Below are 89,356 nucleotides of genomic sequence, written 5' to 3' on the forward strand. Positions count from 1 at the left end.
CTGCTCACCCTGTTTAAAACCTACTGCCAACTCTCAAATAACAAAAAAGTCACACGCTCTGAGCGAAGCGGCTCGCGCATTTTGCGAGCCGCGCAGTCGAAGGACCCCGAAACCTCTCGTTCACCGATATGGTGTGGACCTTTTCAATCCCAAAGCCCGTCTGGGAATTTTCGCGCACCCAAAGGATTCAGGGCACGTCTGTGCCACCCATCTCAGCGCCAAAGGCGCGGCTCATACCAGCCCCAGGTACGAAACATAAAAAGGGGTCCCGAGGGCTGAAAGCCTGACTCATCAGCAGGCCACTGACACCCCGAGCCCTCAGACGACGCTAAAAAGGCACGTTTCGTTCCTGTCCGCACCATAAATACCGCCCAGTCAAGCGCATTATGCGCGGCAACTGCCATGCAAACCCTGCACTCATCCAGTTACACTCACAATCGATGCAAACACTCACCGAGCTCAACGACCAATTTGGCATTCCACAGGTCCTTGTCTTTGCCGAGGGCAAAGGCGGTCTCCTCTGCGCCCAGATCACCACCGAAGCCTGCAGTGCGACGCTTTACCTCCAGGGTGCGCATCTTGCGCACTGGCAGCCCGCCGGGCAGAAGCCGGTGCTGTTTCTCAGCGACCGCTCCAACTTCGCCGAGGGCAAGGCGATTCGCGGCGGCGTCCCGGTCATCTTTCCCTGGTTCGGCCAGCGCACCGGCGCACGTACCGACGGCCCCATGCACGGCTTCGCCCGGACGGAGGTCTGGCAGGTCGCCCTCGCGGCCTTCTCCGACAAAGACCTGCACCTGACCCTGACGCTCGGCCCCAGCGACGAGAGCCGCAAGCTCGGCTTCGACCACTTCCGCGTGGCCTACGAGCTGGTGCTCGGCAGCACGCTGACCATGCGGATCAGCGTCGTCAACCACGCGGAGACGCCGCTGCACTTTGAAGAGGCTCTGCACACTTACTTCGCGGTCGGCGAGCCGGAGCATCTGCGGATCTACGGCCTGGGCCACACCGAGTTCCTCGACAAGACCGACAGTTTCAAGCGCAAGACCCAGACCGAAGACGTGTTGACGCTGCACCAGACCACCGACCGGCCATACCTTAACACCACCGCAACCGTCACGCTGGAGGACCCCGACCTCAGCCGCCGCATCGTGGTGGCCAAGCAGGGCTCGAAGACCACGGTGGTGTGGAACCCCTGGTCGCAGGTCGCGGCGACGTTGGCGGACTTTCCTCCCGAAGGCTGGCGCAGCATGACCTGCATCGAGACCGCGAACGCCGCCGACAACGCTCTCACCCTGCAGCCGAAGGAAGCGCATACGATGGAGGCAAAGATCTCCATCGAACCCTTCAGCGGCAGCGCGACGGAACGGCTCCAATAAGGTCTGTTGGAGCCCTGCCGCTGCTTTTGCTTGTTTTTCGTCGTCATCCTGAAGCGTAGCTGAAGGACCCCCGCATTTGTGGTGGTACAGACGCCAAGCGCATCACTAGCTTTGGTTCTGTCCCACCTTGCATCTGTGGTGACAACAATGCGGGGGTCCTTCGCCTATGGCTCAGGATGACGACGAAAAACAAGCAACGGCAAGGACGAAAGACATTCGATAAACATGAGTTTTCAATAGATCCCAAACAAGATTCAAAGGGGCGTATGAACCAACTCATCCTCGCATCAAGCTCCCCACGCCGCCGCGAGTTGCTGGCCAAGGCCGGCTACACGTTCGAAGTACGCGCTGCGGACATCGACGAGAGCCTCCACGCGAGCGAGCTGCCTAAGGACTATGTGCAGCGTCTGGCTCTCGAAAAGGCACAGAAAATAGCCGCGCTGAATCCCGAGGCGGTCGTGCTCGGCGCGGACACCACCGTTGTGGTGGAAGGCGAAGTGTTGGGCAAGCCCGAGGACCACGCCGACGCCGAGCGCATGCTGCGCCTACTCTCAGGCCGCACCCACCAGGTATACACAGGCCTTGCCGTGGTGAAGGGAGCAGAGCATCGCATCCACGTGGAGACAACGGATGTCGTCTTCCGCGACCTCACGGACGAAGAGCTCGCAACCTATCTCGCTTCAGGAGAGGCCATGGACAAGGCCGGAGCCTATGGCATCCAGGGCTACGCCGCACGCTGGATTCCCCGGATCGAAGGCGACTACTTCAACGTTGTAGGCCTGCCGCTCTCCGCAATGGTGGGGCTGTTGGGTGAGAGTGTTTTTAGCGCAGCTTGAGATATAAACGGGTGGGTTTTTAGCTGTCGAGGAACGAAAATGCCATTTTACACGAATTACGTGTACACTATTTTCGTGAAGAACATAACGCTCACAGCCGACGAAAACCTTATCGAGCAAGCTCGTGCAGTCGCTCGTTTACAGCACAAGACACTGAACATTGCTTTTCGCGAGTGGCTGTCTCAATACGCGCTTCAAGATGGAGCTGCGCAAGAGTACGAAGCCTTGATGGCCCGTCTGCGCTATGCCCGATCTACTGGCCCTTATACGCGAGATGAGATGAATGAGCGCTAGGTATTTTCTCGATACCAATGTGCTGGCATATACCTTCGACAATAGGGAGCCGCGGAAAGCACAAGTAGCCGATAGGCTGGTGGCTGAAGGAATACAGCAGCGAACGGGCATTATCAGTTATCAGGTGATGCAGGAATTCCTCAACGTTGCTTTTAAACGGTTCAATCCGCCATTGGCATCGAACGATGCTCAGCAATATCTCTCATCCGTTCTGCGGCGGTTGCTTGCAGTTCAATCGTCCGTGGCGTTATGCAGTGAAGCTCTGCAAATAAGAGATCGCTACCAACTAAGTTGGTATGACTGCTTGATTGTCGCTGCTGCACTTGAAGCCAAGTGCGAGATCCTGTACACCGAAGACCTGCAGCACGGACAGCGGTTCGGTGAGTTGCTCGTCGTGAATCCGTTTCTCTAAGAGTTCTGGTGATTGACGCGCCGTGTTGCGTATTCCTGCAAGGATCTTTTCGATCCTGCATTCCCAACGCCCCCAGCATCCATTTGGTCAGTTGAACCGAACTATCGCTGCTACACTGGGCGACGAACACTTAACAGCACAAAGGGAGATCGCGCCACGACGAAGGCGTTTTTCCGGCAGCACCGCTTCTCGAAGAGGTATCAGGACGTGTCCCTATCTTGTGCGATCGCTTCTCCTCAGCATTCTTCGCAAAGCGATGCAGGTCCGCGCCTCTCACGCTGCTGGCTGGCACTCATAGCACTCTGCCTCGTCGGGTTGGCGCCTGTGGCCATGTACGCACAAGCTGCAGACCCCACGGAAACACCGACCATCGTAGATAGCGGTTTTGTTCCTCAAGGGGTAGCCGTGGACAGCAGCGGCAACGTGTACATCACTGACAGCGTCGGCCGGGTATTGAAGGCGACGCCGTCGGGTGGCATATATATCCCGAGCGTTCTTCCGACCAGTGGCTTGAACGATCCTTATGGGATAGCGGTAGATAGCAGCGGCAATCTCTACATCGCGGACAGTGGCAACAACCGCGTGGTGAAAGAGACGTTGTCCGGCGGCAGCTATAGCCAAAGCAGCATAGGAAGCAAACTGGTTTCTCCTAAAGGAGTGGCCGTTGATAAAAATGGCAACCTCTATATAACCAGTAAAGGACCCATACCCAATATAGGAAACGACGACGTTTATAAAGAGACGCCGTCAGGCAGTGGCTATAAGGAGCTACCAATTTTCGATGGTTTATCCAATCCCTATGGCGTAGCCGTGGATAGCAGCGGCAACGTGTACATCACCAATACCGGAAACAATAGCATTCTGATGGAAACACTATCCGGTAATAGTTATGAGACAAGCATCGTGGTAGTTCATGATGAAGTGAATTCACCCTATGGCGTAGGGGTGGATAGCAGCGGCAATCTCTATGTCGCCGACACGTACAACAACCGCATCGTGAAGGAAGTGCCCCCCGGCATTCCCTATACCCAAAGCGTCGTGGTGATCAATACCAGCTTGAATTTACCGGCAGGCGTAGCGGTAGACAGCAACGACACCCTCTATATCGCGGACACCCAAAACCAACGTGTCTTGAGGCTGCAGACCGAAGAAGGCTTCACCCTAACCAGCACATCTTCCACTTCTCAGGGCGTCTACGACGGCAGCGCCACCGCCAGTTATAGCTTCGCGATTACGCCCGTGGCCGGAGACTACCCGAACCTGATTACGCTCTCGGTAACGGGCCTGCCTACGGGTTTTACGGCAAAGTTCAACCCGGCGACGACCACACCTGGGACGAGCACGGTGAGTTCGCAACTGGTCGTGGAGGACGCCGCTTTGGCATCGGAGCAGCATCAACGTGGCTGGAACTCTCCAGGCAAGGACGCGTTTGGGGCAATCTTCGCCTGCCTCTTGTTGCCGTTATTGGGGATGCGCCGCAAGCTGCGAACTCGCTTGCTGACTCTGCTCCTGCTCTGCGTTGGTCTGACCGCAACCTTCGGAATAACTGCTTGCGGCAGCGGCGGTATACCGCCCGGCCCAGCCGTCAGTTACACCCTGACCGTAACGGGCACGAGTGGCTCGCTGGCGCACTCCACCCCGGTAACCCTGAGTGTGACCCCGTAGCAGGTAGTCTTTTCGATACCTCACCGCAAAATTCAGCGGATTGCAACATTCCTTCAGTACGGTAGTCGTTATGCGACTTAGCTTCGTCATACCTGCGTACAACGAAGAAGCCTATCTGCCGGCGTGTCTGGAGTCCATCCTCGACCAGATCAAAGGTCTCGACAGCCTCACCGAGATCATCGTCGTCAACAACGCCAGCACCGATGCCACTCGCGAAGTCGCCCTCCGTTACCCCGGCGTCATCGTCGTCGACGAGCCGCGCAAGGGCCTCACCTTCGCTCGTCAGGCCGGCTTTGCCGCCAGCTCCGGCGAGCTCATCGCCAACGTCGACTCCGACTCGCGGCTCACGCCCGGCTGGGTCGCCAACGTTCTCTCCGCCTTTGACGCCCAGGTTCCATCCGGTAAGCGCCCACTGGCCGCCTACTCCGGTCCTATCCTCTACTACGACCTCACACCACGGCAGCGCATTCTCGTCCACGTCTTCTACCTGACGGCATGGACGACTTATGCGATGAACCGCTACATCCTGCGCGTGGGTTCGATGGTGCAGGGCGGCAACTTCGTCACTGCTCGCTGGGCACTGGAGGAGATCGGCGGCTTCAATCTTGCGATCAGCTTCTACGGCGAGGACACCGACATTGCGCGCCGCCTGAACGATGTCGGCGAAGTCCGTTTCACCTTCGACCTGAAGATGTTCTCCTCCGCCCGCCGCCTCAAGAAGGAAGGCATGTTGACGATGGCCGCAAGGTACTCCATCAACTATCTCTGGACGACCTTCTTCAAGCGCCCCTACACGCACACGCATATCGACATACGCGAACAGCCTGAAGGCTAGGGGCTCCAGGCAACAACATTGCCGATACGAACACCCGCTATCTCACACAAAGGTCGCAAAGAAAGCCAAGTTCCGCCACGGGTACCGTAGCGAAACTTGGCTCTTTTCTTTGCGACCTTTGCGTCAAGCTGTTGCTTGTTCTTCGAGCTGAAGCTCGAGCGGTATCAATGTGAGTGTACCCAGTGCTACAGGGCTTGACGCCATTTTTTCCCAATAAAAATGGCATTCGCAAGCATTTTCAGAGGGCCAGTGACATTGATACCGCTCTAAACCAGCTCCAGCCCTTGCCGCAGATCGTTGACTCCGGGGAATGCCAGGCTGAGCGGGGCAGCGACGCCACGCTTGCCGAACAGACGCACCAGTTTGATCGCCGTCATGATCGCGGGCGGCGGTGTGCCGCCAACCCAGAGCTGGCTCAACTGCCGCATCTCGCCGTTTTGATCCGGGTGGAAGACGCGATCGTCCCACTTCTGCCAGCCAGGGAGAAACTGCGGGAAGTCGGTGACAGCATTCAGCGTGGACTGCACAATGCGCTGCTCCCAGCGCTGCTGGTACTGGTCCATGAAGTGGACATGGCTGCGGCCCTCAACGCGGATCTCTTCGACGAAATCGTTGAAGTTGGTCGCTGTTGTCAGGTTGACGTTTGCGTTTGGCTCCAGCCCGTGCCGGTCGCCGCCCGAGATCAGCAGGTACCCGAGTTCGCGGCACAGGCGGCCGACTTCGCGGTTCTCCTGCGCATGGCGCAGCCCGTTCAGCTCCAGGGCGTGGATGCAGTTGCCCACCTCGCTCAGGAACCGCAGCATCTCGCTCACGTGCACCGGACCCTTCTTGTGCAGGTCCCAGAGTGGGTGGTTGAACACGATCAGGACATTCGGTTGCTCATGCAGTTCGCGCAGCAGCTCGATCAGCCTGGCGTCGTTCGGAGCTACGGTATAGGCCTCGAAGCGGCTCATCCACTCCGTGCCGCTGCCGCTGGGCAGGTTGTGAATGCCGAGATGAAACACCGTCTGTCCGTAGGGCGCAGACCACTCGACCGACATAGGAATGTGCCGCGACGAGGGCACAGCCCGCAGCAGCAGGGTGCCTTCGAGTGTGTCGTGGTCCGTGATCGAGACCAGCGGATACAGTCCAAGCCGTTGAATCTGTTTGGCCTCAAGGTCGTACGCCATGCGCGGCTGTAGCGGCGGACGCCAGTTGGCGCGGTCGAAGTCCAGCTTCACTCCGTAGAGGTTGTAGGCCTTCTTCTCATAGTGAGCCACAACGCGGCCCACTCCGGGCAGCGCCAATCCCATCGCGTGGATGAAACCCAGCGTCTCCTCCGAACAGCTCGTATGGCTGTGGAGCGAAACGCCTGTCGTAAAGGCTGTAGTGGCTAGCGGCTGCTTCCAGTTCGTCGAGACTTTTGAATGCGGCTGCATGGTCGCTCCTGGCGGCTATGACATGGTTAGTTCTGCCTAAAGATTGCCAGCCAAATGCGAATGCACCGTAATAAGAGCAATAACAGACGTTCAATTTGGCGAAATATGTGCCGAGTTATGTACCCTTTAGCGCAAGTTTCGATTGGAGCGACGCCTCAATGTCTTCAAAATCCCGCAATTCTTAAGGGAGCATTGCGTTGTCACTCGGTTTCGTCTTTGCAGACCTGTTTATAAATTCCATATCTATAGAGCAGACTGAAATACTGTGAGGGGGGACACGATGAAGGGTAAGCAGGCAGTTTTCTTTGTAGTGCTTTTAGTACTCTTCTTTGCCTGCATCTTCAGTCCCTTCTACCTGTCAGACGATCCAGCACAAGCCGCAAACAGTGGCCTGCGCAAGGCGTTGATACCTGTACTGCAGGAGTATCGGAGTCTGCAGGCTCAGGCCGCAGCGGGCAAACTCAGCGGAAAGACAGACCCGGCACTAGCTACAGCGCGACAGCACCTTAACCAGGCAGAACGTTTCGTTCCTCTCTTTGAATCTGAAAATGGAAGGCATGCCAATAACCACGCCGAAGGTGCGCTGGATGCGTACGCAAGAAATGTCGAGGACCTGGCCGAGGCAAAGAAATCGATACAAAGTTCACTTGTTGGCGGCGACTCTACTTCATCCGGGATAGAACTTACCCAGTCGGCAGATAGAGCTCAACGAGACTTCACCATAGCTTCAAACGCCCTCGCAGAGCCTGCGCACCAGGCCTGGGGTGTCACCCTTCAGGGCATCTTATTTCCCTTAGGTTTGATGATCCTCCTTCCCAGCATTTTTCTGGTGGGCTTTGGGCCGAGCGCTATGAGAGCACTGCGTGATCGGGGCATACGGCGAACAGGGGTGCGGATGACGGCCACTGTGATCTCTTCCAGCAAAACAGGGTTGATGGTGAACTATGTGCCGCAATACGAGGTGACCGTCCGCCTGCCAACCGGCGACACTACAAAAGTGATACTGCTGGCCTATGCAGGAGCGCCTCCGGGTATGGAGTTGCAAGTGATCGTGGACCCTGCCAATCCAAGTAAGGCGGTTGTTGTCTAAACCTAAGAGCAAGACGGTAAATTTATGGGACCAGCTTCAACTCTCCCACATTCCGCTTTCCCGTCGGACAGATATTCAGCAGAGGACAAGCCTCGCACTTCGGTTCGGAGAACGTGCACAGCGTCTGTCCATGCAGCTTCACCAACGAGTGGTGCTCGTCGAGCATCTCCGCATCCCAGGTCTCGGGCACGAGGCGCATCAAGCGTTCTTCGGTGATCGCCGTGTCTGCCCGTGGAACAACACATAGCCTTTGCACCACGCGCAAGTGGTTCGCATCGATCGAGATCGCTCGCCGCCGCAGCGTGCTGAAGTTCACCACCGCCGCCGACACCTGCGGCCCTATACCCTCGAACTGCTCCAGCCACGCGCGAATCTTATCCGTGCGATAGCGCGCCAGAAAGTCCAGCGTCAGCGAGCCATAGCGCTCGGTGATGCCCATGAGCGCAGCCTTCAGTCTCGGAGCCTTCACCTCAGGAAATGTAACCACGGCAATCGCGCGCTCGAGTTCTGGAACAGTGGCGTCACGTACCGCCTCCCAGTTGCCGGGCCAGGCGGGGAAGTAGCGCACCAGGTCACGCATCACCTGGTGCGCGGACGGAGTCTTAGTGCGCGAGCTCAGCAGCGAGTAGATGAACTGCGTCAGCGGGTCCCACGGCTCACGCGGCGCGGGCTGTCCATAGTGCCCCAGCAGCAGGCGATGGATATGCGGCAGTCTGTCAGCCTCCTCAGGCGTAAGGGGACGTCGCGGCGGAGTCGCCTGCTCGATCGGTTCGTTGAAGAGTTCCGCGCTCATTCGTTCCGCGTAACCCCCAGCTGCTGTCCCTCGCTCGTCGCCAAACCCCACGCCATGCGCGGCGTATTGTGCGCGAGACCCACCGAGCCATCCGGTCCCATCAGAATGATGCCGCCATGCCCACCCAGCCGCTTAAACAGATACGCAATCGCCTCACTCGCCGCCTGCTGGGGTGTGGCTCCTGCGGCGACGCGGTCCACCGCCCACTTGCCCAGCACCAGCTTCATGATCGGCTCGCCCCAGCCCGTCAGCGACACCGCCGCGCTCTCATTATCGGCATAGCATCCGCAGCCGATCAGGGAGCTGTCGCCCACGCGCCCCGGAGCCTTCGAGAGCGTTCCGCCGGTCGAGGTTCCCGCGGCGAGATTACCGTCCGCATCGATCGCCACTGCGCCCACCGTGTCATGGGAGTGCAGCGTCGGATCCACCACCTGAAACTCCTCCGGCAGCGTCCGCACCGCCGCGGTCATCGCATCGGCATCGGCGGCAACATCATCGCCGCTGAACGTCGTATCCCGCCCGCCCGCAGCCTCGGCGCGCTGAAAGGCCATCAGCCGCTCGCGCTCGCGCGGGACGATCAGTTCGGTGTTATCGACCAGCCGCATACCATGCTGTGTCGCAAACCTCTCCGCACCTGTCCCGACAAAGTACACATGCGGCGACTGATCCAGCACCAGCCGCGCCGCCTGGATCGGATTGCGCAGCCGCTCCACGCAGGCCACGCCCCCCGTGCGCAGGTTAGCGCCGTTCATCAGCAGGGCATCGAGCTGCACACGGCCATCGCGCGTCAGAAAGGATCCCCGCCCCGCGTCGAAGGTATCGTCATCTTCCATCACGGTAACGGCGGCTACGACTGCGTCGACAGAGCTACCGCCGCGCGCCAGCGCATCCCACCCCGCACGCAGGGCATGGCGAATGCCGTTCTCATGGGCGGCAACGGCATCGTCGGGCATAGCCCACGCGCCGCCGTGGATCAAAAGGATAGGAGAGCGTTTCGTCATCGCTCTGTGATTGTATTTGGCGGACGCTCCCGGCGTCCTTATCGGACTCTCTGGGCCTTTCGCTCTTCACGGCAATCCAGGAGCAGATGGGATTGAAGTTGGAGCCGGTGAAAGGGCCAGCCGAAGTGCTCGTCGTCGACCATATCGATCGCCCCTCGGAGGACTAGAGCGGTTTCACGGATCGTGTCGTGTACGGATTAGTGAAACCGCTCTAAGCCGTTCTCGCCAGCCACGCCCGCGATAGACGGCGCCTGCGTGGGGGCCGCTGGGTACGCGGCAGCACAAACCAGATAGCCACAAAGATGCTTGCGGCGAGGGGGATGCTGACGCCGAAGACAGGATGCAGGGTATAGAAATCGTCGCGCGTCACGCTCTGCAGCTCGATTGCCGGATGCCGCAGATACGCTATCAATCCGAGTGTAGCCAGAAAGAGCACATCGAGACTCGCGGACAGACCTTGAAAAAGCCTGAAGCTTGAGAGTTGAGAGATCGTTTCTCGGCGTAACAGTAAAAAGACCAGAAACCCTAGCCAGACAAACGTGACTGCTGGCCCGACTCCTCGCGCAATCTCCTGGAATGAGGAGTATGGCCACGCCACCCGATAATCGGGTATTGCGGCAGAGAACCGGCTCGCTGCAAGTAACCTCCACGCGGGATACAAGGCGCTCCATCCCGCGGAGAAGACCAGCGGCAGCGCATAGGGCCTGGCCCCTTGATAGATTCTTTGGTAGGCGCTGATCCCGATGGCCATCAGAACCTCACGCCAGAACCAGATGCTTGACCGGCCTGATTGCAGCTCTTCGAGCAGATCGCCACACAACGCCTCGTGATCGCAGCCAAAGGTCAAGTGCTCCAGGGACCAGATCGCGAGCGCAACCATCGTTCCTGCTTTCATGCGAGTTCCTCCGGCGTTGGGAGTGACTTCCACAGTTTGTTGAGAACGCTGCGAGTTTCATGAATAGAGCGAAGTCCCTGCTCCGTGAGCCGAAAGTACCGCTTGGCCCTGCCTCCGCGTTCCGGTGTTGCGTCGCCCAGGCTGGACGCGATCAAGCCCTTGCTCTCCAGCCGGTCCAGTGCGGCATAGACGCTTCCGACCGAAACGCGCCGCCCACGCGAGAGCGACAGTTCCCTGGAGAGAGGAACCCCGTAAGCCTCATCTCCCAAACGAAGAATCGTAAGGAGAATCATCAGCTCAAACTCGCCGAGATAGCTATGTTCCGCCATAAGTTCGTTTATAGCGAAGAAATGAAGCGAATGCAATCGAAAAGAAGACTCGGCCACAAATTTTCAGGATGAGGAAGTACGTTCCAGCTGACATGTCATCAAATTCTCTCGCGTAGCGCACAAATTTTTTTGTAGCAAAAATCGGAAGGGCCCGGTTTCAACCAGGCCGTAAAAAGCCGGGCCAAAGGTCCGCACCGCTCTGCCCTGAGCGTAGTCGAAGTGCCAGAGTGGAGGCGCAGCAGCAACGAATGAATTGCCTTTTTCATCCGCTTGAACATTCCTGAAGATGACGCATGCCTTTCCTCTCATACGATCGCCATGTATTGGATGACACGCTCTGGTGACGACTTCTTCTCTGGCTAAAGCCGTCGACAGAATCAAGACAAAATGAAGACAAAATCAAGACAAAGGCTTGTCTTGGGATGAACGGGTTGAAAATTTCGTTTGACAATCACCTTCCCGATTTGTTTTCATTCGCAGCGATCGACAGACACACTCTCATAATGTCTAGATAAACGGTTGTCTTACAAGTTTGCGTTAGGGGCTGCTCGAGGAAGGTTCCTGTCCTTTAGCGGAGTTGCCGGTCTGCGCTCAAAACGAAGGAAGAAGCTCTGCGGGCCCTTTGGTGTGCGATCAAACAGTAAGGGCTTCGGTGCTGAATGTCAGCGCGCGGCTCAAGACATGAACGAAAAAGCGCTGGATAGCGCAGGCAATCGAAAGCATTTTTGGAGGCAACATGAAGCAGTGGATTCGCGCCAGCTTTGGGCTGGAGCAAGCGGATAGGCAGTGTGAGGCAATGAATGGAACAGAAGCACGCAGCAAAGTATTTCTGGCTATTGCTCTGGTGACCCTGTTGTGGCCGGCTCTCACGGCTAAGGCGCAGAATACAAACTCGGGTGACCTTCGCGGCACCGTGACAGACACCACAGGGGCTGTAATTCCCGGAGTAACGGTTCAGGTCAAGGATGTGGACAAGGGTGTCGTCAAGACCTACGTCACCAATGGAGCCGGCCTATACGATACAGGTTCGATCACGCCGGATCACTACCTGCTGACCTTTACCAGGACCGGGTTCGGAACGTTTGTGCGCGGTCCGATTTCGCTGGACGTCTCCGTTCAGACCATCGATGCGCAACTGAAGGCAGGCTCGACGCAGGAGGTGGTGGTAACCACGGATGTGCCGCTGTTGAATACCGAGACCGGCTCGCAGGAGGCTACGCTATCCTCCGAGGTCATGTCGCAACTTCCCCAGACCAATCTGGGTGCGGACTGGGAGATCTTCACCGTACTGCTGCCCGGAGCCGCTGGCGCTCCCGAGAACGCCAGCAGCGCCTCTGACCCAGGTCAGGTAGCGGCCATCAATGGCAACCTGCCCTTCGAGAGCATGCTGGCCGATGGCGCCACCACGACGCTGCCGATGAGCCAGAACTCGGACGTCACGATCTTTGAGACGACCGCCGAGGTCAAGATCAGCACCAACGGCTTCTCGGCGCAGTATGGCCTGGGCGGTATCGTCTACAACCAAATCACCAAGGGCGGCGCCAGCCAGTTCCATGGTGTTGGATACGAGTACTTCGCCAACGACGCCCTCAACGCCAACCCGTATGAGTTCGGCACTCTCGGCGTGACGCTGCCCAAGTTGCGGTACAACAACTACGGCTTTTCCATTGGCGGCCCGGTGATCCCGCACAAGCTCTTCTTTTATTTCGACTTCGACAAGACCATCAACAACAGCTCAAGTATCGGCCATGAGACACTGCCGCTCGGGCAGAACGCGGCCATGGCGAACGGTGACTTTACCGCTCCCGGAATGCCCACGATCTACGATCCCACCACGCAGACGATTCAATACACCGGTAGCCACACGTATACGGTCGCTGGCGGCAATCCGGTCACCCAGCAGTGCCCCTGCGTCATCCGCCAGTCCTTCGCGGACGAGTATCACAATGGCAACCGCATCCCAGCCAGCATGATCAACCCAGTCTCGCAGAACTTCCAGACCCTTCTGCAGACCTTTGGCAACAACGCGGTACAGCAGCCCTCCAATGTTGGCGCCTCGGCGATCGTCCAGGGCGTTGTCACCAACAACTATGCGTATAGCGCCCCCAGCATTAATCCCTTTACCAAGTACTTCGGCCGCCTGGATTACGACATCAACTCCAAGAACCGGCTCACCATCTCGCAGACGGAGAGCGACAACCCGGGGATCAATTACGGACAGGATGTCTGTCCCCTCAACTGCGAAACCGAAGACGTAAGCCGTGAAAACGCTCAGATCTCGGATGTTTGGAGTTTCAGTTCAACATTCCAGAACGAAGCGCGCTTCGGCTTTACCGATCAGTTGAACTTCTTTAGCCCGTCGACCCAGGGCAAGGGCTACACGGCCAAGCTGGGGTACCAGTTAGCCAAAGCGGATGTGATCCCACAATTCTCTTTCGGTAGCCAGATGCAGGGCTTTAGTACCGGCAATACCAGCCCATTTATCTACAAGGAGTTCGTTTACGATCCTTCCGACGTGATCACGCTGATTCGTGGCAACCACGTCCTGCACTTCGGCGGCGAGTTCCTGATCAGCCTCGCCGATTCCACACAATATAACTATCTGAACCCAGGCACCCCGAGCTTCAACGGTCAGTACACCGCCTCGGGCGGCCAGATTACGGCGACAGCCGGCACAGGAGACGGCTTCGCGTATGCAGACTTTCTGCTCGGCCAGATGAACAGCTACAGCGCCAGTGTGACGCCGGAGTATGGCGCCCGGACCAAGAGCCCGCAACTGTTCCTGCAGGACGACTACAAGTTGCGTTCCAACCTCACCGTCAACCTCGGTCTGCGCTATCAGATCCACACCGGCTGGAACGAGGTCAAGGGCAATGAGACGGTCTTCGATCCCACCGTGGCAAATCCCGCCGGTGGCCTTGGTGCCATGTGGTACGGCTTCAGCAAGGCCAATGGCCGCGGCCAACTGATTGCGCCGGACTACAACATCTGGCTCCCACGCGTTGGCTTTAGCTGGCAACCCATCAGAAATACCGTCCTTCGTGGCGGCTGGGGTATCTATACCTCAACTCTCAGCCTCGATACCTATGGCTCCGGCATGGGAGCTGCCTTTGGCAGCAGCGGCAATGTCAACGACACAACCAGCGGCATCTGCCCGATCGCGCAGATCGACAGCAACGGCAACTCCCCCGATACTACTGACCCCGGCTGCGGTGTCGTCGCCAACGGCACGAACTTCAATACCTTGTCGCCAAATGCCGCGTATCTGACGGCGCCGACCACTGCCGATGCGCGCAATGGTCAGGACACAAATTACAACCAGAACCACACGCCCCTGCCTAGGAACTACCAATGGAATCTGTCGTTGGAAAACCAGTTAGGTCAGAACTATGTGGCTACGATCACATATGTGGGTAACCATGGAGCCGATCTGAGCTTCCCGGTGGACATCAACCAGGTTCCTGAAAGTCAGCTCAGTGCCAATGACCTCGGGAATAAACCATATCCGCTATTCAATACGATTACGGGAAGCACCAACAATGCTATCTCCAACTACAACGCTCTGCAGGTGCAGGTAACCAAGCGCCTGATCCAGGGTTTTCAGTTCAACGTCAACTACACCTGGTCGCACTTCATGGATGATCTGGACTCGTCCGGCTGGGGCTCTCGAGAGGGTTACCAGAACTACCAGAACGCGTTCAAACCCTCTGACAACTACTCCAACAGCAACTTCGACATCCGGAACATGTTCAAAGGGCAGGCCATCTACGAGCTTCCTTTTGGCAGAGGAAAGCAGTTCCTGAACAAGAACCTGTTGCTGGACGAAGTGCTGGGCGGATGGCAGGCCTCCGGCGTATGGGTGGTTGAAGGTGGCAACCCCATGGGCATCACGACAGGTGGCAACAACAGCTCGAACAACCAGTCCGGCTCGTATACCCAGGAGGCGAATCTGATTGGCAATGTCAATCTGCCCGGCAGCACGAAGTCCCGCCTCAGGGAGTGGTACAACATCAGTGCTCTGGCAGTGCCGGCTCCGTACACCTATGGCAACTTCCTCAGGAACACCGTCTATGGTCCTGGAGTTGTGAACATAGCGGCTTCTCTGGGCAAATCGTTTGACGTCTGGCCATCCCGCGGAGTGAAGCTTCTGTTCCGCGCAGATGCTGGAAACGTCTTCAACCACGCCAGCTTCGGCCAGCCTGGAAACAATGCCATCGGGCCTGGAGCGACTGCTAATATCACCAGCACAACGGTCGGTGGCAGACAGATCCAACTCTATGGTCGAGTCTCGTTCTAACCGGCAAACCGGAACCAACCCAGGGGCGGCGGCGAAAGCTGCCGCCCTTATTTCATCTACTCCCAAATCTTTCATCTCGACCGAAGTGCGGGGTGCAAGTATGACGGCTTCATGTCATGCGTAGCGTCAAGACCTGCATGTTGCAGAGCGCGATGCAAATGTTTGTGGCGCGCTTTGCGTCAAGACCTGCAGCTTGCCTGTACCGGTGCTAATGCGACTGCTTACGGAACAAGCTCGAAATGCTGCACCGCGATATGCGCTCCCGCCAGCATCCTCTCCCAGGATGGTTTAATGGCCACGGTGATCTCGTCGAACTGTCTTCCGCGGGCGCTGGGCGGAATGGGGAAGTTGAGCGTTTCATCGACCGGGGGACGACCCAGAGTGATGTGCTTGCCTTCGCTCGAAGGAACAACCAGCGTTCCCAGAGACTGCGTGAAAGATTCCTTCCCAGTGGTGCGCGTCAGCAGAACCTCTATGGAAATCTCACCCGCTCGGTCATCCGCATTCTGGATCGCCAGGCGAAGAACTCTGCAGCAGGACATCTCTATCGGATTTCCCAGATATTGGTGAGCCTCCATCTTCAACTCTTGAAGATCGGTGGAGTGGATATTCACCTTGGTAGGCTCGCCATGAACGACGCGCGCATTGTCTCTCGGGCGGTGATCCGGTGCCTTGAAGTACCAGTACGCTCCATCGAAGGGAATGATCGTAGGCGCGGTTCGAACGCTGCTGAAAGAGTTTTGGTTGACCGGAGCTGGAGGGACAGTCTTTTCGCGGGGCTTTGGAGGCAGGATGAGAATGAACCCGGAGTAGCCTCCGTAGGTCTGGCTTTTCGCATTGGTTTTGGGGTGAGAGCCTGGAGCATCGACCTGAGGTATCCGCAGCAATCCTTTCAATCTCTGCAATCCTTCGGTAAAGGGGCCTGGCCGCAGGAAGGGAATAAGCACAACTCCCGTCAATAAAAACACCAGCAGGGAGCCGATCACGAGAGAGCGTTTCGATACCTGAGTCCTGCGAGCGGCATCCTCGGAGCGAGACCTTATCGGAAGGGCCCATAAGAGCAGCACAGCGCAGAGAGCGAAGAGCCCTCCAGCCCACAACGGATAGCCGAGCAGCAACGCTGCTGCACCCGCCTCCAGGGCGATGGAGGTAAGCGCAGCCGGAAGGACGCTGCGCAAAAGAGACGGCGGCTCCTGCAGATGGAAGAGGCTCAGTGTATCCGCAGTTTGAAGCGGAGCCGAGGCTTGTTTCTCTACGCTAGACCTCCATCGCATAAGAAACAAAACGGCAAAGACCGAGATCAGGGGCGGCACGAACGCCGCGCAGATCGAATGCTCTTTGATCAGCAGGACCAGCAGTGGCAGCCACGCGGGTGACATCCAAAAGCCCAGAATAAGAGGGCGGAACGGAATCTCTATGTGCTCGCGAAACACCCTGCAAATGGCCCAGACGGCCAAAGCATGGACAGCCGCCGCCAGCAGCACATACACGAACGCAGAACCCAGCAGGCTTAGCCACGTAAGCGAAGGTCGTGCGGGCAATGTGCAGAACAGGTAGGCGACCGCACCCGTCAGCAGCAGGCTCCCAAGCAGCGGGAGAGTAACCGGAGCTAACGTCTGAGAGGTCTCTTCTGCCACGGCCACCTGGCTCCTAAAGGAGAATCATCCGTTCGAACTCGACGAGACAGGAGACGTCTCTCAATATCTTCGTTTATAGAGAAGAAATCACAGGAAAGCAATGTGAGAATAAAAAAGAGGCAGTTCTATGCCTTCGGCGGGGGAAAATCCGCTAGAGCGGTTTCACAACAAGTATTTGCAGAAGCTGACGAGGTTTGCGTGGTTTTCCCCCAGAAAAACCATGTGCATCGCCTTTTCCGGGGCACACTTATTGTGAAACCGCTCTAGTTATATCCGCACGCACTGATCACGATCAGTAGCTTCTGCGATCAATGGTTCTGATCCAACTTGTGTGACTACATCTCGTATAGCGTCAGCGATCGCTTCCGGCTTCTGCCGATGCATCATATGACCTGAGCCTGCTACCAATCTGTACTCCCCGTACCTGGACCGCCTTGCGAGGTCAACCTGGAAGCTATGCCATTCATAGTTGATGGCGTCCACCTGCCGCTGAGTCATGCTGGGAAATGCCGAGAGTGGAATCTTTTCTGAACGTTCCAGATCGATCAGAGGTATATCCGCACGCCAGGTAAGCCTCTGATGGTCCGGAAGAAAGCCGTTGTCCCGCAGAAATGCGGGATTATTCCAGTTCGGGTCCATCTGTGGTGAGATGGCCGCATCGCGCCACTCCATCTCCTCGTGCGAGGAGTCAACGAAAACGAGTCCACCGACCTCATGCGGATACTGCTGCTGATAACGCCGTACCAAAATGCCACCAGCTGAAGCTCCCACCAGCACATACGGCTGCTTCAGACCCGCAGCCTGGAAAAGGCTGTGCATCTCCGAGACAACCTGATCGATGGAACGGGACTGCGGGGACTCTTGGACGTGATCGCTACGGCCAGCCCCGATCGCATCGTAACTGCATACTCGAATCGAGGAAGGTAATTTCTGTTGTACCAGCGCCCATGAGTCGGCCGTGCCAAGCCCTCTTCCACTTGCCAGAATCACGATAGGTCCGGCATTCGGATCCCCTGAACATTCGAGAAACATCTTATGTCCATTCGGAAGTTGAACCAGATCACCCGATGTTGGAGCTGGCGGAGAGCTTTGTAGGGTAGATCCCTCCTGCGAAAACGCATGGACAACAGGAGAAGGCCCAATGGAGTAGAAACCGAAAGCAGCACCAACGGTTAAGCCACTAGCCAGCACACTAGCGGCGAACAGGAGGCGGAGTCGGGCTGCATAGTGTGAGCGTGGGTTAGCAAGGGCGATTGTCTCGGCTAGAAAGCCAGACCAAACTCTCGCAATAGCGCTTGGGCCTTCACTCCAGGCATCCCTGAGTTCCTCTCGAAACACCTCACGTACTTCATCTCCGTATCGAGCCAATAGCTCATCACTTTGAAACGTGAGAAGACAGTCGAACAAACAGCAGTGCGCTTGATACAGGCGATTCATCTCTGTTCTCCGATTCTTAATACCCGTTCCATGATCTGCGGCTCAACTCTGGTCAATTGTGTCTCTGCTGCGTCAATGACTCGCGCTATGTAGATTGCTACTTTATGAGTAGCAATCTACATAGCACGAGTCGACAAGGTCAAGAGCAAAGGCCTGGAGAGTCCCATAAGGATACGAAGAGCGTCAGGGGGTGAACTCGCTAGTCTGCGACGAGAGGCCTTCTCCCACTGCTTCCGGTACGCCGCCTTGAATCGACTCAGCCGCAGCCTCCCGAAGTCTCGAGAGTTTGTTGCTTTTCGAGGGTATAAAGTTAAATAAATTACAAAAACATCTTGTTTAAATTAACTAATTTGATTATTGTCGATTTTGTGCTCGAGAAATGAGATCGGCAAACTATGGATTCCACCCCCAAACCTGCTTCCGACTGGCAAGACCTGCTCCGCATCGCCCAGGGTAGCCCGCTCCTCATCGAGCGCGTCTCTATCCCGGAGAAAGGAATCGCTGTCGAAGGCCAATTCACCCTCCCCGAGCTTGCCCGCCTCAGTCTGGAAGACCAGGTCTTCGTCGTCGCCTTCCTTCGCTCTCATGGCTCGATCAAGGAGATGGAGCAGACCTTCGGCGTCAGCTACCCCACCATCAAGGCCCGCCTCAACCGCATCTCCGGCCAGCTGCAATTCATTGAAACCAACCCGTCTCCATCCCGCGCGGAAGTGCTGGAACGGCTCAAGGCCGGCGAAATCACCGCCGACGAAGCTATCCGCGCACTGGAGGCCCTCAAGTGACTCCCAACTTCGCCGTCCTCGGCATTGCAACCCCAACCCGGCACATGCCGCGCCTATGGATCCCTCTCTTCCTACTCTGGATTCCGGTCGTCCTGCTGTCACCCCTCATTTTCCTGACGCTGGCCGCTGTCGCGATCGTCACCCGCACCACCGTCTGGCGCTTGATCTCCCTTTGCTGGGGCATCCTCTCTGGCCTGCCTGGCACTGATGTGCGCGTGCATGCAGACGGCAACCACGTCCTGGTCCGCGTTCTTTAGCTCCAAGCTCCTCGGGCGCCCCACCCTAGCCGCGTTCTTGTTTTTGGCGGCCAGGGTGGATAGCACGACCCTCAACGCCTAACCGCTTTCCACGGAGGAACACCATGAACGAAAATCGCCGCCAAATTCTGGAGATGCTCTCCACCGGCAAAATCACCGCTGATGAAGCCGAACGGCTCATCGCCGCCCTCGAGTCCGGCCCGGCCACCACTGTGGGAGAGCACATGAGCTCGATCCCCGGCTCCAACGGAGCCGCCGCCGGCACCGTCAAAACCCGTGCCAAATATCTCCGCGTCCTGGTCGAGGCCGACGAGCAGATGACCGGCAGGAAAGGTCCCACCTCGGTGAACGTTCGCGTGCCCATGCAGCTGCTCCGCGCCGGAGTGCGTTTGGCCAGCCTCATCCCCGCGCAGGCGCACAGCCAGCTCGACGAAGCGCTGAACCGCCACGGCGTCCCGCTCACCCTCTCCCAGATCAAGCCCGAGAATCTCGAGGAGCTGATCGACCATCTCGAAGACCTGACCGTTGATGTCGACTCCCGGGACGTGGGAACAGCGAAAGTCCGAGTCTTCTGCGAGTAGCCCGTGACTGGAATTCACAGGATGATTCAAGCGAGTTCGGAAGAGGAAGTGTCGAAAGAGGAGATGAGCTTGCTTCAGGCGAAGATTGCATGCCTGCAACAGCTCATCTCCGAATTGCTTCTGAAGAACCAACGGCTCCGGGAAGCACTAGTAGACAGAAAAACTTAATACACCGGTTCTAGATCTCCGGCCGCAGCTCAACCTTCTTCGTTGCAATCGCCAGCTTGACGCTAGGCAGCTTCGGCCCGGGCCACTCTTCGGCATAGGCCTCGACAACGATCTGCCCCGGAGTCTTGCTCGCCTGCACAATCACCTGCGCCAGTCCATTGAAGAGGCTCCGCTTCGGCTCTTTGTCTGACTCCTGGCAGTTCGGGTCGCCGTTGCCGACACCCAACAGAGCGCCATCGCCTGTGATCTTGAAGACGATCTTATTGTCCGCAGTCGGCACAGCGCGACCTTCTTTATCGAGCACCTCGACGCGCAGGACCGCAATGTCGGCTCCATCCGCATCGATCTCCAGGCGATCGGCTGTGAGCTTGATCGACTCCGGCTTTCCGGTAGTCTGCCGTTTCTCCACCAGAATGACCTTGCCGTTCTTACTGCCTCGGGCCTCGATCACACCGGGTTCATACTTCACCTTCCACTCCAGATGCGTCAGTGGCACTACCTTCTGGCTGCCCTGACTTTGTCCATTGAGAAACAGCTCTACCTCATCCGCATTCGAATGCACCCACACTGAGACGGGCTCGCCCAGACGCTCCTCCCAGTTCCAGTGCGGAAACAGATGCAGCACCGGCTCGCTGCCCCACCAGGCCTTGTAGTAGAAGAAGCTGTCCTTCGGAAATCCGCACATATCGACGATGCCGAACTGCGAGTTGATCGAGGGCCAGCCGTACGGCGTTGGCTCACCACGATAGTCGAAGCCGGTCCACGCGAAGCCGCCGGCCAGCCACTCACGCTCCGCATAGTACTTCCACCACTCCTCGGCCAGCTCCGCCCACGCGGGATGGTTCACATCGTAAGCGCTAACCCAGTTGCGCAGCTTGTCCGTCGAGTAGATGCCGCGCGTCGACACCGCACTCGCAGTCTCCGAGCCGATAGTCAACGCATGAGGATGTGTCTTGCGATACGTATCCGGCGCGGACGGCTGGTTCGGTTTGGTCAGCAGGCCCAGGTTGTAGTTGAACCCCACCACATCCAGCGCATTCACGACACCTTTCTCATATCCTCCATTGTCCGCAGCAGTACATAGCCGGGTTGGATCCAGCTCATGGCTGCGCCTCACCATCGCCCCCACAATGCGCTCTCCCTGATCCGCTAAGTCGCCTTGCAGATGCCACTCTTCGTTGCCCATCGACCACAGGATGATCGAGGGTGAGTTGCGATAGCGCTTCACCATCGCCTCAAGCTGCGCCAGGCCCTCGTCATTGGAGCTCATCATGCGCGTCTCGCACATCATCATCATGCCCATGTGGTCGCAGGCCTCTACCCACTCCGGCGTCGGCATATTGTGTGAGGTGCGAACCGCGTTCGATCCCATCTCCTTCAGCACCGCCAACCGATACCACTGCAGACGATCCGGCAGCGCTGCGCCTACACCTGCGTGGTCCTGGTGGTTGCACGTTCCCTTGATCTTGACGGACTTGCCGTTGAGAAAAAATCCCTTGTCGGCATCGAAACGTATCGTGCGGACGCCGAAGCTGACCTGCTCTGCATCGGTGGTCTTTCCGTCAGATACAACCGTAACCACCGCCGTATAGAGCGTTGGTGTCTCCAGCGACCACAGCGTGGGCTTGGCGAGTTTCACGCTCGCCGTAAAGTTCGCGGAAGCATCTGCTGCAATCGTCTGTGCCGCCGCCTCTCCCGTGGCCACGGTCTTCTTCGCCGCATCTAGGATCTTCCACTGAACGCGACATGCCGTCGCCTGCTTGCCCTGGTTCTGTACGACGGTTCCCAGGTTCAGCGTGGCGTTATCGCCGTGCACTTCGCTACGGACAAAGCTCTCCCACCGGCCCAGATGCAGCGCCTCGGTCTTCGTAAGCCACAGGTGCCGATAGATCCCCGCGCCCTCATAGAACCAGCCATCGCCAAAGCTCGCATCCATACGCACGACGAGGTAGTTCTTGCCGCCATAGATCAGAAAGTCCGAGAGGTCGAAGCTGAACGGCGCATACCCGTTGTCGTTGCGGCCGATAAAGAATCCGTTGAGGAAGACCAGCGCACTGCGAAAGGCGCCATCGAACTCCAGGGAGATCCTGCGCCCCGAATCTTCTTTAGGAATCTCGAACGAGCGCCGGTACCAGCCGACGCTGGTCTCGGGATACCTGCGTCCCAACGGCTTGTAGCCGTGGCCCTGGAGCGCCTCGTCGTCGACAAAGGGCAGTTCGACCGCCCAGTCGTGTGGCAGATTCAGCGACTTCCATTTGGAGTCGTCGAACTTCTCCTTCGCAAAGCCAAAGTCGCCCGACTTGGCAAAGTCCCCCTGGTCAGCTCCAAAGCCCAGGTCATGGGAAGGATCATTGCCATTGCCCTGAAAAAACTTCCACCCAAAGTCCAACAACAGTCGCTCCCGCGGCGCCAAAGCAGCCAGCGATCCTGCAGAAGTCTCAGCTGCGGCAAACAGAGTCTCGGCACGGGCGACAGCAGAGTTGGCCACAAGGGAAGTAGCAGACAGGGCAATTCCAGAACGAAGCAGCTCACGGCGAGTGAACACAGGCATTAGGGATCCTTGACGACTGTGTCTCGCTTACGCAGCACACACAGCGTAGATTTTTAAGACGATCCATCATCCCAAGAAAACGGTTACTCGTAAAGCGCCGCTTTTTATTCGGCCCCTGCGATCATCCCCGCCAGCAACGTCGTCCGCTCCACCAAGTGTGCCTTCACCACATGTTCATGCGCGGCATGGGCGCCTGCTCCCACCGCCCCCATCCCGTCGAGCGTCGGCACCCCGAGGGCAGCGGTAAAGTTCCCATCCGACCCGCCTCCGGTCGAGGCCTCGTCCAGCACAAACCCCATCTCGTCCGCCAGCTTCCTGGCCAGACGAAACAGCGCCACCGTCCCCGGCTTGCGCTCCATTGGAGGCCGGTTGATGCCGCCCGTTACCGTCAGCTTGCATCCTTTGTCCGTAACCTTCAACGATCGGAAGAGCCTCTCCACACGCGCTGCGTCGCTCGCCTTCGCGATTCTCACATCCACCTCGGCCATGCACTCCGCCGCAATCACGTTCGATCGCGTCCCCCCTGCGATCACCCCTGCATTCACCGTCAGGCCCTTGTTCAGGTCCGTAAATCCCGCCACCGTCTGCACCAGCCGAGCCATCTCCAGCACGGCCGAGTGCCCACACTCGAAGTCGACGCCGCTGTGCGCTGCCACACCCTGCACCTTCAAACAGTAGTTCCCAATGCCTTTGCGTGCCGTCTTGTAAGCCAGACCCTGCGCGGGTTCCAGCACAAACACCGCCGAACACTCCTGCGCGATCTTCTCGGTGATCGGCCGCGATACTGTGCTGCCCACCTCCTCATCACTATTCAGCAGCAGAGTCACAGGCCTCCCCACTCCGAGCGCGTTCAATGCCGTAAGCGCCTCCAGGGCCATCACTACCCCGGCCTTCATATCCACCACACCCGGCCCAAAGATTTTGCCTTCAGCCTCCCGCCACGGCATCTTCGCCAGCGTTCCCATCGGCCAGACCGTGTCCGTATGCCCAAGCAGCAACACCCGCCCACGCTTGCTCTTCGTCGGCCCAAAGCGCAGCTCCAGCACATCGCCAAACTTCTTCTGCCGATGCCGCTTGACCTTGCCGCCCATCGCCTCAACCCAGCCCGCGACAAGCGCCCCCGCACGATCTACGGCAGCCTTATCCTCACTGGGAGACTCAATCTCCACCAACTCCCGTAGCCGCTGTAGCAGCCGCTGCTCCTCAGCCCCCACCACCTTCTGAATATTCACCATCGTCATAGCTTCTACGCTACCGCGTTCCTCTATGTCCTTGCAGTCATTGATATCTGTTTTTCGTCGTCATCCCGAGGCGTAGCCGAAGGACCCCCGCATTGGTGCTACCTCAGCGTGAAGGCTAAGGTTCGCGGTGTCGCGATCATCCCTGTACCAAACTCCTCAACTGTGTCCAAATAACCACACTCCAATCCCGTCCCCCCGTTGTAGCCTGTGTCTTTACTGCAACATTCAGGGAAAAGCGCACCTGCCCAACGACGCCAAATTCGAACAGACGATCCACAGCCCGCTGGACTTCAGCGGCATCGGTTTACACTCCGGCGCGGAGGTCACCATGCGGCTCGTTCCCGCACCTGCCGGCTCCGGCATCGTCTTCCGCCGCACCGACCTCGACAACTTTGAGATTCCCGCCACCGGCCGCAACGTCGCCAAGGTCAGTTACGCGACCTCGCTGATGCGCCAGGGCGTGCTCATCTCTACCACCGAGCACCTGCTCTCCGCGTTGATCGGTCTCGGTGTCGACAACGTCATCGTTGAAGTCGACAACCTCGAAGTGCCCATTCTGGACGGTTCGGCCCGGCCCTACGTTACCGCCATGCTCGGTGCGGGGTTCAAGCGCCAGCGCCGCAAGCGCGAATACCTCCGCATCCTCAAAGAGATCGAAGTTCGCGAAGGCAGCAAGTTCATCGGCGTCTACCCCGGCGAAGGCTATTCGATCCACTACACTATCGACTTTCCCGAGCCCATCGGCCACGAGACCTTTATCGGCGACCTCGAAGCCGGCGACTACAGCAGCCTCATCGCACCCGCGCGCACGTTCGGCTTCCGCGAAGATGAGCCGATGCTGCGCGACATGGGACTGATACGCGGAGCCTCCGACGAGTGCGCCATCATCATCGGAGGCGGCGAGGTGCAGAACGGCCCGCTGCGCTTTGGCGATGAGTTCGTGCGCCACAAAGTCCTCGACCTCATCGGCGACCTCGCTCTTGCCGGCCGCCGCATCTGGGGACGCGTCGTCGCCGAACGCGCCGGCCACGCGATGCACACCGCGCTGGTGCAGCGCCTGCTGCGCGACCGCTCGGCCTGGGAGCTGGCGCATCGTTACGAGGAACCTGCAGCAGCAGCCGAACCAACGACTCGACCCATTGCGGCAGCTACACTACAGCCCTCCCACGCATGATCGCCGCCATCGCCCTCGGCTCCAACCTACCCTCACACTTCGGTGACCGCGCAGCCAACCTGCACGAAGCCCTGCGCCAACTCCAAACGCTGGGCCAGGTCACTGCCGTCTCCAGCTTTCACGACACCGACCCGGTAGGCTATGAAGATCAGCCGCGTTTCCTGAACGCCGCCGCCCTGCTCGAAACCGAGCTCCCACCCCTCGAGTTGCTGCACGCACTTCTCGGGATCGAACACTCTATGGGCCGCGACCGCTCCACCGCACCGCTCAAAGGCCCACGCATCATCGATCTCGACCTGTTGCTGTTTGGCGACGTCGTTCTGCAAACACCCGAACTCACGCTGCCCCACCCAGCAATGCACGAGCGCCGCTTCGTCCTCGCACCGCTCTCTGAAATCGCGCCGGAGATGCAACACCCCACATTGCATTGCACCGTTGCTGAGCTTGCGGAAGCCGCTACTTCTTCTCCTCGTGATACTCCTGCTCGGTATTGATCCCCCACACAGCAGCCTTGTCCACATGCCCTGCGGCGATGCCGTCCACCACGGCCATCGCCGTCAGCATCGAGTGGTCCTGGTTGTTGTACTTGTGCATGCCGTTGCGGCCCACTAGAAACAGGTTCTCGAAGCTGTCGGTAAACTCGCGCAGTTCGCTGAAGCGATCATAGGTCCCGAAGTACGCCGGATAGGTCTTCGGCACACGCACCACATGCGAGTCCGTCACTTCGCTGGTCCGCAGGATGCCGATTGTCTCCAGCTCCTTCGCCGCAAAGGTCTTCAATTCTTCATCGGGCATCGCCCATAGCGCATCGGTGTCGTAACAAAAGTATTCCAGCCCGATCCACACCTTTGTCGGGTCGGAGACCATATACGGCGACCAGTTGTTGAAGATCTGCAGCCGCCCCAGCAGCACATCGGGCTCCTGGATGTAGATCCACGTGTCCTTAATCAAACCACCATCCGGCTCACGCACATCCAGCTTGTTTGCGAGCACGCCCACCGTAATGAAGTCGCGATACTGCAGGCCGTCGCTCACCTCGCGTACATTGGCGGGCACATCGACGTGCAGCGCCTGTACCAGCTCGCGCATCGGCATCGTCGAGATAAAGTAATCACCCTCGATGCGCTTCCGTTCGCCGGCCTGGTCCACAGCTTCGATCGCAACCACACGCGCGCCTTCCACGAGAATCGCATCGACCTTCCAGTGCATGTGAATCTCGCCGCCCATGGCAACGACCTTCTCCGCAACATGCTCCCATAACTGCCCCGGCCCAAACTTCGGATACAGAAAGCGCTCGATCAGCGAAGTATCCGTACCCTTCTGCGCAATATCCTTGCTGGAGGTGCCATCTCCTTCAGCGCTCTTCGGCTTACCGGAAAAAGCCTTCTTCACAAAGTGCTTCAGCGCCGTCGTCAGGGAAAGTCCCTTGATGCGCTGCGCTCCCCATTCGGCGGAGATCTTGTCGCACGGCGTTCCCCACACCTTCTCCGTATAGCTCTTGAAGAACGTGAGGTACAGCTCTTTGCCGAAGCGATTAATCAGAAAGTCTTCGAGGCTCTTCTCTTCTTTGATAGGGCTCACGCGACTCATCACGTAGCTATAGCCAATCTTCACCATGCGCACTGGGCCGAGGTTCGCAATCGTGTTACCGGTGAGTTTGATCGGATAGTCGAAGAACTTACGCAGATAGTAGATGCGGCTCTTGCGCGGCCGTACCAGCATCACCAGGTCGTCGGACTCAGGCTGCGGTGCAACCACGGTCGCCACTACCTCTTCTTCAGTAACATCCTCTTCTTCTTCATCAGCGGCGTCGCCGTCTTCTGTCTCGTGATGCAGCGGTCCCATGCCGCGCAGAGGAGGCTCTTCGTGCAGATGCGCAGGTACCGCAACCTTGCGTTCCTTACCCTGATAGCTGATATCCACGCCGGTAGGCGAGGCGCCCGCGAGGTCCGGCGGCATCAGGTCCATCCACCACTGCATCACGCGGTCGCTCTTGGAAAAGAAGCGATGTCCGCCGATGTCCATACGGTTGCCCTTATAGCGGATAGTGCGCGAGATGCCGCCGATCTCTCCACTGGCTTCCAGGATGATCGGCTGCACGTCTGTCTTGCGCAGAAGTTCCAAGGCCGCTGTCAGCCCTGCCGGCCCTGCCCCGATGATGATTGCCCTACGCGCCATGCGCCTTTGCCGCTCCAAACACGCATTCCGCGTCGAATCAAGCTTACCGTATGGTTAGACGGGTGCGAAGACCATGCGACTGCAAGAGCCTAACGCAGAAACGCAAAGGAGCGCAGAGGGTTCCGTCGCGTCCTTTGCGTTCTTCCTCTGCGCCCTCTGCGTCAAGGCTTTTGGGTTATACCAGCACTTATGCCTCGAGGTTCTCCACCACGAACCAACATCACTCCAAGCCGCCCCTGGCCGATTGGCAGGTTCCAGGTCCTCCTGGAAAGGCGCTGAAAAACCCGGAACGCCCGTGGGCTGGAATCATCACAAGTGTTGGAAGCATTCTATGCAGCTCATTCAGTTGTTGGACCGCCTCCGCTGCCTTCCCCGGCTCGACATCTTGGAGGAAAAAAGGTTTTCGAAGCCTTTCAGTGATCTCCCGGACTTGAAGAGCAGCGTCGCCGACATAGAAAATGCGATGATCGGCATCGAGATTGATAAAAACGCCCACGCTGCCAGGCGTATGTCCCGGAAGCGGAACTAAAACGATAGAACCGTCCTCGTAGAGATCGAAGCTTTGCTGAAAGATCTCATAGGGCGTGTCAGAAAATCTCAGCTCTCTTGCACGGCCGTCCTCGAGCATCTTGGCCTGTTGAGGAATCACGGCGCCGGTCTGCAAGGCCTTACGGTCGTACAAGTAGTTCAATTCGAGCGGGCTCAGCAATACGGGGATCCTTGGCAGGTCCTCATACCCTCCCACATGATCGAGGTGAGCATGCGAGGGAATCAATAGTTGAATCTTCCGGAGCCTTTCTCCCAAAGCGCGCAATGCTTCTGGTAGAGACCCGCGCGGCTTCAGCCGTCCGGGTATCGCAATCATGACCAATCGCTGCCACATCGGGAACTGCGAAGCTTCCTCCTCGAAACGGCTGGAATTGCCTCCATCGATGAGCACGTCTCCCTTCGGATGGCGGATAAGCAGCCCGGAAGCGGTCATTGCGAAAGATCCCGAGCCGAACGCATGGCCGGTTTCGACCCAGCAGACCTCTGTCCGCGGCAGCCGGGAGAGATTTGCTGGTGTCCTCGATAGATGCCCCAGCGGAGGAAGAGGCCTCCTTCCATACAAGGCAACTGCCAGAAATGCCGGTACCCCAAAAAGGATCGCGGCGATGACGATACTGACCGTAAAGAGAATGACTCGTAGCGGATTGCGCTTGATCTTCAAATCTTGAGTCTTTCCGGAGCGATCTCAGACGTCGGTTCCATTTATGGTGCAACGGGATGGAAGAGCTATGGATCGCAACTTAAGCCTCGGAAGCGTTCTCAGAAGAGAGGGGGTCCCAGATAAAACGAGGTCTCGCGACCGCTCCCAGCAATAGGGCAGCACCTACAGCCGTGAACACTCCATATCCCAGCGTTGTCGGGATGCCGAGAGCAATGCTCATCGTAACCGCAAACAACGCGAGAAGTGCGGCGCTGGACCACGCAACAATACGTGGATAGACGCCCACTAGGAGCGCCACGGCAAGCGCAAATTCGATGATTGTTTCCAGGATGCCAATCGTCGGAATGAAGGCCTTCGGTGCAATCTTGATAAGATACGCAACGAATTGCAGGAAGTGTGTCCAATCTCCCCAGGTGACACCCTTCGTTCCATGTCCGCCGTAAACGCCGAAACGATCCGCGATCGCAACGAGAAACGCGGAACTAAGGCACAGACGCAGAACGATCCTGCCGATTTGTAAGACTCGCTTATCTGTCATAGTGATGTCGTCGAATCCTTTCCTTTTTAGGCGAACTCCAGGACGAGGAACCTGGCTTCTCTGGATGCGTATGCTTCGGCGAAGCGTTCAAAAGAATCGTAAGCGCGCGCTGGTACGATGCCTAGAGCCATATTGCGATGATTCTTTGGACCATTTGAAAAGCTTCAAGAGAGTTCAGGGTCTATGTCTAAAATCGTTAGCTCTTTCGAACTGACACTTCGGAAACGTCCCCAGCAGGTTAAGCTCACGCGTTGGCTCTATGAAGAGCTGCGTCGAGCCATACTCGACCGCCGCCTTCCACCCGGAACCCGCCTTCCTGCGACACGAGACTTTGCACAGCAATACGCCATATCTCGAGGAACGGTGGTGACAGCGTTCCAGCAACTGCAAACCGAGGGCTTTCTGGTCGGCCAGATTGGAGCAGGCACCTGGGTCAACGAGCAGTTGCCTCAGCACCTTCTGGGGCCGAAGACAACGGAAGCCCCAGCTAAGAAACTCACGGGACCGCTCCCTGAATGGGTACTCTCTTTCCCGCCGCGTCCGTTTCGTTCTTTCGTCCCCGCCATTTCGGAATTCCCCGTTGATATCTGGGCACGAGTAGCAGGACACAGGCTGCGTCGCGCCTCCGCTTCTCTTCTGACTGGATCCGACGCGCGAGGATATGGCCCATTGCGCGAGGCTATTGCGGGATATCTGGGTTCAAAGCGCGGAGTCAGGTGTTCCCCGGACCAGGTAATCATTGTGACCGGTGCTCAGCAAGGGGTGGACCTCCTTGCACGATTCCTGGTGAAGCCTGGCGACGCAGTCTGGGTAGAAGATCCTGGATACTTCGGCGCGAAGGCAGCCTTTCGCAACGCGGGCGCGAAGATTATTCCCGTGCCGCTCGATGAAGAGGGCCTCTCGATCTCAAAAGGAAAAGATCTCTGCGAGCGCCCCAGGGCCGCATACCTGACGCCGGCTCACCAGTTCCCCCTGGGCATGACCATGTCTCTGCAACGCAGACTCGCACTTCTTGATTGGGCACGCGAAGTTGGCGCGTTCTTGATTGAAGATGACTACGATAGCGAATTCCGCTTTGAGGGATTACCCGTGCCGGCGCTTCAGGGTCTGGATCAAACGGGCAACGTCATCCTCCTCGGCAGCTTCAACAAAGTAATGTTTCCCTCTTTGCGTCTGGGATACCTTGTTCTCCCGGCTTCGCTCATCGATCGATTTCTGGGATTTCGCTATATCGGCGACCTGCATCCTTCCGGCCTGGATCAGGCCATTCTCTGCGACTTTATTGTCGAAGGACACCTCGGACGACATATCCGCCGGATGTGCGATTTGTATGGAGGGAGACTGCTGGCGCTACAAGAAAACGCGAAAAAGTATCTCGAAGGAATCATTGAGATCAAGCCTATCCAGGCGGGCCTCGCGACCTCTGCATTCCTCCTCAATGGAATGAGCTCACGTCAGGCCGAGGACGCGGCGATCGCGCAGGGCATCGAAGCGATGGCGCTCGACCGATTTGTCCTCGGTAGCACGCCTGTACACGGCATGCATCTGGGCTTCGCTGCGTTCGACGAACGAGAGATTCGTCGAGGCATCATCGCTCTGGCGCGGGCAATTAGCTAGGCGTGATTCGCTAGCGTCTTCACGGGATAAAACGGGTTTTTGCTTTTGCCCTTGTATTTGCTGTTGCTTTTCTGGTTGTCATTCCGAGCGCAGCGAGCGAACCCGCTTCCTCCCGTTCTTTGTCAGCCTCACCCGGGAAAGTGGGGCAAGAACCGAAAAGGCATGGCCTCAGCCATGCCTTTCGGTTTGCAGCGAACTACCCGGCCTTTACGCCTCGCGGTTCTCCACCACGAACTCCAGCACGCCCTTCTTGTCAGCGTTGACCTTCACACGGTCGCCATGCAGCACACGCCCATCGAGGATCCGCATCGCCAGCGGGTCCTGTACCAGGCGCTGAATCGCCCGCTTCAGCGGCCTCGCTCCATAGGCGCGGTCGTAACCGGCTTTGAAGATCGCAGCACGAGCCGCATCGGTAAGCTCGAGCGTAATGCGACGGTCTGCAAGCAGCTTCTGCAGGTCCGCAAGCCGCAGGTCGACGATGTGCGTCAACTGGCTCTCGCCCAGCGGATGGAAGACCACCGTGTCGTCCACGCGGTTCAGGAACTCCGGACGGAAGTGCTTGCGCAGCTCCTCCATCGCACGCGTCTTCGCCTCTTCGAAGCCTTCCTCGCCATCGGCCCATGCGGTCGAAAGCTGCGCCGCGCCGATGTTCGAGGTCATAATCAGCACCGTGTTCTTGAAGTCCACCGTGCGGCCCTTGGAGTCCGTCAACCGTCCATCGTCGAGCACCTGCAGCAGCACATTGAACACATCCGGATGCGCCTTCTCGATCTCGTCGAACAGAACGACAGCATACGGCCTGCGCCGGATCGCCTCAGTCAACTGGCCGCCTTCATCGAAGCCGACATATCCCGGAGGCGCGCCGATCAGCCGCGCCACAGCGTGCTTCTCCATGTACTCACTCATGTCGATACGCACCATCGCCTGCTCGTCGTCGAACAGGAACTCCGCCAGCGCACGCGCTGTCTCGGTCTTGCCCACGCCCGTCGGCCCCAGGAAGATGAAGCTGCCGATCGGCCGCTTCGGATCGCTAAGTCCCGCGCGCGAGCGGCGAATCGCATTCGCGACCACCACCAACGCCTCGTCCTGCCCGACAACACGTTCGCGCAGCCGCTGCTCCATCTGCGTCAGCTTCTGCACCTCGCCTTCGAGCATCTTCGACACCGGAATGCCCGTCCACTTGGAGACGATCTTTGCAACGTCCTCCTCATCGACCTCTTCCTTCAGCAACCGCGAAGCACTGTCGCCCGACTTGGCATCGGCAACACCGGCATCCTGCGTCGCTGTCAGCGCATTCAGCTCGCGTTCCAGGTTTGGAATCTCGCCATACTGCAGCTCCGCCGCGCGCTGCAGATTGCCCTTGCGCGTAGCGTCTTCGGCTTCGAAGCGTAGCGCTTCGAGTTTTTGCTTGACCTCCGCAACCTGCCCGATCGCTCCGCGCTCCTTCTGCCACCGCGCGCGCAGACCCGAGGCCGTCTCCTGCACCTCGGCCAGCTCGCGCTCCACCTCGTGCAGACGTTCTTTGGAGTTCACATCGTCTTCGCGCTTCAACGCCGCGCGTTCGATCTCCAGCGAAGTAGCCCGCCGCTCCAGGTCGTCGATCTCCACGGGAACACTGCCGATCTGGATCGCCAGCGCCGCCGCCGCTTCATCGACGAGATCGATGGCCTTATCCGGCAGGAACCTGTCGGAGATATAACGATGCGACAACTCCGCCGCCGCCACAATGGCCGAGTCCTTGATCCGAACCTTGTGGTGAGTCTCATAGCGCTCGCGCAGCCCGCGCAGAATCGCAATCGTATCCTCGACGTTCGGCTCGCCGACGAACACAATCTGGAAGCGCCGCTCCAGCGCCGCATCCTTCTCGATGTACTTGCGATACTCGCTCAGCGTCGTCGCACCGATCGCCCGCAGCTCACCGCGAGCCAGTGCCGGCTTCAGCATGTTGCTCGCGTCGATGGCCCCCTCGGCCGCACCCGCGCCGACGAGAGTATGCAGCTCGTCGATGAACAGAATGATCTGTCCGTTCGCCTCGTCGATCTCCTTCAGCACCGCCTTCAACCGGTCTTCAAACTCGCCGCGAAACTTCGCGCCTGCGAGCATCGAACCCAGGTCGAGCGAGATCACGCGCTTGTCGCGCAGAATCTCCGGCACGTCACCCTGAAAGATGCGCCGTGCCAACCCTTCGACGATGGCTGTCTTTCCAACGCCTGGCTCGCCGATCAGCACCGGATTGTTCTTCGTGCGCCGCGCGAGCACCTGGATCACACGGCGAATCTCTTCATCGCGTCCAATCACGGGGTCCAGCTTGCCGCGCCGCGCCTGCTCCGTCAGGTCCTTGGCATACTTCGCCAGAGCCTGGAACTTGCCCTCGGGATTTTGGTCGGTCACACGCTGTGACCCGCGCACCGCCTGCAGGGCCTTCAAAATCCCCGCATGGTCCGCGCCCAACGCCGCCAGCGCGGTCTGCACCGTCTCACCTTTGCTCGCGCTTAGTGCGAGCAATAGATGTTCTGTAGAAACGTAGTCGTCCTTGAAGTTCTCCGCTTCCTTGAACGCGCCGTCCAGCACCTTCTGCAGTGCATTGCCCAGCCCCGGCTGCGACGCCCCCTGAACCTTCGGCAGCTTGGCAATGGCGGCATTCACCTGCGCCAGCAACTGTTGCACCGGCACGCCTACCTTCTCCAGCACCGGCAGTACAACGCCTTCTTTGTCTTCCAGCAGGGCTGCCATCAGGTGCAACGGCAACACCTCAGGGTTGCCGTTCTCCGCGGCGTAACCCTGCGCACCCTGGATCGCTTCCTGCGACTTCACCGTAAATTTGTCCCACTTGATAGCCATCTGTCATCTCCTCAACTCAACCACTCGTAGCTCAACAAAAGCCTCTGTAATACCCACACCATCCTTGGGCCGTATCCTACTCTCGACGCATGTCTGAGCCGAACGCCCATTCCTCGCAGCCTGAAACCGAATCTGCCTCCGAAATCCGCGCCGCCGGTTCGCTGCCTGCGGCGATGCTTCTGGCCGGTGCCGGCGGAGGCCTCGATGCCTTCGTCTACCTCAATCACGGCCATGTCTTTGCCGCTGCCATGACCGGCAACGGCATCTTCCTCGGCATCGCCGTTCTGCATCACGAATGGATGCAAGCCGTTCGTCATCTGATCGTGCTCATCTCCTTCGTCTTCGGCGTCTTCGCTTCCAGAGTCCTTGCCGATACCTTCAAACGTCACGCCATCACTGTCGGCCTGTTCTGCGAGATCGCCGTACTCTTCGCCGCCTCCTGGCTGCCAGGTTCGTTTCCCGATAGTGTCTTCGTGCCCGTGATCGCGGTGGTTGCCGCGTACCAGGTGGCGAGCTTCCGCACTGCCGATATCTACTCCTACAACTCGACCTTCCTGACCGGCAATCTGCGTATGGCCATCGAGGGACTCTATGACTCCTTCAACCCCGCCCATCGTGAAGCCGGCCTCCGCCAGTTTCGTCAACTCTCGCTGATCGTCGTCAGCTTCCTCACCGGGGCCAGCGTCGGAGCCATCCTCTCTCCCCGCTTCCTTAACCACACCCTCTGGTTCCTCGACCTGCCTCTGCTCGCCGTAGTGCTGCTGGTTGTGCGTCGCAGTCGAACGAGCTAAGCAGGAACTTGTATCTTGCTCATTCTGCTGACAAATCTAAGGATGCGAACCGGGGCTCACCTCTCTTTAGACGCAACTATAGCCCTAAGGTTGCATAAAATGTGATGGCAATACACTCATGTTTGGAGCAGCACAGGTAGAGCCCTTCAACCTGCTCGGAACTCTCGATTTCGCCATATATTCGCTGCCTCGCACAGCGCGGTTCGTAGCTGGCCGTACCTTTCGAAGATGTCGTACATGTTCATGGGCAGTAGCACACACAAGCGCTTGAATATGCTCTAATTTGGCAGCACGCTATCCTTGCCTGGCTTGAACTGGAACGTTGAACTGCGGTTCTAAAGGGTGAGGAGCATGATGATTGTCGACCCTATGATCATGAATCTCAGTCGCAGACGCTTCTGCACCCTCTCCGCAGCGGCAGCCCTCACCACCCAGAGAGCCTTAGCCTCTCCGAAGCTCCAAAGCCCCTTCACCATGGTGGCCTCCGTCGATCACGACCGCGTTCTGCGCCTCGCCGATCACTGGCTGCCTGAGGAGCCGCAGACGATCACGTCGTTCTCTTCGCCCCGGAGCCCCGGCGGCCCGCACGACTTCTTCTCCGAGGCCGACTACTTCTGGCCCAACCCCGCCAATCCCTCCGGCCCCTACAAAGAGATCGACGGCAAGAGCAATCCGGACAACTTTCAAGACCATCGCCGCGCCATGATCCGTCTGAGCCTGGCGATGCCCGCGCTCACAGCCGGTTACGTACTTACCAAGCGCAAGGACTACGCCCGTGCCGCCGCCGCGCATCTGCTGGCGTGGTTCGTTACTCCGGCTACACGCATGACGCCCAATCTTGAGTACTCGCAGGGGGTGCGAAACGGCGGCGTAACAGGCCGCAGCTACGGCATCATCGACACGCTGCATCTCGTCGAGGTCGTCCGCGCCGCCACCTTCGTGCGCGCGTTCCTCTCAGCCGCCGAATGGGTCGCCCTGCAAGGCTGGTTCCGCGACTACCTCACCTGGATGAAGACCAGCGAGAAGGGCATCAAGGAGCGCGACGCAACCAACAATCACGGCATATGCTGGGGCCTGCAGGTGGCCGAGTTCGCTCGGCTCGCGGACGACGACGCGACGCGCGCGGAAGTCCGCGAGCGCTTCATCCACGTCCAGCTCCCCATGCAGATGGCCCCCAACGGCGGCTTCCCCCGCGAACTCGCCCGCACCAAACCCTACGGCTATTCCATCTTCAACTTCGACGTGGCCGCTGCCCTGTGCTGGTCGCTCGGTCAGCAGGAGTTGGTCCGCTTCTCCCTGCCCGACGGCCGCGGCATGTGCCGCGCCGCCGAGTTCCTCGAGCCCTACCTCGCCGACAAGAGCAAGTGGCCCTACCCGCACGATGTGCAGCACTGGGATAGCTGGCCCGTCCGCTCACCAGGGCTGCTCTTCTGCGGCGTGGCCTGCCACAACGACGACTACCTCGCCCTCTGGCGCAGACTCGACCCCGACCCCACCGACCCCGAGATCATCCGCAACTTCCCGATTCGCCAGCCGGTGCTATGGGTGTAGGGTCTTTGCGTCATTTCGCCTCGATGGATACCCGCGATATCCTTAGTCCCATCTACGGAGACGAAATGGCCCGCTTCACACGAACCTCTTCCGTCGCTCTCAGTCTCGCGCTGCTGGCATCGCCCTTCGCTGCTGCACAAACCGCTCCTGTCCGCGCCCAGCACGCCATGGTGACCAGCATCCACCACGACGCTACGGACGCCGGCGTGGAGATCCTGCGCGAAGGCGGCAATGCTGTCGATGCAGCCGTTGCCGTCGGCTTTGCCCTGGCGGTGGTGTACCCGGCAGCCGGCAACATTGGCGGCGGAGGCTTCATGCTCATCCGCCCCGGTACCAAAACCTTCGCCCACGGCCAGCCGCACTTCCTCGACTACCGCGAGAAAGCCCCCTCCGCTGCCAGTACCGACATGTACCTCGACGCCCAGGGAAATGTGATCCCAAAGATGTCTACGGTAGGCTCCAAGGCCAGCGGCGTTCCCGGCACGGTTGCGGGGCTGACCTACGCCGAAAAGCAGTACGGCAGGCTGGGCCTCGCGAAGGTCATGCAGCCGGCCATCAGGCTCGCGCGCGACGGCTACGTCCTCACCGACGAAGAGGCACGCATTTTGCATAGCAGTCTCCTCGGCCAGTTTCCCGCCTCCTACCGCATCTTCCAACGCAACGGCAGGTTCTATGAAGCCGGCGAACGCTTTCAGCAGCCCGAGCTCGCACGAACTCTGCAACGAATCGCCACAGATCCTGATGATTTCTACAGAGGTAAGCTCGCCGCCGAGATCGCCGCCTTCGAACAGGCCAACAAAGGCCTCATCACCGCGCAGGACCTCGCCGCCTATGAGGTCAAGGAGCGCACCCCGCTGGTCGGCCACTATCACGGCTATGAGGTGCTGACCTCACCGCCGCCCAGCTCCGGCGGCATCGTTCTGCTCGAGACGCTGAACATCCTCAGCGGCTACGATCTCCCGAAACTCGGCCCCGACCGCAGCCCTGCACAGATCCACATCATCACCGAGGCCTTCCGCCGCGCCTACATGGATCGCGGCGACTACCTCGGCGACCCCGACTTCAACACCATACCGCTCGCGCAGATGGCCGACCCCCAATACGCCGCGGCCTGGCGCAAGACGATCGACCCCACCAAACCCTCGCCCTCCGCAACGCTGGTTCGCCCAACAGGCTTCATGCCCGAGCCGCCGAAACAAGAGGCGCCCACCCACGAATCGCCGCAGACGACGCACTTTTCTGTCGTCGACGCCGACGGCAACGCAGTGTCCAGCACCTACACGTTGAACTTCGGCTTCGGGTCGGGCGTCACCGTCGATGGCCTCGGATTCTTGCTCAACGACGAGATGGACGACTTCGCCTCCAAGATGGGCGTACCCAATGGCTTCGGGCTGATCCAGGGTCCCGCGAACGCGATTGCTCCGGGCAAACGTCCGCTCAGCTCGATGACTCCGACCATCGTCAGCGAGGCACCGAGCTACACGTATCACAAGCTCCTGGGCCGCACCACATCGTCTGTGGTCCACCCTGGCAAGCTGCGTCTCGTGCTCGGCTCACCCGGTGGTTCGACCATTATCACCACGGTCGCCAACGACCTCATCAGTGTGCTCGACAACGGCCTCGACATCCAGGCCGCGGCCGACGCACCGCGCTTCCACCATCAATATCTGCCGGACGTTCTGCAGTTCGAGAAGAAGTTCCCTCTGGACACCATCGACGCTCTGAAAGCTTCGGGCTACATCACCAAACGCGAGGCTGAGTTTGACGAGAAGAGCGCCGGCCAGTGGGGCGACAGCGAACTGATCGCCGTCGATCCCAAAACCGGCGAGTTGATGGGCGGACACGACAATCGGCACCACTTCGGCAAAGCCGCAGGGTATTAGAGCGGCCGCTGCCGAACCTGACAGCAGCTTTAGCCTTGCCGCTCTTGCTGTTGTCTTTCTTCTTTTGCTGTTGTTTTTCTTTCTGTCATCCCCGCAGGGGATCTGCTTTTCGTTTGCGGCGAAAAACCTCAGCCGTGGTGCGCTACATACGTTGCATAAATCTCATTGCGCAGCCGCTGTGTCAGCGCATCGGCATCACGCGTCGTCATGCCGACGGTTGAGATTGGCTCACCGACGATCAGCTTCAGCGGTCGCGGGCGCAACGCGTAGACATGGATCGGCAATAGCTCATAGGTACCCACGAGCGTTAGCGGAACGAGTGGAACCTGGGCTTTGATCGCAAGCCACGCCGCGCCGGCGACCATCTCCTTCAGCTCTCCTGTCGCCGCGCGACCGCCTTCGGGGAAGATCACCATAGGCATTCCGGACTGCAAGGTCTTCACACCGCGAGATAGGCTCACGATGCCTGCCCGCGCGGAGCTTTGGTCGATGGGCACCTGGCCCGAACGGTCAAGATACCAGCCGATGAACGGGATCTTCCACAAAGGAGCCTTCGCCAGGATGCGGAACTGAAACGGCAGCTTCGCGAAGAGCACCGGCGTGTCGTAGTAGCTAAGGTGGTTGCTGGCGTAGACGGCGGTCTCATGGACATGCAGCCGCTCGGCATGCTCCAGCGTTACCGGCGACAGCGCGATACGCAGCAGCACACGCGCCCACTGCCGGGCGATGAAATGCTGCTGGCTGCCATTCTTATCCCACAAGCCGCAGGCGAGCGAAATCGTGCCGAAGAAGATAGTCGCAAGGCCGACCATCGGCAGACAGAACAGGTAATTGAGCCAGCGCAGTGCGAAGGGCACCGGCGACCGCGGCGCTGGTGTGCGTTCCGTCTGTTCTTCGGGCTGGAGAGTCTCGTTCGCTGCTGGCATCTATGGCTATGCTAAACCGCCCCGACGCTGTTTGTTTTTCGCCGTCATCCTGAACCCTGAGCGTAGTCGAATGGGGAAGGCCCCCCGCATTTGGTGCCACCACGTCAGAGTGCAATAACAACTACTCCGCCAACACGAGCGCCCTCAACTCACCCACCAGAAAGATCGACCCGGTCGCAACGATAACACCCTCGCGCGGCGTAATAGCCTCAGCCTGTGCCAGCGCTCCCGGCAGATGCGGTGCCGCGTGGGCAGGCACCTCGAGCTTGTGCGCCGCAGTCAACAACTCTTCGACGCTGGCTGCGCGCGGATTCTGAATAGGGGCCAGGATCACATGATCGTGCGCACGTGCCGGGTCTCCTGACGCGGAGTCGAAGAGTGGCAGCAGCACCTGCGCCATTTCGTCGATCTGCTTGTCGGCAAGGCACGAGAAGATCAGCGTGCGCGGCATCTCATCGGGCAGTTGCGCGAGAGCCGCACGCAACGTCCACGCACCTGCAGGATTGTGCGCCACGTCGAGCAGCAAAGGTGCATGGCCACGACGAGAGGCAATCCACTCCAGCCGTCCCGGCCACTCGGTCGCACGTATGCCTTGTTCGATAGCCGCATTCGGAATGTTGAACCCATGGTTGGTGCGCAGTTCAATCGCTGCCGCAACAGCCAGGGCAATATTGCGCTGTTGATGCTGCCCCGCCAACGGTGAGTCGATGTGCAGCACCGCACCGTCGATGGAGAGATCGTAACGGTTCCGCGTGAGCGGAGACCCGAGCCCTGTTTCCTGCTTCCTGTTTCCTGTCTCCTGCTCTCTAGGCGGCAGACAACGCGCCGCATCCACGCCGCGCACGTTCTTCGCCATCGCTACCTCGCCGATGACGGCGTTGGCTTCGGGATGTTGTGAGAGCGTCACCAGTACGCCGTCCTGGCGCAGGATCCCCGCCTTTTCCGTTGCAATAGCGCCAATGGAGTTGCCGAGATAGTCGGTGTGGTCAATGCCGATGTCGGTGAGGATGGACACCAGCGGCTCGACGATATTGGTCGCGTCGAGCCGTCCGCCGAGGCCCACCTCCAGCACAGCAAGCTCGATGTGCTGTTCGCTGAAGTAGCAAAATGCAGCAGCGGTGAGGATCTCGAAGAAGCTGGGGTAGTGCGGCAGCGTACCTTGCTCGACCAGCTCGTTTGCCACATCGTCGACGCGCGTAAAGTTACGGGCAAAGTCGTCGTCCGTTATCTCGGCGAGCTTGCCGTCCATCGAGATGTGGAGGCGCTCATTCACCTGCAGCAGATGCGGCGAAGTATAGAGTCCCGTCCGCAAGCCCGTTGCGTTCGCGATCGAGGCCAGTGTTGCTGCAGTCGATCCCTTACCGTTGGTGCCCGCGATCAGTACAGCCGGGAAGCGATGCTGCGGATTGTCGAGCGCCTCCAGCAGCGCTCCGATGTGCTCGAGCGAAAACTTGCGCGGAGGCCCGCTGGTCTTGCCGGAGCGCAACTCCGGGCCCATGTTTGCCAGTTTGTCCAGTGTTTCAGGGTACGTCACAGTTTCTCCATCTCTTGGATGTCCTTCAGTAGCCTAGCGGAGTATCTATTTTGTCGTCGCCGACGCCGTTGCTTTTCTTTCTGTCATTCCCGCAGGGAATCTGCTCTTGTCTTTGCTTTTCTGGTTGTCATTCCGAGTGCAGCGAGCGAGCGAACTTGCTTTCTCCCGTCCTTCATCTGTGCCGAGAATCAGAACAGCCGAATGCATCACCTGCTCTGTGCCACGCACATCCGACCACCGTTGCCCCGCAGCAGCAGACCGTCGTTACGCCCGCTGAAGAACCTCGCCGTCAGCGCCGTGCTATCGAGGTCCTCGACCGCACTCAACCCCGCCAGTGCGAGCTCCGCAGCCAGCGTCTCCGGCGTGAAGAAGCGCTGGAACGGCTCACCTGCCAGCGCCACACGTTCCGACATGGAATCCAGCATCTTCTGCTCGACCAGCGGCAGCACCTCGCGCGGCTGCGAGTAGTCGAAGACTACGCTGCTGCCTGCCGCGAAGCTGCCCAGCAACGAGGTCGTCCCGCGAAAGGCCTCCAGCGTGAGATACGGCACCACGCCGAGCCACGCTGTCACTGTCGGCAGCGTGCGGTCGAAGCCCGCGACCGCTAGCTCTTCAGCTAAAGACTGCCGTTCGAAGTCGACAGGCACAAACGTCATTGTCTCGGGAATCGCAATCCCTGCAGCCGCGAGGCACTCGCGCTTCCAGGCCTGCGTCGCCGGGTGGTCCACCTCGAAGACCCGCACCTGCGCGAACGGATTGCGATAGGCAAAGGTGTCGAGCCCAGCTCCGAGCACCAGATATTGTTGTGTCCCATTGGCCGAGATGCCATGGGCGAGGGTGTCTTCCGCCAACCGCGCACGAGCAACCATGAAGGCTCGCAGCGCCGCCGAGAATGGCCGCTTCAGGCTATCGGGTGTACGTTTTACCTCTTCGCGATGCTCCCGGCCGAGGATGCGTACAGCCAGCGGATCCTCGAAGACCAGTGGCGGAGCATCATGGACTTGGTGCGCCGCACGCCGCAGGGCTACACGTAGGGCGGTGCGGGATGGTTGAGCTTCGTGCATGGTTAGAGCTGAGCCGGAACCTGCGCTTTACTGCTCGCCGTCATCCACCCCAGCGCCTGTCCGAGATAGCCCTTCAGCTCCTTGCGTGGCACGATCTCATCGAGAAACCCGTGGGTTAGCAGGAACTCCGAGCGTTGGAAGCCCTCCGGCAGTTTCTGCCGAATGGTCTGCTCGATAACGCGCGGACCGGCAAAGCCGATCAGCGCACCAGGCTCGGCGATGTTCAGGTCACCCAGCATGGCAAAGCTCGCTGTCACGCCGCCGGTCGTGGGGTCGGTCATCACGCTGATGTAGGGAATCTTCTCGTCGTCCATCCTCGCCAGACCCGCCGATATCTTCGCCAGCTGCATCAGGCTGGCGATGCCCTCCATCATGCGCGCGCCGCCCGAAGCCGAGACAATAATCAGTGGAACTCTCGTCTCCAGGGACCGGTCCACAGCGCGGGCGATCGTCTCGCCTACGACTGCTCCCATCGAGCCGCCAATGAAGCCGTACTCCATCACCGAAAGCACCACGTCCTGCTCACCGATCTTGCCAATGGCATTGATGATGGCGTCGTTCAACCCGGTCTTCTTTTGGGCCTGCGCCAGCCGCTGCTTATAGGGCTTAAGGTCGGTAAATTCCAGCGGATCGGTCGACCGCAGTTCCAGGTCGACCAGCTCATAGCCGGGTTCGAGCAGGCTTTCAATACGGGAGCGGGCGTCGAACTTGAAGTGATAGCCGCAGTGCGGGCACACCTGGAGGTTGTTCTCCAGCTCGGCCTTCCAGAGCGTCTTACCGCAGTTGCCGCACTTGGTCCAGAGTCCCTTGGTACGGACCTCATGGTCCGGCGTAGGGACGATCTCGTGATTGTCGCGCTTGAACCAACTCATCGGCGGCTGTAGCTCCTTATGGACCTTCCAACCTTCGATTGTATCGAAGCCACCGTTTTTCGTTCGCGCGGCAGCAGGGAGTGGTCTTTTAGCCCATAGGTTACAGAGGTAACCACGGACGCCGTCGCGGCCTCCGCGAAACCTCCGCGACCTCTGCGTTAAAGCTTTCCTAAGCTATGGCAATAAACCAGTTAACGCACCGCCAACGGCTGTTGCGCCGCCGTAGACAACGTAATCCCCAGAGCCTTCGCCAAGGTCGGCGCAATCTGCCTCATATCCACAACGCCCAGGTACTTGCCCCGTGCAACGCCATTGCCCATAACGAAGAACGAAGCCCGCATCGCCGGCGTGGTGGCTGGGTTATACCCATGCGCTCCCTTCAGCGGGCTTGAGTCGGTAACCAGCGGGCCGCTCAAAGCGGCGCCGTTGCAGTATCCCGACCGCAGCGTAACCACGAAAGGAGCATCAGGGAAGCCGCCCAGCGCCACGACAGAGTCATGGTCCAGGATGGCCTCGATCCCATTGGCCGGATCGGCTGCGAGCTTGTCCAGCAGCGTGCGCACCTTGTCTCGCGTAGCCGTGTCGGAGGGGTCATGCAGCACAATCGGCGTCACGCAGCCGGCGGGCCACGGCTCGGCCTGCCAGGACTTCACCTGTAGCGCCCCGCTGGCCGATTTGCCCGTCTGGATCAGCCCCGCTTCGATAAAAGGAATATAGAGGTTGGTCGAGTGCTCCACGGGCGCAAACCCATGGTCGGAGACGACAGCGATCAGCGCGTTCGGATAGTTCTCCAGCTCCTGCGCCGCCAACCGGGCAACCATGCCGTCGAGGCCTTCGAGATCCTGGTCAGCCTCCTCGCTGAACGGTCCATGCAGGTGCTCCTCTTCGTCAAGCGAGCTCAGGTGGATCGTCATGAACTCCGGCTTGTGCTGTTTGAGGATGTCCAGTGAATAGACGGTCTTGACCTCGTCGCCGGCAAGGCTCGTGTCATTGCCCATCATGTAAGGCGTGCCGGAGCGCTGGGCGATCCGAGCAAGCTCTCCGTCCGGGCGGGAGACCGCATTCATCAGCAGGCGGTCGTCCGGGTTGATGGCATCGCCGGGCGACGTGCCGCGCCAGTACTCGGGAATGAGGTAATCGATGGTGTTGGAATCTGCCGTAACCGGCCATCCCACGCTGGCTGTGTGCAGTCCGGCAGCGTGCGCGGCATCCCAAAGCGTCGGCACCTTGATCTGGTCGGCGTACCAGTACCACGCGCCGTTGAGCTTGCGTTCGGGATCGAAGCGCGTGTTGTTCAGGATGCCATGCTCAGCAGGCCAGACGCCCGTAACCAGCGTGGTGTGATTGGGATAGGTAACGGTCGGGAAGGCCCCGTTAACCCCCGCGGCGTGCGTGCCCTCGGCAAGGATGTGCCGCAGCGTGGGGATGCGCAGATGGTGCTCGTCAGCCTGAGTGACGTAGTCGGGGCGCATGCCATCGATAGAGATCAGGAGGACCGGCTGGGACGCTCGGGTAGGCGTCTGGGAGAACAGCGGCGCCGCGGTGACCGTAACGAGAGCGAGAGCTAACAGACGCTTAGACATAGGGTTATAAGACGAGATTTCTATGAATGTGTGGTGAACGAGCTTCCGCGAACTGTCGAAACTCTACGCCAAATCACGGATTCTCACCATAATTCACACCCACCCTCCCTCCCATGGGATAGCCTGAAAGGAAATGCAACAAGGAATTTCGACTCACGTTTTTCTGGCCCAACGCCTCACGCCGGGACTGCTCGAAGCGCTTAAGCGCGGCGGGGCGCAGGCCATTGAGATCTTCGCTGCACGCCATCACTTCGACTACTCCGATCGCGCCGCCGTGCGCGAAATAGCCAACTGGTTCCGTTCCAATGAGGTCACGGCCTCGCTCCACATGCCGCTCTTCAACAGCGACGACGACTCCAACTGGAGCCGCCATACCGCGCCCGCTCTCAACCTGATCGACCTGAATAAGTCCACCCGCATCGAGGCCATGGACGAGGTCAAGCGCGCTCTCGAATCCGCCGAGCAGGTACCCTTCCGCTCCTGTGTGATCCACCTCGGCCTCAAAGACGACCACTGGGACACCCGTTCCCTCGACGACTCCATGACCGCGATCGAGCACCTCAAGGCCTTCGCCTCCCCGCTCGGCATGCAGCTGCTGCTGGAGAACCTGAACAACGATGTCGCCACACCGGCACATCTCGTCGAGATCGTCCGCGCCGGCCACTTCGACAACGTGGGTTTCTGCCTCGATACCGGTCACGCCAATCTCGTGGAACCGCTGCCCGAAACCGGCGACCACGCCGCGAAAGACGGCATCGCGCAGGCCTTCGAGGCCTTTGGCGACCGCATCGCCGAACTGCACCTGCACGACAACTTCGGCGTTCGCCCCGAAAATGGCAAGGACGAGCACTTCTGGCCCGGCAACGGCACGGTCGAGTGGAACCGCGTGGTGAAGTACATCTCCGCGCTCAAGCGGCTACCCGTGGGCATCCTCGAAATCACCCACGAACTGGGCCAGGACGCAAAACAGATCGAAGTAGAGTCTCGAGCAGCCTGGAAGCTACTCGAAGCCGCAGCTAACTAGTTTCATCCCGAAACCGGGTGCCCCATCTTCGCGACGGTTTTATCGTCGCTAAGGTGGGCATCGGACGAAGTCCGACCGCTCCTGCCTATCTTTGTCTCACTACCGCCTTCGCGGTCGCCACTTTACCCGCGTAAACTGGACATCTCATGTCCATCGAAACAAACGCCCCCATCACCACCATCGCCACAATCGGCCAGCACGAAGGCCAGACCATCACCCTCCGCGGCTGGCTCTATAACCTCCGCTCCTCCGGCAAACTGCTCTTTCCCACCTTCCGCGACGGCTCCGGCACCATCCAGGGCATCGTCCCCAAAGCCGCCGTGCCGGAAGAGGTCTTCGACACCCTGAAGAACCTCACCCTGGAGTCAAGCGTCGTCGTCACCGGCAAAGTCCGCGCCGACAGCCGCGCGCCCTCCGGCTTCGAACTCGACGTCGAGAACGTCTCCGTCACCCAGCGCATCGCCGACGACACACCCTACCCCATCTCGCTCAAAGAGCACGGCGTCGACTTCCTCATGGAACACCGCCACCTCTGGCTGCGCACACCGCGCCAGTCGGCGATCCTGCGCGTACGCGCGACGATTATGCGTGCCGCAGCCGAGTACTTCGACACCAACGGCTTCATCCGCACCGATCCACCCATCCTCACGCCCAACGCCTGCGAAGGCACAAGTGAATTGTTCGAGATGGACTACTTCGACAACGACAAAGCCTACCTCACGCAGTCAGGCCAACTCTACATCGAGGCAACGGCTCTGGCTCTCGGTAAGGTCTACAGCTTCGGCCCCACCTTCCGCGCGGAGAAGTCGAAGACCCGCCGTCACCTCACGGAATTCTGGATGATCGAACCCGAGGTCACCTACCTCGACCTCGACGGCTTGATGAACCTGGCCGAGGGCTTCCTCACGCACATCGTCACCCGCGTACTCGAAACCCACCGCGCAGACCTCAAGGTCATCGGCAAGGATGTCGCAAAGCTGGAGGCTGTCGCCGCGCCAGGTGCATTTCCGCGTCTCTCGTATGATGAAGCCCACCAGATGCTGGTCGACGCCCACGCCAAGGGTCTGATCGAAAACGTGCACACCTATGGCGACGACTTCGGTTCCCCCGATGAGACCTACATCAGCAATCAATTCGACAGGCCGGTCATGGTGCATCGCTATCCGGCCGAGGTCAAAGCCTTCTACATGCAACCCGACCCCAAGGATCCGACCAAGGCTCTCTGCGTAGATGTGCTCGCGCCTGAAGGCTATGGCGAGATCATCGGCGGCTCGCAGCGCGTGGACAGCTACGACCTGCTCAAGTCCCGCATCGAGCAGCACAACCTGCCGCTGGCCGCCTTCCAGTGGTACCTCGACCTGCGCAAATACGGCAGCGTCCCGCACTCCGGCTTCGGCATGGGAATCGAGCGCGCTGTGGCATGGATCTGTGGGCTCGAACACGTGCGTGAGACGATTCCGTTTGCACGTACGCTGAATAGGATCTACCCATAAGGCTCGGCTAGTTTTCGCTTGCTCTTCGCGTGACACAGGCCTATCCTAGAGGTCTGACCCTTGTGTTGAGCGTCGTTGTGAGTGGGGGAACCCGCGAACATCGGGCACAATGCAGCTTCGAGGCGAAAGTCTCGATTGAGCGAACCGGGCCTCACGGTACCTTCGCTGGGCTCAGACCTTAGTTGTCGGATTGGTTGGGTTTACCAACGGGACCTCTAGACAGTGGAAAAGCTACCGATTGAACAAGTGCGAAGTCTGCGGATTCTCGGACGTGCATGGGCAGCTATTCGGCGTAATGCAAAGAGTTCGAAATCTGAAGAGACACGTGATGCGGTTGCGGCCTTCGAGGCTGACTCGATCGAAAATGTCACTCGAATTCAACGCCAATTGCAGGGCGGTTGGTTCAAGTTTGCGCCAGCTACCGGCAAAAGAATCCTAAAGAAGAATAAGAAGGACTTTCGTCCACTAGTTATTGCCCCTCTGCCATCGAGAATTGTTCAGCGTGCCATCCACGATGTTTTGGTCAGCATGCCTAAACTCCAGATGTACATAAAGACACCCCACAGTTTTGGTGGAATTCAAAAAGGACAGGAAAAAGACGAGATAACGGCGGTTCCAGCAGCCATTCACAGTGCTCTCGACGCCATCGGAAAGGGCTCGCAATATATTGTCCGTTCTGATATTTCTGACTTCTTTACCAAGATTCCCAAATCGACAATCACCTCGATGATCAGCGAAGTTGTGTGCGATGAAGCCTTTATGAAGTTATTTTCAGAGGCCATTAAGGTTGAATTGGAGAATATGGCAAGCTTGAAAAAGCATGCCGCTGCCTTTCCTATCGAAGATATTGGTGTAGCGCAGGGGAATTCTCTTTCACCATTGCTCGGAAACCTGTATCTTTACGATTTCGATAAAAAACTCAATGAATCGACAGATATTCGATGTATTCGCTATATCGATGACTTCATTATCCTGGCTCCGAATAAATCGGCAGCGGAGAACCAGTTTCAAAAAGCACTTGCAATTCTCAGGAAGCTCGGCCTCAGCGTTTCGGAAAGCAAGACACAACGCAGTACTGCAAAGAAAGGGTTCGAATTTCTCGGTATTGAGCTTTGCAATGGATTAATCCGACCAAATAAAGACTCGAGAGATCGGCTAATCAATTCAGTGTCAAGTGTTCTGACCGAAAGCCGAATATGGCTTGAGAATTATGCTGCGACTGGTATCTATGATGAAAAATTAGCTTTGTTCAATACCTTCCGCAGAATTAGGGGAATCACGCAAGGTTGGGGAAAACATTACTGGTTCTGTAACGATCGTAACTGCTTTGCCGTGCTTGATAAGCAAATATCGAGACTTATAAGGAGCTACCTCGCCTCCTATTCCGAAGCACGCAGAAAAGGTGGGGATTCAATCGGCTGGGATCTCATTGGAATTGGATCGCTCAGTCGTAGTGACAGCACACGTTATTTCGTTTGGCCCACGTGATGCACTCATGTGTCGAATTCATTCTTTGATGATGAATGAGATTCCGCATTCTTAATGCCGGGTGCCCTATCTTCGGCGCGGCCCCATCGTGCCTAAGGTGGGCATCGGGCGAAGCCCAACCGCTCTTGTTGGATGTTATAGAAACCGCTAGTGTTCATACACCAAAATACGTCAGCCCTACACATTGGAGCCTTTGTGCGAACGAGCATTGAAATCGACGACCAACTGATGACCGAGGCCTTGCGTTTGAGCGGTGAATCCACCAAACGTGCCGTCGTCGAAGTAGCTTTACGTCTGCTTATACAGACGAAAGCCCAAACGGGCATCCGCAAGCTTCATGGCAAGATCCAGTGGGAAGGTGATCTTACCGAACTGCGCCGGAGCCGAGTGCGGAACTAATGATGGCCATCGTTGACACAACCATCTGCAATGATTGCATGCACCCGTAACGTGAGACAGCGCCCGGTTACTACCGCAGCACCCTCGTCATAAGCAAAGCAAACAGCGCCGCCACACCCACCACCGTCCCAATCAACCCGGTCGCGATGAAGATCGCTGCGCCGCGTTTCTTCTCGGGAGTGGGTGGGGTGATGCCTACCGTCATGATGAAGCCATCGACTACGCCCTGGATGATGCCCATCTTCGTATACCTCTTCTCAAGAGATAACGGATAGCCCCATCGAGCACCTCGCAGATCTTGCTGCGGCTTGACGATTCTTGCGGGAACTATGATGGAACAGGAGGTCGCGGATGCATCGGCCCGGCGAAGGCAACACGACGCAGCGAGACGAAAGCACGCCGTCGAAGCGCGTCTCTGTGTTGGTAGGAACGCGGTCTGTGCCGCTGCTTCCTGGCCGTCCGCTTACCGATAGCTCGCGCTCGCCCTGGTCCGGCCTGGTGATGGAGAAACATCGCCTCGGCGCCGTCGAGATCCCTGTGCACGAACACGATACCTTCTGCCTGCACCTGCAGACCAGCGGACCGGTAGAGATGGACTGGAACTCGTCCGGCCGCAGTGGCCGTATACGGTCGGGCGTCGGCAACCTCATCTTTCTCACACCCGGAACGCGCGACAGCCTGCTTTGGCATGGTCCCTCACAGCGTATCGTCACGTCCCTCCAGCCGTCGCTATTGCGCCAGGCCGCAGAGCAGATGGAGCTCAAGGGTCTGTGCGACTTCGAAAACCAATGGTCGTTTCAGGATGAGCAGCTTCAACTCTTGCTGACGGAGATGGACCGCGAGATGGCTGCAGGCTGGCCCATGGGCTCTCTCTACGGCGACCTGTTGGGAATGTCCCTGTCGATCGCGCTCATCCGCAAGTACGGGCACATCTCCGCACCGCTGGTTCCGCTCAAGGGTGGCCTCTCCCAGCCACGTCTCAAGCAGGTGTTCGCATACATCGAAGAGCATCTTGATGGTGAGCTTCGCCTGCAGGAGTTGGCGGACCTGGCAGGGCTGAGCCCGTTCCACTTCGCGCGATCCTTCCGGCAAAGTGTGGGCGCGACACCGCATCAGTACATCCTGCAAAAAAGAGTGCAGCGCGCCAAGGAACTTCTACTGCGGCCTGAGTGGAGCATCGAACAGGTCGCCTCCGCTACAGGCTTCGCAGGCGCCAGCCAGTTCTCGAGGGTCTTCCGGCAAAGCGCAGGCGCTACGCCGACGGAGTGGCGGCGAAATGTTTGAGCGCTACCTATAAATTTGTCATCTCGTCTCACCCCAGATTTGTCATCTCGACCGAAGGCGGCGTTCTTTGCCGCCGCGGTGGAGAGACCTGCAGGTTGCAGATCGCGATGCAAATGTTTGTGGCGCGCTTTGCGTCAAGACCTGCAGCTTGCTCGTACGGGCACCTATCGCCTGCGCAAACAAACCTGCAGGTCTCTCCACTTCGCATGACGATAAAACCATCATGCTCCGGTCGAGATGACAGATTTCGGGATAGGTCGGGACAACAAGGCAATGCGTGGTACAAAAAACTACGGCATCACCGCCGCACGCTGCGAAAGCAGATAGCTCTCGCGATCATTCGGCGTAACGCCCGCCTCCTGATCCACCTGCTTCAACGGCGAGCCTTCATACCGCTGATAGGTGTAGTGCTTATCCGCCGCAATCGTGACGTACTCCACGGACTTCGCTGCCGCCGGTATATTCCCCCCGAACCAACGCGGATCTTCCTTCTGGGTCCACGTCACAACCGACAACGCCGAGCCCGCGGGATAACCCACCTGCGCACCTGTCCGCGCATACTGCACAGCAACGTCGTTGCCATAGAGCGTGGACATCGTTCCGGCGTTCTTGTCGATCCACGAAGTAATCACGCGGCCCTGTATCGGGTTCGCGGGCAACGCCCCGTTAAGCATCGCGCCGGTATTGAGCGTGGTCACAACACGCGGATTGGTCTTGGCGCAGCCCAGCACGCTGCATAGGAACACCATACCCGGAGCCAGCAGCTTCATTCGTACTCTCACTGTTGACCTCCAAGCGGCATGGTGTAGACATAGTCGTTCTGGCGCACAGGCTCGTGACAGCCGACGCACTCTTTGCTGAAGTCCGCGTCTTTGCCGTAGGGCTTCAGGTCCGTGCCTCGCCACCGTGCCCAGCCCCAGCCCTTGGTCGACGCATACTTCTTGCTGTCGCGAATCATGAACTCAACCTGGATAAACGCGCCCGTCTGAGAGACACCCTTTCCATCCGGTTGCTGAGCCCATGCGACCTTGGCGAAGGCTGTGCCATCCGGCCACGGGTTGATGTGGTTCTCGGCGATGGCCTTTACCGCAACGTCATTGCCCAGGATCTCGCGCATCGTGTGGTTGTCGTAGCGGTCGGTGGAGCTGATGGTCTTCCAGTTCTTATAGTCGGGCAGGAACTCGATGCCGTTCGGAGAGGCCTTCACGGTCAGCGTCTGGTTGCTGGCCGCGATCCAGCCTTTATATTGCGCATCGGCAGCGCTGGTATCAGCTGCTGCGGCTGCCCCGGCGGGTGCAGGCGGATTCAGATAGTCGCGCAGCACCTTCAGGTTCTCCGCCGAAACCGCAGCGCCGGGATGCACCCGCAGATACGACGGCAGCGGCATCGCCCCAAGTTGAATCATGTTGACCGCCTCATACAGCGCGGCCTTCTGTTGCGGGGCGGGCAGTTTGCCAATCTCAGAGAAGTTGAGATGCGCCCGTGCTTCCTTCACATCCTTCGTCACGATCCAGTAGGCAGGCACAACCTGGTCGAACCACGGCAGCTTCGTCTCATTGGAGTGGCAGCTATAGCAGGATTGCCGCAGCACCGCCCGCACCTCAGGAGGAGCTTGCAGTTCCGCCGTGACCGGGGGATTGGTCAGCGTGGGACGAATCAATTGAAGGCCAAGGAAGACCAGACCTGCAAGCACCGCGATCCAGAGAACCCGAGCGCCATACGCCGATGCCATGCAGCACCTCTTCTGTAACGAATTACCCGAGTCAGAATAGACGGTCGAGTCGCAGGAATAAGATGCTTGGCTGCTGTTACTTCTCGCTGCTCGGCGGCACGAGCCCCTTCAGGCGCATATACAGTGCAAGCGTCGCATACTGTTCGTTGTCGTGCGATACATTGCCCCAAAGAGCCCCGATGCGCGAACGGGTTGCCTTGCCCAGGGTGAACATCTCGGTCAGATTCGTATCGGTCGCGGTCGCATACGCCTTGTCGCACTCCGTAAACGACGCCTTCAGGGCTTCCACAATCGCTACTTTGTCGGCGGTCTCCGCTGGAACCTTGAACAGGTCGGCAGGGTCTTTGTGGTTCACGGAGCCGCAGATGCGCAACTGCACCTCGCTGACGTGATTCACCACGCGCGCAAAGGTGCGGATGTCAGGCTCGGGCTTATAGGTATAGGCATCGTCCGGCATCTCTGTTGCCGCCTTCAGGATGTTCGCCTTCACCCCAGCGTAACCACGCTGTACCTCGGCTGCGGGGCCTGTTGGGACCGGTGCCTGGCTGGCAGCCTGATTGCCGGCTTGGTTGTTCGTTACAGGAGCCGTCGGAGGCGTACCCGCATGGGCCTGCGCCATCGCCGTTCCTGTTGTCATCAACCCAGCCGCCAAAGCCACCGCACAGATCACCTGCATACGCTGCATCATCCTCACCTCGGAACAAGCCTACCTGTGCTTGGCTTTCCTCACAAGATGACAATAGAACAAACCGGAGCTTCCATTGTCACGAGAATGTCATTGCGAATAGAAAGGCAGGTGAGAAAAGCGCTGTGCGCCCCGATATTACACCGCTGATTCAGAAAGCTGAAGACTTTTACTGCCCCCAGACCACTGATTTACCAGCGGCTTCACCTGTGTCCCGAGCAGCTCGAGCGCGTGCAGCATCTTCGCATGAGGCAGCGGGCCGCCACTCAACATCAACGTAATGCGCGAGACACCACCCAGCACGTCGCTCACGTAGCGCATCTTCTTCGCCACCGTCTCCGGATCGCCGATAAAGTACGCTCCCTGTTCGCTGCGCTGTGCATCGTAGGCCGCTCGTGTCGTAGGAGGCCAGCCACGCTCGCGCCCGATCCGGGTGAACGCCATTGAGAGATACGGCCACAAGTCGTCCGCCGCGCCTTCGGTCGTGTCGGCCACAAACCCAATCCCGTGAACGGCAACATCCAGCTTCTCCGGAGCATGTCCGGCCCGCAGTCCCGCCTGGCGATACAGGTCGATCATCGGCCGAAACCGGTGCGGCTCACCACCGATGATCGCCACCGTCAGCGGCAAGCCCAGCACTCCCGCGCGTACAAACGATGCAGGTGTTCCACCCACGCCGAGCCGTATCGGCAGCACATCCTGCGCAGGCCGGGGCCATACCCCCTGTCCCGTCAGCGCTGCCCGATGCTTGCCCTTCCACTGCACGTGTGTCTCGTCGCGCAGCTTCAGTAGCAGATCGAGCTTCTCGGAGAACAACTCGTCATAGTGCTTCAGGTCATACCCAAACAGCGGGTAGGACTCAATAAACGAGCCTCGCCCCACCACCATCTCTGCACGTCCCCGCGAGATGAGGTCCAGCGTGGCGAAGTCCTGAAAGACACGCACCGGATCGTCAGAACTGAGCACCGTTACCGCGCTGGTCAGGCGGATATTCTTCGTCCGTGCTGCCGCAGCAGCCAGCAGGACTGCCGGCGCAGAGGCAATGTACTCCTCGCGATGGTGCTCGCCGATGCCATAAACATCCAGGCCGACACGGTCAGCCAATTCGATCTCTTCCAGCAGCTCGGCAACGCGCTGCACCGCAAGTTCACCCGCCGGTTGCGCCGTGCCGGTAACCGTCTCTACAAAACTATCGATCCCGATCTGCATATTTCCTCTTTTCGGCCAATTATTTTGGCCTATTCTCATCGATATCAATTATATTGATGTCAATAGGTATGAAAACGATGCAAAAGGCGAATAAGACGGACAAGAGGGCTGACGGGGTGCAACTGTGGCTTGTCCTTATGAAAGCCTTCCACTCCATCTCTGCCTATGCGATGCACACGCTGCGCGACAGCGGTCTTAGCGACTCGGACTTTCGGGTGCTGGAGGCCCTGCTGCACAAAGGGCCGCTGCCGGTAAACGTCCTGGGACCCAAGGTGTTTCTCACGCCAGGGTCTATCAGCGTCGCGGTCGACCGGCTGCATGGCCGGGGGTTAGTAACAAGGGTCGAAAGCGAAGCCGATCGCAGGGTGCGCATCGTCGATCTAACACTCAAAGGCCGCGGCCTGATCGAGCAGGTCTTCGCAGCCCACGCCAGGGAGATCGACTCCCTGACGCAGGTGCTGGACCCAGAAGAGCGCAAAAAGGTGACCAAAGCGCTCAAGAAGCTGGGCAAACACGCAGCGGAACGCCTGCAGTCACCCCAAAAGCTTTGACGCAGAGTACGCAAAGGAAAAGCGCCAAGCCTCGCCACGACTGCCGTGGCGTCCTTTGCGTTCTTCCTCTGCGCCCTCTGCGTCAAGGCTTTTTGCCTCTTTCTGCCCCGTGCATGTTCCAATAGAAGAGAAGGAACCTGAATAGAATGCCCTTGAATTGCGGAATCGTAGGTCTGCCGAACGTCGGCAAGTCCACCATCTTCAACGCGCTGACGGCCTCCAAGGCCCAGGCTGCGAACTACCCCTTTTGCACTATCGACCCCAACGTCGGTATCGTGCCCGTGCCGGATGAGCGCATGGACCGCATCGTGACCATGGTCAAGCCCAACTCCATCGTTCCCACCACCATGGAGTTTGTCGACATCGCCGGTATCGTCGAAGGCGCGAGCAAGGGCGAAGGCCTGGGCAACCAGTTCCTCAGCCACATCCGCCAGACCGACGCCATCCTCCATGTGGTCCGCTGCTTCGCTGACCCTGAAGTCATCCACGTGGCGGGCGGCGTCAACCCGCAGCACGATATGGACATCATCAATACCGAGCTTCTGCTCGCGGATCTGGAAACCGTGGAAAAGCGCCTGACGAAGGCGGAAAAGGCGGCGAAATCGCAGTCCGCCACGGCTGCGCAGAAGTCCGAGCTCTCCACCATCCAGAAACTCCTCGTGGTTCTGAACGCCGGCAAACCCGCCCGCACCGCCGAGCTCGAAGACGACGAGAAGCTGGTAGCTCGCGACCTCTTCCTCATCACCATGAAGCCGCAGCTCTACGTCGCCAACGTCGACGAAGACGGCATCGCGGCCGGTAACGAATACACCAAGATTGTCGAGCAGCGCGCCGCCGAAGAGAACTCTGAAGTTGTCCGCATCTGTGGCGCGATGGAAGCGGAGATCGCACAGCTCGAGCCAGCCGAACGGGCTGAGTTTCTCGAAGCTGCAGGGCTGGAAGAGCCAGGCCTCAATCGCCTGATCCACGCCGCCTATCGCCTCCTTGGGCTCATCACCTACTTCACCTCGGGCGTGCAGGAGGTCCGCGCGTGGACGATCAAGCGCGGCACCAAGGCCCCGGGCGCGGCCGGCGTCATCCACTCTGACTTCGAGCGCGGTTTCATCAAGGCTGATTGCTACGCATCCAGCGATCTGTTTGCGCTGGGCAGTGAGCAGGCCGTAAAGGAAAAGGGCCTGCTGCGCTCCGAAGGCAAGGAATATGTCGTGAAGGATGGCGACATTCTGTTCTTCAAATTCAACGTGTAGCACCCCGAAAAGCCTTGACGCAGAGGGCGCAGAGGAAAGACGCAAAGGACGCCACGGTAGCCGTAGCGAAGCTTGGCGCTCTTCCTTTGCGAGCTTTGCGTCAAGGCCTTTGCCGTTGCTTGTTCGGGCGAGTACACACCAAGGTTCACCCACTCGTATTGCTACCCACCCACAGCCCCACTCTGTCCGACACTTGAACTGACATGGCAAAGAAGAAACTACGCGTAGGCATTCTGTTTGGCGGCAAGAGCGGTGAGCATGAGATCTCGCTCCGCTCCGCCCGCTCCATCCTCAAGGCAATCGATCGCAAAAAGTACGACGTGGTCGAGCTGGGCATCACCAAACAGGGCCGCTGGCTGCAAAGCTCCGCCGCACAGGCCCTGCTCGGCGGCGATTCGACTCCCACAGACTCTAAGGACGAAGCCGGCCTCACCATCGCCGCCGCCGCTGCCGAACCGGCCGCAGGTACGGGCCTCGATGTCGTCTTCCCCGTTCTGCACGGCACCTTCGGCGAAGACGGCACCATTCAAGGTCTCTTCGAACTCGCCGATATCGCCTATGTAGGTTCGGGCGTGCTGGGCTCCTCCGCAGGCATGGATAAAGATGCGATGAAGCGGATGTTCTTCGCCGCTGGCCTTCCGATGACGCCCCACGTCACGCTGCTGCGCTCCGAGTGGCGCACCGACGCGAAGAAATCCACGCGCCTCATCGAGAAAACCCTGCAATATCCCGTCTTCGTAAAGCCCGCGAACCTCGGCAGCTCGGTCGGTATCAGCAAAGTAAAGTCACGCGCTGATCTGGCCGCGGCCATGGACCTCGCCGCAAGCTTCGACCGCAAGATCGTCATCGAGCAAGGCGTCGGTGGCCCGGGCGTAAAGCCGCGCGAACTGGAAGTTGCAGTCCTCGGCAACGACGCGCCCGAAGCCAGCATCGTCGGCGAGATCGTGCCGGCCAAAGAGTTCTACGACTACGAGGCCAAGTACGAGCTCAACGGCGCGGACGAGAGCGTCAGCATCATCCCCGCGAAGCTCACGAAGGCCGAAGAGAAGAAGATTCGCGCCATGGCCATCGCGGCCTTCCGCGCCTGCGACTGCGCAGGCCTCGCGCGCGTCGATTTTCTGATGGCTCCCGCAGTCAAAGGTAAACCTGCCGAAATCGTCCTCAACGAGATCAACACGCTGCCTGGCTTTACCTCGATCAGCATGTACCCCAAGCTGTGGGCGGCGAGCGGTGTCCCGTACTCAAAACTCATCGACAAACTCATTGAGCTAGCGCTGGAGCGCCATCGCGAGAAGCAGCAGACGCACTTCAGCCGGTAGACGCGCTAAGCTGGAGCTCCTATGCGCCGCCGCGATCTCCTGAAGTCGACACTGGCAACCGCCGCCGCGACGGTGCTACCCGGCATCGCCGCGGCGGAGGCAAAGCCTGTACCTCTCCCCAACGACCGCGCCTTCTGGCTGCAGCAGATGCAGCGCGTCGCGCATCCGGTGCTCGACGCACTCAGCCATCGCCGCCTCAAAGCGCTCATGCCCGTCGAGGCGTTCAAGGGCAACGAAGAGAGCCGCCACCACACCACCTATCTCGAAGCCTTCGCCCGCACCCTCAGCGGGATAGCGCCCTGGCTGGAGCACGGTCCGACCCAGGGTGCAGAGGGAGATCTACGCCTTCATTACGTCGGTCTGGCCAGCGATGCGCTGGCAGCAGGCATCGATCCGCACTCGCCTGACTATCTCGAATTCGGCGCCAACTCGCAGACTCTTGTCGACGCGGCCTTTCTCTCGCTCGCTGTCCTGCGCGCTCCACAAGTTCTGGGATCAACGCTTCATGACAGTGTCCGCAAGCAGTTAGCTGAGGCTCTCCGCGCTACGCGTCCGATCAAGCCTCCGTTCAACAACTGGCTGCTCTTCAGCGCTGCTGTCGAAGCCGCACTTTTCATCCTGGGCGAGCCGTGGGACCGATCGCGAGTCGACAACGCTTTGCGGGAACTCGCGATCTGGTACGTCGGCGATGGCGCTTATGGCGACGGTCCACACTTCCACTGGGACTACTACAACTCGTTCGTCATGCATCCCTTCCTGCTCGCGATTCTCGACGCCGTAGGCGATCAGGACGCCGCGTGGAAGGCGATGGCCCCTGCCATCCACAAGCGCGCCACACGCTACGCCCAGATGCAGGAACGGCTCATCGCGCCGGATGGCAGCTATCCGGCCATTGGCCGTTCCATCACCTATCGCTGCGGCGCCTTCCATCTGCTGGCCGACGCCGCGCTGCGCCAGATGCTGCCCGAAGACCTCTCGCCCGAGCAGGTGCGCTGCGCTCTAGCCGCGGTGATCCACCGCACATTGACACCAGAAGGAACGTTCGACACCAACGGCTGGCTACGCATCGGTCTTAGCGGACATCAGCCATCGCTGGGGGAGAGCTACATCTCCACAGGCAGTCTGTATCTCTGTGCCAACGCGTTTCTGCCTCTGCGCTTGCCACCGGAAGAGCGCTTCTGGTCCGCTCCCAGCGCGCCCTGGACTTCGCAAAAGCTGTGGAGCGACATCGATCTGCCGGCCGATCACGCGATCGAAGGCTGACGCCAGGATGCCCGGGATATTCAGGCCATAAGGATTACGATAGATACGATGCCTGCCATGACCACCACCCTCACGCTTACCGACATCCTCGCTGCCCGCGAGCGTATCGCTGGTTCCATCTACCTCTCGCCCTGCACCCACTCCGAGATGCTCTCTCGCATTACCGGCCAGGATCTCTTCCTGAAGCTCGAAAACCTGCAGATGACGGGCAGCTTCAAGGAGCGCGGGGCACTCAACAAGATCGCCACGCTCACCCCAGAGCAGGGTGCTCGCGGCGTGGTCGCCGCCAGCGCCGGCAATCACGCCCAGGGTGTGGCCTATCACGCGACGCAGCGCGGCATTCGCGCCGTCATCGTCATGCCGCTCACCACGCCGCTCGTCAAAGTTACCGCCACCCGTGGCTTTGGCGCGGAGGTCGTACTGTACGGCGCAAACTACGACGAGGCATGCACGGAAGCCACCAGGTTGTGTGAAGCCGAAGGCATGACCTTCATTCATCCCTTCGATGATCCGCTCGTCATGGCGGGGCAGGGAACCATCGGGCTCGAACTGCTGGAACAGATTGAGGGCCTCCAGGCGGTCGTAGTGCCCATCGGCGGCGGCGGTCTCATCGGCGGCATCGCGTGTGCGGTCAAGGAATCGAAGCCCAGCGTGCGGGTCATCGGCGTACAGACCTCGCGTCTGCCGTCGATGCAGAGAGCCGTCCGCGAGCACCATCCCACCACGCTGGAACCCGCAACCACGATCGCCGACGGTATCGCCGTGCGCCGCGCAGGCGAGGTCACCTTCCCTGTAGTCGATAAGTATGTCGATGAGATCGTCACGGTCGACGAAGACGAGATCGCCAGCTCCATCCTTACCCTGCTGGAGCGCGAGAAGACCCTTGCCGAAGGCGCCGGCGCAACCGCTCTGGCCGCCATGTTGCAACAGCGCACCGCCCTGCCCAAGGGCACACGTACCGCTGTTCTGGTATCGGGCGGCAACATCGACGTTACGCTGCTGAGCCGCATCATCGAGCGAGGCCTGGTGCAGGACGGACGTATGATCCGCCTGCGCATCCACCTGCTAGACCGTCCCGGCGCGCTTACAGATCTTACGCAGATCATCGCCAAGCACCGCGCCAACATCGTAGACACGCTCTACAACCGTGCCTACTACGGCGTGAATCTCGGCGACACGACCATCGATATCACGATGGAGACCCGTGGCCGCGAGCAGGTCGACGAGTTACTAGCCGCACTCACCGCCGAAGGCTATCGCCACAGCCGCGTCTTGTAATTGTGGTGAGATCTATGGGCACGCCTGTAAAGAGCATTAACTACTCCTACGCTTGTCATTTCTCCGCTCCCGTTGGTCGGTCGAAATGACTGGTTTTTGGGGAGGGCTCATAAGTACATCTGTACTACTAGACAAGTAACGGGCCTGCCGAATCAAGCGTGTGTCCTATAAACGGAATAGACTTGTTTGGATTCGGCTGCAAGATTCGCTATCGTAACGGAAGCGGAAAGGCGATCGCTCTCACACACACACGTGAACATCCGAGAGGTAGCAAAGAAAGCCGGCGTCTCTACAGCCACTGTCTCCAGGGTTGTAAACGCCACTGTTCCAGTCGGCGCCGTCACCGAGCGCCGCGTGCGTAGCGCAATCAAGGCCCTTGGCTACTACCCCAACACCCATGCGCGCACCCTCGGCTCCGGCAAGAGCCACATGTACGGCCTCATCATCTCCGATATCAGCAACCCCTTCTTCCCGGACATCGCCAAGTGTTTCGAGCGCATCGCGGTCGAGCACGGGCAGGAGCTGCTGATTGCGAATACGGACTACCAGCCCCAGCGGATGCAGCTATGCGTTCGCAGAATGCTGGAGCGCAAAGTAGACGGCGTTGCCATCATGACCTCGGAGATGGATCCCCATCTCATCCGGCTCTTGAACAAGCGCGGCATCCCGATCGTGTTCCTCGATACCGGCCGTGTAGGGCCGTATATCAGCAACATCTTCATCGATTACTCCAACGGTATTGAAAAGGCCATCGAGCATCTGGTGGGCCTGGGACACAAGAAGATCGCTTTCGTAAGTGGTCCCGCTACCCTCGCATCGGCCAACATCCGTAGCGAGGCCTTTGAGCTCTCTCTCAAGAAGAGAGGCCTGAAATCCGCCGCCAGCTATAGGAAGAGTGGCGATCATCGCATTGAAGGCGGACAGAGTGCCATGGAGGAGTTGCTGAAGCTACGCCAGCCGCCGACGGCCGTGATTGCTTCGAACGACCTGACCGCGATCGGCATCATCCGCGCAATTCATGCCGCCGGCCTGAAGGTTCCGGGAGACATCTCGGTCATAGGCTTCGACGATATCGAGATCAGCAAGTTCCTGCAGCCACCCCTCACCACAATTCGTGTTCCGCGTGCTGAGATCGGAGTGAGCGCCTTTACGGCGCTCTATGCGGCCAGCAGCAAACGCGCGGCTCATGGCACGGAGTACAGAATTTCAACCGAACTGGTCGTTCGCGAGTCCACAGGCCCAGTCAAAGCCAAATAGCGCTCTGCGCGTGTTCCTGCTCTTGAGACCTATCATCGCTGGCGCACTACGGCCATCGAACCCGCCTCCACAAAGAAAGATTGTGTATCTCCACAAAGCTAGTCTAAAATTCCTCGCGACGGAGAAATTATGAAATCGGTTACATCAAAGCATTTCAATTTCATCACCCACGCGTGCTGCCTGCTTGGTTTGCTGATCAGCACCGCAGTCGCGTATGCGCAGACCGACCTCTCGGGCTATTGGCTACTCAAGGTCTCGAATGGAGACGGAACCTATAGAGAGACCTATTTCGAGTTGAAGCAGAAGGGTGAAACCCTTACCGGCAGTCTGTTGGGCAGAGGCCCAAATGGTATCCCGCTCACTGGATCGTTCAAAGACGGTCAGGTGCACTTCGCCACAGTGGTGGCAGCTCCACCCGGCGCAGGCTTTTCCGGACGCCAGGTAGCCTATGACGGCACCTTTGAAAACGGAAAGTTTCTGCTTCAGACCATGTCCCGTAAAGAGCTTATAAAAGGAGTTGCCGAGCGCTCCACCTACGAGGCCACCTTGCCTCCCGCAAGGCTCGCCTTACCTGAACTTCACGACGTCCCCGACAATGGGCTGGCACGAACGCCACCGATGGGTTGGAACAGTTGGAACAAGTTTGCCGGAAAGGTCGACGACGCAACCGTTCGCAAGACCGCGGACGCGATCGTCGCCAGCGGCATGAGCAAAGCTGGTTACGTGTACATCAACATCGACGACACCTGGGAGGGCGCTCGGGACGCGAAGGGCAACATCACCACCAACACTAAATTCCCCGACATGAAAGCCCTCGCCGACTATGTGCACTCCAAGGGGCTGAAGATCGGCATCTACTCTTCGCCTGGCCCCGAGACCTGCGCCGGTTACGAAGGCAGCTATGGACACGAAGAGCAGGACGCAGAGACCTACGCCGCCTGGGGCATCGACTACCTCAAATACGATCTATGCGGCGCTCGCCGGATCTATAAGCAGACCGCCGAAGAGACACGCGGCCTCTACCAGAAGATGGGCGACGCTCTTCAGCACACGGGAAGGCCCATCGTCTATAGCCTCTGTGAGTATGGCGTCGGCGACGTATGGAAGTGGGGACCAGAGGTAAGCGGAAACCTGTGGCGCACCACTGGCGACATTCAGGACAACTGGGCTTCTATGGATCGAATCGGGTTTGCCCAACTCGACATTTCCGCCTACGCCCAGCCTGGCCATTGGAATGACCCGGACATGCTCGAAATCGGCAATGGCGGCATGACCGCCGACGAGTACCGCACGCACATGAGTCTCTGGTCGATGCTGGCGGCTCCCTTGATCGCCGGAAATGATGTGGCCAATATGAGCGACGAGACTAAGTCCATTCTGCTGAATGCCGATGTCATTGCCATCGATCAGGACCCTTTGGCAAAACCAGTGCAGGAGGTTGCCGTTCAAGATAAATCTGTGACCCTCGTGCGGCCATTGCGAGATAACGCTGTGGCTGTCGGCCTGTTCAATAGAGGAGACCATCCCGTGCAGATAAGTTTCCGCTGGGACAGCCTGCACCTTGGAGCCGTGCTTGGCGCCAAGACATTGCATGCCACAGATCTGTGGAAGCATGAAGAGGTTCTCGTTGCAGGGGACAGCTACACTGCAACCGTTCCCAGTCATGGTGTTGTTCTGCTAAAGGTTTCAGCGACTGCGAACAACTAGGTTAGCGGTGTCGAATAATCAGGTTTTAGTGGGGTGCTGACTGCGCGATTTGCAGCGCACCCCACTTTGGCTTTTGCGTCGGTGTCTTTGCTTTTCTGGTTGTCATTCCGAGTGAAACGAGGAATCTGCTTTCTCCCGCTTTTCACTAGTGCCACTAAAAACCTAATGCGTTAGCTCATCAAACTATCGCTTTGAAGGGGCGGGGCTTCAGCCCCGCCGCTAAGACATCACCTCAGGAGCGGCTTCAGCCGCAGAGGGAACGATGCCTGTCTAGCCCCAAAATCTATCCCCTGGGATATCTGCAACCTGCAGCTCGCTCCCTGCCACTCCTTCCTTGTGGCTGAAGCTTCCCCACAAAACAAGACCTTTAGCTAACTTCCAGGAAGCCATTGGGACGATACCCTCCCTGCCCCCTCAACAAATCTTGTTGACTTTCGCGATCATTACGGATACTTTCTTGTTCCATCTACAGAAGATTCTTTTTATGTGTTTTTCAACCGTATTGTTTCCTCTGCATTATCCAGGAGATTGACCATGCCCAGCCGTGCTTCCCTGCAGTCGATGTGTGCCCTTTCCCGCAAGATCAAAAATACCTCCTCGGTTTTAGCGGAACAGCACAGAGACGGCAGACGGGGTGCGATTGCCATCGTGGCGGCTTTCCTGTGTCTCGCCGGCACATCCATGCCGGCGCAGACCGCATCCTTCAGCGGCGGGCAGAGTACGGTGGGCAGTGGCTTGAGCGTTCCCCTCGGCATAGCGGTGGATGCGGCTGGGAATATATACATCGCGGACTCCGCCAACGGCCGCGTCTTGAAAGAGACTCTCTCCGCGGGCAGCTTTATCCAGAGTGCCGTGGCCAGCGGCTTGAACAACCCCTATGGCGTAGCCGTGGATGGGGCTGGCAATGTGTACATCGCCGACACGAACAACAACCGTGTGCTGGAGGAGACACCCTCTGCAAGCGGCTATACCCAGAGCATTATCATCACCGGCCTGAACGCTCCCCGCGGCCTGGCAGTCGATACAAGCGGAGATGTGTACATCGCCGACACCGCTAACAACCGTGTGCTGAAAGAGATGCTGTCTGCAGGCAGCTATACGCAGACCCCCGTGGTCTCCGGAACCTCGTACACTCCCGTCGCTGTGTCGGTCGATGCAAGCGGAGATGTCTATATCCTGGGCGACCAGAATCTCATCTTGAAGGAGACTCTCTCAACGGGTAGCTATACCGAAAGCACCGTCTCCGCCACCGGCCTCGTGGCTCCTGCTGGCATAGCCGTGGATGCGAGTGGAAATGTCTACGTCACGGACTACAGTGCAAACGTGGTCCTCAAGGAAACACTATCAGCGGGCACCTACACCCAGAGCACGCTGATAGGTAGCGGACTATCCAACCCCTATGGCGTAGCCGTGGACGGGAGCGGAGATGTGTACATCGCAGACTCCCAGCACAACCGTGTGGTGTGGCTCCAGACGGCCGCGGAGAACTTTGGCATTCAGGCCATCGGAAGTAAGAGCCAGGTAATCTCAACCAGCTTCACCTTCATCACGGGAGGCACGATCGGCACTCCCGCTGTGTTGACGCAGGGCAAAGCAAACCTCGACTTCGCAGATGCTGGAACCGGAACCTGCACGACGAATGGAACGTCCTACACCTACGCTGCGGGGGATAGCTGCACGGTCAACCTGACCTTTACGCCCACCTATGCGGGAGGCAGAAGCGGCGCCATCGAGTTACTCAACAACTCAGGAACCGTGATTGCAACGGGCTACATCTACGGCACCGGTTCAGGCCCACAGATCACCTACTCCCCAGGCACGCAAAGCACCGTGGCCGGTAGCGGCCTGAGTCATCTCATGAACATAGCGGTCGATGGAAGCGGGAATCTCTACTTTGTAGATATCGGCAACAACCGTGTTCTGAAGGAGACACTCTCAGGAGGCACCTACACACAAAGCACGGTGGCTACCGGACTAAGTGCTCCTCTGGGTATCGCGGTAGATGGCGCTGGAAATGTCTACATCGCCGATTCCAGTAATGGTCGCGTGTTGGAAGAGACCCCGTCAGGCAGCACCTACACGCAGAGGGCCATCGTAGCCAGCAGTCTGTACGATCCCTATGCTGTAGCCGTAGATGGAAGCGGTAACGTCTACATTGCCGATACCTACAACGCCCGCGTGCTCAAAGAGACGCCTTCTGCAACTGGCTACATCCAGAGCACCATAGGCACCGGGTTGGGCTATCCGCGCGGCGTAGCGGTGGATGTCAGTGGAAATGTGTACATCGCCGATAGCAGCAACCAACGTGTGCTCAAGGAGACGCCTTCCGCTGCCGGCTATACGCAGAGCATCGTTCTCTCTGGAACCTCCTACAATCCCAACGGTATAGCGGTGGATGCCAACGGCAATATCTACCTCATGGGCAACGGCAGTCTTGTGGTGGAGGAGACTCCATCGGGCAGCAGTTATATCCAGAGCACCGTGTCCACAACGGGCTTGTCAGCTCCTGCTGGCGCAGCTGTGGATGGAAGTGGAAATATCTACATCACGGACTACAACAACAGCATCGTGGTGAAAGAGGACGTTGCGGATACGCCGATCGTGCGGTTTGCGACCACAGCTCTTACGCCTCAGACAGTAACCATCACCAATATCGGCAACCAGAGCCTTACATTCCAGACGCCGTCTTCCGGAAGCAATCCCAGCGTCTCGTCCGGCTTTACGCTCGCAAGCAACTCGACATGCCCGCAACTTTCATCTACTTCGGCTCCCGCAGTTTTGGCACCGAACTCTTCCTGCACAGATGTCGTCACGACGGCGTTTGCAGGGCCAGGAATCCTCACCGGGTCGTTGGTAACCATCGACAACAATTTGAATGTCTCTGGCGCGAATCAAGCCATCACCCTCGCTGCAGTAAGTCCGACGACTCTGACGTTTGCACCTATCCCATCCCACAAATACGGCGATGCGCCTTTCACAGTCTCTGCAACATCGGCTAGTACTGGGACCGTAACGTACTCCGTAGTCAGCGGTCCAGCCACGATCTCCGGCAACACGGTTACGCTGACCGGTGGAGGACAGGTGCAGCTATCCGCAAGCCAGGCGGGCACCGTGTACTACCCCGTCTTGACGGCGCAGACCACCTTCGCCGTGAATACACGTACGTCCGAGACGATGACCTTCAGCTCAAGCTCTTCCGCGGTGTCGGCGTCGCCTGGATCAGACACGCCCAACTATCTATTCCTCGACACCAACGGCACGTTCTATCTCCAGAACGCCTATAGCCAATACGACACGGCTCCGGGTGACCACATCTGGGACTTCTACACGGGAGTCAACGCACAGGATCCCAACCTCGCCCTCTCCGCGGCTCACTCCATCTACAACACGCAGACGATGTGCGAAACGGGCAGCCCTGTGTATACGGCGTTCTATGGTGTAGCAGGAAGAACGCCGGGCGCCGGCGCCTATGCGGATGGAAACTTCTGCGACGTGATCGGAGTCTGGGTCGATCCCGATACAGGAAATTGGTATGGCGTAGTCCACAACGAGCTCTACCCCAATGCTCCTCGCATGGACGCAATCTCCTATGCGATCTCCACCAACCAGGGAAACACCTGGACGCTGCAAGCGCCTATCCTAACCTCTCCCTATGGTGTGGGAGACAACAGCGAGTTCTATTACGACTACGGCGATGGCGATCCTCGGCTCATCGTAGATACAGCCTCTGGATACTTCTACCTGTTTTACTTCAGCCGAATCATGACTCCCTCTGGAACAGGCTTTGGCAATCATAACTGGGAGCATGTAGCACGCGCCCCAATCAACCAAAAGATGGCTCCCGAATCATGGGAAAAGTACTACAACGGAACCTGGAGCCAGACACTGGGAATAGATTGGACCTGCGATCCTGTGACCACCACCTGCGCCACAGGCCAGGCTTCGGCTTCGATGGAAAGCAACATCGGCGCCGATGGTGATCCGGTGATCAAGCAGACGATGGTTCAACCCATCTCCAAACAGACTGCGAACGACCTCAATACCTACGGTCAAAGCGGCTTCACTAACACGAACGTTGCCTGGGACGTCTACCTTCAGAAGTACGTCGCCGAAGTAGTGGGACCCAATCAAATCCTGTTCTATGTTTCGAATGATCTGGCCGGCCAGCAGTGGACCTACGCGGGAGGCGTTCCCTATACCAACAGCGGAGCCTGGTACTGGTGGATGGTCGATGCGGGAAATCTTACTTCCACCAATAACCTGGGCAAGACCTTCCTGGCCTACTGCACCATCGACTGCAGCACATATGGTTCGGAATATATTCCCGTCACCGTAAACCTCGATGCAGGTGCCGCGCCTCCTACCTACTATTCGAGCGCGAATGGAGCGAGAAGCAGAACCGATACCTACAGCATTCAACATGCCAACGGAAGACAGCCCTTCTCCTGCACCAAAGACAACAAGTGGACCTTTGTCCCAACGGACGATGGCTACTTCTCCATCGAACAGGGACGAAAGTACCTTCAGGTAGCCGATGGCAGCGCCGGGCGCGCGTGGGGCGCTTCTGTAAGTCTCGCCGCACCGATATCGTCGACATCGGCACCGGAGTTGTCACGGCAACAATGGCGGTTCGAAGAGATCAAGACAAAGGATGGCGTAGCGAAATCAACTCCCGAATACCGCTTGATGAATCGCTACAGCGGCCTCGCACTCAGCTTCTCCGGAAAGGCTCTTGACGCAGCAGATCTCTCCAGCAGCGTCACTGCGCCGATTCGCGATTGGGATCCGTCCTCAACCTCTACCTACAAGACATGGCCTGCAAACGATCAGGAGTTGATCTTCGTGCCGCAATAAGCGCGCTGAGTTGTGTGTCATGCGGTGACAGGATAACTATTCTGTCATCGCATTCTTCCATACCGTATCTTTCGCGTATTCTTTCAGAATCATGCAGGATCGCAGATCATTTCTCGTCGGCGCTACTATGCTCGCGGGAACACTCGCTGCTTCAAAACCCTTTGAGGTCTTTGCACAATCCCTCAAACCGGCTGTCGCTACTGCTGACACTGCTTGGCAGCACACCAAAGACGAGGCGGCCCGCGTCCTTGCAGGAAACGTCCGTACAGTTCCCAGCTTCAAGCAGCCTGTTCTGTTCGAAGGAAGTACCTATCAGGGCATATGGCAGGAGTGCGGTCCGCACGAGAGTCTGGTCTATGCCGGTCTTGCACACGACAAGTCAGGCAAGTGCGCAATCCCTGATCCCGCTTCCGGTGAAATCACTGCGGCGCAGGTAGCGCGCAACACTCACATGGCTTTCTTCGCACTGCAACGTCCTGATGGCCAACTACCCGCCAGCGTCAAGATTAGCGACGTTGGTTTCGGGCAGATACAGATGGTCGTGCCCATCGCCGCGACAGCCTGGGAGCTTGCGCAACTCACTTGCGACCATGAGTTTCTCGAGACAGCTTATAACGCCTGCAGCCGCTGGGACGCCTGGCTCCGTCAGTATCGCGATACCCGCAAGACAGGATTGGTGGAAGGCTTTTGCACCTACGACACCGGACACGACAACAGTCCACGCTGGGCCGGCATTCCTAATCGCTGTCCCGATGCCGATGCGCGCAAGTGCCCACCCCTCGCTTCGATGCCGCGCCTCTGTCCCGATCTCTCGGCGACGGTATACGGTGGCCGCGTTGCTCTGGCCAGCATGGCCAGAGCATTAGGCAAGACTAGCGAAGCCGATCGATGGCAGGCGGATGCTGAAAAGATTCGCCAACTCATCATCGCCAAGCTCTATAGTTCGGAGGATGCCGCCTTCTACGATCTGGATGCGCAGAACAAGTTCGCCCGCGTGCGCTCCGATGTCATCAGCCGCGTATTGGGCGAGCATGTTCTGCAGACATCGAACAAGCGCGATCAGGCGATCTTTGAAGCTGTGTGGGCGCGGCAGATCCACAACCCCAGTGCCTTCTGGGCGCCGTATCCGCTGAGCAGTATCGCACTGGATGATCCCACCTTTGTTCGGCCTATCCCGCGCAACTCCTGGGGCGGAGCGTCACAAGCGCTTACGGCCCTGCGCGCTCCGCGCTGGATGGTCCACTACGGTAAGCAGGTCGAACTGAACGAGTTGATGCGGCAGTGGTGCGCTGCCATCATGCGGCATACCGAATTTCGCCAACAGATTGATCCTCAGACGGGCGACTTTACGCAGCCGGATCCCGGCGGCTACTCTCCCGCTGCCCTGGTCTTCCTCGACTTCTCGAATCGATTGGGCAAACGTACTGCCTAGATCGTGTCATCAAGTTCTCGCTCGTACGCCCACACGAATACGATGGCATTTGATTACATGCTCTAAGGTCATGGCTTGGATCTCGCCCGCGTCACAAAAAAGAACGCGACCGGAATTAAACAGACAGACACCCCCATAAGAAGCCGGAAGCAATCCATATAAGTCATAAGGGTCGCCTGTCGATTCAGTTGTTCATTAATAAGTCCCAAAGCACGAACAGCAGCTGTACTGTGACTATCTCCTCCGCTCATTCGCAGCCACGCAGAGGCATGAGCAAATCTCTCAATAACTCGCGGAGATCCCGCCGTCAAACTACCCGCAAGATACGTGCGATGCACCTGAACACTGCGCACCAACATCGTATTCACCACCGAGATACCGATCGCCGATCCAAGATTGCGGAACAACCCATACAGCGATGCCGCCGCATCGTTCTTACCGGATTTGAGTTGCGAAAACGCAAGAACACTCACAGGAGTCAGGAACAACGCCACCCCGGAGCTTTCCAGGATGCGAAGCCTCACGATCGCTCCATAATCAACATCCAGGGATAAGTGGCTCAGCTTATAGAAAGCCACGGTAGTTACGGTCAGTCCACTCGCGATAAGCAGCCGATGATCGACTCGCTTCATCAGCCAGGTTGTCAGCGGAAGAAAGAGCAGCAGCACAAACGACCCAGGAGAGAGAACCAACCCACTGTCTGTCGCGGTATAGCCCAGCATCCCGTGGGTGAACTCGGGCAGGAGCGCCGTGCTGGCATAGCGGGCAAAGTAAGTGAAGAAGATCATGCCATTCGCGAGTGCGAAGTTCCGATTGCTCAACATACGCAATTGCAGAATCGGATGCCTCGATCGATAGAGCTCATGAAAGACCAGCAGCACAAGGGCCACGCCGGAGACGATAGCACAGGCCATGATGACGGGTGACGCAAACCAGTCCGCACGTTCTCCGCGATCCAGAACGTACTCCAGGCACCCCAGTCCAAGGGCAATTCCCAGCAGGCCGAAGTAATCGATAGAATCTGCGGCCAGACGTACCCGTTCTGTCTCCGGCTGTAACTCTCGATTGAGGAAGTAAGCCACAATCCCAAACGGAATATTGAGAAAGAAGATCCATCGCCAACCCCAGTTATCACTCAGCCAGCCGCCCAGAATCGGGCCGAGCGTTGGAGCCAGCACGATGACCACGGAGTACATCGTAAAGGCCGAGGCGATACGTTCCTTGGGAAAGACATCGGCCAGAATCGCCTGGGTCGTGGGCTGAAGTCCACCGCCCCCCAAACCCTGCAGCACCCGAAAGAGAATCAGCACAGGAAGATTCGGCGCAAACCCGCACAGCAGCGAGCCCAGCGTAAAGAGCACGACAGAAGTCAGATAGAAACGCTTGCGTCCGATGCGGCCGGAGATCCATCCACTGACCGGCAGGACAATGGCATTCGCCACCAGATAGGAGGTAAGCACCCATACTGCCTCATCCACCGAGGAGGACAGATTCCCTGCGATATACGGAAGAGCAACATTCGCGATGGAAGTATCCAGCACCTCCATAAAGGGTGCAATGATCGCTGCCGCCGCGATAAGCCAGATGTTGTTCCGTTGTGGGATGTTCTATGCCTCGTATAGTAAAAGGCTAGAGTGTCCTTCAAACGATATGCAGACAAGAACTATCGACAAACGGACAGATCGCATCCTTCAAGAATGTCTTCGCGTGGATCGTCCTGTCGCGGCGCTGGCCTATGACTATGCCGCGAACGATCATGTGCCGGTCCACGAACACCCCAAGGCGCAGCTTATCTACGCTATAGAAGGCACCATGACGGTTACAACGCGGGAAGGCCGCTGGGTCCTGCTGCCCACTCGTGCGGTCTGGGTACCAGCGAAGACCAGGCACTCCATCCACATGAGAAGTGCTCTTCGCATGCGCACCCTCTACTTCGATGAGACGGTCACAGCACCCTCCAGAAATTGCGCAGTGGTAGAGGTATCTCCTCTCCTCCGCGAACTGATTCTCAGCATGCTGCAGGAACCACGCTCCTACGAAAAGACAGGGCGAGGCAGCCATCTCGCCGCGCTCATTCGCGATGAACTCCGCTTCACGCAGACACTTCCGCTGCATCTTCCCTGGCCGAAAGACGCGCGTCTGCGTAAGGTCTGCGAAGGAATGCAACGGCGGCCAAGTCTGCGCGAAGGCATGGACTACTGGGCCACAGAGATCTCGATGAGCAGCCGCACCCTGGCGCGTCTCTTCCGCAAAGAGCTCAACATGAGCTTTCAGGAGTGGAGAACGCAGTTGCTTCTTTTGGAGGCCCAGGTAAGGTTGGCCCAGGGCCACACAAGCTCACGAATCGCAGCCAACCTGGGCTACGACAGCCACGCCGCTTTCTGTGCGATGTTTCGCAAATCGCTAGGCATGTCCCCGACCCAACACCTTCAGCCTCATTAAGGCCGAGTCATGCAAGCATCTCAACGATCCGTTCACACGCGCGAACTGCGAGGGCAACGGATGTCAGCGTTGGGTTGCAAGCTGTTGCCGTAGGAATCACTCCATTTCCTGCGACAAAAAGATTCGTAGTACCCCATACCTGCGAGTGGGAATCACATACAGAAGTCCCATCATCTGCTGCCCCCATTCTGACGGTTCCCTGATAATGAAGCGAACTCCCTGAAGGCAGCGTCCAAACATCCAGCCCATCAACAACTCGCCCTAGCCCGGATGCCGCACGCCTGATCAACTCCCTGGATGTAGCCGCTGTAGTCTTATCTATCTCCGTTAGTCGATACTGTATATTCACGGACGGCATGCCATGAAGAGTTGCCTCTGTATCTGAAAACTCTAAGCAATCCCTGTATTGAAGATCCTTCCTGCAAAACCAGGTAACGATTGCAAAGTGACCTTCTACCTTGGGTGCTCCTGGATCGGCAGAGACTGGTAGATGATCGAGGTGGACAACCTGGCCACTAAAGGTATGGGTTGGCATAGTGAATGGAACCCAATACATTCCTAAAACATGATCAGGTTTCGTTGGAATAAGCGGCTTTGATTTGGGGGACGCCAGGCCTTCGTGAAGCTGAATGATGCATTTGCTCTGTGGATGGTCATTCAGATAATGCCCCAGTGCATCCGCTCTCAATCCAGATCCCCAAAGCAACTGAGGTGTTCTTAACGCATCCGCTGCGACGATCACAACTCTCGCATATATCTTCGTAGTTCGTTGGGTAGATAGGTCTTTCGTAATGACATAGTCGATTCCATGATCGTTCATCATAAGTCGGAGACACATGGTTTGAGGACGAAGCTCAAACGTAGTTGGATTCGTCTCCGGATCTGCCAGCTCTCCAAGGATGGTGTCTGCTCCCGACCAGATGCGTTCGCCATTCTCGGCTCTCGTCGACGCCAGTGGCATGAAATCGACGGGACGATCATTCGTCGTCTCGTGGCCGAATATTCTTCTCAATTCAGCTAAGACCCCGATCGCGGTGGCATCGAGGGGAAAGACGCCAGGAGTCACTCGAAGTAGCCGCTCCGCCGTGCTCAACAATTCATCCCATGTCTCGTTGGAGAGGAACGAGGCTCTCTCCTCCATGGCAGGCCGTGGGCAGGCACACGACCAATGTGCGCCCATGCCTCCTACATTCGTGGACATCGCTGCTGCCGGCATACCGCTAGTCGCAAACGTATCGCCACTGGGGTCCAGGAGGTAAGTCCCAGGTTGTGCCGGAATGCGACCTTCCGATGGAGAAGGTATTTTAGTTCTCACTGGTCCCTCAGAAAGACGCTGAGCACGAGAACGCTCCTGGTGCGATGAGAGATTCATCACATGCATCCCGGCCTGCTGGGTAAGCCTGGGTCCTCCATCCAGCATGAGCACCTTACATTGAGGCAGACGCTCCGTGAGTACGCGCGCAAAGGTGGCGCCTACGGGCCCGCTGCCGATGATCAAGATATCTGTAGATTCGCTGTTCATTGACATGCCGTTCAGCACGAGACAGAAATAAGCTACATATAAATAAATCGGAATATTCAGAATAGCGCGAAGCGCAAACCGTGACGCTTCCGCGTCGCGGGGCGGAGGGTAAGGGAGGCAATGGCCTTTAGGCCCGGGGCCTTCTTTCGGCTATAGACAAAAAGCCGGAGGCTGAAACTCGATTCTTACCTGCTGTTGTTCCGTGATCTTTACCCAAAGAACATAAAAGCATGCTCTACGGTAGTCCCGTCTCTAAAGACAGGGTGTGAGATCACGCACCGGCATCTCGCTCTTATTTTTTATTGACAGCCCGAAGGAGACCACGCATCATGACACAGCAGGTTTACTTCTTCGTGTAGTCGGGCCACTCTCTTTCATCCTGGAACAATAAAAATACCTTACGGAGGTACTCGATGCGCTGTGCTCTCTCCATCGTTTGTATCAGTGGCGTGCTGTTGGCAACCGGCTGTGCGGCTCACCACGTCAACGCCGTAGCGCCACCTCTTGCTCCGGTTGTCGTAAGTGACACGGTGCGCGAAGCGCTACCCAACGACTATCTGCGTGTCGGCTTTCTAGCCCCAGGTACCCCGGTTACGACCCTCTCCCGTCCCGGTGCTTTACGAGCCTTTGTTACAGCGACGCCGCTTTATGTTCCACCACTCAAGCTCGAAGAGCTCCCTTATTATTCAGGCCTGGTGAACGACGACACTAAGGTGCTGGTGGCGATGCGTTGCCGGCCACTGCATCCGGAGACAGTAGACGCAGTGCTCGCGACTTGGCCCAATGTCTTCCTGGCCATCCAACGCGATGTTCCCTTGGCCCCAAACGCCTGTAGTAATGAGCCGACAGACGCGGCTACACAGGCAGCATGCTTCGCTCAGGGTTTTAGCGATCCTCCAGCAACAGTCGTCCCCACGTCTCTGGCACATACCTTCAGCTACGCAGGAACCATCTTCGATGGCAGCCACGCGGTGCTTGCCAAGTGGTTGCAGAGCAACTATGGAATCTTTCCTGCCTTTAGCGGTATCGGCTACTCCGTAAAAGACTCTTACTCACTCGACAGTCAGCCGATGACCTCGCAACAGATCCTGGTAAAGTCGGTGTCATCGGAGTACGTCCTGAAGAACGTCTCCCTCTCAGACGCTGGTTGCCGCTGCATCTCGGTCGCGCCATACCCTGGCCGATCCGGCGACCGGGTTGACCCTGAATTCATTGAGCAAGCCGGTGGAGATGGTTCCTGTAAGGCTGTGGACCGATTGAAAGCGAAAACGCCGTAGTCTGTTAGCCGCTTCTTCGTTGAATAATTAACGACGTTCAAGGTAACGCGAAGCGCAAAACGTGACGCTTTAGCATCACGAGGCAGAGGGAGTTCTGGCTTATACGCCACGGAATATGAGCACCGGCTCTTATTCCGTGGCATGACATATCACCTTTAGTCTCTGATCCTGACCGCACTGTCAGCTGCATGATCTTTCAGCACAAGCGATCTCTGCGCCTTCGAGAAGTCCCCGCCGTCGAGCACGATGTGCTCATTAGCTGCGCCTTCCACCTGCAGAAAGGTCGCAGCGGAAGCGAGCAAGCGTGGAGCGGTTAGCAAGACATCCTTGCTATCGATAAAGCGCAGAACGGACTCAGCCGAGGTATTGCCCTCGACGCTCAAGCCAAGAATGGCGACGTCCTGAACGTGGTCGAGAATAAACGCGGGTCGAAGATCCGGAGCAGCGACCTGGAGCCGGATATTCTGCAGCGTAAGGCCGCGGAGGTTGCGCGCATAGAAGCCATATGCAGGCATAGGCCCCAGTGCGAAGTACTCCCCGGCAACCTGTGGCAGGTCGCGTCGCGCGCCATCTTCGGCAGTGCCTCCTCCGCCAAAGGTGAGATGGATATTGTCGAAGGAGATATTTTCCATCGTCGAGTCGCCAACGCAGTTGAGCGTGATGCAGGAGTAGCGCTCGCCTGGGTTGGCAGTGCTGGTTACTTTGGATTCGGCGAGTTGTGGTGGGTTGGTAGTCACTGTTCCATGAATATTGCTGAAGGATATATTGCGCAGAGTAACCGGAGTTACATCACCCGGAGCCGCGCCGGTTGATGGTTCATAGTTGATCGATGGCACTGCAGGTCCCCCCGGTACAGTGGGCTTGCCTGGCCGTGGCCCAATGCTGATATGGATGGGGCCCGTGACGTCTTTCAGTATCAGGTTCGAGAAGGAGATATTCTCGTAGCGCGATCCTGGATTGCCCTGAAACTTAATCGGGCACCCATAGACCTCATAGAGCACACAGTTGGAGATCGCAATATTCTCCGGCGAGCCTCCGCCGAAGCGGAAGACCGACCAGCGGGTGCTGAAGACGCTATTCGTAATCGTGACGAACTTACAGCTTCCAAAGAGCGCGCATGCATCATCCTGCGACAGCACCGTGCAATTGGTAACCGTGACGTACTGGGAGCTGATGAAGTGGAAGCCGTCGTTGTTTCCATTCACGCGATTGTGAATATAGATGCCGTCCATATGGACGCGCTTGCACTGGATGATGCGCAGGCTGTGATACGCGCAATCGAGCAGGTCGATATTGCGAACGCTGAGTCCCTCGCACCGATAGGTAAGCAGATGGTAGGGGCGTTTGTTCCCGCCAAGCCCGCTGGGCGGTGGCGTACCGCGAACCGGGGCGTGAAACTGAAAGCCCTGTCCGTCGATCGTGCCCGGCCCCTCCAGCGTTACATTCTTCGCGTTCACAGCAAACAGAAGTGCCCAGTTCCCATCGTTCAAAGTGGTATCGCCGCTCAGTGGAATGGCATCGACCGCGTGATACTGCTTGCCATCGGCGCTTCCCAGCAGCTTGCCGGAGGCGGCAATATGCAGGGTCACATAGCTCTTGAGTTCTACTGTGCCGATGACAAAGGTCCCTGCGGGAACCAGGACCGTGCCGCCCCCGTCATGCGTGCAGGCATCGATCGCCGCCTGCACGGCGGCTGTATCGAGAGTGCTGCCGTCTCCTTTAGCGCCATAGTCCCGAATGTTATAGACCCGCGCCCCGAGATCGTTCGCCGGCCCCGCGACCTCCGCATGCAGCTCGCGAACGCCAATCGCTCCCACGGACATGGCGGCAATCGCGGGGATAGGGATCTGGCTTAGCCATTGACGTCGTGTGATCGCGCGCTGGTCATTTTTCTGTTCGCTCAAGGGCGACCTCTAGAAATGGGTTGGGGCATTGGAGGAAGCCAGAGAAACAGGAAGAGGCGGCCTTTTTCATGCACCAACACAAGAAATGTAGCCATATATCTTTGTCAAGTACAAAAATTGTATTTTGCAGGTAATACTGAGATCGGATAGCCACCCCACAGTCAAAAGGTCATCGAGCTGCAAGGCTGCAGATTTATGTATTTCGCACCCGATCGCCCCGGCGGCAATGTCTAGAGATCGCGAGCAAGCACTTCGGCAAGATGCAGCGCGCGGGTCTCCGAATTCTGCGCCACCTGCTCGCGGCAACTAAACCCATCGGCAACGACGAGTGTCCCAGGCTTTGCCGCGCGAACAGCGGGCAGAAGAACACGTTCGGCCAATGTCTGTGAAACCTCATACTTATCTTTTTCAAAGCCAAAAGGGCCGGCCATGCCGCAGCATCCCGAGTCGAGCAGCCGCACATCGGCACCAGTGCTACGCAGCAGTTGCATCTCATCGGTCATCTTCATCACAGCCTGGTGATGGCAGTGGCCTTGTACAAGGATCGTGCCGTCGATAACCGGTGGTTTGTACTCGGGTGCATGTTTCACAAGGAACTGACTCAGCAGATACGTGCGGTCACGAAGCTTTGCTGCGCGCGCGTCGCTAGGAAGCAGGTTCACAAGCTCATCGCGAAAGACGGTGGCACAGCTAGGCTCCAGCACGACGACGGGCATCTCTGCATAGGGAGTGAGTGCGTCCAGCGTTTTGTGCAGATACTTCTTCGCGGAGTCCAGCAAGCCGAAGTCATACAGCGGGCGGCCGCAGCATACATGCTGTTGCAGTACATGCACGCGGAATCCCGCATCGGTGAGCACCTTATGCGCAGCGACGGCTGTATCGGAGTGCAGATAGTTATTGAAGGTATCCGCCCATAGCAGCACATCGCCCTTCGGCTGCTCGGGTTGTTTCAGCCTCTTCGACCGTTTGCGGAAGGTCTGGCTGGAGAACGATGGCAGCGTGCGGTTGGGATGAATATGCAGCGCAGCCTTCGCGAGTTTGCTGGTTAGCGGCCAGCTCGCCATACCATTTGCAATGCCGGGCGCGATAGATGCGAGCCTGGACCACTTATCAATGAAGCCGAAGGCATAGGCTCCGAGTGGCCGCAAGCGGCCTTCATAGTGGTGTGCGAGAAACTCTGCTTTGTACGTCGCCATATCGACGTTGACCGGGCACTCGGTCTTGCAAGCCTTACAGGCGAGGCACAGGTCTAGCGCCTCGCGCACCTCTTCGCTACGCCATCCATCGCGAATTATGTCGCCCTGCATCATCTCCCACAACAGGTGTGCGCGGCCGCGCGTGGAGTGCTTCTCCTCTTTCGTCGCCATGTAGCTCGGGCACATCGTTCCAGCATCTGCCTTGCGGCAAGCGCCGACGCCGACACAGCGCAGAGCGGCCTGTTCAAACGAGCCGCCGTCTGCAGGGAAGTGGAAGTGTGTCGACGTCTGCATGGGAGGATGAGACGTGTTCAGGCGCAGGTAGTCATGCGGCTGATAAGCATCGATCAGCTTGCCGGGATTCATGCGGCCCAGAGGGTCCCACAGCCGTTTGAACTCGCGGAAGGCTTCCATCAACTCCGGACCGAACATCTTTTCCAGCAGCGCGCCGCGTGCCTGGCCGTCGCCATGTTCGCCGGAGATCGAGCCGCCGAGGCTCACCACCAGATCGGTAGCTCGATCAACAAACTCACGGTAGATGGCAATTCCGCGCTCACTCTGAAAATCGAAGTTAATGCGCAGATGCACGCATCCATGGCCAAAGTGACCGTACATCGGCGAACGGTAGCCGTACTCCTGCATCAGCGCAAAGATGGCGCGAAGATACTCGCCGAGCTTGTGCGGAGCGACTGCAGCATCTTCCCATCCTTCCCAACCGACAGGCTCGCCGGGAACGAATGCCGTCGCGCCCAGCGCGGATTCGCGCACGAACCATACCTTGCGAGCCTCTTCTGGCGTATAGCTGCGAACCGACGGGCGCGCCGGGAATTGCTGCGCGGCAACGACAACTGCCTCGGCCTTTGCGTCCGCTTCTTCCGCGCTGTCCGCTCCCAGTTCCACGAGAAGATAGCCCTTGCCTTCAGGCAGAAGACGTACTTCTTCTGTAGCTAGGTTCTTGCGCTGCATAAACTCCACCAGCAGCCCGTCGAAGCCCTCCAGCGCGATGGGGTGGTGTTCGAGGACGAGAGGAACATTGTCGGCGGCGATGAAGGCATCGGAAAAACCGAGCCCGACGAGGCGGCGAAACTGCGGGCTCTTTACGAGACGCAGCTTGGCTTCGAGAATCGTGACGCAGGTCCCCTCGCTTCCAACCAGAGCTCGCGCGACGTTGAAGCCTTGCTCGGGCAGAAGCTCATCGAGGTTATAACCGGAGACGCGGCGCGGAATACGCGGGAAGCGTTCGCGGATGAGCGAGGCGTATTGGTCGCGAATCTTCTTGAGGCCAGCGTAGATCTCACCCTGGCGTCCGCCTGTGGCGATGATCGCCTCGAGCTCTTCTTCTGTAGTGGGTCCGACGGTCATGCGTGTGCCGTCGTACAGCAGGATGTCGAGAGATTCAACGTTGTCGACGGTTTTGCCACCGAGCAGGCTATGGGTCCCGCACGAATTATTGCCGATCATGCCGCCGAGTGTGCAGCGGCTATGGGTTGCGGGGTCGGGTGCAAAGGTAAGCGCGTGTTTCTCCGCGGCTTCACGAACGCGATCGAGCACAACGCCGGGCTCTACCCGCGCTGTCCTGCCTTCAGGATCGACGGATAACACACGGCGCATGTACTTCGAGAAGTCGAGGATAACGGCCGTGTTGCAGCCTTGCCCCGCCAGGCTGGTAGCTGCACCACGCGCCAGGACCGGCGCCTCGAACTCTCTGCAGGCGGCCAGTGTTGCTTCAATGTCTGCTGCATCGAGCGGCACGACAAGGCCTATAGGTATCTGCCGATAGTTCGAGGCATCGGTTGCGTACAGCGCCCGCGTTCCCTGATCGAAGCGCACCTCGCCGCGAACGGTGCGGCGAAGGTGCGCTTCGAGGTCAGTGGCTGATGGAAAGGGATGGAACGGTGTCTTCGCCGCAGGGGCGTGGAGAATCGTCAGCGGCGGTGTAGCCATTCGTCGACCTTTCTGTTTAGCGAGAACTCACATCTCCAGGATCGGCAACAACAAGCTGATTCTGTTCACCGAGCCCATTGATACCAAGGCGGATTCTATTACCAGGCCGCAGATAGACCGGTGGTTTCTGGCCGAGGCCAACGCCCGGCGGCGTACCGGTGGAGATAATGTCGCCGGGTTGCAGGCTCATAAAGCGGCTGAGATAGCTGATCAGGTACTTGACCCCGAAGACCATCGTCTGTGTAGAGCCGTTCTGATAGCGATGCCCATCGACCTCCAGCCACATGTCGAGTGCCTGCGGGTCGGGAACCTCGTCAGCCGTGACCAGCCAGGGGCCAGTGGGGCCGAAGGTATCGGCACTCTTGCCTTTGACCCATTGTCCCGTGCCTTCGAGCTGGAAAGCACGCTCCGAGACATCGTTGATCAGACAATAGCCCGCGACGTGCGAGAGTGCGTCTTCTTCCGTCACGTACTTCGCAGTAGTCCCGATGACCACACCGAGTTCAACCTCCCAATCGGTCTTCAGTGAACCTCTCGGAATGACCACATTGTCATCCGGTCCGCAGATGGAAGACGCTGCCTTCATGAAGAGCACCGGCTCAGAGGGCACGGTCATGCCGGACTCTGCCGCATGGTCGGAGTAGTTGAGGCCGATGCAGAGAAACTTTCCTGGCTGCACAACACAGGAGCCGAAGCGTGGCTTGCCCTCGACGATGGGCAGATCGTTCAGCGAGAGCTGGGCCAGGGCCTTGAGCGAATCGGGCGAGAGAAACTTGCCGCCCAGATCGGGAATGACTCCGGAAAGATCGCGAATCGTTCCGTCAGGTGCGAGGACGCCTGGTTTCTCCTGGCCTGCGGGGCCGTATCGTAACAGTTTCAAGTCGTTGCTCCTTTTGCAGTCGGTTAGGTCGATATGCCTTAGTAGTTAATGAGGTTCACGCGAAACCTCAGTGCTTCAACAGCCAGGTCAATGATATCGCCGTCGCGTACCAGCGGAGCGGATCTCTTATGGCCGTTGCTCCAGACGTCGATCCTACACAGCGCTCATTTTGTCTCACTCAAGTCGAGTTCGCGCTCCAGTCTCCGCAGCACCGTATCGCTGATTCGTCCTGTGTTGCGCAGGTCCACAAGGGTCTTTCGCTGTATCTTCAGGAGTTCGAACGCGACCTCTCGCTGACGTGCATATTGCGTCATGTCTGCGTTGTTGTCACTGTGGCTCAGCAGCGCTGTAAGGCGATCCTGATGGTGTTCGGCGAAGTCTTCATACATCTCCTCAAACTCCGGCTGGTCACGCTCACGAGCCTCTTGTATATAGGTGAGCGCGGACTCGAGCATCAATCGTCGAGCTTCTACCTCCTCACCGTCCGGCCCACCTACGCTGCCTAGCCCCAGCGCGCGGACGAGCGGTGGAAGCGTCAGCCCCTGCAGGACCAGCGTGACCAGAATCACGCTGAAGGTCAGAAAGATGATCAGGTTGCGGCTGGGAAAGGGTTGGCCGTTGGCCATGGTCTCAGGGATGGAAAGTGCTGCTGCCAGCGACACCACGCCCCTCATCCCTGTCCATCCCGTCACGAAGATCTGTTTTGCCGAAGCGATCGGCTCAGTCTGTTTTAGAAAACGCCTGCGGATGTAATAGGCCAGATAGGCGCCGGGGTAGATCCAAAGGAGCCTCAGCGCAATGACCAGTGTGCTGACGCCAGCGGCATAGGCCAGCAGTGTCAACTTGCTGTAGCTGTGCAACCCTGCAAGGACAAAAGGCAGTTGCAGGCCAATCAAAAGGAATACCACGCCATTTAGTACAAAATCGATAGCGTTCCACAGAGCATAAGCCTGCAGCCGCACCCCCGGCGAAAAATACTCGGTGCTCTTTCTACTCAGATAAAGGCCGCACGCAACGACGGCGAGAACACCGGACGCATGGGCCTCTTCCGCTGCTATGTAGGCCCCGTAGGCCGCGACGAGACCCAGCGTCATTTCGATAGGCCCATCGTCGATATGGAGCTCAAACCAATGCACCACCCAACCCACAACGACACCGATCCCGATGCCCGCCACAATCAGATAGAGCAGTCGCAGAGCGCCGGCACCAAAGGAAGGCGTCACGCCGCTCACCACCATGGCGACGCCAAACTCCAGTGCCAGCAGACCGGTAGCGTCGTTTACGAGGCTCTCGCCTTCCAGGATGTCGGTGATCTGTTGTGGCAGCCCTACTCGCTTGGCAATGGAGGTCGCGGCAATCGCATCCGTGGGTGCTACGATCGCTCCTAAGACAAACCCTGTACGCCAGTACAAGAGCGAGAACAGCCGTTCCCCGGCCAGCGCCATACCGAGTACGGTAAAGCCGATCAAGCCGAACGCCAGCAGAAGAATGCTCGCGATGTTGTAGCGAAAGTCGCGCCAGGAGGTCTCCCACGCGGCGTGGAACAGCAGCGGTGGCAAAATCACCAGAAAGATGATCTCCGGGTTCAGGCTGATCTTCGGCAGCCCTGGCACAAAGCTGACCAGAAGCCCCGCAATGACCAGCACAATCGGGTAGGCCACCTTCAGCCTGCGAGCTAGATCGCCGAAGATCACCACAAAGAGCAGCAGCAAGAGAAAAACCGTCTCTATCCCTCGTATTCCCTCGTGCATCAAGATCTCCCTTCCCGCCTTTGCATAAGACGCGGCAATCAGTCTTCAAGTATCTCCTGTTCAACCTTGGAAGCTGCCGAGAAGTGGTCTTTGCTGTCTTTATAACGAATGCTACTGTCGCCTGTTTTTCGTCGTCATCCTGAGCCGCAGGCGAAGGACCCCCGAATTCAGGTATTGCCTTTGCAGCTCGCCGCCACTCCAAATGCGGGGGTCCTTCAGCTTCGCTTCAGGATGACGACAAAAACGAGTAATTTGCAACTCCATTATTGATTATGTATTCTCATTATCATGAGTGACCCAGTGAAAACTCTCCCCACTACCGTACTCTCCGGCTTCCTCGGTGCCGGCAAGACGACCCTGCTCAACCACGTGCTGAACAATCGCGCTGGCATGAGAGTTGCGGTGATTGTGAACGACATGAGTGAGATCAACATCGACGCGCAACTGATCGCCCAGAGTGGCGCAGGGCTGAGCAGGACCGAAGAAAAACTCATAGAGATGACGAATGGATGCATCTGCTGCACGCTGCGGGATGATCTGCTGCAAGAGGTATCGCGTCTGGCGCGCGAGGGTCGGTTCGACTACCTCCTGATCGAGTCGACCGGTATCTCCGAGCCTCTGCCCGTCGCTGCGACCTTTACCTTCATCGACGAGACCGGCAAGTCGCTCTCCGAGGTGGCAAAGCTCGACACGATGGTAACTGTAGTTGATGCAGCCGCTCTGCTCAACGATATCCGCTCCATCGATGACCTGCGAGACCGCGATCTGGCGTTGAGCAGTGAGGACGAACGGTCGCTGTCGGACCTGCTGATCGATCAGATCGAGTTCGCCAACGTCCTCGTCATCAATAAGACCGACCTCGTGAGTGCGCAGGAATTGGAGCGTCTCGAAGCCATCCTCGAACATCTGAATCCCGGCGCGGAGCAGGTTCGTGCCGTGCGTGGAGAGGTTCCTCTCAACAGCATCCTGCATACAGGACTCTTCGACATGGAAGCAGCGGAGACCTCAGCCGGCTGGATTCGAGAGTTGAACGACCGTCACACTCCTGAGACGGAGGAGTACGGTATCGCGAGTTTCGTCTACAGGGCACGCCGTCCATTTCATCCGGAGCGCTTCGAGAAGCTGACGAATGGAGGCTTTCCCAACGTGCTTCGCGCCAAGGGTTTTCTCTGGCTCGCCTCCTGCAACGACGATCTGATTCTTTTCTCAATTGCGGGTAGCACGCTCACCGTTGAGCCTCAGGCACAGTGGCTTGCGGCAGGAGCCGCTGACGAAGAGCATGATCCCGAGACCAGGGAGTACATCGGCAAAGTGTGGGAACCGGAGTTCGGAGACCGTCGGCAGGAGATTGTCTTCATCGGCGCTGGTATGGATCGTGCAGCACTTGAAGCCCAGATGAATGCGGCATTGCTGACTCCCGAGGAGATGGCTGGCGGCCCACGGGCCTGGAGCAAACTCAAAGATCCGTTTGCGGAGATGTTCCGCGATCGCGAAGTACCGATAGAGGCATAAAGAGGAAGACACGTGGCAAAGGTATGTCCTATCACGGGCAAGCGCACAGTCACCGGTAATAACGTTTCGCACGCAAACAACAAGACGCGCCGTCGCTGGGAGCCCAACCTGCAGTGGAAGCGCATTTGGATACCGAGCGAAAACCGTTTTGTGCGTATGCGCGTCAGTGCGCGTGGGCTCCGCACGATCCAGAAGCTAGGTGTGGAAGCGGCTCTGTTGAAAGCAGCGAAGAGGAGTTAGAGGATGCGCACGATCATCAAGTTAGTTTCGACCGCTGGCACCGGACACTTCTACACCACCACGAAGAACCCGAAGCTGAATCCCGGCAAGCTCGAGTTGCGAAAGTACGACCCCGTGATTCGCAAGCACGTTCTTTATCGGGAAGCCAAAGCGTAGAGTATGTCCGCGAGCACTCCACCCAGGCAATATCTATCGAGCACGATAGCGCGACGCGGCAAAGCTCTCCTCAATCAGCAGTGTTGGCTGTGGGGGCAGGACATCAAACGCGCCGAAGGCAACCTGCTGCTTGTCCACGGTTTTGAGCGTCTGCGCCCACCGGATGGCTTGTCCGGTTCCAGCCAATACACGCTCTCGCTTCCTGGCAATCTGAACATAAGGTTGTGGGGATTCGGTATTTATTTCGGGGCCGAGAGCGGAATCTTTCTGAACCGCTTTGAATTCATGCCCCGTGAAGCAAGCATGGCCGATCTTTGGCAGGCACGGGATATGACGGGGCTTCCAAGGGCGAGAAACCTCTCTCTGCTGGTGCAGATTCTCCGGTGGATTGGAGCCTACGAGGCTTGGGTTCTTTGCACGCTTGGAGTTGAGTATAGAAAGTCCTGCTTGTGCGGCTGGCAGGGCGGCAACGTCACGCGCCCTGATCTGATTCCAGAGGCCTGGCGAGTACTTGCACTACTGGTTGAGGGATCTTCTGCTCCCCATCAGCCTTCTTCCGGAGCAGCAGATTGCCGTGCTTCAGATTCGAAAGGGCGGCTTACTTACAGCTAGCGCACACACCATAGAGAAAGAACTCATGGCCCGTCACGCGAAAACCGCGCGGCAGCTTCGGCTTAACCTGCATCCCGCAACCCTGCATCTCAAATACCTTGCCGCACTCGTTGCAGTGGAAGTGGTGGTGATGCTCCTTGCCGGCCACTTCATAGCGCGTTGACTCACCGGGAATCTCCACCGGCGCAAGCCACTTGTCTTCGACCAGCGAACCGATGTTGCGATACACCGTGGCGATGCTGATGCCCTCTACCTGCTCCTGGGCATAGGCGAGCGTCTCGTCCGGCGAGAGCGGGCGGTCCGCATGGATGAAAGCGGTTCGAATCGCTTCTTTCTGACGTGTTTTTCGTGACTGTATCGCCAAAGGTCCCTCCTCCGGTCTATTCAATCGGAGCGTGCACTTAATTGATCGCGTTATCTCTACTTCCTATATTAACGCGAATGAACTTGCAGCATACGGCTCGAAGGCGAATCACCACAACTTTGTCATCTCGACCGGAGGCGCGCTTTTTGCGCCGTCCATTCGGCTTCGCTCAGGACGGAGTGGCGGAGAGACCTACAGTTTGCCTGCGTCTGCACCATTACCGATGCGTGCGAAATACGGCTACAGGTCTCGTCGCTCTAAGACAATCATTTCCTATAGGCCTTCCCCGACTTAACCGAAGGCGTCAGCTCAATCTCGAAGATGCGCGGCCAGAGTTTGCCGGTCAGAAAGAGATGGTTCGTCTTCGCGTCATAGGCAATACCGTTCAGCACAGCATTCGAATCCGTGCGTTCCGAGGCAGGCAGCAGCGTACTGAGATCGAGCCAGCCAAGAACCTTTCCGGTCTGCGGCGAGATGCGGATAATGCGATCGGAGAACCATATATTCGCAAAGATCTCACCATGAATGTATTCCAGCTCATTCACCTTTTGAACGGGAGTTCCATTCTCTGTGACCTGCAACCGGCGTGTCTCGCGGAATGTGTGAGGATCGAGGAAGTGTAGCGTGGGGGTGCCATCACTCATGATGAGGCTTCTTCCATCCTGTGTGAGCCCCCATCCTTCGCCGGTAATGTGAAACGTCTGGAGAAGGCGCAGACTGCCGCGGTCATAGACAAAGCCGATGTGGTCTTGCCACGTAAGTTGAATCAGCTGGTTCTGCCAGGCCGTGATTCCTTCTCCAAAATAGGTATCTGGGACATCGATGTGCCGCGTAATAATGCCGGTCTTCGGATCGATGACGCGAAGCGTCGAGTGCCCCTTTATCCCCGTGCTCTCATAGAGCACTCCATCCGCATAGACCAACCCCTCCGTGAAGGCCCTCGGATCGTGCGGATAACTCTGGACGATGCGGAAGCTGTCGGCATTGCCGGTCGACTGTGAGTACGAATGTGCTGGCCAGAGCAGGACGAGCACCAGAATCGCTAACAGGCCGCGGCCACTGGAGAGATCAACAGGCTTCTTCGGTATCACGGTCCGTACTCCAGGCCTTCAGAGAATCTAGTTTCGTAGTGCAAGCGCGCCACAGTGCGAGAGCGATGACTGCCACGATCCTAGGGAGAGCCGGCAACTGCCCTTGCTCATCCATCTCCAGAATACGGGCTGCTGGCATCCGATTCGCGCCAGAACGTATCGATGCCGCCGGGGCCGAGACACAAGTGCGAACCAATTGGAAGAGGTCATCTACTGCCGAGAGTTTTACTGTATGAGACGAACCTAAGCTCTAAAGCGACACCTATGGGGCGTGTCTAGAAGCGGCCGTTCAGGAAGATCCGCGTTTTTTGCCGGGAATTGCTACAGTTCCTATTGCGAACGCGGAGAATCTGCGTGGGATAAGAGTTCCGGGCTATCCTCCGGCGTGGGTGTCTCGTCTTATAGAGATAAGACGGTGAGTGGCGATGCGGTATTTCGGCGAGCAGCTCAGTTGCGTACCCCTGGTTCAGCGAGTAAGTAAGAAAGGCAGGACACGATGAGCGCACTTGCACAGACCTTGCGAATTGCCCTTCGCCAGCTAGGTAAGACACCCGGATTCACTCTGACCGTGCTGTTGACTCTGGCTCTGGGAATCGGCGCGGCGACGGCAGTTTTCTCGCTGGTTGAAGGTGTCCTGCTAAGGCCCCTGCCATTTCACGAACCTGACCGGCTGATGCTGATTGGAGACCACCTCGGCGGCCAGGACGACATAGGTGTGACGGCGCGGGAAATCGAGACGTATACGGCCGCGACGACTGCGTTTTCATCGATCGGTGGATATGTTGGCAAAAGCTATGAAACGCCGGGAGGCAACGGCAGCGGTCCCGAAGTCATTCCAGGGATGCGTTTGACTGCGGGAGTCTTCCCGACACTAGGAGTGGAGCCGTTGCTGGGGCGGGTGTTCACACGCGATGAAGAGGATGGAAAGAAACAGGTAGCCGTCATCAGCTATGCGACGTGGCTGAATCGGTTTCATCGCGATCCGGCAATCCTGGGGCGAACCATCGACCTGGATAACGGATCGTACACGGTGATCGGGGTGATGCCGCGTAGCTTCGAGTTCCCGGTGCAGGTAGGACGGCTGAACCATACGGAGCTATGGGTTCCGATGAGCCTGACACCGAATGAACGGGCTACGGCGCACGAGGGAGTTTGGGCCTACGAGATGGTGGCCCGGCTCAAAGATAGGGTTACCGTACCGCAGGCAGCGTCGGATGTGGACCGCGTTGCGCAGTTGATCTCGAAAAGCTTTCCTCCAAGCATGGCGGCACTCAAGATTCGTGGGGACGCAGCACCGTTGCGGGATCGCGTTATCGGCAATGTGCAGCCAATGTTGCATGCGCTGCTGGGGGCGATTGGAGTTGTATTGCTAATCGCCTGCGTGAATGTTGCAGGATTGCTATTGGTGCGGGCGATCCGGCGGCGGCGTGAGTATGCGGTGCGGCTAGCGCTGGGGGCGAGTTCGGCGAGAATATTGCTTGAATCGGTCGTGGAAGGGACAGTTCTGAGCATCGCCGGAGGGCTGCTGGGGCTGGTTCTCGCTGCTGGAATTATCCGTGTAGCGTTGCACCTGCTGCCTGAGTCGATGCCTCGGATCGACCAGATCGCAATCAACGGCACAGTGATGGGATTTGCACTTGCGGTAGCGGTGCTGACGGGTGTGCTGTGCAGTCTGGCACCAGCTTTTGCAGCGACGCGCGCGGGAGTGATGGAGAGTCTGAAACAGAGTTCCCTGAGCACGACCGGGGCGGGCAGTCACGCGCGGCTGCGCTCAGCCCTTGTGGTGGTTGAGATTGCGATTGCATTGGTGTTGCTGACCGCTTCCGGAGCCTTCTTGCGCAGCTTCGAGAAGATGCGTTCGGTCGATCCGGGGTTTCAGCCGGAGCATGTGCTGGTAGCCGGGTATGAATTGCCCATCGCGAGGTACTCGACGTTCGCATCTGCGGAGCGCTTTCATCGTACGGTCATCGAGCGGCTGGAAGGCAAGCCGCAGATTGCGGCGGCTGGACTCACAAACAGCCTCCCAGCATCAGGTTTCTCCGGGCAGGCAACCTACACCATTGAAGGTCTCCCGGTCGCGACATGGAAACTCACCTTTGCAAATTTTGGGACCGTGTCGGGTGACTACTTTCGAGCGATGGGGACACCGCTGCTTGAGGGAAGGTACTTCACTCGCGACGATCGGGCGGACACTCCTTTGGTGGTGATCGTGAATGCCTCTATGGCAAAGCATTGCTGGCCGGGGCAGAGCGCTATCGGGAAGCGAATGCATGTAGGGAATCCGCGGAAGGGCTACCCGTGGGCGACAGTCATCGGCGTCGTCGCCGATACGAAACTGGGGGCACGGGATGAGCCGAGTGGTGATCAGTGGTACGCGCCAGATGAGCAGCCCGCAACGCTGTTCGGGAGCGATGTGGCTGAGGCCTTGTTGCGACCTTCCGGTGGTTATCTCGTAGTGAGATCTACGCTGCCCCCGGAGCAGATCATTGGAACGCTGCGGTCCACCGTGGCTGAGATCGATCCATTGTTAGTGCTCAGAGATGTGAAGCCCATGGGCGAGGTCATGGCGAACGTGGAGGCGCCAAGACGGTTCAACACAGACCTGATCACGACCTTCGCAGCGGGAGCGCTCATGCTCGCGATTACTGGGATCTATGCGGTGGTGGCCTTCTCGGTGTCTCAGCGGACGCAGGAGATTGCAATTCGTATGGCGGTGGGTGCACAACGGATGGGCATTGCCCGCCTGGTCCTTATGTCGGGAGTGAAGCTGGCGCTCCTCGGATGCGGGTTGGGTGTGATCGGCTCGCTGGCTGTCTCGCAGCTGGTGAGAGCGTTTCTCTTCGATGTAAGTGCGACGGATCCGCTGATCTATGCCGGGAGCGTAACTCTGATGCTGCTGGTGACATTGATGGCGTCAGCACAGCCAGCGATACGAGCGGCGTCGACCGATCCTAACAGTGCGCTGCGAGCAAACTAGGCAGAAGCTCTTCAGCATTACCTCGGCCAACTTCCCATCGCCGTATAATCGCGTTCTACCTCCTGAAACGGCGGAATGCTGGAGTACGACTCGGAGGCTCGGAGGATGATCGGTGAAGTTGTTGCATCGGAGTGTAGCGGCTGTTTTGGTGGGGCTTCTGGGGTGCGGGCCAATCTATGGGGCTGAAACAGTGCAGCCGAAGGATGCGATTCGGCATGTCGTGGTTATCTTTCAGGAGAATGTCTCCTTCGACCACTACTTCGCGACGTATCCTTATGCGCTGAATCCGCCGGGCGATCCAAAGTTCACGGCACTCCCCGGAACTCCCAGGGTCGAAGGACTCAGCGGGCAGTTGCTGACCCAGAATCCGAACTTTCTCAACGAACAGAACGGATTGGGAAAGGCGAATCCGTTTCGCCTGCGGCGCGACCAGGCGGTGACCGCCGATCAGGATCACAACTATCAAGCGGAGCAACTGGCCTATAACAACGGCAAGATGGATCTCTTTCCAAAATCCGTCGGCAGCGCCGATGGGCCGCGTGTTCCCGGAGAAAAAGCAGGTGTCCCTTCGACTACTGGCCTGACGATGGGCTACTACGATGGCAACACGGTAACGGCGTACTGGAACTACGCGCAGCATTTTGCCATGAGCGACCATCAGTTCGACGTGATCTTCGGACCATCGACACCGGGCGCCATCAATCTAGCCTCCGGCCAGACGAATGGCGCGGTGGACGATCAGAATGCATCGGGTGGCATCGTATCGGATGGTAACGGCGGGTTTACATTGATCTCGGACCCACAACCATCGGGCGATGTGTGCTCCAGCACGTCGGATGCCCTGGTGCATATGACGGGCCGCAACATCGGCGACTTGTTGACCGAGGCGAAGGTATCGTGGGGGTTCTTTCAGGGTGGCTTCGATCTTACGGCGGTGAATCCAAACGGAACGACAGGTTGCCGGCGCAGTTCGTCGTCCCTGGCCGATTCGCGGAAGCGCGATTATCTGCCGCATCACGAACCGTTTCAGTACTACAAGTCGACGGCGAACCCAGATCACGTTCGTCCCAAGTCCATCAAGACAATTGGGACCAACGGGGACGGCGCGGCGAACCACCAGTACGACACCCATGATTTCGTTGACGCGCTCAAGGCCGGCAACTTTCCCGCAGTGAGCTTCCTCAAGGCGCCGGCGTATCAGGATGGGCATGCGGGATACTCAAGCCCGCTGGACGAGCAGAAGTTTGTCGTGGAGATGATCAATCTGATCCAGCAGCAACCGGATTGGGAACACACCGTGGTCATCATCGCCTATGACGATTCAGACGGATGGTACGACCATCTCATGGGACCTATCGCGAACGGTTCGGAGTCGAAGTTGGATCAACTGAACGGCGCGGGGAAGTGTGGCGATGGTAAAACCGTGCTGGGCGGCGTGAACCCTGCGACAAAACATGCACAGGGGCGCTGCGGATTTGGTCCGCGTCTGCCGCTGCTGGTGATCTCCCCTTGGGCGAAGCCTAACTATGTGGACCACACCGTAACCGATCAGACCTCGATTCTGCGGTTGATCGAGGACACCTACCTGGGCGGCAAACGGATCGGCGGA

At 58.4% G+C, this 89,356-nt stretch carries 71 protein-coding genes; 39 read left to right on the forward strand and 32 right to left on the reverse strand.

Annotation, left to right across the window (positions count from 1 at the left end):
* The first annotated feature begins 440 nt into the window (after positions 1 to 440).
* From GSQ91_RS07635 to GSQ91_RS07660, 6 genes are all read left to right on the forward strand, one after another.
* Positions 441 to 1,376 (forward strand): D-hexose-6-phosphate mutarotase, encoded by a 936-nt coding sequence (locus GSQ91_RS07635; protein ID WP_158820773.1) that lies wholly within the window; start codon positions 441 to 443, stop codon positions 1,374 to 1,376.
* Positions 1,377 to 1,642: 266 nt separating this feature from the next.
* The gene (locus GSQ91_RS07640) at positions 1,643 to 2,212 is read left to right on the forward strand and encodes a nucleoside triphosphate pyrophosphatase (protein ID WP_158820775.1); all 570 of its coding nucleotides are present in this window, start codon (positions 1,643 to 1,645) and stop codon (positions 2,210 to 2,212) included.
* Between the two features lie 39 nt (positions 2,213 to 2,251).
* A complete protein-coding gene (locus GSQ91_RS07645; RefSeq protein ID WP_254064413.1) occupies positions 2,252 to 2,506 on the forward strand; it encodes a hypothetical protein in 255 nt (84 codons plus the stop codon).
* The gene (locus GSQ91_RS07650; protein WP_158820777.1) at positions 2,496 to 2,918 is read left to right on the forward strand and encodes a PIN domain-containing protein; all 423 of its coding nucleotides are present in this window, start codon (positions 2,496 to 2,498) and stop codon (positions 2,916 to 2,918) included. Before GSQ91_RS07645 ends, GSQ91_RS07650 begins: the two co-directional genes overlap by 11 nt.
* A 207-nt stretch (positions 2,919 to 3,125) precedes the next feature.
* A complete protein-coding gene (locus GSQ91_RS07655; protein ID WP_158820779.1) occupies positions 3,126 to 4,583 on the forward strand; it encodes an NHL repeat-containing protein in 1,458 nt (485 codons plus the stop codon).
* A 70-nt stretch (positions 4,584 to 4,653) separates the two neighbouring features.
* Entirely contained in the window at positions 4,654 to 5,418 is a 765-nt protein-coding gene (locus GSQ91_RS07660) for a glycosyltransferase family 2 protein (protein WP_158820781.1), read from the forward strand.
* A gap of 266 nt (positions 5,419 to 5,684) precedes the next feature.
* Here the strand turns inward: GSQ91_RS07660 and GSQ91_RS07665 are convergent, their stop codons facing one another.
* A complete protein-coding gene (locus tag GSQ91_RS07665; protein WP_158820783.1) occupies positions 5,685 to 6,836 on the reverse strand; it encodes a PHP domain-containing protein in 1,152 nt (383 codons plus the stop codon).
* Between the two features lie 280 nt (positions 6,837 to 7,116).
* Between GSQ91_RS07665 and GSQ91_RS07670 the strand changes: the two genes are divergently transcribed.
* On the forward strand, positions 7,117 to 7,926 hold the full coding sequence (locus tag GSQ91_RS07670) for a hypothetical protein (RefSeq protein WP_158820784.1): 810 nt from the start codon (positions 7,117 to 7,119) through the stop codon (positions 7,924 to 7,926).
* A gap of 22 nt (positions 7,927 to 7,948) precedes the next feature.
* Here GSQ91_RS07670 and nth read toward each other — a convergent pair whose 3' ends face one another.
* Together nth and GSQ91_RS07680 are read right to left on the reverse strand one after the other, a co-directional pair.
* Positions 7,949 to 8,719 (reverse strand): endonuclease III, encoded by a 771-nt coding sequence (gene nth / locus GSQ91_RS07675; RefSeq protein WP_158820786.1) that lies wholly within the window; start codon positions 8,717 to 8,719, stop codon positions 7,949 to 7,951.
* Positions 8,716 to 9,720 (reverse strand): isoaspartyl peptidase/L-asparaginase, encoded by a 1,005-nt coding sequence (locus tag GSQ91_RS07680; RefSeq protein WP_158820788.1) that lies wholly within the window; start codon positions 9,718 to 9,720, stop codon positions 8,716 to 8,718. Before GSQ91_RS07680 ends, nth begins: the two co-directional genes overlap by 4 nt.
* Positions 9,721 to 9,734: 14 nt before the next feature.
* Here GSQ91_RS07680 and GSQ91_RS26210 point away from each other — a divergent pair, with 14 nt between their 5' ends.
* Positions 9,735 to 9,887, forward strand: a complete 153-nt coding sequence (locus GSQ91_RS26210; protein WP_158821325.1) for a TIGR03435 family protein — start codon at positions 9,735 to 9,737, stop codon at positions 9,885 to 9,887.
* Between the two features lie 44 nt (positions 9,888 to 9,931).
* Here the strand turns inward: GSQ91_RS26210 and GSQ91_RS07690 are convergent, their stop codons facing one another.
* The gene (locus tag GSQ91_RS07690; protein ID WP_158820790.1) at positions 9,932 to 10,615 is read right to left on the reverse strand and encodes a hypothetical protein; all 684 of its coding nucleotides are present in this window, start codon (positions 10,613 to 10,615) and stop codon (positions 9,932 to 9,934) included.
* Positions 10,612 to 10,944, reverse strand: coding sequence for a PadR family transcriptional regulator (locus GSQ91_RS07695; protein ID WP_158820792.1), 333 nt, complete (start codon positions 10,942 to 10,944; stop codon positions 10,612 to 10,614). Before GSQ91_RS07695 ends, GSQ91_RS07690 begins: the two co-directional genes overlap by 4 nt.
* A 736-nt stretch (positions 10,945 to 11,680) precedes the next feature.
* Here GSQ91_RS07695 and GSQ91_RS07700 point away from each other — a divergent pair.
* A complete protein-coding gene (locus GSQ91_RS07700) occupies positions 11,681 to 15,241 on the forward strand; it encodes a carboxypeptidase-like regulatory domain-containing protein (protein WP_158820794.1) in 3,561 nt (1,186 codons plus the stop codon).
* A 221-nt stretch (positions 15,242 to 15,462) separates the two neighbouring features.
* Here the strand turns inward: GSQ91_RS07700 and GSQ91_RS07705 are convergent, their stop codons facing one another.
* Together GSQ91_RS07705 and GSQ91_RS07710 are read right to left on the reverse strand one after the other, a co-directional pair.
* On the reverse strand, positions 15,463 to 16,878 hold the full coding sequence (locus GSQ91_RS07705; protein WP_158820796.1) for a hypothetical protein: 1,416 nt from the start codon (positions 16,876 to 16,878) through the stop codon (positions 15,463 to 15,465).
* A 267-nt stretch (positions 16,879 to 17,145) separates the two neighbouring features.
* Positions 17,146 to 17,910 carry an alpha/beta fold hydrolase gene (locus GSQ91_RS07710; RefSeq protein ID WP_158820798.1) on the reverse strand — a complete coding sequence of 255 codons (765 nt, stop codon included), beginning with the start codon at positions 17,908 to 17,910 and terminating at the stop codon, positions 17,146 to 17,148.
* 800 nt (positions 17,911 to 18,710) lie between these two features.
* On the opposite strand from GSQ91_RS07710, the gene GSQ91_RS07715 reads away from it, so the two are divergent.
* From GSQ91_RS07715 to GSQ91_RS07725, 3 genes are all read left to right on the forward strand, one after another.
* Complete coding sequence (locus tag GSQ91_RS07715) at positions 18,711 to 19,097, forward strand: DUF2089 domain-containing protein (protein WP_158820800.1); 387 nt, start codon at positions 18,711 to 18,713, stop codon at positions 19,095 to 19,097.
* A complete protein-coding gene (locus tag GSQ91_RS07720; protein ID WP_158820802.1) occupies positions 19,094 to 19,354 on the forward strand; it encodes a hypothetical protein in 261 nt (86 codons plus the stop codon). Before GSQ91_RS07715 ends, GSQ91_RS07720 begins: the two co-directional genes overlap by 4 nt.
* Positions 19,355 to 19,458: 104 nt before the next feature.
* Positions 19,459 to 19,935 carry a hypothetical protein gene (locus GSQ91_RS07725; protein WP_158820804.1) on the forward strand — a complete coding sequence of 159 codons (477 nt, stop codon included), beginning with the start codon at positions 19,459 to 19,461 and terminating at the stop codon, positions 19,933 to 19,935.
* Positions 19,936 to 20,113: 178 nt separating this feature from the next.
* Here the strand turns inward: GSQ91_RS07725 and galA are convergent, their stop codons facing one another.
* Positions 20,114 to 22,654 (reverse strand): beta-galactosidase GalA, encoded by a 2,541-nt coding sequence (gene galA, locus GSQ91_RS07730; RefSeq protein ID WP_158820806.1) that lies wholly within the window; start codon positions 22,652 to 22,654, stop codon positions 20,114 to 20,116.
* 104 nt (positions 22,655 to 22,758) lie between these two features.
* Entirely contained in the window at positions 22,759 to 23,895 is a 1,137-nt protein-coding gene (locus GSQ91_RS07735; RefSeq protein WP_254064414.1) for a M20 family metallopeptidase, read from the reverse strand.
* A 241-nt stretch (positions 23,896 to 24,136) separates the two neighbouring features.
* Here GSQ91_RS07735 and lpxC point away from each other — a divergent pair, with 241 nt between their 5' ends.
* Positions 24,137 to 25,069 (forward strand): UDP-3-O-acyl-N-acetylglucosamine deacetylase, encoded by a 933-nt coding sequence (gene lpxC / locus GSQ91_RS07740; RefSeq protein WP_158821327.1) that lies wholly within the window; start codon positions 24,137 to 24,139, stop codon positions 25,067 to 25,069.
* Complete coding sequence (folK, locus tag GSQ91_RS07745) at positions 25,066 to 25,563, forward strand: 2-amino-4-hydroxy-6-hydroxymethyldihydropteridine diphosphokinase (RefSeq protein ID WP_158820808.1); 498 nt, start codon at positions 25,066 to 25,068, stop codon at positions 25,561 to 25,563. The genes lpxC and folK overlap by 4 nt, the downstream gene beginning before the upstream one ends.
* Here folK and GSQ91_RS07750 read toward each other — a convergent pair.
* From GSQ91_RS07750 to GSQ91_RS07760, 3 genes are all read right to left on the reverse strand, one after another.
* The gene (locus GSQ91_RS07750; protein ID WP_158820810.1) at positions 25,526 to 27,247 is read right to left on the reverse strand and encodes an NAD(P)/FAD-dependent oxidoreductase; all 1,722 of its coding nucleotides are present in this window, start codon (positions 27,245 to 27,247) and stop codon (positions 25,526 to 25,528) included. The genes folK and GSQ91_RS07750 overlap by 38 nt on opposite strands.
* Positions 27,248 to 27,467: 220 nt before the next feature.
* On the reverse strand, positions 27,468 to 28,229 hold the full coding sequence (locus GSQ91_RS07755) for an MBL fold metallo-hydrolase (protein WP_256370370.1): 762 nt from the start codon (positions 28,227 to 28,229) through the stop codon (positions 27,468 to 27,470).
* Between the two features lie 307 nt (positions 28,230 to 28,536).
* A complete protein-coding gene (locus tag GSQ91_RS07760; RefSeq protein ID WP_158820814.1) occupies positions 28,537 to 28,995 on the reverse strand; it encodes a DoxX family protein in 459 nt (152 codons plus the stop codon).
* A 183-nt stretch (positions 28,996 to 29,178) separates the two neighbouring features.
* On the opposite strand from GSQ91_RS07760, the gene GSQ91_RS07765 reads away from it, so the two are divergent.
* Positions 29,179 to 30,612, forward strand: coding sequence for a PLP-dependent aminotransferase family protein (locus GSQ91_RS07765; RefSeq protein ID WP_158820816.1), 1,434 nt, complete (start codon positions 29,179 to 29,181; stop codon positions 30,610 to 30,612).
* Between the two features lie 207 nt (positions 30,613 to 30,819).
* Here the strand turns inward: GSQ91_RS07765 and clpB are convergent, their stop codons facing one another.
* Complete coding sequence (gene clpB, locus GSQ91_RS07770; protein ID WP_158820818.1) at positions 30,820 to 33,453, reverse strand: ATP-dependent chaperone ClpB; 2,634 nt, start codon at positions 33,451 to 33,453, stop codon at positions 30,820 to 30,822.
* 89 nt (positions 33,454 to 33,542) lie between these two features.
* Between clpB and GSQ91_RS07775 the strand changes: the two genes are divergently transcribed.
* The 3 genes from GSQ91_RS07775 to ggt all read left to right on the forward strand — a co-directional run bounded on the left by GSQ91_RS07775 (position 33,543) and on the right by ggt (position 37,678).
* Complete coding sequence (locus GSQ91_RS07775; protein WP_158820820.1) at positions 33,543 to 34,244, forward strand: YoaK family protein; 702 nt, start codon at positions 33,543 to 33,545, stop codon at positions 34,242 to 34,244.
* A 354-nt stretch (positions 34,245 to 34,598) separates the two neighbouring features.
* Positions 34,599 to 35,795, forward strand: a complete 1,197-nt coding sequence (locus GSQ91_RS07780) for an alginate lyase family protein (RefSeq protein ID WP_158820821.1) — start codon at positions 34,599 to 34,601, stop codon at positions 35,793 to 35,795.
* Between the two features lie 65 nt (positions 35,796 to 35,860).
* Complete coding sequence (gene ggt, locus GSQ91_RS07785) at positions 35,861 to 37,678, forward strand: gamma-glutamyltransferase (RefSeq protein ID WP_158820823.1); 1,818 nt, start codon at positions 35,861 to 35,863, stop codon at positions 37,676 to 37,678.
* 128 nt (positions 37,679 to 37,806) lie between these two features.
* Here ggt and GSQ91_RS07790 read toward each other — a convergent pair whose 3' ends face one another.
* The 5 genes from GSQ91_RS07790 to GSQ91_RS07810 all read right to left on the reverse strand — a co-directional run bounded on the left by GSQ91_RS07790 (position 37,807) and on the right by GSQ91_RS07810 (position 43,657).
* Positions 37,807 to 38,604: a 1-acyl-sn-glycerol-3-phosphate acyltransferase gene (locus GSQ91_RS07790; protein WP_158820825.1), complete on the reverse strand. Its 798-nt coding sequence runs from the start codon at positions 38,602 to 38,604 to the stop codon at positions 37,807 to 37,809.
* Positions 38,605 to 38,725: 121 nt separating this feature from the next.
* Positions 38,726 to 40,138 (reverse strand): folylpolyglutamate synthase/dihydrofolate synthase family protein, encoded by a 1,413-nt coding sequence (locus tag GSQ91_RS07795; protein ID WP_158820827.1) that lies wholly within the window; start codon positions 40,136 to 40,138, stop codon positions 38,726 to 38,728.
* Between the two features lie 206 nt (positions 40,139 to 40,344).
* On the reverse strand, positions 40,345 to 41,202 hold the full coding sequence (locus GSQ91_RS07800) for a class I SAM-dependent methyltransferase (RefSeq protein WP_158820829.1): 858 nt from the start codon (positions 41,200 to 41,202) through the stop codon (positions 40,345 to 40,347).
* A gap of 2 nt (positions 41,203 to 41,204) precedes the next feature.
* Positions 41,205 to 42,074 (reverse strand): acetyl-CoA carboxylase, carboxyltransferase subunit beta, encoded by an 870-nt coding sequence (accD, locus tag GSQ91_RS07805; protein ID WP_158820831.1) that lies wholly within the window; start codon positions 42,072 to 42,074, stop codon positions 41,205 to 41,207.
* 191 nt (positions 42,075 to 42,265) lie between these two features.
* A complete protein-coding gene (locus tag GSQ91_RS07810) occupies positions 42,266 to 43,657 on the reverse strand; it encodes an alkaline phosphatase family protein (protein ID WP_158820833.1) in 1,392 nt (463 codons plus the stop codon).
* Between the two features lie 133 nt (positions 43,658 to 43,790).
* Between GSQ91_RS07810 and GSQ91_RS07815 the strand changes: the two genes are divergently transcribed.
* The 4 genes from GSQ91_RS07815 (at position 43,791) to GSQ91_RS07830 (ending at position 48,061) form a co-directional block, all read left to right on the forward strand.
* Positions 43,791 to 44,681, forward strand: a complete 891-nt coding sequence (locus GSQ91_RS07815; protein ID WP_158820835.1) for a sugar phosphate isomerase/epimerase — start codon at positions 43,791 to 43,793, stop codon at positions 44,679 to 44,681.
* 146 nt (positions 44,682 to 44,827) lie between these two features.
* Positions 44,828 to 46,174, forward strand: a complete 1,347-nt coding sequence (asnS, locus tag GSQ91_RS07820; RefSeq protein ID WP_158820837.1) for an asparagine--tRNA ligase — start codon at positions 44,828 to 44,830, stop codon at positions 46,172 to 46,174.
* A gap of 222 nt (positions 46,175 to 46,396) precedes the next feature.
* A complete protein-coding gene (locus GSQ91_RS07825; protein WP_158820839.1) occupies positions 46,397 to 47,662 on the forward strand; it encodes a reverse transcriptase domain-containing protein in 1,266 nt (421 codons plus the stop codon).
* Positions 47,663 to 47,857: 195 nt separating this feature from the next.
* The gene (locus GSQ91_RS07830; protein ID WP_158820841.1) at positions 47,858 to 48,061 is read left to right on the forward strand and encodes a type II toxin-antitoxin system VapB family antitoxin; all 204 of its coding nucleotides are present in this window, start codon (positions 47,858 to 47,860) and stop codon (positions 48,059 to 48,061) included.
* A 70-nt stretch (positions 48,062 to 48,131) separates the two neighbouring features.
* On the opposite strand, the gene GSQ91_RS07835 is transcribed toward GSQ91_RS07830, so the two are convergent.
* A complete protein-coding gene (locus tag GSQ91_RS07835) occupies positions 48,132 to 48,302 on the reverse strand; it encodes a hypothetical protein (RefSeq protein WP_158820843.1) in 171 nt (56 codons plus the stop codon).
* A 110-nt stretch (positions 48,303 to 48,412) separates the two neighbouring features.
* Between GSQ91_RS07835 and GSQ91_RS07840 the strand changes: the two genes are divergently transcribed.
* A complete protein-coding gene (locus tag GSQ91_RS07840; RefSeq protein WP_158820845.1) occupies positions 48,413 to 49,345 on the forward strand; it encodes a helix-turn-helix domain-containing protein in 933 nt (310 codons plus the stop codon).
* A 290-nt stretch (positions 49,346 to 49,635) separates the two neighbouring features.
* Here the strand turns inward: GSQ91_RS07840 and GSQ91_RS07845 are convergent, their stop codons facing one another.
* The 4 genes from GSQ91_RS07845 to GSQ91_RS07860 all read right to left on the reverse strand — a co-directional run bounded on the left by GSQ91_RS07845 (position 49,636) and on the right by GSQ91_RS07860 (position 52,971).
* Entirely contained in the window at positions 49,636 to 50,127 is a 492-nt protein-coding gene (locus GSQ91_RS07845; RefSeq protein WP_158820847.1) for a hypothetical protein, read from the reverse strand.
* On the reverse strand, positions 50,124 to 51,077 hold the full coding sequence (locus GSQ91_RS07850) for a heme-binding domain-containing protein (RefSeq protein ID WP_158820849.1): 954 nt from the start codon (positions 51,075 to 51,077) through the stop codon (positions 50,124 to 50,126). Before GSQ91_RS07850 ends, GSQ91_RS07845 begins: the two co-directional genes overlap by 4 nt.
* A 76-nt stretch (positions 51,078 to 51,153) precedes the next feature.
* Positions 51,154 to 51,753 (reverse strand): DinB family protein, encoded by a 600-nt coding sequence (locus tag GSQ91_RS07855; RefSeq protein ID WP_254064415.1) that lies wholly within the window; start codon positions 51,751 to 51,753, stop codon positions 51,154 to 51,156.
* 147 nt (positions 51,754 to 51,900) lie between these two features.
* Positions 51,901 to 52,971 (reverse strand): Atu2307/SP_0267 family LLM class monooxygenase, encoded by a 1,071-nt coding sequence (locus GSQ91_RS07860; protein WP_158820851.1) that lies wholly within the window; start codon positions 52,969 to 52,971, stop codon positions 51,901 to 51,903.
* 77 nt (positions 52,972 to 53,048) lie between these two features.
* On the opposite strand from GSQ91_RS07860, the gene GSQ91_RS07865 reads away from it, so the two are divergent.
* The 9 genes from GSQ91_RS07865 to GSQ91_RS07905 all read left to right on the forward strand — a co-directional run bounded on the left by GSQ91_RS07865 (position 53,049) and on the right by GSQ91_RS07905 (position 67,879).
* The gene (locus GSQ91_RS07865; protein ID WP_254064416.1) at positions 53,049 to 53,522 is read left to right on the forward strand and encodes a MarR family winged helix-turn-helix transcriptional regulator; all 474 of its coding nucleotides are present in this window, start codon (positions 53,049 to 53,051) and stop codon (positions 53,520 to 53,522) included.
* A gap of 146 nt (positions 53,523 to 53,668) precedes the next feature.
* Positions 53,669 to 54,769: a redox-regulated ATPase YchF gene (gene ychF, locus GSQ91_RS07870; RefSeq protein ID WP_158820855.1), complete on the forward strand. Its 1,101-nt coding sequence runs from the start codon at positions 53,669 to 53,671 to the stop codon at positions 54,767 to 54,769.
* 203 nt (positions 54,770 to 54,972) lie between these two features.
* Entirely contained in the window at positions 54,973 to 56,088 is a 1,116-nt protein-coding gene (locus GSQ91_RS07875; RefSeq protein WP_158820857.1) for a D-alanine--D-alanine ligase family protein, read from the forward strand.
* Positions 56,089 to 56,109: 21 nt separating this feature from the next.
* Positions 56,110 to 57,351, forward strand: a complete 1,242-nt coding sequence (locus GSQ91_RS07880) for a DUF2264 domain-containing protein (RefSeq protein ID WP_158820859.1) — start codon at positions 56,110 to 56,112, stop codon at positions 57,349 to 57,351.
* A 48-nt stretch (positions 57,352 to 57,399) separates the two neighbouring features.
* A complete protein-coding gene (gene ilvA / locus GSQ91_RS07885) occupies positions 57,400 to 58,629 on the forward strand; it encodes a threonine ammonia-lyase (RefSeq protein ID WP_158820861.1) in 1,230 nt (409 codons plus the stop codon).
* Positions 58,630 to 58,881: 252 nt separating this feature from the next.
* Positions 58,882 to 59,886 (forward strand): LacI family DNA-binding transcriptional regulator, encoded by a 1,005-nt coding sequence (locus GSQ91_RS07890; RefSeq protein WP_158820863.1) that lies wholly within the window; start codon positions 58,882 to 58,884, stop codon positions 59,884 to 59,886.
* 129 nt (positions 59,887 to 60,015) lie between these two features.
* Positions 60,016 to 61,593 (forward strand): glycoside hydrolase family 27 protein, encoded by a 1,578-nt coding sequence (locus GSQ91_RS07895; RefSeq protein ID WP_158820865.1) that lies wholly within the window; start codon positions 60,016 to 60,018, stop codon positions 61,591 to 61,593.
* Between the two features lie 534 nt (positions 61,594 to 62,127).
* Positions 62,128 to 66,447, forward strand: coding sequence for an SBBP repeat-containing protein (locus GSQ91_RS07900; RefSeq protein ID WP_158820867.1), 4,320 nt, complete (start codon positions 62,128 to 62,130; stop codon positions 66,445 to 66,447).
* A gap of 91 nt (positions 66,448 to 66,538) precedes the next feature.
* Positions 66,539 to 67,879, forward strand: coding sequence for an alpha-L-rhamnosidase (locus tag GSQ91_RS07905; protein WP_216845136.1), 1,341 nt, complete (start codon positions 66,539 to 66,541; stop codon positions 67,877 to 67,879).
* A 68-nt stretch (positions 67,880 to 67,947) separates the two neighbouring features.
* Here GSQ91_RS07905 and GSQ91_RS07910 read toward each other — a convergent pair whose 3' ends face one another.
* The gene (locus tag GSQ91_RS07910; protein ID WP_371417102.1) at positions 67,948 to 69,483 is read right to left on the reverse strand and encodes a DHA2 family efflux MFS transporter permease subunit; all 1,536 of its coding nucleotides are present in this window, start codon (positions 69,481 to 69,483) and stop codon (positions 67,948 to 67,950) included.
* A 103-nt stretch (positions 69,484 to 69,586) separates the two neighbouring features.
* On the opposite strand from GSQ91_RS07910, the gene GSQ91_RS07915 reads away from it, so the two are divergent.
* Positions 69,587 to 70,321 carry a helix-turn-helix transcriptional regulator gene (locus GSQ91_RS07915; protein WP_158820871.1) on the forward strand — a complete coding sequence of 245 codons (735 nt, stop codon included), beginning with the start codon at positions 69,587 to 69,589 and terminating at the stop codon, positions 70,319 to 70,321.
* 7 nt (positions 70,322 to 70,328) lie between these two features.
* Here the strand turns inward: GSQ91_RS07915 and GSQ91_RS07920 are convergent, their stop codons facing one another.
* Positions 70,329 to 71,843: a GMC oxidoreductase gene (locus GSQ91_RS07920; protein WP_158820873.1), complete on the reverse strand. Its 1,515-nt coding sequence runs from the start codon at positions 71,841 to 71,843 to the stop codon at positions 70,329 to 70,331.
* 413 nt (positions 71,844 to 72,256) lie between these two features.
* Here GSQ91_RS07920 and GSQ91_RS07925 point away from each other — a divergent pair, with 413 nt between their 5' ends.
* Positions 72,257 to 73,120, forward strand: a complete 864-nt coding sequence (locus GSQ91_RS07925; RefSeq protein WP_158820875.1) for a hypothetical protein — start codon at positions 72,257 to 72,259, stop codon at positions 73,118 to 73,120.
* A gap of 155 nt (positions 73,121 to 73,275) precedes the next feature.
* On the opposite strand, the gene GSQ91_RS07930 is transcribed toward GSQ91_RS07925, so the two are convergent.
* The 4 genes from GSQ91_RS07930 to GSQ91_RS07945 all read right to left on the reverse strand — a co-directional run bounded on the left by GSQ91_RS07930 (position 73,276) and on the right by GSQ91_RS07945 (position 80,795).
* The gene (locus GSQ91_RS07930) at positions 73,276 to 75,024 is read right to left on the reverse strand and encodes a glycoside hydrolase family 28 protein (RefSeq protein WP_254064417.1); all 1,749 of its coding nucleotides are present in this window, start codon (positions 75,022 to 75,024) and stop codon (positions 73,276 to 73,278) included.
* A gap of 230 nt (positions 75,025 to 75,254) precedes the next feature.
* On the reverse strand, positions 75,255 to 78,164 hold the full coding sequence (locus GSQ91_RS07935) for an FAD-binding and (Fe-S)-binding domain-containing protein (protein WP_158820877.1): 2,910 nt from the start codon (positions 78,162 to 78,164) through the stop codon (positions 75,255 to 75,257).
* Between the two features lie 16 nt (positions 78,165 to 78,180).
* Positions 78,181 to 79,044 carry a fumarylacetoacetate hydrolase family protein gene (locus GSQ91_RS07940; RefSeq protein ID WP_158820879.1) on the reverse strand — a complete coding sequence of 288 codons (864 nt, stop codon included), beginning with the start codon at positions 79,042 to 79,044 and terminating at the stop codon, positions 78,181 to 78,183.
* 164 nt (positions 79,045 to 79,208) lie between these two features.
* Positions 79,209 to 80,795, reverse strand: a complete 1,587-nt coding sequence (locus GSQ91_RS07945; RefSeq protein WP_158820881.1) for a Na+/H+ antiporter — start codon at positions 80,793 to 80,795, stop codon at positions 79,209 to 79,211.
* A 300-nt stretch (positions 80,796 to 81,095) separates the two neighbouring features.
* Here GSQ91_RS07945 and GSQ91_RS07950 point away from each other — a divergent pair, with 300 nt between their 5' ends.
* From GSQ91_RS07950 to rpmG, 3 genes are read left to right on the forward strand one after another with little or no spacing between them, the layout of a single operon-like run.
* On the forward strand, positions 81,096 to 82,307 hold the full coding sequence (locus GSQ91_RS07950; protein WP_254064418.1) for a GTP-binding protein: 1,212 nt from the start codon (positions 81,096 to 81,098) through the stop codon (positions 82,305 to 82,307).
* A 12-nt stretch (positions 82,308 to 82,319) separates the two neighbouring features.
* Positions 82,320 to 82,547, forward strand: a complete 228-nt coding sequence (rpmB, locus tag GSQ91_RS07955) for a 50S ribosomal protein L28 (RefSeq protein ID WP_158820885.1) — start codon at positions 82,320 to 82,322, stop codon at positions 82,545 to 82,547.
* 3 nt (positions 82,548 to 82,550) lie between these two features.
* Positions 82,551 to 82,703 carry a 50S ribosomal protein L33 gene (gene rpmG / locus GSQ91_RS07960; RefSeq protein ID WP_158820887.1) on the forward strand — a complete coding sequence of 51 codons (153 nt, stop codon included), beginning with the start codon at positions 82,551 to 82,553 and terminating at the stop codon, positions 82,701 to 82,703.
* A 33-nt stretch (positions 82,704 to 82,736) separates the two neighbouring features.
* Here rpmG and GSQ91_RS07965 read toward each other — a convergent pair whose 3' ends face one another.
* The 3 genes from GSQ91_RS07965 to GSQ91_RS07975 form a co-directional block, all read right to left on the reverse strand.
* Positions 82,737 to 82,889: a hypothetical protein gene (locus GSQ91_RS07965; protein WP_158820889.1), complete on the reverse strand. Its 153-nt coding sequence runs from the start codon at positions 82,887 to 82,889 to the stop codon at positions 82,737 to 82,739.
* Between the two features lie 412 nt (positions 82,890 to 83,301).
* Positions 83,302 to 83,679 carry a transcriptional repressor gene (locus GSQ91_RS07970; RefSeq protein WP_158820891.1) on the reverse strand — a complete coding sequence of 126 codons (378 nt, stop codon included), beginning with the start codon at positions 83,677 to 83,679 and terminating at the stop codon, positions 83,302 to 83,304.
* 266 nt (positions 83,680 to 83,945) lie between these two features.
* Positions 83,946 to 84,770, reverse strand: coding sequence for a glutaminyl-peptide cyclotransferase (locus GSQ91_RS07975; protein WP_254064419.1), 825 nt, complete (start codon positions 84,768 to 84,770; stop codon positions 83,946 to 83,948).
* 496 nt (positions 84,771 to 85,266) lie between these two features.
* On the opposite strand from GSQ91_RS07975, the gene GSQ91_RS07980 reads away from it, so the two are divergent.
* Together GSQ91_RS07980 and GSQ91_RS07985 are read left to right on the forward strand one after the other, a co-directional pair.
* Entirely contained in the window at positions 85,267 to 87,747 is a 2,481-nt protein-coding gene (locus GSQ91_RS07980; protein ID WP_158820893.1) for an ABC transporter permease, read from the forward strand.
* Between the two features lie 112 nt (positions 87,748 to 87,859).
* On the forward strand, positions 87,860 to 89,356 hold a 1,497-nt coding region (locus GSQ91_RS07985; RefSeq protein ID WP_216845138.1), incomplete at its 3' end, for a phospholipase C.

Source organism: Granulicella sp. S156, from assembly GCF_009766105.1.
Classification (GTDB): Bacteria; Acidobacteriota; Terriglobia; order Terriglobales; family Acidobacteriaceae; genus Granulicella.

Excerpts from the sequence above, each read along its gene's own strand:
- GSQ91_RS07935 (WP_158820877.1), bottom strand. The coding sequence starts at position 78,164 with ATGGCTACACCGCCGCTGACGATTCTCCACGCCCCTGCGGCGAAGACA.
- GSQ91_RS07665 (WP_158820783.1), bottom strand. The coding sequence starts at position 6,836 with ATGCAGCCGCATTCAAAAGTCTCGACGAACTGGAAGCAGCCGCTAGCC.
- GSQ91_RS07695 (WP_158820792.1), bottom strand. The coding sequence starts at position 10,944 with ATGGCGGAACATAGCTATCTCGGCGAGTTTGAGCTGATGATTCTCCTT.
- GSQ91_RS07640 (WP_158820775.1), top strand. The coding sequence starts at position 1,643 with ATGAACCAACTCATCCTCGCATCAAGCTCCCCACGCCGCCGCGAGTTG.
- galA (WP_158820806.1), bottom strand. The coding sequence starts at position 22,654 with ATGCCTGTGTTCACTCGCCGTGAGCTGCTTCGTTCTGGAATTGCCCTG.
- GSQ91_RS07875 (WP_158820857.1), top strand. The coding sequence starts at position 54,973 with ATGGCAAAGAAGAAACTACGCGTAGGCATTCTGTTTGGCGGCAAGAGC.
- GSQ91_RS07660 (WP_158820781.1), top strand. The coding sequence starts at position 4,654 with ATGCGACTTAGCTTCGTCATACCTGCGTACAACGAAGAAGCCTATCTG.
- nth (WP_158820786.1), bottom strand. The coding sequence starts at position 8,719 with ATGAGCGCGGAACTCTTCAACGAACCGATCGAGCAGGCGACTCCGCCG.
- GSQ91_RS07920 (WP_158820873.1), bottom strand. The coding sequence starts at position 71,843 with ATGAACAGCGAATCTACAGATATCTTGATCATCGGCAGCGGGCCCGTA.
- GSQ91_RS07810 (WP_158820833.1), bottom strand. The coding sequence starts at position 43,657 with ATGTCTAAGCGTCTGTTAGCTCTCGCTCTCGTTACGGTCACCGCGGCG.
- GSQ91_RS07750 (WP_158820810.1), bottom strand. The coding sequence starts at position 27,247 with ATGGCGCGTAGGGCAATCATCATCGGGGCAGGGCCGGCAGGGCTGACA.
- GSQ91_RS07980 (WP_158820893.1), top strand. The coding sequence starts at position 85,267 with ATGAGCGCACTTGCACAGACCTTGCGAATTGCCCTTCGCCAGCTAGGT.
- GSQ91_RS07855 (WP_254064415.1), bottom strand. The coding sequence starts at position 51,753 with ATGCAGGTGATCTGTGCGGTGGCTTTGGCGGCTGGGTTGATGACAACA.
- GSQ91_RS07765 (WP_158820816.1), top strand. The coding sequence starts at position 29,179 with ATGTCTAAAATCGTTAGCTCTTTCGAACTGACACTTCGGAAACGTCCC.
- GSQ91_RS07645 (WP_254064413.1), top strand. The coding sequence starts at position 2,252 with ATGCCATTTTACACGAATTACGTGTACACTATTTTCGTGAAGAACATA.
- GSQ91_RS07760 (WP_158820814.1), bottom strand. The coding sequence starts at position 28,995 with ATGACAGATAAGCGAGTCTTACAAATCGGCAGGATCGTTCTGCGTCTG.
- GSQ91_RS07735 (WP_254064414.1), bottom strand. The coding sequence starts at position 23,895 with ATGACGATGGTGAATATTCAGAAGGTGGTGGGGGCTGAGGAGCAGCGG.
- ychF (WP_158820855.1), top strand. The coding sequence starts at position 53,669 with ATGCCCTTGAATTGCGGAATCGTAGGTCTGCCGAACGTCGGCAAGTCC.
- GSQ91_RS07690 (WP_158820790.1), bottom strand. The coding sequence starts at position 10,615 with ATGAAAGCAGGAACGATGGTTGCGCTCGCGATCTGGTCCCTGGAGCAC.
- GSQ91_RS07715 (WP_158820800.1), top strand. The coding sequence starts at position 18,711 with ATGGATTCCACCCCCAAACCTGCTTCCGACTGGCAAGACCTGCTCCGC.
- accD (WP_158820831.1), bottom strand. The coding sequence starts at position 42,074 with ATGAGTTGGTTCAAGCGCGACAATCACGAGATCGTCCCTACGCCGGAC.
- GSQ91_RS07840 (WP_158820845.1), top strand. The coding sequence starts at position 48,413 with ATGCATCGGCCCGGCGAAGGCAACACGACGCAGCGAGACGAAAGCACG.
- GSQ91_RS07815 (WP_158820835.1), top strand. The coding sequence starts at position 43,791 with ATGCAACAAGGAATTTCGACTCACGTTTTTCTGGCCCAACGCCTCACG.
- ilvA (WP_158820861.1), top strand. The coding sequence starts at position 57,400 with ATGCCTGCCATGACCACCACCCTCACGCTTACCGACATCCTCGCTGCC.
- GSQ91_RS07945 (WP_158820881.1), bottom strand. The coding sequence starts at position 80,795 with ATGCACGAGGGAATACGAGGGATAGAGACGGTTTTTCTCTTGCTGCTG.
- ggt (WP_158820823.1), top strand. The coding sequence starts at position 35,861 with ATGGCCCGCTTCACACGAACCTCTTCCGTCGCTCTCAGTCTCGCGCTG.
- GSQ91_RS07780 (WP_158820821.1), top strand. The coding sequence starts at position 34,599 with ATGATTGTCGACCCTATGATCATGAATCTCAGTCGCAGACGCTTCTGC.
- asnS (WP_158820837.1), top strand. The coding sequence starts at position 44,828 with ATGTCCATCGAAACAAACGCCCCCATCACCACCATCGCCACAATCGGC.
- GSQ91_RS07880 (WP_158820859.1), top strand. The coding sequence starts at position 56,110 with ATGCGCCGCCGCGATCTCCTGAAGTCGACACTGGCAACCGCCGCCGCG.
- GSQ91_RS07925 (WP_158820875.1), top strand. The coding sequence starts at position 72,257 with ATGCGCTGTGCTCTCTCCATCGTTTGTATCAGTGGCGTGCTGTTGGCA.
- GSQ91_RS07790 (WP_158820825.1), bottom strand. The coding sequence starts at position 38,604 with ATGCCAGCAGCGAACGAGACTCTCCAGCCCGAAGAACAGACGGAACGC.
- GSQ91_RS07835 (WP_158820843.1), bottom strand. The coding sequence starts at position 48,302 with ATGGGCATCATCCAGGGCGTAGTCGATGGCTTCATCATGACGGTAGGC.
- GSQ91_RS07895 (WP_158820865.1), top strand. The coding sequence starts at position 60,016 with ATGAAATCGGTTACATCAAAGCATTTCAATTTCATCACCCACGCGTGC.
- GSQ91_RS07905 (WP_216845136.1), top strand. The coding sequence starts at position 66,539 with ATGCAGGATCGCAGATCATTTCTCGTCGGCGCTACTATGCTCGCGGGA.
- GSQ91_RS07635 (WP_158820773.1), top strand. The coding sequence starts at position 441 with ATGCAAACACTCACCGAGCTCAACGACCAATTTGGCATTCCACAGGTC.
- GSQ91_RS07755 (WP_256370370.1), bottom strand. The coding sequence starts at position 28,229 with ATGACCGCTTCCGGGCTGCTTATCCGCCATCCGAAGGGAGACGTGCTC.
- GSQ91_RS07700 (WP_158820794.1), top strand. The coding sequence starts at position 11,681 with ATGAAGCAGTGGATTCGCGCCAGCTTTGGGCTGGAGCAAGCGGATAGG.
- GSQ91_RS07900 (WP_158820867.1), top strand. The coding sequence starts at position 62,128 with ATGCCCAGCCGTGCTTCCCTGCAGTCGATGTGTGCCCTTTCCCGCAAG.
- rpmG (WP_158820887.1), top strand. The coding sequence starts at position 82,551 with ATGCGCACGATCATCAAGTTAGTTTCGACCGCTGGCACCGGACACTTC.
- clpB (WP_158820818.1), bottom strand. The coding sequence starts at position 33,453 with ATGGCTATCAAGTGGGACAAATTTACGGTGAAGTCGCAGGAAGCGATC.
- GSQ91_RS07800 (WP_158820829.1), bottom strand. The coding sequence starts at position 41,202 with ATGCACGAAGCTCAACCATCCCGCACCGCCCTACGTGTAGCCCTGCGG.
- GSQ91_RS07865 (WP_254064416.1), top strand. The coding sequence starts at position 53,049 with ATGCAAAAGGCGAATAAGACGGACAAGAGGGCTGACGGGGTGCAACTG.
- GSQ91_RS07710 (WP_158820798.1), bottom strand. The coding sequence starts at position 17,910 with ATGTTTCTCGAATGTTCAGGGGATCCGAATGCCGGACCTATCGTGATT.
- GSQ91_RS07680 (WP_158820788.1), bottom strand. The coding sequence starts at position 9,720 with ATGACGAAACGCTCTCCTATCCTTTTGATCCACGGCGGCGCGTGGGCT.
- folK (WP_158820808.1), top strand. The coding sequence starts at position 25,066 with ATGATCGCCGCCATCGCCCTCGGCTCCAACCTACCCTCACACTTCGGT.
- GSQ91_RS07850 (WP_158820849.1), bottom strand. The coding sequence starts at position 51,077 with ATGGCATCGGCGTATGGCGCTCGGGTTCTCTGGATCGCGGTGCTTGCA.
- GSQ91_RS07650 (WP_158820777.1), top strand. The coding sequence starts at position 2,496 with ATGAGCGCTAGGTATTTTCTCGATACCAATGTGCTGGCATATACCTTC.
- GSQ91_RS07725 (WP_158820804.1), top strand. The coding sequence starts at position 19,459 with ATGAACGAAAATCGCCGCCAAATTCTGGAGATGCTCTCCACCGGCAAA.
- GSQ91_RS07860 (WP_158820851.1), bottom strand. The coding sequence starts at position 52,971 with ATGCAGATCGGGATCGATAGTTTTGTAGAGACGGTTACCGGCACGGCG.
- GSQ91_RS07670 (WP_158820784.1), top strand. The coding sequence starts at position 7,117 with ATGAAGGGTAAGCAGGCAGTTTTCTTTGTAGTGCTTTTAGTACTCTTC.
- GSQ91_RS07775 (WP_158820820.1), top strand. The coding sequence starts at position 33,543 with ATGTCTGAGCCGAACGCCCATTCCTCGCAGCCTGAAACCGAATCTGCC.